Source organism: Mesorhizobium sp. M4B.F.Ca.ET.143.01.1.1 (genome assembly GCF_004792275.1).
Classification (GTDB): Bacteria; Pseudomonadota; Alphaproteobacteria; order Rhizobiales; family Rhizobiaceae; genus Mesorhizobium; species Mesorhizobium abyssinicae.
The window spans coordinates 673,879-785,788 of sequence record NZ_SRSR01000001.1 but is presented as its reverse complement, the minus strand read 5'-3'; the positions used below and the strand labels follow the sequence as shown (position 1 = coordinate 785,788).

113 protein-coding genes (2 of these 113 running past the window's edge) are annotated in these 111,910 nt (G+C 65.2%); 57 read left to right on the top strand and 56 right to left on the bottom strand.

The window, feature by feature from the left end:
- From EN786_RS03795 to EN786_RS03775, 4 genes are all read right to left on the bottom strand, one after another.
- A protein-coding gene (locus EN786_RS03795; protein ID WP_187331320.1) for an ABC transporter ATP-binding protein crosses the window boundary here: on the bottom strand, nt 1–462 show its start. The gene continues 546 nt to the left of window position 1, outside the view; the window shows 462 of its 1,008 coding nt (coding positions 1–462); its start codon is at nt 460–462; the stop codon falls past the left edge of the window.
- The gene (locus EN786_RS03790; RefSeq protein ID WP_127312004.1) at nt 459–1,289 is read right to left on the bottom strand and encodes an ABC transporter permease; all 831 of its coding nucleotides are present in this window, start codon (nt 1,287–1,289) and stop codon (nt 459–461) included. Before EN786_RS03790 ends, EN786_RS03795 begins: the two co-directional genes overlap by 4 nt.
- Nucleotides 1,286–2,272, bottom strand: a complete 987-nt coding sequence (locus tag EN786_RS03785; RefSeq protein WP_135907978.1) for an ABC transporter permease — start codon at nt 2,270–2,272, stop codon at nt 1,286–1,288. Before EN786_RS03785 ends, EN786_RS03790 begins: the two co-directional genes overlap by 4 nt.
- Nucleotides 2,273–2,533: 261 nt before the next feature.
- A complete protein-coding gene (locus EN786_RS03775) occupies nt 2,534–4,144 on the bottom strand; it encodes an ABC transporter substrate-binding protein (RefSeq protein ID WP_127393015.1) in 1,611 nt (536 codons plus the stop codon).
- 383 nt (nt 4,145–4,527) lie between these two features.
- On the opposite strand from EN786_RS03775, the gene EN786_RS03770 reads away from it, so the two are divergent.
- Nucleotides 4,528–5,715 carry a Xaa-Pro peptidase family protein gene (locus tag EN786_RS03770; protein ID WP_127310740.1) on the top strand — a complete coding sequence of 396 codons (1,188 nt, stop codon included), beginning with the start codon at nt 4,528–4,530 and terminating at the stop codon, nt 5,713–5,715.
- A 173-nt stretch (nt 5,716–5,888) separates the two neighbouring features.
- On the opposite strand, the gene EN786_RS03765 is transcribed toward EN786_RS03770, so the two are convergent.
- From EN786_RS03765 to EN786_RS03755, 3 genes are read right to left on the bottom strand one after another with little or no spacing between them, the layout of a single operon-like run.
- Nucleotides 5,889–6,305 (bottom strand): cupin domain-containing protein, encoded by a 417-nt coding sequence (locus tag EN786_RS03765; RefSeq protein ID WP_127310739.1) that lies wholly within the window; start codon nt 6,303–6,305, stop codon nt 5,889–5,891.
- Between the two features lie 4 nt (nt 6,306–6,309).
- A complete protein-coding gene (locus EN786_RS03760) occupies nt 6,310–7,176 on the bottom strand; it encodes a phosphoenolpyruvate hydrolase family protein (RefSeq protein WP_127310738.1) in 867 nt (288 codons plus the stop codon).
- A gap of 11 nt (nt 7,177–7,187) precedes the next feature.
- Nucleotides 7,188–8,384 carry a Tm-1-like ATP-binding domain-containing protein gene (locus EN786_RS03755; RefSeq protein ID WP_127310737.1) on the bottom strand — a complete coding sequence of 399 codons (1,197 nt, stop codon included), beginning with the start codon at nt 8,382–8,384 and terminating at the stop codon, nt 7,188–7,190.
- A 92-nt stretch (nt 8,385–8,476) separates the two neighbouring features.
- On the opposite strand from EN786_RS03755, the gene EN786_RS03750 reads away from it, so the two are divergent.
- From EN786_RS03750 to EN786_RS03720, 7 genes are all read left to right on the top strand, one after another.
- Nucleotides 8,477–9,163: a TetR/AcrR family transcriptional regulator gene (locus tag EN786_RS03750; protein WP_128272478.1), complete on the top strand. Its 687-nt coding sequence runs from the start codon at nt 8,477–8,479 to the stop codon at nt 9,161–9,163.
- Nucleotides 9,164–9,519: 356 nt separating this feature from the next.
- Nucleotides 9,520–10,836 carry an extracellular solute-binding protein gene (locus tag EN786_RS03745; protein WP_127284650.1) on the top strand — a complete coding sequence of 439 codons (1,317 nt, stop codon included), beginning with the start codon at nt 9,520–9,522 and terminating at the stop codon, nt 10,834–10,836.
- A 66-nt stretch (nt 10,837–10,902) separates the two neighbouring features.
- Nucleotides 10,903–11,808, top strand: coding sequence for a sugar ABC transporter permease (locus tag EN786_RS03740; RefSeq protein WP_127393375.1), 906 nt, complete (start codon nt 10,903–10,905; stop codon nt 11,806–11,808).
- 1 nt (nt 11,809) lies between these two features.
- A complete protein-coding gene (locus tag EN786_RS03735) occupies nt 11,810–12,766 on the top strand; it encodes a carbohydrate ABC transporter permease (RefSeq protein ID WP_127284649.1) in 957 nt (318 codons plus the stop codon).
- Entirely contained in the window at nt 12,763–12,984 is a 222-nt protein-coding gene (locus EN786_RS03730) for a hypothetical protein (RefSeq protein ID WP_127284648.1), read from the top strand. The genes EN786_RS03735 and EN786_RS03730 overlap by 4 nt, the downstream gene beginning before the upstream one ends.
- Nucleotides 12,981–14,087 carry an ABC transporter ATP-binding protein gene (locus EN786_RS03725; protein ID WP_127311169.1) on the top strand — a complete coding sequence of 369 codons (1,107 nt, stop codon included), beginning with the start codon at nt 12,981–12,983 and terminating at the stop codon, nt 14,085–14,087. The genes EN786_RS03730 and EN786_RS03725 overlap by 4 nt, the downstream gene beginning before the upstream one ends.
- Nucleotides 14,087–15,163, top strand: a complete 1,077-nt coding sequence (locus EN786_RS03720; RefSeq protein ID WP_127284646.1) for an ABC transporter ATP-binding protein — start codon at nt 14,087–14,089, stop codon at nt 15,161–15,163. The genes EN786_RS03725 and EN786_RS03720 overlap by 1 nt, the downstream gene beginning before the upstream one ends.
- 30 nt (nt 15,164–15,193) lie before the next feature.
- Here the strand turns inward: EN786_RS03720 and EN786_RS03715 are convergent, their stop codons facing one another.
- Both EN786_RS03715 and EN786_RS03710 read right to left on the bottom strand, forming a co-directional pair.
- Nucleotides 15,194–15,625, bottom strand: coding sequence for a DUF4437 domain-containing protein (locus tag EN786_RS03715; protein ID WP_127311170.1), 432 nt, complete (start codon nt 15,623–15,625; stop codon nt 15,194–15,196).
- Between the two features lie 105 nt (nt 15,626–15,730).
- Nucleotides 15,731–16,708 carry an AraC family transcriptional regulator gene (locus tag EN786_RS03710; RefSeq protein WP_127311171.1) on the bottom strand — a complete coding sequence of 326 codons (978 nt, stop codon included), beginning with the start codon at nt 16,706–16,708 and terminating at the stop codon, nt 15,731–15,733.
- 172 nt (nt 16,709–16,880) lie between these two features.
- Here EN786_RS03710 and EN786_RS03705 point away from each other — a divergent pair, with 172 nt between their 5' ends.
- Nucleotides 16,881–18,095, top strand: coding sequence for an MFS transporter (locus EN786_RS03705; protein ID WP_127311172.1), 1,215 nt, complete (start codon nt 16,881–16,883; stop codon nt 18,093–18,095).
- A 20-nt stretch (nt 18,096–18,115) separates the two neighbouring features.
- On the opposite strand, the gene EN786_RS03700 is transcribed toward EN786_RS03705, so the two are convergent.
- Complete coding sequence (locus EN786_RS03700) at nt 18,116–18,706, bottom strand: helix-turn-helix domain-containing protein (protein WP_189340611.1); 591 nt, start codon at nt 18,704–18,706, stop codon at nt 18,116–18,118.
- A gap of 93 nt (nt 18,707–18,799) precedes the next feature.
- Between EN786_RS03700 and EN786_RS03695 the strand changes: the two genes are divergently transcribed.
- Entirely contained in the window at nt 18,800–19,708 is a 909-nt protein-coding gene (locus tag EN786_RS03695) for an SDR family oxidoreductase (RefSeq protein ID WP_127311174.1), read from the top strand.
- A gap of 7 nt (nt 19,709–19,715) precedes the next feature.
- On the opposite strand, the gene EN786_RS03690 is transcribed toward EN786_RS03695, so the two are convergent.
- Nucleotides 19,716–20,063, bottom strand: a complete 348-nt coding sequence (locus EN786_RS03690) for a GFA family protein (RefSeq protein ID WP_127311175.1) — start codon at nt 20,061–20,063, stop codon at nt 19,716–19,718.
- Between the two features lie 140 nt (nt 20,064–20,203).
- Between EN786_RS03690 and EN786_RS03685 the strand changes: the two genes are divergently transcribed.
- On the top strand, nt 20,204–21,499 hold the full coding sequence (locus tag EN786_RS03685) for an amidase (protein WP_135907976.1): 1,296 nt from the start codon (nt 20,204–20,206) through the stop codon (nt 21,497–21,499).
- Nucleotides 21,500–21,515: 16 nt separating this feature from the next.
- Here EN786_RS03685 and EN786_RS03680 read toward each other — a convergent pair whose 3' ends face one another.
- From EN786_RS03680 to EN786_RS03660, 5 genes are all read right to left on the bottom strand, one after another.
- Nucleotides 21,516–21,899, bottom strand: coding sequence for a hypothetical protein (locus tag EN786_RS03680; RefSeq protein ID WP_127310231.1), 384 nt, complete (start codon nt 21,897–21,899; stop codon nt 21,516–21,518).
- A gap of 58 nt (nt 21,900–21,957) precedes the next feature.
- A complete protein-coding gene (locus EN786_RS03675; protein ID WP_127310230.1) occupies nt 21,958–22,938 on the bottom strand; it encodes a hydroxyacid dehydrogenase in 981 nt (326 codons plus the stop codon).
- Between the two features lie 64 nt (nt 22,939–23,002).
- Nucleotides 23,003–23,719, bottom strand: coding sequence for a FadR/GntR family transcriptional regulator (locus EN786_RS03670; RefSeq protein ID WP_127310229.1), 717 nt, complete (start codon nt 23,717–23,719; stop codon nt 23,003–23,005).
- A 2-nt stretch (nt 23,720–23,721) separates the two neighbouring features.
- Nucleotides 23,722–24,891, bottom strand: coding sequence for a mandelate racemase/muconate lactonizing enzyme family protein (locus EN786_RS03665; RefSeq protein WP_127284122.1), 1,170 nt, complete (start codon nt 24,889–24,891; stop codon nt 23,722–23,724).
- Nucleotides 24,892–24,947: 56 nt separating this feature from the next.
- Entirely contained in the window at nt 24,948–25,835 is an 888-nt protein-coding gene (locus EN786_RS03660) for a sugar phosphate isomerase/epimerase (protein ID WP_127310228.1), read from the bottom strand.
- Nucleotides 25,836–26,236: 401 nt separating this feature from the next.
- Between EN786_RS03660 and EN786_RS03655 the strand changes: the two genes are divergently transcribed.
- The 3 genes from EN786_RS03655 to EN786_RS03645 all read left to right on the top strand — a co-directional run bounded on the left by EN786_RS03655 (nt 26,237) and on the right by EN786_RS03645 (nt 29,643).
- A complete protein-coding gene (locus EN786_RS03655) occupies nt 26,237–27,292 on the top strand; it encodes a sugar phosphate isomerase/epimerase (RefSeq protein ID WP_127284120.1) in 1,056 nt (351 codons plus the stop codon).
- A gap of 146 nt (nt 27,293–27,438) precedes the next feature.
- On the top strand, nt 27,439–28,626 hold the full coding sequence (locus EN786_RS03650) for a Gfo/Idh/MocA family oxidoreductase (protein WP_127284119.1): 1,188 nt from the start codon (nt 27,439–27,441) through the stop codon (nt 28,624–28,626).
- Nucleotides 28,627–28,791: 165 nt separating this feature from the next.
- On the top strand, nt 28,792–29,643 hold the full coding sequence (locus tag EN786_RS03645) for a sugar phosphate isomerase/epimerase (protein ID WP_127284118.1): 852 nt from the start codon (nt 28,792–28,794) through the stop codon (nt 29,641–29,643).
- A 243-nt stretch (nt 29,644–29,886) separates the two neighbouring features.
- Here the strand turns inward: EN786_RS03645 and phnE (EN786_RS03640) are convergent, their stop codons facing one another.
- The 14 genes from phnE (EN786_RS03640) to phnG form a co-directional block, all read right to left on the bottom strand.
- On the bottom strand, nt 29,887–31,251 hold the full coding sequence (gene phnE, locus EN786_RS03640; protein WP_127310227.1) for a phosphonate ABC transporter, permease protein PhnE: 1,365 nt from the start codon (nt 31,249–31,251) through the stop codon (nt 29,887–29,889).
- Nucleotide 31,252: 1 nt separating this feature from the next.
- Nucleotides 31,253–32,206, bottom strand: coding sequence for a phosphonate ABC transporter, permease protein PhnE (gene phnE / locus EN786_RS03635; RefSeq protein ID WP_127284116.1), 954 nt, complete (start codon nt 32,204–32,206; stop codon nt 31,253–31,255).
- A gap of 57 nt (nt 32,207–32,263) precedes the next feature.
- Complete coding sequence (gene phnD / locus EN786_RS03630) at nt 32,264–33,172, bottom strand: phosphonate ABC transporter substrate-binding protein (protein WP_127284115.1); 909 nt, start codon at nt 33,170–33,172, stop codon at nt 32,264–32,266.
- A 162-nt stretch (nt 33,173–33,334) separates the two neighbouring features.
- Complete coding sequence (phnC, locus tag EN786_RS03625) at nt 33,335–34,192, bottom strand: phosphonate ABC transporter ATP-binding protein (protein WP_135907974.1); 858 nt, start codon at nt 34,190–34,192, stop codon at nt 33,335–33,337.
- Nucleotides 34,193–34,315: 123 nt separating this feature from the next.
- Nucleotides 34,316–35,026, bottom strand: a complete 711-nt coding sequence (locus EN786_RS03620) for a DUF1868 domain-containing protein (protein WP_127284113.1) — start codon at nt 35,024–35,026, stop codon at nt 34,316–34,318.
- 402 nt (nt 35,027–35,428) lie between these two features.
- Nucleotides 35,429–36,043, bottom strand: coding sequence for a DapH/DapD/GlmU-related protein (locus EN786_RS03615; protein WP_127284112.1), 615 nt, complete (start codon nt 36,041–36,043; stop codon nt 35,429–35,431).
- Nucleotides 36,040–36,747 carry a phosphonate C-P lyase system protein PhnL gene (gene phnL / locus EN786_RS03610; protein WP_127284111.1) on the bottom strand — a complete coding sequence of 236 codons (708 nt, stop codon included), beginning with the start codon at nt 36,745–36,747 and terminating at the stop codon, nt 36,040–36,042. Before phnL ends, EN786_RS03615 begins: the two co-directional genes overlap by 4 nt.
- 115 nt (nt 36,748–36,862) lie before the next feature.
- Nucleotides 36,863–37,639 carry a phosphonate C-P lyase system protein PhnK gene (gene phnK / locus EN786_RS03605; protein WP_127284110.1) on the bottom strand — a complete coding sequence of 259 codons (777 nt, stop codon included), beginning with the start codon at nt 37,637–37,639 and terminating at the stop codon, nt 36,863–36,865.
- On the bottom strand, nt 37,636–38,535 hold the full coding sequence (locus EN786_RS03600) for an alpha-D-ribose 1-methylphosphonate 5-phosphate C-P-lyase PhnJ (RefSeq protein ID WP_135907972.1): 900 nt from the start codon (nt 38,533–38,535) through the stop codon (nt 37,636–37,638). The genes phnK and EN786_RS03600 overlap by 4 nt, the downstream gene beginning before the upstream one ends.
- A 2-nt stretch (nt 38,536–38,537) precedes the next feature.
- The gene (locus EN786_RS03595) at nt 38,538–38,813 is read right to left on the bottom strand and encodes a hypothetical protein (RefSeq protein WP_127310758.1); all 276 of its coding nucleotides are present in this window, start codon (nt 38,811–38,813) and stop codon (nt 38,538–38,540) included.
- Entirely contained in the window at nt 38,810–39,229 is a 420-nt protein-coding gene (gene fosX, locus EN786_RS03590; RefSeq protein ID WP_127310759.1) for a FosX/FosE/FosI family fosfomycin resistance hydrolase, read from the bottom strand. The genes EN786_RS03595 and fosX overlap by 4 nt, the downstream gene beginning before the upstream one ends.
- Nucleotides 39,226–40,338 carry a carbon-phosphorus lyase complex subunit PhnI gene (locus tag EN786_RS03585; protein ID WP_127310760.1) on the bottom strand — a complete coding sequence of 371 codons (1,113 nt, stop codon included), beginning with the start codon at nt 40,336–40,338 and terminating at the stop codon, nt 39,226–39,228. Before EN786_RS03585 ends, fosX begins: the two co-directional genes overlap by 4 nt.
- Nucleotide 40,339: 1 nt before the next feature.
- Complete coding sequence (gene phnH / locus EN786_RS03580; protein ID WP_127310761.1) at nt 40,340–40,945, bottom strand: phosphonate C-P lyase system protein PhnH; 606 nt, start codon at nt 40,943–40,945, stop codon at nt 40,340–40,342.
- Entirely contained in the window at nt 40,945–41,406 is a 462-nt protein-coding gene (gene phnG / locus EN786_RS03575) for a phosphonate C-P lyase system protein PhnG (RefSeq protein WP_127310762.1), read from the bottom strand. The genes phnH and phnG overlap by 1 nt, the downstream gene beginning before the upstream one ends.
- A gap of 134 nt (nt 41,407–41,540) precedes the next feature.
- On the opposite strand from phnG, the gene phnF reads away from it, so the two are divergent.
- Nucleotides 41,541–42,290, top strand: a complete 750-nt coding sequence (gene phnF, locus EN786_RS03570) for a phosphonate metabolism transcriptional regulator PhnF (RefSeq protein ID WP_127282984.1) — start codon at nt 41,541–41,543, stop codon at nt 42,288–42,290.
- Here the strand turns inward: phnF and EN786_RS03565 are convergent.
- The 7 genes from EN786_RS03565 to EN786_RS03535 form a co-directional block, all read right to left on the bottom strand.
- On the bottom strand, nt 42,287–43,117 hold the full coding sequence (locus EN786_RS03565) for an amidohydrolase family protein (protein WP_127310763.1): 831 nt from the start codon (nt 43,115–43,117) through the stop codon (nt 42,287–42,289). The two genes, phnF and EN786_RS03565, sit on opposite strands and share 4 nt — an antisense overlap.
- Before the next feature lie 4 nt (nt 43,118–43,121).
- Complete coding sequence (locus EN786_RS03560) at nt 43,122–44,138, bottom strand: zinc-binding alcohol dehydrogenase family protein (protein ID WP_127310764.1); 1,017 nt, start codon at nt 44,136–44,138, stop codon at nt 43,122–43,124.
- Nucleotides 44,139–44,204: 66 nt separating this feature from the next.
- Nucleotides 44,205–45,170 carry an ABC transporter permease gene (locus EN786_RS03555; protein ID WP_127282987.1) on the bottom strand — a complete coding sequence of 322 codons (966 nt, stop codon included), beginning with the start codon at nt 45,168–45,170 and terminating at the stop codon, nt 44,205–44,207.
- Nucleotides 45,167–46,720, bottom strand: coding sequence for a sugar ABC transporter ATP-binding protein (locus tag EN786_RS03550; RefSeq protein WP_135907970.1), 1,554 nt, complete (start codon nt 46,718–46,720; stop codon nt 45,167–45,169). Before EN786_RS03550 ends, EN786_RS03555 begins: the two co-directional genes overlap by 4 nt.
- 147 nt (nt 46,721–46,867) lie before the next feature.
- Nucleotides 46,868–47,863 carry an ABC transporter substrate-binding protein gene (locus EN786_RS03545; RefSeq protein ID WP_127282989.1) on the bottom strand — a complete coding sequence of 332 codons (996 nt, stop codon included), beginning with the start codon at nt 47,861–47,863 and terminating at the stop codon, nt 46,868–46,870.
- A 318-nt stretch (nt 47,864–48,181) separates the two neighbouring features.
- Nucleotides 48,182–49,180: an aldo/keto reductase gene (locus EN786_RS03540; RefSeq protein WP_127282990.1), complete on the bottom strand. Its 999-nt coding sequence runs from the start codon at nt 49,178–49,180 to the stop codon at nt 48,182–48,184.
- 113 nt (nt 49,181–49,293) lie between these two features.
- Nucleotides 49,294–50,799, bottom strand: coding sequence for an altronate dehydratase family protein (locus EN786_RS03535; protein WP_127282991.1), 1,506 nt, complete (start codon nt 50,797–50,799; stop codon nt 49,294–49,296).
- A gap of 248 nt (nt 50,800–51,047) precedes the next feature.
- Between EN786_RS03535 and EN786_RS03530 the strand changes: the two genes are divergently transcribed.
- From EN786_RS03530 to gndA, 7 genes are all read left to right on the top strand, one after another.
- A complete protein-coding gene (locus EN786_RS03530) occupies nt 51,048–51,950 on the top strand; it encodes a GntR family transcriptional regulator (RefSeq protein ID WP_127282993.1) in 903 nt (300 codons plus the stop codon).
- 149 nt (nt 51,951–52,099) lie between these two features.
- Nucleotides 52,100–52,450 (top strand): DUF2946 family protein, encoded by a 351-nt coding sequence (locus EN786_RS03525; RefSeq protein WP_127311836.1) that lies wholly within the window; start codon nt 52,100–52,102, stop codon nt 52,448–52,450.
- Nucleotides 52,451–52,553: 103 nt separating this feature from the next.
- The gene (locus EN786_RS03520) at nt 52,554–53,099 is read left to right on the top strand and encodes a copper chaperone PCu(A)C (protein ID WP_127311837.1); all 546 of its coding nucleotides are present in this window, start codon (nt 52,554–52,556) and stop codon (nt 53,097–53,099) included.
- A gap of 32 nt (nt 53,100–53,131) precedes the next feature.
- Nucleotides 53,132–53,653: a YcnI family protein gene (locus tag EN786_RS03515; protein WP_127311838.1), complete on the top strand. Its 522-nt coding sequence runs from the start codon at nt 53,132–53,134 to the stop codon at nt 53,651–53,653.
- A gap of 54 nt (nt 53,654–53,707) precedes the next feature.
- Nucleotides 53,708–55,339, top strand: coding sequence for a copper resistance CopC/CopD family protein (locus tag EN786_RS03510; protein ID WP_135907968.1), 1,632 nt, complete (start codon nt 53,708–53,710; stop codon nt 55,337–55,339).
- Between the two features lie 101 nt (nt 55,340–55,440).
- Nucleotides 55,441–56,142 (top strand): hypothetical protein, encoded by a 702-nt coding sequence (locus EN786_RS03505; protein WP_135907966.1) that lies wholly within the window; start codon nt 55,441–55,443, stop codon nt 56,140–56,142.
- 290 nt (nt 56,143–56,432) lie between these two features.
- Nucleotides 56,433–57,857 carry an NADP-dependent phosphogluconate dehydrogenase gene (gene gndA, locus EN786_RS03500; protein WP_127311858.1) on the top strand — a complete coding sequence of 475 codons (1,425 nt, stop codon included), beginning with the start codon at nt 56,433–56,435 and terminating at the stop codon, nt 57,855–57,857.
- Nucleotides 57,858–57,990: 133 nt separating this feature from the next.
- On the opposite strand, the gene EN786_RS03495 is transcribed toward gndA, so the two are convergent.
- The gene (locus EN786_RS03495) at nt 57,991–59,028 is read right to left on the bottom strand and encodes a LacI family transcriptional regulator (protein ID WP_135907996.1); all 1,038 of its coding nucleotides are present in this window, start codon (nt 59,026–59,028) and stop codon (nt 57,991–57,993) included.
- 407 nt (nt 59,029–59,435) lie between these two features.
- On the opposite strand from EN786_RS03495, the gene EN786_RS03490 reads away from it, so the two are divergent.
- The 7 genes from EN786_RS03490 (at nt 59,436) to mgrA (ending at nt 66,824) form a co-directional block, all read left to right on the top strand.
- A complete protein-coding gene (locus tag EN786_RS03490) occupies nt 59,436–60,674 on the top strand; it encodes an ABC transporter substrate-binding protein (RefSeq protein ID WP_126058246.1) in 1,239 nt (412 codons plus the stop codon).
- A gap of 101 nt (nt 60,675–60,775) precedes the next feature.
- Entirely contained in the window at nt 60,776–61,669 is an 894-nt protein-coding gene (locus tag EN786_RS03485; RefSeq protein WP_135907963.1) for a sugar ABC transporter permease, read from the top strand.
- On the top strand, nt 61,662–62,597 hold the full coding sequence (locus tag EN786_RS03480; RefSeq protein ID WP_127283001.1) for a carbohydrate ABC transporter permease: 936 nt from the start codon (nt 61,662–61,664) through the stop codon (nt 62,595–62,597). Before EN786_RS03485 ends, EN786_RS03480 begins: the two co-directional genes overlap by 8 nt.
- 2 nt (nt 62,598–62,599) lie before the next feature.
- Nucleotides 62,600–63,703 carry an ABC transporter ATP-binding protein gene (locus EN786_RS03475; RefSeq protein ID WP_135907993.1) on the top strand — a complete coding sequence of 368 codons (1,104 nt, stop codon included), beginning with the start codon at nt 62,600–62,602 and terminating at the stop codon, nt 63,701–63,703.
- 39 nt (nt 63,704–63,742) lie between these two features.
- Nucleotides 63,743–64,489: a sugar phosphate isomerase/epimerase gene (locus EN786_RS03470; protein ID WP_127311336.1), complete on the top strand. Its 747-nt coding sequence runs from the start codon at nt 63,743–63,745 to the stop codon at nt 64,487–64,489.
- 11 nt (nt 64,490–64,500) lie between these two features.
- Nucleotides 64,501–65,643: a Gfo/Idh/MocA family oxidoreductase gene (locus EN786_RS03465; RefSeq protein WP_127311337.1), complete on the top strand. Its 1,143-nt coding sequence runs from the start codon at nt 64,501–64,503 to the stop codon at nt 65,641–65,643.
- 134 nt (nt 65,644–65,777) lie between these two features.
- Entirely contained in the window at nt 65,778–66,824 is a 1,047-nt protein-coding gene (gene mgrA / locus EN786_RS03460) for an L-glyceraldehyde 3-phosphate reductase (RefSeq protein ID WP_127283004.1), read from the top strand.
- 72 nt (nt 66,825–66,896) lie between these two features.
- On the opposite strand, the gene EN786_RS03455 is transcribed toward mgrA, so the two are convergent.
- Nucleotides 66,897–67,991 (bottom strand): trypsin-like serine protease, encoded by a 1,095-nt coding sequence (locus EN786_RS03455; protein ID WP_245478392.1) that lies wholly within the window; start codon nt 67,989–67,991, stop codon nt 66,897–66,899.
- Between the two features lie 389 nt (nt 67,992–68,380).
- Between EN786_RS03455 and EN786_RS03450 the strand changes: the two genes are divergently transcribed.
- On the top strand, nt 68,381–69,487 hold the full coding sequence (locus EN786_RS03450) for a serine protease (protein WP_127283006.1): 1,107 nt from the start codon (nt 68,381–68,383) through the stop codon (nt 69,485–69,487).
- 98 nt (nt 69,488–69,585) lie between these two features.
- Here the strand turns inward: EN786_RS03450 and EN786_RS03445 are convergent, their stop codons facing one another.
- From EN786_RS03445 to EN786_RS03435, 3 genes are all read right to left on the bottom strand, one after another.
- Nucleotides 69,586–70,311, bottom strand: a complete 726-nt coding sequence (locus EN786_RS03445; protein WP_127283007.1) for a hypothetical protein — start codon at nt 70,309–70,311, stop codon at nt 69,586–69,588.
- Nucleotides 70,308–70,682, bottom strand: a complete 375-nt coding sequence (locus EN786_RS03440) for a hypothetical protein (protein ID WP_245478393.1) — start codon at nt 70,680–70,682, stop codon at nt 70,308–70,310. The genes EN786_RS03445 and EN786_RS03440 overlap by 4 nt, the downstream gene beginning before the upstream one ends.
- Before the next feature lie 104 nt (nt 70,683–70,786).
- Nucleotides 70,787–72,997 carry a caspase family protein gene (locus tag EN786_RS03435; protein ID WP_127311253.1) on the bottom strand — a complete coding sequence of 737 codons (2,211 nt, stop codon included), beginning with the start codon at nt 72,995–72,997 and terminating at the stop codon, nt 70,787–70,789.
- Between the two features lie 232 nt (nt 72,998–73,229).
- Here EN786_RS03435 and EN786_RS03430 point away from each other — a divergent pair, with 232 nt between their 5' ends.
- Nucleotides 73,230–73,634, top strand: coding sequence for a Fur family transcriptional regulator (locus EN786_RS03430; RefSeq protein WP_127282372.1), 405 nt, complete (start codon nt 73,230–73,232; stop codon nt 73,632–73,634).
- A 27-nt stretch (nt 73,635–73,661) separates the two neighbouring features.
- Here EN786_RS03430 and EN786_RS03425 read toward each other — a convergent pair whose 3' ends face one another.
- Both EN786_RS03425 and polA read right to left on the bottom strand, forming a co-directional pair.
- Nucleotides 73,662–74,291 carry a LysE family translocator gene (locus tag EN786_RS03425; protein ID WP_245494321.1) on the bottom strand — a complete coding sequence of 210 codons (630 nt, stop codon included), beginning with the start codon at nt 74,289–74,291 and terminating at the stop codon, nt 73,662–73,664.
- A 1-nt stretch (nt 74,292) separates the two neighbouring features.
- Complete coding sequence (polA, locus tag EN786_RS03420; RefSeq protein WP_189340647.1) at nt 74,293–77,256, bottom strand: DNA polymerase I; 2,964 nt, start codon at nt 77,254–77,256, stop codon at nt 74,293–74,295.
- Nucleotides 77,257–77,705: 449 nt separating this feature from the next.
- Here polA and EN786_RS03415 point away from each other — a divergent pair, with 449 nt between their 5' ends.
- The 13 genes from EN786_RS03415 to EN786_RS03360 all read left to right on the top strand — a co-directional run bounded on the left by EN786_RS03415 (nt 77,706) and on the right by EN786_RS03360 (nt 88,177).
- Nucleotides 77,706–79,091 carry a M20/M25/M40 family metallo-hydrolase gene (locus EN786_RS03415; RefSeq protein ID WP_127311528.1) on the top strand — a complete coding sequence of 462 codons (1,386 nt, stop codon included), beginning with the start codon at nt 77,706–77,708 and terminating at the stop codon, nt 79,089–79,091.
- Between the two features lie 83 nt (nt 79,092–79,174).
- Nucleotides 79,175–79,795, top strand: a complete 621-nt coding sequence (locus EN786_RS03410) for a ribonuclease D (protein WP_127282375.1) — start codon at nt 79,175–79,177, stop codon at nt 79,793–79,795.
- 18 nt (nt 79,796–79,813) lie between these two features.
- Nucleotides 79,814–80,014 carry a hypothetical protein gene (locus EN786_RS03405; protein WP_127282376.1) on the top strand — a complete coding sequence of 67 codons (201 nt, stop codon included), beginning with the start codon at nt 79,814–79,816 and terminating at the stop codon, nt 80,012–80,014.
- 173 nt (nt 80,015–80,187) lie between these two features.
- On the top strand, nt 80,188–80,442 hold the full coding sequence (locus EN786_RS03400) for a GlsB/YeaQ/YmgE family stress response membrane protein (protein ID WP_127282377.1): 255 nt from the start codon (nt 80,188–80,190) through the stop codon (nt 80,440–80,442).
- A 28-nt stretch (nt 80,443–80,470) separates the two neighbouring features.
- Nucleotides 80,471–80,617 carry a hypothetical protein gene (locus EN786_RS03395; protein ID WP_127282378.1) on the top strand — a complete coding sequence of 49 codons (147 nt, stop codon included), beginning with the start codon at nt 80,471–80,473 and terminating at the stop codon, nt 80,615–80,617.
- Between the two features lie 226 nt (nt 80,618–80,843).
- Entirely contained in the window at nt 80,844–81,176 is a 333-nt protein-coding gene (locus tag EN786_RS03390) for a protamine-2 (modular protein) (protein ID WP_127312231.1), read from the top strand.
- A 446-nt stretch (nt 81,177–81,622) separates the two neighbouring features.
- Nucleotides 81,623–82,087, top strand: coding sequence for an amino acid permease (locus EN786_RS39240; RefSeq protein WP_210212316.1), 465 nt, complete (start codon nt 81,623–81,625; stop codon nt 82,085–82,087).
- Complete coding sequence (locus EN786_RS03385; protein WP_281033924.1) at nt 81,976–83,019, top strand: APC family permease; 1,044 nt, start codon at nt 81,976–81,978, stop codon at nt 83,017–83,019. Before EN786_RS39240 ends, EN786_RS03385 begins: the two co-directional genes overlap by 112 nt.
- 2 nt (nt 83,020–83,021) lie before the next feature.
- The gene (locus tag EN786_RS03380) at nt 83,022–83,399 is read left to right on the top strand and encodes a hypothetical protein (protein ID WP_127282380.1); all 378 of its coding nucleotides are present in this window, start codon (nt 83,022–83,024) and stop codon (nt 83,397–83,399) included.
- A 7-nt stretch (nt 83,400–83,406) separates the two neighbouring features.
- Nucleotides 83,407–84,351 (top strand): carbon-nitrogen hydrolase family protein, encoded by a 945-nt coding sequence (locus EN786_RS03375; protein WP_127311208.1) that lies wholly within the window; start codon nt 83,407–83,409, stop codon nt 84,349–84,351.
- A complete protein-coding gene (locus EN786_RS03370; protein WP_127282382.1) occupies nt 84,314–84,985 on the top strand; it encodes a TetR/AcrR family transcriptional regulator in 672 nt (223 codons plus the stop codon). The genes EN786_RS03375 and EN786_RS03370 overlap by 38 nt, the downstream gene beginning before the upstream one ends.
- A gap of 122 nt (nt 84,986–85,107) precedes the next feature.
- Nucleotides 85,108–87,363, top strand: coding sequence for a transglycosylase domain-containing protein (locus EN786_RS03365; RefSeq protein WP_127311207.1), 2,256 nt, complete (start codon nt 85,108–85,110; stop codon nt 87,361–87,363).
- Between the two features lie 64 nt (nt 87,364–87,427).
- Nucleotides 87,428–88,177 carry an SDR family oxidoreductase gene (locus tag EN786_RS03360; protein WP_126058269.1) on the top strand — a complete coding sequence of 250 codons (750 nt, stop codon included), beginning with the start codon at nt 87,428–87,430 and terminating at the stop codon, nt 88,175–88,177.
- Nucleotides 88,178–88,196: 19 nt separating this feature from the next.
- On the opposite strand, the gene EN786_RS03355 is transcribed toward EN786_RS03360, so the two are convergent.
- Complete coding sequence (locus EN786_RS03355; RefSeq protein ID WP_127311206.1) at nt 88,197–89,117, bottom strand: zinc-binding dehydrogenase; 921 nt, start codon at nt 89,115–89,117, stop codon at nt 88,197–88,199.
- Between the two features lie 137 nt (nt 89,118–89,254).
- Between EN786_RS03355 and EN786_RS03350 the strand changes: the two genes are divergently transcribed.
- Nucleotides 89,255–90,061, top strand: a complete 807-nt coding sequence (locus EN786_RS03350) for a helix-turn-helix transcriptional regulator (RefSeq protein ID WP_135907962.1) — start codon at nt 89,255–89,257, stop codon at nt 90,059–90,061.
- Nucleotides 90,062–90,090: 29 nt separating this feature from the next.
- Here the strand turns inward: EN786_RS03350 and EN786_RS03345 are convergent, their stop codons facing one another.
- The 3 genes from EN786_RS03345 to EN786_RS03335 form a co-directional block, all read right to left on the bottom strand.
- A complete protein-coding gene (locus tag EN786_RS03345; RefSeq protein ID WP_127311753.1) occupies nt 90,091–91,899 on the bottom strand; it encodes a cation:proton antiporter in 1,809 nt (602 codons plus the stop codon).
- 174 nt (nt 91,900–92,073) lie between these two features.
- A complete protein-coding gene (locus tag EN786_RS03340; protein WP_127311752.1) occupies nt 92,074–92,523 on the bottom strand; it encodes a host attachment family protein in 450 nt (149 codons plus the stop codon).
- A gap of 214 nt (nt 92,524–92,737) precedes the next feature.
- On the bottom strand, nt 92,738–92,932 hold the full coding sequence (locus EN786_RS03335) for a hypothetical protein (RefSeq protein WP_127311751.1): 195 nt from the start codon (nt 92,930–92,932) through the stop codon (nt 92,738–92,740).
- Between EN786_RS03335 and cysG the strand changes: the two genes are divergently transcribed.
- From cysG to EN786_RS03300, 7 genes are all read left to right on the top strand, one after another.
- On the top strand, nt 92,931–94,379 hold the full coding sequence (gene cysG, locus EN786_RS03330; protein ID WP_135907961.1) for a siroheme synthase CysG: 1,449 nt from the start codon (nt 92,931–92,933) through the stop codon (nt 94,377–94,379). The two genes, EN786_RS03335 and cysG, sit on opposite strands and share 2 nt — an antisense overlap.
- Nucleotides 94,376–94,681: a DUF2849 domain-containing protein gene (locus tag EN786_RS03325; protein ID WP_127282388.1), complete on the top strand. Its 306-nt coding sequence runs from the start codon at nt 94,376–94,378 to the stop codon at nt 94,679–94,681. The genes cysG and EN786_RS03325 overlap by 4 nt, the downstream gene beginning before the upstream one ends.
- A 43-nt stretch (nt 94,682–94,724) precedes the next feature.
- Entirely contained in the window at nt 94,725–96,395 is a 1,671-nt protein-coding gene (locus EN786_RS03320; RefSeq protein ID WP_127282389.1) for a nitrite/sulfite reductase, read from the top strand.
- Entirely contained in the window at nt 96,370–97,134 is a 765-nt protein-coding gene (locus EN786_RS03315; protein WP_127282390.1) for a phosphoadenylyl-sulfate reductase, read from the top strand. Before EN786_RS03320 ends, EN786_RS03315 begins: the two co-directional genes overlap by 26 nt.
- Nucleotides 97,135–97,271: 137 nt before the next feature.
- A complete protein-coding gene (locus tag EN786_RS03310; RefSeq protein ID WP_127282391.1) occupies nt 97,272–97,805 on the top strand; it encodes a DUF934 domain-containing protein in 534 nt (177 codons plus the stop codon).
- A gap of 88 nt (nt 97,806–97,893) precedes the next feature.
- On the top strand, nt 97,894–99,501 hold the full coding sequence (locus EN786_RS03305) for a GMC family oxidoreductase N-terminal domain-containing protein (RefSeq protein ID WP_127309359.1): 1,608 nt from the start codon (nt 97,894–97,896) through the stop codon (nt 99,499–99,501).
- Nucleotides 99,502–99,691: 190 nt separating this feature from the next.
- Complete coding sequence (locus tag EN786_RS03300) at nt 99,692–100,312, top strand: DJ-1/PfpI family protein (protein WP_127282393.1); 621 nt, start codon at nt 99,692–99,694, stop codon at nt 100,310–100,312.
- Nucleotides 100,313–100,407: 95 nt separating this feature from the next.
- Here EN786_RS03300 and EN786_RS03295 read toward each other — a convergent pair whose 3' ends face one another.
- Both EN786_RS03295 and EN786_RS03290 read right to left on the bottom strand, forming a co-directional pair.
- Nucleotides 100,408–101,430: a fatty acid desaturase gene (locus EN786_RS03295; protein ID WP_127309358.1), complete on the bottom strand. Its 1,023-nt coding sequence runs from the start codon at nt 101,428–101,430 to the stop codon at nt 100,408–100,410.
- A 95-nt stretch (nt 101,431–101,525) separates the two neighbouring features.
- Nucleotides 101,526–101,726: a hypothetical protein gene (locus EN786_RS03290; RefSeq protein WP_127282395.1), complete on the bottom strand. Its 201-nt coding sequence runs from the start codon at nt 101,724–101,726 to the stop codon at nt 101,526–101,528.
- Nucleotides 101,727–101,953: 227 nt separating this feature from the next.
- Between EN786_RS03290 and grpE the strand changes: the two genes are divergently transcribed.
- The gene (grpE, locus tag EN786_RS03285) at nt 101,954–102,589 is read left to right on the top strand and encodes a nucleotide exchange factor GrpE (protein ID WP_127282396.1); all 636 of its coding nucleotides are present in this window, start codon (nt 101,954–101,956) and stop codon (nt 102,587–102,589) included.
- Nucleotides 102,590–102,703: 114 nt separating this feature from the next.
- Nucleotides 102,704–103,336, top strand: coding sequence for a trimeric intracellular cation channel family protein (locus EN786_RS03280; protein ID WP_127282397.1), 633 nt, complete (start codon nt 102,704–102,706; stop codon nt 103,334–103,336).
- A gap of 92 nt (nt 103,337–103,428) precedes the next feature.
- On the opposite strand, the gene EN786_RS03275 is transcribed toward EN786_RS03280, so the two are convergent.
- From EN786_RS03275 to EN786_RS03250, 6 genes are all read right to left on the bottom strand, one after another.
- Entirely contained in the window at nt 103,429–104,316 is an 888-nt protein-coding gene (locus EN786_RS03275; protein WP_127282398.1) for a GNAT family N-acetyltransferase, read from the bottom strand.
- A gap of 181 nt (nt 104,317–104,497) precedes the next feature.
- On the bottom strand, nt 104,498–106,789 hold the full coding sequence (locus EN786_RS03270) for a PAS domain-containing hybrid sensor histidine kinase/response regulator (RefSeq protein ID WP_127282399.1): 2,292 nt from the start codon (nt 106,787–106,789) through the stop codon (nt 104,498–104,500).
- Nucleotides 106,790–106,878: 89 nt separating this feature from the next.
- Nucleotides 106,879–107,868: an MDR family oxidoreductase gene (locus tag EN786_RS03265; protein ID WP_127282400.1), complete on the bottom strand. Its 990-nt coding sequence runs from the start codon at nt 107,866–107,868 to the stop codon at nt 106,879–106,881.
- A 53-nt stretch (nt 107,869–107,921) separates the two neighbouring features.
- Complete coding sequence (gene lspA, locus EN786_RS03260; RefSeq protein WP_127309356.1) at nt 107,922–108,404, bottom strand: signal peptidase II; 483 nt, start codon at nt 108,402–108,404, stop codon at nt 107,922–107,924.
- Nucleotides 108,405–108,472: 68 nt separating this feature from the next.
- The gene (locus tag EN786_RS03255; protein ID WP_127282402.1) at nt 108,473–109,321 is read right to left on the bottom strand and encodes an RNA methyltransferase; all 849 of its coding nucleotides are present in this window, start codon (nt 109,319–109,321) and stop codon (nt 108,473–108,475) included.
- Nucleotides 109,322–110,383, bottom strand: a complete 1,062-nt coding sequence (locus EN786_RS03250) for a class I SAM-dependent rRNA methyltransferase (RefSeq protein ID WP_127309355.1) — start codon at nt 110,381–110,383, stop codon at nt 109,322–109,324.
- Between the two features lie 111 nt (nt 110,384–110,494).
- Here EN786_RS03250 and EN786_RS03245 point away from each other — a divergent pair, with 111 nt between their 5' ends.
- The 3 genes from EN786_RS03245 to EN786_RS03235 form a co-directional block, all read left to right on the top strand.
- Nucleotides 110,495–111,211 carry a YafY family protein gene (locus tag EN786_RS03245; RefSeq protein WP_127309354.1) on the top strand — a complete coding sequence of 239 codons (717 nt, stop codon included), beginning with the start codon at nt 110,495–110,497 and terminating at the stop codon, nt 111,209–111,211.
- Nucleotides 111,212–111,281: 70 nt separating this feature from the next.
- The gene (locus EN786_RS03240) at nt 111,282–111,662 is read left to right on the top strand and encodes a VOC family protein (RefSeq protein WP_127309353.1); all 381 of its coding nucleotides are present in this window, start codon (nt 111,282–111,284) and stop codon (nt 111,660–111,662) included.
- On the top strand, nt 111,659–111,910 hold the 5' portion of the coding sequence (locus EN786_RS03235) for an EVE domain-containing protein (protein WP_127309352.1). Its footprint extends 183 nt past the window's final position; 252 of the gene's 435 nt are visible here — the first part of the coding sequence; the start codon lies at nt 111,659–111,661; its stop codon lies off the right edge, out of view. The genes EN786_RS03240 and EN786_RS03235 overlap by 4 nt, the downstream gene beginning before the upstream one ends.

Here is a 111,910-nt window from a genome sequence, read left to right as displayed (position 1 = left end):
GATGTCGCGGCCGAGGCGGGGTACTGCGCTGCCAAGATGAAGAGGTCGGCGCTCTACGGCGCCCCCCTCTGTCCTGCCGGACATCTCCCCCACAAGGGGGGAGATTGCCTTCTCATTACCGCTTTCGCCGATCATCGACGTTGAAAAAGAAGTGCCGGCGACGGAACTGCTGATCTCCCCCCTTGTGGGGGAGATGTCCGGCAGGACAGAGGGGGGCGCGAAGGAATGAGGCATTTGCAAATTCGGCATCGCCCATTCGATCGCACCTCCAATCCTGGCACCCCTCGCCAACAACCCCGCAATCGCCAGCGCCAGGGTGCTCTTGCCCGAGCCGCTCTCGCCGATGATCGCCAGGCGCTCACCGGCCTCGATCTCAAGGCTCACGCCCCTCAGCGCCGGCACCTCGCGGCCATCGCCGCGATAGCTCACCGTCAAATCGCGGATCGAAAGCAGCGCCGTCACGACAGGCTTCTCCGCACCGCCGTCGTCTCGACGACGCCTTCGCCGGCGAGGTAGACGCCGAGCACGGTCAGCACCAGGGCGATGCCGGGAATGATCGACAGGAAGGGCGCGGTGCGCAAGACGGCGCGGCCTTCGGCGATCATGGCGCCCCAGGTGACGCGGTTGGGGTCGCCCAGGCCGAGAAAGGACAGGGCGGCTTCCGTCAGGATCGCCGCCGCGACGATCACCGAGGACAGCGCCAGCACCGGCGGCAGCGCGTTGGGCAGCACTTCGCGAAAGGCGATCTCGAGCGGATGCATGCCGATGACGCGGGCGCCGGCGACATAGTCGCGCTCGCGGATCGACAGCACCTCGGCGCGTGCGACGCGCGCCGGTCCGGTCCAGGCACCGAGCGCGATGGCGGCAACGACCACGCCAAGCGAAGGGCCGACGATGCTGACGAAGGCCAGCGCCAGCAGGAAGCCGGGCACGGTCTGGAAGGCATCGGTGATGCGCATCAGCACCTCGTCGATCAGGCCGCCGGCAAAACCGGCCAGCGTGCCGACCACCGCGCCGATCAGGAGTGCTGCGCCCGCCGCCGACAGCCCGACGGCCAGCGAGGTGCGGGCACCGTGGAACAGTTCGGCCAGCACGTCGCGGCCGAGCCGGTCGGTACCGAGCGGCAGCGACCAGTCTTGGAATGGCGGCAGCAATGCCGGGCCTGCGATGGCCTGCGGGTCGCCGGGAAAGAGCAGCGGCGCGGTAAGCGCCATGGCGAATAGCAAGGCGAGGATCGCAGTTCCGGCGATCGCTTCCGGGCTGCGAAGGAAACGATGCAGCCGGCTCATGCGCCGGCCTCACTGGCGCCGACGCGCGGATCGAGCAGGGCGTAGGCAAGGTCGACCAGGAGGTTGATCACGATGACGAGCACGGCGCTGGTGAGAATGATGCCGAGCAGCAGCGGCGTGTCGCGTCCGGCGACGGCTTCCTGCGCCAAACGGCCGAGGCCGGGTACGGCAAAGACGCTTTCTATGACGACGCTGCCGCCCAGCGTCTGCGCCGACTGCAGGCCGAGCATGGTGATGAGCGGCAGCAACGCGTTGCGGGCGACATGGGCAAGCACGATGCGTCGGCGCGACAGCCCCCTGGCGCGGGCGGCGAGGACAAAGTCCTGCCGCCAGGCCTCGGCCATGCCGGCACGCATCATGCGCAGGTAAAGCGCGAGGTAGATGAAGCCGAGCGCCGAAACCGGCAGCACGAGATGGGTGGCGATGTCGGCGGCCCGCGAAAGGCCGGTCTTGGCGGAGGCGATGGTCTCGATGCCGCCGATCGGCAGCCAGCGCAGGTCGACGGCGAAGACGACGATCAGCACCAGGCCGAGCCAGAAGCCAGGCACGGCATAGAGTGCCAGCGAGCCGATCGACAGGAAGCGGTCGCGAAAGCTTCCGGGCTTTGCACCGGCATAGATGCCGAGCGCCGAGCCGAGGCCGAAGGAGAGCGCGGTGGCGCTGCCCATCAGGATCAGCGTGGTGGGCAGGCGTTCGAGGATGACGTCGCGGATAGGTCGCGAGAAGGTGACGGACTGGCCGAGATCGAGATGGCAGAGCGCCCAAAGATAGTTGGCGAGCCGCGTCAGTTCCGACTGGTCGAGGCCCCAGCGGTGGCGCAGCACCTCGATCAGGCCGGCGTCGCCGCCGGTCGAGACGATGTAGGCGTCGACCGCGTCGCCAGGGGCAGCTTCGAGCAGGAGGAATGTGCCGATGATGACGATCGAAAGCACAAAGACGCTGCCGACGAGACGGCGGCGGATGAGGGCGAGGGCGCGGGTCATGGCGAAGCCGCTCCAAGGCCAAGCCATGAACGCCGAGTTCTACGGCGCCCCCCTCTGTCCTGCCGGACATCTCCCCCACTTGGGGGGAGATCAGCTGGCACCGCGGCTTTCGCCAACCTGCAACGCTGCAGGAAAGTGCGAGGCGCCAAAGCCGCCAATCTCCCCCCTTGTGGGGGAGATGTCCGGCAGGACAGAGGGGGGCGCGAAGGAGCTCTCATTCTCGAAGCTGAGCACCCGAGCTGTCGATGCGCAAGTATGGGATCAGCCCGCCAAATAGGTGTCCGCCCAGTTCGATACCGCCCAGCGCGGGTTGTTGGCGATGTTGCCGACCGTATCGCGCGCGACGCTGATGAAGCTCCATTCGGCGACGTTGATCAGCGGCAGGTCGGCGGCGACCTTTTTCTGAAATTCCTTGTAGAGCTCGGTGCGGGCGGTGGTGTCGAGCGTCTCCGATGCCTTGGCGATGAGCGCGTCGAGCTCCGCGTTCTTGTAGCCGCCCTGGTTGGAGAAGGGCACGCCGTCCGGGATGCCGCTCTGCACCAGGATGGTGGTCGAGATCGCCGGGTCGCCGCGGAACACCGGCGGGCCGACGGCGAGGTCGAAGGCATGGTCTGTGTAGACGGCCTTGATATGCGCGGGAGAGTCGTTGTTGACCAGTTCGGCGTCGATGCCGACGGCGGCGAGCGCCTGGCGCAAATAGTCGCCGAACTGCTTGGTCTCGTTGAAATAGGGCGCCGGCAGGAGCTTCAGCGAGAAGCGATTGCCGTCGGGGCCTTTCTTGTAGCCGGCCTCATCGAGAAGAGCATTGGCCTTGGCGACATCGAAGGCATAGGTCGGCACGTCGGCGGTGTAGAACTGCGGGTCGTTCTTCGGCACCGGGCCGGTCGCGGTGGCGGCATAGCCGAGGAAGATCGTCTTGACGACGAAGTCCTTGTCGATGGCATGGGCGATCGCCTGGCGCACCTTGAGGTCGGCGAGTTCCTTGCGCCGATGATTGATCTCGACCACGAGCTGGTAGGTCAGCCCCTCATAGCCCTTGGTGATCACCTTCAGGCCCGGCACCTTGGAGATGCGGTCGAGATCGGCGAGCGGCACGGCGGAGAAAGCGGCAAGCTGGATCTCTTCCGCCTCGAGCGCCGCGGCCGCCGAGGTGCGATCGGGGAGCACCTGGTAGACGATCTCGTCGAGATAGGGCTCGTCCTTGCCCCAGTAGTCGGCGTTCTTCGCCAGCCGGTAGTACTGGCCGGCCTTGTATTCGGCGAATCTGTACGGGCCGGTGCCGACGGGCGCGTTGTTGGCCGGGTTCTCCTCGATCTTGCCGTTCTCATAGACATGCTTCGGCACGACGCTCGACAGCGCCGGCAGCGCATTGCGGATCAGCTGGAACGGCGTCGGCTTGGCGAATTTGAACACGGCGGTCAGCTCGTCCGGCGTTTCGACCGTGCTGAGATCCTTGAACACGGTGCGGCCGAGATTCTGCAGCGGCTTCCACAGCTGCAGCGCCGAGAAGGCGACGTCGGCGGAGCTGAACGGCTTGCCGTCATGCCACTTGACGCCGTCGCGCAGCTTGAACGTCACCGAGAGGCCGTCGGCAGCACCTTCCCAGGACAGCGCCAGGCGTGGCTGGAGCCCGTCCTTGCCGTCGAAGGAAGCCTCGGCCAGCGTCTCCACGACCTTGCTGGAGATGAAGAATACGCCGTTGGAGGCGACGATCGCCGGGTTGAGGTTGCGCGGCTCGGAATCGGCGGCAACGACCAGACGGCCACCCCTCTTCGGCGTCTGCGCGCGACCGATCACCGGCATGGCGGTGGAGGCGAGCAGCGCCGCCGAGCCGGCAAGCACGGTGCGCCTGGAAATGGTGAAAGCTGACATGATCGACCTCCGTCCTCCGCGCCACCCGGCGGGCGCCAATTCCCCTCGACGCCAGCGGGTCCGCGAACGTCCTTGCGGCGGCGATTATGGCCCTTGCCGAGGGTTTCGCCAGAGACGGAATTGGCGCATGGTGGCGTGGCTTTGAAATTTTCGTCCGCTGGACCAGTAGCCAGGAAGCGGCCCAATCAACCAGACTGGTAGGACCAGATATGGCGATTGGCTGCGAGATTTGGCTTTGAGAAGTCTCTGCAGGCCAGGGGCTCCTATTTTCTGGCTGGACCAGAGTGGTGAGCTGGTGCAGATTTGGCCGACAGCCAGACGATCAGCCACAAGACCAGCCGGCGAGCCGGCCCGATCGGCGGGCACATTCAGGGAGAGAAAAAATGAACATCGCCCCGGGCAAGAATGCGGTCGCCATTCCATTCGACCAAGCCAGGTTGGACGGGCTGATGGAGGAAGCGGGCATCGACGTGCTGCTCGCCACTTCCAAGCACAACACGCAATATCTGCTCGGCGGCTACAAGTTCATCTTCTTCGCCGCCATGGATGCGATCGGCCACAGCCGCTATCTGCCGATCGTCGTCTACGAGAAGGGCGGACCGGATCGTGCCGCCTATATCGGCAACCGCATGGAGGGCGCCGAGCACCAGAACAACCCGTTCTGGACACCGACCCTGCACGCTGCCTGCTGGGGCACGCTGGACGCCGCCAATCTTGCCGTCGAGCATGTGCAGAAGATCGGCAAGGGCGGTGCCCGCATTGGCATCGAGCCGGCCTTCCTGCCGTCGGATGCCTACACGCTGACCCGCAAGGCGCTGCCGGACGCGAAGCTCATCGATGCGACCGGCATGCTGGAGCGCATGCGCGCCATCAAGACAGACGCCGAGCTCGAAAAGCTGCGCGTCGCCTCGGAGCTGATCACCGATTCCATGCTGGCGACCATCCAGTGGGCGCGCGAAGGGACGACCAAGACCGAGATCATCGAGCAGCTGCGGCGCGAAGAGACCAATCGCGGCGCGCATTTCGAATATTGCCTGCTCACGCTGGGCTCCAGCCACAACCGCGCGGCCTCGCCGCAAGCGTGGAAGCAGGGCGAGGTGCTGTCGATCGATTCCGGCGGCAACTATCACGGCTATATCGGCGATCTCTGCCGCATGGGCATCCTCGGCGAGCCGGACGCCGAGCTGGAGGATCTGCTGGCCGAGGTCGAAGCCGTCCAGCAGGCGGCGTTTTCGAAGGTCAGGGCGGGCACGCTCGGCGGCGATATGATCGCCCATGCCGAGGGCGTGCTGAAAGCCTCTAAGGTAGCGCCTTACACGGATTTCTTCGCCCACGGCATGGGGCTGATCACGCATGAGGCGCCATTCCTTATGACCAACCATCCGGTCACCTATGAAGGCACCTACGCCGGGAAGCCGCTGGAACAGAACATGGTGCTGTCGGTCGAGACGACGATGCTCCACCCTGCGCGCGGCTTCATCAAGCTGGAGGATACGGTCGCGGTGACGGACACCGGCTATGTTATGTTCGGCGACCGGGCGCGGGGGTGGAACAGGGGCGGGATTTCATAAGGCCGAAAGTCGGCGCCTCCCCTCATCCGCCTGCCAGCACCTTCTCCCCGTAGAACGGGGAGAAGAAACCAGCTTCGGCGATTTGCGAAATCGTTGATGAAGGCGTCTTTCTCCCCGTCCTACGGGAAGAAATGTCCGGCAGGACAATGAGGGGCGGCGCCAGCTTCGAAGGTTCACTCCCCTGCCGGCATCAGCCTGAAATCCGGCAAATCCCGCAGCGCCAGTTCCGGCCCGGCGGGCGAATAGACGACGAAGAGCTGCATCGGCTGGTCGCCGGTGTTCAGCGTCGAGTGGAAGCGGCTTTCAGGCACGTAGATGGTGCAGCCGGGGCCGACCTTCGCGACCACCGGATTGCCTTCTTCGTCTTCGACCATCTGCTCGCCATGGCCGGAGATGACGAAGATGATTTCTTCGGCGCCGGGATGGTTGTGGCGGGTGTGGCCCTTGCCGGAGGGCAGGTCGACGACGCCGCCGGAAAAACGCTCGGCGCCGTTCACTTCGGGCGCGACCGTCAGGGCCAGCCTGCCCCAGTCGAAGCCGAAGCCGCTGACGTCCTTCGGATACACGAACACCTTGCTCTTGTCGGTCATCGTCTCATCCCTTCTTTTTCTTGATGGTCGCCTTGCCGCGGCCGACCGCGACCGCCTTGAAATCCGCCGTCTGTTTGGCAATTGCTGCCTCCGCCGGCAGCCGTTCCATCGAGCTTGCGCCATAGAAGCCATGCAGCCCTTCGCAGCGCTCGAGGATGTAGCGGGCATCGTCCGGCATCGAGATCGGCCCGCCATGGCAAAGCAGGATGACGTCCTTGCGCACCGAGCGCGCGGCCGCCGCGATGGCATCGATCTCCTTCACACAGTCGTCGAGCGACTTCGCCGAAGTGGCGCCGATCGAGCCGCCCGTCGTCACGCCCATATGAGCGACGACGATGTCGGCGCCGGCTTTGGTCATGGCGCGCGCCTCGTCGGGGTTGAAGACGTAGGGCGTGGTCAGGAGGTCGAGCTTGTGCGCTTCGGCGATCATGTCGACCTCGAGCCCAAAACCCATGCCGGTTTCCTCGAAGCTCTGCCGCATGGTGCCGTCGAACAGGCCGATGGTGGGGAAGTTCTGCACGCCGGAAAAGCCCATCGTCTTCAGTTCGGCCAGGAACAGCGGCATGATGACGAACGGATCGGTGCCGTTGACGCCGGCCAGCACCGGCGTCTTCCTCACCACCGGCAGCACCTCATAGGCCATCTCCTTGACGATCTCGTTGGCATTGCCATAGGCGAGCAGGCCGGCGGCCGAACCGCGCCCGGCCATGCGATAGCGGCCGGAATTGTAGATGATGATGAGGTCAATGCCGCCGGCTTCCTCGGCCTTGGCCGACAGGCCGGTGCCGGCGCCGCCGCCGACGATCGGCACGCCGTCGGCGATCATCTTGCGGAATTTCTCCAGGATTTTCTTGCGCGGAATGGCGGCCATGCGTCCGGGTCTCACTTCTTGGCGATATCGAGGAAGGCCGCTGTCGCGGCCCTGGCGAATTCGGGATCGTTGATGTGCAGCGGCAGGCGCGTCACGTGCCGCGTCGCGTTGGGGCGGATCGAACGCTCGACGGCATCGAACAGCGCCGCGTCGGCTTCCGGGTCGAAGAAGGCGCCGCCTTCGATGTCGAGCGCCGAGACGCCCTTTTCCGGAATCAGGAAGTGGAGCGGACCCTCGCAGCGGCTCAGTCTTTCGCCGATCCATGCGCCGATCGCGCGGCATTCGGCCGGCGTCGTGCGCATCAGCGTCACGTTGGAATTATGCTCATAGAACAGGCGCCCGCGATAGCGCTCCGGAATGGTCGGCGGCGCCCAGAAGTTGACCATGTCGAGCGCGCCGACCGAGCCGACATAGGGCAGCTTCGTGCGAGCGACGGCGCCGAAGCGATCCTCCGTCGCCGGCAGCACGCCGCCGAACAGCAGGTCGCAAACCTCCGTCGTGGTGATGTCGAGGAGACCGGCGAGCAGCCTCGAATCGGCGAGCTTCTCCATGGTGCGGCCGCCGGTGCCGGTGGCGTGGAAGACCATGCAGTCATAGCTGGCGCGCAGCTGGTCGGCGATCGCGGTCACGCAAGGCGTGGTCACGCCGAACATGGTGAGCCCCAGCGACGGCTTGCCGTCGGAGGCGGGTGCGGGTTTTGCTGCCATGCCCGAGATCGCCTGGGCGGCATTGTGCAGCACGACGCGCGATAGCCGGTTGAGACCGGCCATGTCGGTCACCGACGGCATCATGAGGATGTCGGAGACGTCGACGTAAGGCGCGGTGTCGCCGGAGGCAAGCGTCGAGACCATGATCTTGGGCAGGCCGAGCGGCAGCGCGCGCATGCCAGAGGTGACGATCGAGGTGCCGCCGCCGCCGCCAATGCCGATCATTGCGGATATGTCGCTGCGCGACTGGACGAAGCGGGTGAAGGCGGCGGCCATCGCGGCGACCGACCTGCCGCGGTCGTCGATGCCAAGCACGGCGTTGCGGCCTTGGGGATGGTGGTCGGCGACCTCCTCGGCCGTGACATCGACCGGCACGGCGGCGGCGCGCGTTCCGACGTCGACGCGGGTCACGGCGGCGCCCGTGGCGGCGATCGCGTCCGCCAGGAAGGCGAGTTCCTCGCCCTTGGTGTCGGCGGTGCCGACCACATAGATGCGCTTCATCGCGTTTCCCCGCTCCCTGGCGTTGTCGCCCGCCGCTCCTTGCCGGCCGTCAAGACCATTGCAATTTTTTGAGACGCGCGTATCGTATTGACATGGATGTCTCACGTCAACAAGCCGCGCCGAACGACGACACCGGACAGGGGGCAGGTCGCGCGGCAGAGCGCGGCGCGCGCGCCCGCACCAGGCGGCTTATGCTGGAGACGGCAACCAGGCTGATGCAGGCCGGCGCGACGCCTTCCGTCAGCGAGGTGGCGGAGGCGGCCGAAGTGTCGCGAGCGACCGCCTATCGCTATTTCCCAAGCCAGGCGGCACTGGTGCAGGCGGTGGTCGACGAGGGGCTTGGCCCGATCCTCACCTGGAAATCCACTTCCGACGATGCGGAGCGTCGGGTCGCCGAACTCTTCGCCGACGCCATGCCGCGCATCGAGGCCTTCGAGGCGACGTTCAAGGCGGCGCTGAAACTGTCGCTCGATCAATGGGCCAGGCGGCAGGCCGGCACGCTGGGCAGCGAGCCCGCCTTCACGCGCGGCCATCGCGTCGACCTGCTGAAGGACGCGATCGCGCCGCTCAAGGGTCAGTTGCCGCCGCGCGAATTCAAGCGTCTGGCGCAGGCGCTGTCGCTGATGTTCGGCGTCGAGGTGCTGATCGTGCTGAAGGACATATGGGGGCTGGACAGCCGCCGGATGATGGCGGTCGCGCAATGGGCGGCGGGCGCGCTGGTGCGGGCTGCCCTGGCGGAATCGGAAGGTGGCGGCGGGTCGGCGGTAATGGCCAAATAAAGCAAATCTGGTTGGACCAGATGGCGTGACCAGTTGTGCATAATAGGCCCGATGAGGTGACCGGAACAAGGTGCATACGTATCAAGGAGTAGGAAAATTAAGGGAAAACAGGCAGATACAGCTGCAAATGGCTTGTCCGGCGATTCTTGATCGCTCAAGAAAGGGCTTGACGTCCGTCCGAAATTGGTAATACCAGATCAGAATAGTCGAAGCGGATCGAAAGTGAAGGTGGCGATCCATTTTCGGCCGGGCGAGGAGGCCCAAACCGGAAAGTGCCATCACGGGAGGAACTATCAGGGCCGGCCTCGTTGCCGGCTCGCATGACACGGTAGAATGCGCACAAGGGAGGAAACATTATGCGCAAGTTAGTGACCAGCGTGCTTGCTGGTATCGGCCTGACGCTTGCCTGCGGAACGTCCGTCTACGCGCAGGAAAAGGAACTCACCATCTTCTGGGCGGAATGGGATCCGGCCAACTATCTGCAGGAACTCGTCAACGACTACACAGCCGAGACCGGCGTGAAGGTCACGGTGCAGACGACGCCATGGCCGGATTTCCAGACCAAGGCTTTCACCGAGTTCAACGCGCATGGCGACGCCTACGACATGGTGGTCGGCGACTCGCAATGGCTCGGCGCCGGTTCGACGCAAGGCCACTATGTCGACCTCACCGACTTCTTCAACAAGCACAAGCTTGGCGACGTGATGGCGCCCGCCACAGTCAAGTACTATGCCGAATACCCTGGCGGTTCCGGCAAATACTGGGCGATCCCGCTCGAAGGCGATGCGATCGGCTGGTCCTATCGCAAGGACTGGTTCGAGGATCCGAAGGAGAAGGAAGCCTTCAAGGCGAAGTACAACTACGACCTCGACGTGCCGAAGACGTATGCGCAGCTGCGCGACATCGCCGAGTTCTTCCACCGTCCGGACCAGAAGCGGTACGGCGTCGCCATCTACACCGACAATTCCTATGACGCGATGGCGATGGGCGTCGAAAGCGCAATCTTCAGCTATGGCGGTGACCTCGGCGACTACGCAACCTACAAGGTCGACGGCATCACCAATTCGAAGGAGGCCGCCGCCGGCCTCGACATGTACAAGGAACTCTACAAGTTCACGCCTCCGGGTTGGGGCAAGACCTTCTTCGTGGAAGACAACCAGGCGATCACCGGCGGCCTCGCCGCGATGAGCATGAACTTCTTCGCCTTCTTCCCGCCGCTGGTAAACAAGGCCACCAATCCATTCGCCGACGCGACCGGCTTCTTCGCCAATCCGGCCGGCCCGGACGGCAAGCGCTTCGCCGCTCTCGGTGGCCAGGGAATTTCAATCGTCTCGTACTCGAAGAACCAGGAAGAGGCGACGAAGTTCCTGGAGTGGTTCATCAAGGACGAGACCCAGAAGAAGTGGGCCGACCTCGGTGGCTACACCTGCAGCCAGGCCGTGCTGAAATCGGAAGCGTTCCAGAACGCCACGCCTTACAACAAGGCGTTCTATGACACGATGTTCATGGTCAAGGATTTCTGGGCGACACCGGAATACGCCGAGGTGCTCGATCAGCTGAACCAGAACATCTATCCGTTCGTGGTCGGCGGCAAAGGCACCGCCCAGGAAGCGCTCGACAAGACCGCCGCCGAATGGAAGGCGACGTTCACCAAGTACAATCGCTACAAGTAAGCATCACATTCAGAATGCCGGAGGAGGGTTTTCCCCTCCGGCATTCCTGTTTCAGGGAGACGCTCGTTGGCTTCGGTAGCCCTCACACATCTCGATCCTGCCTCAAGGGCCGCGGCGCGCGGCTGGTCGGATCTGACCATCCGCAATCTGTTCATCATCCCGACGCTGGTGTTCCTGATCATCTTCAACATCTTCCCGCTGATCTATTCGCTGGGCTATTCCTTCACCAACTTCGCGGCCAACCGGAGCGAGCCCTGGCAGTTCGTCGGCCTGCAGAATTACCGTGAGCTGCTCAGCGACGATCACATCTGGTCGAATTTCATCATCACGGCGAAATACGTCATCGTTTCGGTGGCCGGTCAGATGATCGTTGGCTTCGGCCTGGCGCTGCTGCTCAACCGCAGCTTTCCGATGAAAGGCCTGATCACCACGCTGCTGCTGTTGCCGATGATGATGTCGGCAGCGGTCGTCGGCCTGTTCTGGCAACTGCTCTACAGCCCGTCCTGGGGCCCGATCAACTACGTCTTCGGCCTCGGCGATTTCGCCTGGCTGTCCAACCCGGACAGCGCGCTCTACGCCGTCGCGATCACCGATATCTGGATGTGGTCACCCTTCGTCATGCTGCTTTCGCTGGCCGGCCTGTCGGCCGTGCCGCAGCATCTCTACGAGGCCGCGGCGATCGACCGCGCCGGCTGGTGGTACACCTTCACCCGCATCACCTTGCCGCTGGTCTCGCCGATCCTTCTGATCGCGCTGATCTTCCGCACCATGGAAGCCTTCAAGACCTTCGACATCGCCTACACGATGACGACCCAGCCGACCGCCGAACTGATTGCGATCCGGCTCTACAAGCAGGCGTTCCAGCAGTGGGATACCGGCAAGTCCTGCGCGCTGGCCTACATCGTGCTGATCATGGTGCTGGCCATCACCAACCTCTACGTGAAGTACCTCAACAAGGTGAAGGAGCGCTGAGATGGCCGCCGTCCGCACTTCTTCCGAGGTCGCCCTCAACCGCGCGGCAATCGTCGCGGTGCTGGTCGCGACGCTGATCTTCCTCGCGCCGATCTATTGGATCGCCTCCACCGCGTTCAAGCCGAAGGAACTGGCGGTCAGCGTGCCGCCCACCGTCCTTTTCCAGCCGGAAGTCACGCCCTTCATCCGTCTGTTCACCAAGCGTGTGCAGATGCAGAAGCCGGTCGACCCGCAAGTCTACGAGGCCGCGCCCTGGTGGGAGAAGCGCATCTATGACGGCGGCGAGCGGGTGCTGAAGGTCGGCAAGGACGTGCAGCTTTCGCAGTATCCCAACCGCTTCATGAACAGCCTGATCGTGGCGGTCATCAGCACGGTGCTCGCCGTCGGCATGGGAACCTTCACCGCCTACGGCTTCTCGCGCTTCAAGGTCGCGGGCGAGGCTGACCTTCTCTTCTTCATCCTGTCGACGCGCATGCTGCCGCCGGTGGTCGTGGCGATCCCGATGTTCCTGATGTACCGGATGGTCGGCCTCAACGACTCGCATATCGGCCTGATCATCCTCTACGTCGCCTTCAACCTGTCCTTCTCGGTCTGGCTGATGAAGGGCTTCATGGACGAGATCCCGAAGGAGTACGAGGAGGCTGCGCTGGTCGACGGCTACACGCGCATGCAGGCCTTCTTCAAGATCGTGCTGCCGGAAGCGGCGACCGGCATTGCCGCCACCGCGGTGTTCTGCTTCATCACCGCCTGGAACGAGTACGCCTTCGCGCTGATCATGACCAACCGGCGCGCCCAGACCGCGCCGCCCTTCATTCCCAGCCAGATCGGCTCCGGCCTGCCGGACTGGACGACGATCGCGGCGGGCACGTTCCTGTTCCTGCTGCCGGTCGCGATCTTCACCTTCCTGCTGCGCAACCACCTGCTTCGCGGCGTGACTTTCGGAGCGATCCGCAAATGAGCTTTCGCGCGGTCAACGAGAAGTACCTTTTGCCGGCCTCGCAGATCCTCATGGTGCTGGGCATCATCGCGCTTTGCCAGCCATGGAGCCTCAGCCTGCATTCCTACGGCGTGACGATCATCCTGATCGGGCTGATCGGCTTCAACATCACGTCGAAGATAGCGCCGGAGCGCCCGGAGGAAACCGGCGCCGCAATGCACGAGGGGGCCCGGCAGTGACGCAGATCGAACTTCGCGGCATCGAGAAATTCTTCGGTGCCGTCCAGGTCATCCACAATCTGAACCTCGCCATCGCCGACAACGAGTTCATCGTGCTGCTCGGCCAGTCGGGCTGCGGCAAGACGACGACGCTGCGCGCGATAGCGGGGCTCGAGACGATCGACCAGGGCGACATCTTGATCGACGGCAAGGCGGTGCAGCACCTGAAGGCGGCCGACCGCGACATCGCCATGGTGTTCCAGTCGTTCTCGCTCTACCCGCATATGACGGTGTTCGAGAACATCGCCTTTCCGTTGCGCGCGACGCGCATGGACAGCGGCGAGGTCGACAAGTCGGTTCGCGAGGTCGCCCGGGTCCTGCGCATCACCGAACTGCTCGGCAAGAAGCCGTCGGCGCTGTCCGGCGGTGACATGCAGCGCGTGGCGATCGGCCGGGCGCTGGTGCGGCGTCCGAAGGCGATGCTGATGGACGAGCCGATCGGCGCGCTCGACGCCAAGCTGCGCGAGGAGATGCGAGCCGAGATCAAACGGCTGCACATCAAGCAGGGTTCGACCACGATCTATGTCACCCACGACCAGATCGAGGCGATGAGCCTCGCCGACCGTATCGTCATCATGCATGAGGGCTTCATCCAGCAGGTCGGCACGCCGGACGAGGTCTATTCGCATCCGGCCAATTTGTTCGTCGCCCAATTCGTCGGCAGTCCGGTGATGAACATCACCGAGGCCAGCGTTGCCGAAGCGGCCAGCGCCGCCACCGTCACGGTCGGCGATGCGCCCGCGGGGTTCGAGTTCCCGAGCGCGCTCTTGTCGAAGCTCAATGGCCACGCTGCCAATGGCGGCCTGACGCTGGGTATCCGGCCCGAAGGCGTGCTCGTCCGGCGCGAGGCCGCGCCGGGCTACTTGCCGGTGGAGGCGCATATCATCGAACCGCTCGGCTCCTTCGACATTGTCGACCTCAAGGTCGGCTCCAAGATGCTGCGCGCCCGCACCAAGGCCGGCTACGTCGCCGGCCCCGGCGAGAAGGTGCATGTCCGCATCGATCCCGAGCAGGCGCATTTCTTCGATACGGCAAGCGGCAAGTCATTGGGGGTGAGGCTGTAATGGCCCATATCGAACTGAAGAACATCACCAAGAAGTTCGGTGGCCACACCGCGCTGACGAGTCTCAACCTCGAAATCGCCGACGGCGAATTCTTCGTGCTGCTCGGCGAGACCGGCGCCGGCAAGACGACGACGCTGCGGCTCATTGCCGGGCTCGAGAAGCCGACCGAAGGCCAGGTTTTCATCGACGGCGTCGATGTCGCCGACTGGGGCGCGGCCGAGCGCGACGTTGCGCTGGTGCTGCAGCAATATTCGCTCTACCCGCGGTACACGGTGCGCGAGAACCTCGAATTCCCGTTGAAGCCGAAGATCCGCCGGCTGCCGGACGCCGAGATCAAGGATCGCGTCGCCCGCGCCGCGCGCACGCTCCGGATCGAGCATCTGCTCGACCGCAAGACCGACCGGCTGTCCGGCGGCGAGATGCAGCGCGTCTCGATCGGCCGGGCCATCGTGCGCAAGCCGCGCGTGTTCCTGATGGACGAGCCGCTGTCGGCGCTCGACGCAAAGCTGCGCGAGGCGCTGCGCACGGAACTGAAGAACCTGCAGATGCAGCTCGGCGCCACCTTCCTGTTCGTCACCCACGACCAGATCGAGGCGATGTCGATGGGCGACAAGGTCGGCGTGCTCAACCATGGCCGCATCGTCCAGACCGGCACGCCGCAGGAGATCTACAACAACCCGCGCGACACCTATGTGGCGAGCTTCGTCGGCTCGCCGCCGATGAACCTCATCGACGGCAAGCTCGTCGACAATCGCGCGGTGATGGCGCCGATGAATTTCGAACTGCCGCTTTCAGGAGCCGGCAATGCGGCCGACGGTCGTCCGCTCGTCTTCGGCATTCGTCCGGAGGATGTCTATCTGGAGAGCGGCGCGCCGGTAGAGGCCCACGTTCACGATGTCGAAAACCACGGCGTTGAGAAGATCCTGACGCTCAGGGTCGGCGACACCATGCTGCGCGCCACGGTGCCGGCGAGAACCGATGTCGAGATCGAGCAGCCGGTGCGCTTCGCCTGGAACCCGGACAAGGTGGTGCTGTTCGACAAGGGCAGCGGGGTCAGCCTGCGGCACGCCAGCTAGCCTGACGATTTTCAAGCAACCGGTGTCTGGCTACTTCGGCAGATAGGTCTCGTAGGGCGTGTCGTTGATCAGCAGGATCACGCACTCCGTGTCCGACAGGCAGGCATCGTCGTGCATCTCATTGGCCTTCTGGGTCCAGTAGGACCCTGGCGGCAACTCGACCTTGGTCGCCTCGCCGCCATCCATCTGCCAGTGCGCCCACAGCCCCTGAATAACCACGGCGCGATAGTCTGCGGTATGCGCGTGAACAGGCGCGCGCCAGTTGCCGGGAACTTTGAGCAAGGTTCCCGCCGGGCCCTTTGCACGCTCGCCCCATAGCGGGCCGAGGCGCTGCGGCTGGTCAGGCGCCTCGACAGCGTAAGGGATCTTGCTCGCCGGCAGGTAGCTGTCTTCGAGGGCGAATGCCCGCCCCGGAAAGACGGTGAGCGCGGCGAGCGCAAGCATGGCTGGGTGATTGACCATGGCGGGTTCCTCCGCCGGCCAGCTTAAGCTGCCCCCGCCGGCAGGGAATGACGCTGCGTCCAAAACACTTGGCAATTCCTCCAGGCGACAGGAACCGACCCGCGTTCAGGCGACCGGGCTGTCGTCGCCGTCGCCGGTGTTGCGCAGATGGCTCGGCGCCACGCCCATGACGCGCTTGAAGGCGCGGCTGAAGGACGCCTCGGAATCATAGCCCAGCCTGCTCGCGGCCACCGAAACCCGCATGCCGTCGCGGGCCAGCCATTGCCGCGCCTGGTGCATGCGAACGCTGAGCACATATTTGGCCGGCGTCTCGCCGACCACGGTGGCGAAGCGCTGGGCGAAGGCGGAACGCGAGGCTCCCATCATCCGCGCCAGCGACTCGACCGTCCAGTCGCGGTCCGGGTTCAGGTGGATGGCGGCAAGCACCTTGCCGACATCGGGATTGCGGACGGCGGCGATCCAGCCGGTGGCGTCGCCGCAGCCGTTCTCCACCCACGAGCGGATGATGGTGGCGGCCAGCACATCGGCGAGGCGCGCCAGGATGCCGCCGGAACCGACCCGGTCCATCGTCACCTCGCCGGCCATCGCATCGAGCAGGTGCTGGATGCCCGGCGCGTTCGCCATCAGCTTATGCGCCTGCATCAGGTCCGGCATCATGTCGAGCAGCGGATGCGAGCCGTCGAGGTTGAAATGCATGCTGCCGCAGAACAGCAGGGTCTTGCAGCCATCGCAGCCATTGGAGACGTCGTAGATGTTCTCGCAAACCGGCTCGATGCTGTAGCGGCCGATCGGCACGGCAGGCACGCCCGGCGCGCTGGCCAGAACGTGTTCGTCGCCGCGCGGGATCAATAGCGCGTCGCCGACCGACAGCTCGATCCATTCCTTCGCCGGCGAGAACAGCCAGCATCCCTGCTGGCCGATGAAGTGGAAGCGCGCCGCCTTCTGCGCGGGGAAGGATACCGCCCAGGGCTCCCCCAACACGCAGCGGCCGTAGTCGACGCCATCGAGGCGCAGCCCGCGCAGCATGTCGGTCAAGGGATCGTCGGAAGCCGGCAGTGCGGTTTTGGACGAATTGTAATTCATTTTGGCGTTTCTAGCATGGAAACTCCATCTGGTCACTTCCTATGTTGCATTGCAGCCAAATGTTGCGCCGCAAACAAATCGGACTGACGGAGCGCGCCCGCGAAGCATGTGACGGGTGGAGGCCGAGCCGGTCATTTCCTAAGTGGCGCGCAAACAGATCGGAGATCTTGCCATGACCGAACCCGCCACGGGCGTCATCGACGCCGCTGTTCTGGACAGCCCCGACTCTCAAGAACGATCTGAGCCTGCCTGGGGCGCGGTGGTGTCGCTGGCGCTGGGCGTGTTCGGCCTGGTGACGGCGGAATTCCTGCCGGCCAGCCTGCTGACGCGGCTGGCGCAGGACCTCGGCGTCAGCGAGGGCGCCGCCGGGCAAGCGGTGACCGCGACGGCGGTGGTCGGCGCGATCGCGGCGCCGACCATGGCCATCGTCACCAAGCGGCTGGACCGCCGGCTGGTGATGTGGATGCCGACTGTTCTGCTCATCGTCTCCAATCTGCTCGCAGCCTTTGCTTCCTCGCTGACCATGCTGCTTCTGGCCCGGGTGGTTCTCGGCGTCGCGCTCGGCGGCTTCTGGTCGATGTCGGCGGCGATGGCGCTCAGGCTCGTGCCGATGCGGCTGATGCCGCGCGCCATGTCGATCATCCTCACCGGCGTTTCGGTCGCCACCGTCACCGCCGCGCCGGTCGGCGCCTATGTCGGCGATGTCTGGGGCTGGCGCACCGCCTTCATGATCGCGGCCGTCGTCGGCGCGCTGGCGCTCTTGGTGCAGCTTGCCACCATCCCGCGGCTGCCGCCGGCCGGCGTGGCCAGCGTGCGCACCTTGCTGGAGGTCTTGAAGCGGCCGATGATCAGGGCGGCGCTGCTGGTCGTGCTGCTGGTCGCCTCGGGTCACTTTGCCGGCTTCACCTATGTGCGCCCGTATCTCGAGGTGGTTCCGGTGCTGCCGATCGAGACGATCTCGCTGGTGCTGCTCGGCTACGGCATCGGCGGCTTCTTCGGCAACTTCGCCGGCGGCTTCATGGCCGAGCGCAACCTGAAGGCCGCGGTTGCCCTGGCGCCGCTGCTGATTGCCCTGTCGGCGCTGGTGCTGCTGACGCTTGGCGCATCGCCGGTGACGGCGGCGATCGCCGTCGCCGCCTGGGGCTTCGCCTTCGGCGCGGTGCCGGTCGGGCTGCAGACCTGGCTGGTGCGCGCGGCGCCAGACGAGGCCGAAAGCGCCGGCGGGCTGATGGTCGCCACGTTCCAGGTGGCGATCGCGCTCGGCGCCGTCTTCGGCGGCCTGCTGGTCGACCATGCCGGCGTTGCCAGCGCCTTCGCCTATTGCGGCATCGCAACGCTGCTGGCGGCTCTGGTGGCGGTGCTAATGGGGCCGAAGCGCGCGGGCTAGCCGGCCCCCGCGCGATCATCCTACATCGGCCCGGCAGCCGTCCGGGCCGATGTCGCCGTGATCGCCGCCACGAAGCGCTTCAGGCTGTGCTCGACATAGGCGGTCAGCTCCATTTCGGGATCGAAGCTCCACCACAGCAGCGAGCCCTGCCAGTGCGACGCCATCAGCAGGCCGATGTCCTGGGGCATGCCGGGTATACCGGCGAAACAGTCGGCGAGCACCTTGCTTAGCGCCGCTTTCCAGGCGGCGCCACGTGCCCGCAGCACGGGATCGCGCAGGTCCTCGCGCAGCACCAGCAAACCTTCGGCATAGGATTCGATGTCGCCATAGCCGCTGGATAGACCACCCAACAACCGGATGGCCCCGGCCGGGGTCCTCGGCGTCGAGGCGGACAGCGCTTCGGTTTTCCGGTCGAGCCCGTCCCAGGCATAAAGCAGCGTGCGTTGCTTCAGCTGCGCCTTGCTCCCGAAGCGCTGCACCAGCGTCGACCCCGAGAGGCCGCATGCTCGCGCCAGCCGGTCGAAGGTCAGCGCCTCCGGGCCTTCGGCGTGCATCAGCCGGTAGGCGACCTCCAGCACCTGCTCGTCGGGTTGCGTTTTCGGCCGGGTCATCTTGACATCCATTTATAAACGAATGATCATTTATAAATCAGGAGCGCGGCAAGCGCCAGCCCTCGGTGTGGTGTTTTGGTTCGGGAGGTTTCGATGACGCTTGAGGGAAAGGTCGCCCTTGTCGCCGGCGCAACGCGCGGTGCCGGCCGTGGCATCGCGGTCGAGCTCGGCGCCGCCGGCGCCACCGTCTATGTCACCGGGCGCACGACGCGGACGCAACAGTCGGACTATGGCCGTCCGGAGACGATCGAGGAAACGGCTGAGCTGGTCACCGCGCAAGGCGGCAAGGGCATTGCCGTCCAGGTCGATCATCTGATTGCCGACGATGTGCGCGGACTGGTCGAGCGTATCCGTGCCGAGCAGGGCCGTCTCGATGTCCTGGTCAACGACCTGTGGGGCGGCGAAAGGCTGTTCGAGTGGAACAAGCCGGTCTGGGACCACGATCTCGAGAACGGCTTGCGCCTGCTGCGCCTGGCCATCGACACGCATCTGATCACCGCGCACCACGCGCTGCCGCTGATGATCGAGCGGCCGGGCGGGCTGCATGTCGAAGTCACCGACGGCACGGCCGAATACAATGCAGACCACTACCGGCTGTCGCCATTCTACGACCTCGCCAAGGTGGCGGCGACGCGCATGGCATGGGCGCACGCCAAGGACCTCGCGCCACATGGCGCCACGTCGGTCTCGCTGACGCCCGGCTGGCTGCGTTCCGAAATGATGCTGGAGGCCTTCGGCGTCAGCGAGGCGAACTGGCGCGACGCGACCGCCAAGGTACCGCATTTCGTCATTTCGGAGACGCCACGTTTCGTCGGCCGCGCCGTCGCGGCGCTTGCCGCGGATCCGGAGCGGTCGCGCTGGAACGGGCAGTCGCTGTCCAGCGGCGGGCTGGCGCAGGTCTATGGCTTCACCGATCTCGATGGTTCGCGCCCGGATGCCTGGCGCTATGTCCCGGAGGTCCAGGATGCCGGCAAGCCGGCCGATGCGACCGGGTATCGCTAGAATTGCGCTAGGCCGAGCGACCGTCGAAGTCGAAGATCTGGACCGCGGCAAGGTCGATGCCGTCGAGGCAATTGATGTTGACATAGGCGCTGCGTTCGCTGCCGTCGCCGACGTCCTCGGCGAAGGGATGGATGCCGCAGGAGCGGCAGAAGCGATGGGCGATGGCGCCCTTGCCAAAGGTGTAACGGCCGAGGTCGTCGCCCCAGGCGAGCAGCCGCAGGTTCCGATGCGGCACCGCCCAGAGCAATGCCGCCTTGCGGGCGCAGATCGAGCAGTTGCAGCGCACGGCTCCGCCGAGCTCGCCCTCGACCTCGAACGCCACCTTGCCGCAGTGGCAGCCGCCTTTGTAGAGCATCGTTGCTTCTCTCCCTTCGGCCCGGCAGTGCAAATATGCCTGATCCAACTTGTTGGAGCATGATCTTTCCGAAAACCGGTTCCCGCTTTTCGGGATCATGCTCTAAAGACGTTGCAGCCTTGCGGAGTCCGACACCGAACATGCACCCAGTCCGCGATCATCTCGAAATTCTGCTGTCGCGTCTGGCGGCCCGCGCGAGCAACGAGAGCGTGTTCGTGCGGCTCTACCCGGAAGCAGCGCGAGCCGCCGCCGACGCCAGTGATGCGCGGCGGAAGGCCGGCGTGACGCTCGGGCCGCTCGATGGCACGATCGTCTCGATCAAGGATCTGTTCGACGTCGCCGGCGAGCCGACCACGGCCGGCTCGCTGATGCTCAGGACAGCGGCCCCCGCCTTGCGCGATGCCGCGATCGTCGGCCGGCTGCGCCAAGCCGGCGCGGTCATCCTCGGCAAGACCAACATGACCGAATTCGCCTTCACCGCGATCGGCGACAACCAGCACTACGGCACGCCCGGCAACGCTACCGACGCCAGCCTGATACCGGGCGGCTCGTCCTCGGGCGCCGGGGTGTCGGTGGGTGAAGGCACCTGCGACATCGCCATCGGCTCCGACACCGGCGGTTCGGTGCGCATACCGGCATCGCTGAATGGCGTGGTGGGTTTCAAGCCCACGGCGCGGCGCGTACCATTGGCCGGTGCCTATCCACTGTCCGCGACGCTGGATTCGATCGGGCCACTGGCGCTGAGTGTCGCCGCATGCGCCGTCGCCGACGCCGCGATGGCCGGCGAGGAGATGCCGCCCCTGCACCTGCCGTTGCCGCTTGCCGGTCTTCGTATCGGGATCCCGCGCGGCGTTCTTTTCGACGACACCGAAAGCGAGGTGGCGACCGCGTTCGATCGATGCCTGGGCAAGGTCGAGCAGGCCGGCGCGCGGATCGCGGACCTGTCGGTCGAGGACCTGCTTGCCGACATGCGCGCGGCGACCAGGCGCGCCACAATCGCGTCGATGGAGGGCGCCGAGGTCCATGCCGACTGGCTGACGACGGGCGCATCCGTGCCGGTCGATCCGCATGTCAGCGGGCCGTTATCGCGCGCCCTGGCTATCCCCGCATCGGTCTATATCCGGACACTACGCCGCCGCTCTGCGCTGGCCGCCGCGATGGACGAGCGCCTGGCCAGCGTCGACGTGCTGGCCCTGCCGACGACGCCGGTGACCGCGCCGACCATCGCTTCGATGGCAAGCGACGTGGCGTTGCGTGACCGGACCGAAGGCCTGCTGCTGCGCAACACCCAGGTCGCCAACCAGTTCGATCTCTGCGCGATCTCGCTGCCGATGCCTGGAACGGCGCGCCCGGCCGGGCTGATGCTGGTGGCACGCAACGGCCAAGACCGGCATCTGCTGCGCATCGCGGCAGAAGTGGAGCGGCTGCTCGGTTGATGACCGGCGCGCCGTGTCAGCGCGACGAACAGTGCCGGCGCTCGCTTGGCCTCGCGGTCCGTTCGATGCCGGTCGCGACCAGCGTCCGCACGATCTGCCGCTTGCCGTTGAAGGTCTGGGTCCTGGTCTCGATCGAGCCGGCAATCACGATCGTGCCGGCGTAGAGCTTGTCCTGGAGGTCGAGCGCCTTGTCTTCCTGCGGCAGGCCGTCGATGTCAATCACGACGCCCCTGATGATCTCGCCCGTGGCGAGCTCGAGCGCGCTGTTGGAAGGGCAGGGCGCCGCGATGCAGCGCAGGCCGTTGTCGCAGAACACATAGCCGTCCTGCCCGTCAGCCAAGGCCTGCACGGCCGTAGCGCAGAGGCTCGCGGCAAGAAGGGAAAGGCGGGCGATCGACATGGCGGCAATGTCCCCGTCGAATCCGTGAAAATTGAGGCGCCGCTGGTGACGAGCTACGCTACAGGTCGATCGGGAAGCGCCGCCGGTAGTGCGCGGTCACTTCCGGGTTGCGCAGATTGACCGGCAATTTGTTGGCGAGCACGAGCAGCGCTTCGCCGGCGGCGCCGACGCCCATGCGCATCATCGATTCCTCGGTGATCCCCGCCATGTGCGGGGTGACGATGACATTGTCGAAGCCGAAATAGGGATGGTTCGGCGGCAGCGGCTGCGTCGCAAAGACATCGAGCGCGGCACCGCCGATGCTGCCCTTGCGCAAGGCCTCGATCAGCGCGTCGTCGTCGACTACGGGCCCGCGCGAGACATTGATCAGCAGCGCGTTGGGCTTCATGCGCGAAATGCGCTCGCGGCTGATCAGGCCGCGCGTCTCCGGTGTCAGCGGGCAGCAAAGCACGACGATGTCGCTCTGCTCGACCAGGGCGTCGATCGACAGGAAGCCGACCTTGTCGGGCGCCGGGCGCATGCTGCGCGTCGTCGCCACCACATTGAGGTCGAAGCCGTGCGCGGCGATATGGCCGACCGCCTGGCCGACCGCGCCGAGGCCGACAATGCCGATGGTCTTGCCGGCGAGCTCGGTGTTGGCGTTGGCGTGGTCGCGTCCGGCGAGCCAACCCTTGGCGCGCAGGTCGCGATCGACCATGCGAAAACGCCGAAGCAAAGCCAGCGTCACGAACATCACGTGCTCGGCGACCGAGCGCGCATTGACCGCCGGCACGTTCGCCACAAGCACGCCGGCCGCTGTCGCCGCCTCGACCGGGATCATGTCCAGCCCGGCGCCATGCCGGATCGCGGCGCGCAGCTTCGCGGCGCCGTCGAAAAGCTCTGCCGGCAGCGGCGCACGGACGATGACGACATCGGCATCCTTCGCTTCGGCGGCAAGCGTCCTGCCATCGAGGGCGGAAGCGACGACCAGCCTGCCCGCCCCGGCCAGCATGGCGGAGGCGCGCGGATGCAGCGGATGCGTCGACAGGATTCTGGGCATGTGGCTCCCGTTTGTTTGCCGCATTTCCGCGACGCCAGGCGATGCCGCCTGGCTGCAAAATGCTCTAGGCCTTTTCGAGCGCCGGGCTCGTCGGCTCCGTCCCGCGGCCCTCGATCAGGCCTTTCCAATAGCTTTCGGCGCCCTGCAGGTGGGCGTTCATCAGCGCCTGAGCGAGGTTGCCATCGCGGCGCAGCAGCGCCTCGTAGATCTGGATGTGCTCGGCATGCGAGCGCACGCTGCGTTCGGGGTCGTTGAAATAGATCGGCAGGCGCTGCTCGCCCATCAGGTAGTAGACGCTGCAGATGTTGTGGAAGATGCCGTTCTTGGTGGCGCGCACGATCTCAAGGTGGAACTCGCGGTCTTCCTTGGCCAGGCCCTCGCCGGCGGCGATACGCTCCTCAGAGGCTTTCAGGATCTCGCGCAGCCGTTCGAAATTCTCCTCGGTGGCGCGCGAGCAGGCAAGCTCGGCGGCCTTGATCTCGTGGATCTTGCGCAGCTCGACCGTTTCGTAGATCTGGATCGGATCGAGCGGCAGGCCGGCGCGGGCGAACAGAGCCAAGGCTTCGACGCTCGCCTGTTTGGTGTCGACATAGATGCCGGATTTGGCGCGGCGCTCGACGATGCGCATGGCCTCGAGAATGGCCAGCGCCTCGCGGATCTGGCCGCGGCTGACCGAGAAATGCTCGGCCAGTTCACGCTCCGACGGCGTGCGGCCCGTCTCCTTGTCCGAACTGGAGAACAGAAAGGCGGCGAGTTCCGCGAGAAGGTTCTTTTCTTTCATCGTCAGCAGCGTTGCGCGTGCGCCTCCAGGAACCGTTCCGAAATTGTGAATCCCAATCCGGGCTTTTCAGGGATCGCTATCATACCGTCCTTCGCTTCGACAGTCTCTTCGACAAGATCGTGGATCATGGGGTTGGCGCCGAGCGAATATTCGATGGTGAAGCTCGCCGGCGACGCCGCGCAGACATGCAGACCGGCAAAGAAGCAGGGCGCGCCGGCCCACAGATGCGGCGCAAAACGCAGGTTGAAGGCGCTGGCGATGGTGCCGATCTTCATCGCCTCGCTGATGCCGCCGCAAAAAGCGGGGTCCGGCTGGAAAATGTCGGCCGACTTCAGAACGGCGAGATCGCGGAAGGCGTAGCGGGTCGCCTCGCTCTCGCCGGTAGCGATCGGGATGGTGGACGAGGCCCGTACCTCGGCCAAGCCCGGCTTGTCGTCGGCGATCACCGGCTCCTCGAACCAGGCAAGGTCGAGGTCGCCGGCGAGCTGGATGAAGCGCTTTGCCTCGGCCACCGTATAGGTGCCATGCGCGTCGACCATCAGCTCGACTTCGGGGCCAAGCGCCTCCCTTGCCGCGCGGACGCGAGCGGCGGAAATATGCGGGGCGCCATCCATGGCGCCGATGCGCATCTTCAGCGCCTTGAAGCCGCCCTTGGCGATGTAGGATTTGAGCTGCTCGCCGATGGTCTCCGCCGGCGCCCAGCCGCCGGAAGCGTAGGCCTGCATGCGCTCGACCTTGCGGCCGCCGAGCAGCCGCCAGACAGGCTGGCCAAGCGACTTGCCGAGGATGTCCCAGAGCGCGATGTCGACGGCGCTGATGGCGGCAACGCTCATGCCACGCCGCGCCAGCTGCGGCATGGCGTGCCCGGCATGGGCCGCGGTGTGGTGGCGCACGCCGTTGTAGAGCATCTCCCAGATGACGCCGATGTCGGCCGGGTCGCGGCCGACGAGCTGCGGCCCAACCTCGTGGTTCAGCATATGGACCAGCGCGCCATAGCTGCCGGCGCTGCCGGCGGCGTTCTTGCCCTCGCCCCAGCCGACCAGGCCGTCATCGGTTTCGATGCGCAGGATGGCGGCGTCGAACGTCGTCACCTGACCGAAATCGCTGCGGTGCTGCTTCGCCGCTGCGATCGGTATGCGAACCCACCAGGCTTGGACCGTCTTGATGCGCATGGCCATCCCCGGCCCCGCCGCCCGTTCGGGCGGAAGGGCGTCTTCCTTTCGACCGGCTATTTGATCAGCGGCAGCAGCGTTTCGGCGGTGATGCGCATCTGGTCGGTGTAGAACTTCTCCGTCAGCACGCTGGAGCCGTGATCCTGGATGAATTTCAGCTGCTCGGGCGAGATGTCGACCGGATGTCGCTCGACCATGTCGGGATAGGGCGCGGCCGGCGTGCGGTCGACGGGGGCCACGAACTCATTGGTCAGCGCGCCGTCGTAGCCGATCTCCTTCAGCGTGCGCACGATCCGCGGCCAGTCGATCTGGCCAAGGCCGGCGGCGAAGCGGTTGTTGTCGGCGACGTGGAAGTCGAACAGGCGTTTGCCAACCTGGCGGATGGCGTCATAGACGTTAAATTCCTCCATGTGGATGTGATAGGCGTCGAGGCAGACGCCGCATTCCGGGCTGACCGCGTCGGCAAGCGCGAGCGCCTGCGCGCCGCGGTTGAACAGATAGGTCTCGAAGCGGTTGAGCGGCTCGACCGCGACCTTGACGCCGACTTTCTTGGCGTGCGCGAAGCACTCGCGAGTGGCGTCGACCACCCAGCCCCATTCCTCCGCCTCGGTGCCGTCGGGCACCACCTTGCCGACGGTGGCGGGAACCAGCGTGATGATCTCGCCCTCGAGCTCGCTCACCATGGTCAGCACGTCCTTGACGTATTGCACCGAGCGCTCGCGCTGGCCCTGGTCCTTGGCGGCGAGGTTGCGTTCGCCCAGCATCAGCGTCACCGAGCCCCAGCAGCGGATGCCGTGCTCCTTCAAGAGCGCGCGCGTCTCCTTGGTCTTGTACTGCTCGGGCTCGCCGGAAATCTCGATCGACTCATAGCCGAATTTCTTGATGCGCTTCAGCGTCACCTCCAGCGGCTCCGCCCGCATCCAGTTGTGCGTCGAAAGATGCATGGTCTATCCTTCCCAGAATTCGCCTGTCACGTTCTCCCGCGGCGCTCTCCCGCGGAGCCCGCCGCCAGTTTCCTCCCCAAGGCGTTCCAGCATTTTTTTGGCAAACTGGTTCGACCAATTGGGCCTTTTTGATGGTCTACAGCAATTTCGAATGGACGGCAAGAAGCCGACCAACGCCGCCCGTTTACGAAGTTACCGTATTGAATAATATGTAATTTTTCGATCGCGACGGATTACCCGTGGCGCGGTTTTGCCATGCTCGGCCGCTTGACCAAACAACATTATTTGGTAATACCAGAATTGCGGCGTGTTCAAATCGCCGACATGAAAGACCAAAGAGACTGGCCCCGTCCGCAATCGGCGCTATGCTCGGTCGCGATGAAAAAAGAGGGAGGATGCCGATGCCGTCGACGATGAAGGGTCCCGGTCTGTTTCTGGCGCAGTTCGCGGGCGATGCCGCGCCGTTCAATTCGTTGCCGTCGATCACCAAATGGGCCGCCGGTCTGGGTTACAAGGGCGTGCAGATCCCGACCTGGGACGCGCGGCTGTTCGACCTGGAAAAGGCGGCGACCTCCAAGGCCTATTGCGACGAGGTGAAAGGCATCTGCGCCGATGCCGGCGTCGAGATCACCGAACTGTCGACGCATCTGCAAGGGCAACTGGTGGCGGTGCATCCGGCCTATGACGCGCAGTTCGACGGGTTCGCGCCGGCTTCGGTGCACAACAATCCGAAGGCCAGGCAGCAATGGGCGGTCGAGCAGATGAAGTTCGGCGCCAAGGCGTCGAAGAACCTGGGGCTGAAGGCCTCGGTCTCCTTCTCCGGAGCACTGGCTTTCCCCTACCTCTACCCATGGCCGCAGCGGCCGGCCGGGCTGATCGAGGAGGCTTTCGCCGAACTCGGCAAACGCTGGAAGCCGATCCTCGACGTCTATGACGAGAACGGCGTCGACATCGGTTACGAAATCCATCCGGGCGAGGATGTGTTCGACGGCGCCACCTTCGAGATGTTCCTCGACGCGGTGGGCGGCCACAAGCGCTGCAACATCAACTACGACCCGTCGCACTTCCTCTTGCAGCAGCTCGACTATCTCGAATTCATCGACATCTACCACGAGCGCATCAAGGCGTTTCACGCCAAGGACGCGGAGTTCAATCCGACGGGGCGGCAAGGCGTCTATTCCGGCTATCAGGGCTGGACCAACCGGGCCGGGCGGTTCCGTTCGCTCGGCGACGGGCAGGTCGATTTCGGCGGCATCTTTTCCAAGCTCACCCAGTACGGCTACGATTCCTGGGCGGTGCTGGAATGGGAATGCTGCCTGAAGCATCCGGAGGATGGCGCCGCCGAAGGCGCGCCCTTCATCCAGCATCACATCATCCGGGTGACGGAGAAGGCGTTCGACGACTTCGCCGGCGGCGCGACCGACAAGAAGGCGCTGCGCGCGATGATGGGAATCTAGTACTTCCTTCCCTCCCCCTCGAAGGGAGGGTGGCCCAAAGGGCCGGGCGGGGTCGGCTCGAACTCCACGCCCGGCAACCCCACCCGATCCGCTGCCCGGATCGACCTCCCCTCGAGGGGAGGCAAGCACCAACGAGGGAGACAGGAATGGTCGGCGCATCGAAGTCAGAAACGGGAGGCGGCCCGATCCGCTATGGCATGGTCGGCGGCGGGCAAGGCGCCTTCATCGGCGCGGTGCACCGGATCGCGGCCAGGCTGGACAACGACTTCGTCCTGGTGGCCGGCGCGCTGTCTGCCAACCCGGAACGCGCAAAGGCATCGGCCGCCGAGCTCGGGCTCGATCCGGCGCGCAGCTACGGCTCCTACGCCGAAATGGCCAAGGCCGAGGCGAAGCGGCCCGACGGCATCGAGGCGGTGGCGATCGTCACCCCCAACAACGTGCATGTGCCGGCGGCCAAGGCGTTCCTCGAGGCCGGCATCCACGTCATCTGCGACAAGCCGCTGGCGACCACGCTCGCCGAGGCGAAGAAGCTTGCCGCCCTGGTCGAGAAGACCGGCAAGGTGTTCGTGCTCACCCACAACTACACCGCCTATCCGATGATCAGGCAGGCGCGCGAGATGGTGGCCAAGGGCCAGCTCGGCGACATCCGCATCGTACAGTCGGAATATCCGCAGGACTGGCTGACCGAGGACCTCGCCGCGACCGGCCAGAAGCAGGCGGCGTGGCGCTCCGACCCGAAGCAGGCGGGCGCCGGCGGCGCGCTCGGCGACATCGGCACGCATGCCTACAACCTGGCGCGCTTCGTCTCCGGGCTGGAGCTCGATACGCTGTCGGCCGATCTCGACGCCTTCGTGCCGGGGCGGCAGCTCGACGACAACATCAACGTCATGCTGCGCTTCAAGCCGGTCGGCAAGGCGCATCCGGCCAAGGGCATGATCTGGGCCAGCCAGGTGGCGCCCGGCCACGAGAACGGGCTGAAGCTGCGCATCTACGGCTCGAAGGGCGGGCTGGAATGGGTGCAGGCCGATCCGAACTACTTGTGGTATACGCCGTTCGGCCAACCGAAGCAGCTTTTGACCCGCGCCGGCGCCGGCGCGCTGCCGTCCGCCGGGCGTGTGACCCGTGTTCCCTCGGGCCATCCGGAAGGCTATTTGGAAGGTTTCGCCAACATCTATCAGGAGGCCGCCCGCGCCATCCGCGCGGCGCGCAGGAAGGGCGGCAAGCCGGCAAAGGATGTCGTCTTCCCGACGATTGCCGACGGCGTTGAAGGCATGGCCTTCATCGAGGCCTGCGTGAAGTCGTCGAAGAAGAATGGGGCGTGGACGAAGCTCTAGGGGTGTCGATATTCAGGCGAGGCCGGTCTGCGAACGGCGGCTTCCTGCGCTTCCGGTGCTCGCGTACTTAAGTGCGCTCCGCTCCGGTTCTCGGAAGCCACCGTTCTCGACTCGGCCTGACCTGAATCTCATCCCCCCTTGATCGAAGGTGATGGGGAGGGGTCGATGAAAATCGGCATGTGCATGTTCCTGTGGACGACCAGCGTCTCGAAGAAGCATGAAGCGCTGCTGAGAGACATCAAGGCGACCGGCTTCGACGGCGTCGAAATCCCGGTGTTTTCCGGCGCGCCCGACGACTACAAGAAACTTGGCGAGCTGCTCGATCGCATCGGCCTGGAGCGCACCGCGGTCTCGGCCATGGGCGATCCGGCGATGAACCTGATCTCGGCGGACGCCGCGACGCGCAAGACCGGCATCGACTACATGAAATGGGCGATCGACTGCAGCGCCGCACTTGGCGCGAACAGGCTGAGCGGCCCGCTGCATTCGACGCTCGGCGCCTTTTCCGGCAGCGGCCCGACGGCCGCCGAGAAGAAGCGCTCGATCGCTTCGCAGCGCGCCATCGGCGACCATGCCGGCAAGACGGGGGTGACGATCGGGTTGGAGGCGCTCAACCGCTTCGAATGCTATCTCTTCAACACGATGGACGATTTATCCGAGCATATCGACGTGATCGACCGGCCGCACATCAAGGCGATGTACGACACGTTCCACGCCAACATCGAGGAAGCCGATCCGATCGGCGCCTATACGCGCAATCGCCGGAATGTCGTCCACATCCACATTTCAGAGAATGATCGCGGGGTGCCGGGCCGGGGCAATATTCCCTGGAAGGAGACGTTCTCGGCCATCCGCAAGAGCGGTTACGACGACTGGCTGACCATCGAATCCTTCGGGCGTTCGCTGAAGGATCTGGCTGCGGCGACCAAGGTTTGGCGGGATTTTGCCGAGAGCCCGGAGGCTGTGTATCGGGAGGGGTACAAGCATATCAGGGATGGGTGGAAGAAGGCGGCTTAGGGCCTGCGCTTGGTCAATTTTCTACTGCGTTCGCAGCGGTTGCTGGGTGGTTCCCCCACTCCGTCTCGGCTTCGCCGAGCCACCTCTCCCCCCTCCGGAGGGAGAGGAAGGGAGCCCGGGCTGCTAAGTTCTGGCCTTTCCTCTCCCCGTCGATCGGGGGAGAGGTGTCGAGCGCAGCTCGACGGAGTGGGGGTCGACCCTTGGCGCGGCACTTTACGATACCCGCACTTAGGGGTCACAAAATTAGCCCCGCTCGGCCTGCAGTTGGTTGTAGTCATGCAGCGTGCGGCTGAGCCTCCGACGCAGGAAGTTCGAGATGTTGTCGAAGATGAAGACGACGGCCAGCGTCAGCAGCACCATGTAGAAGACGTTGGCCCAGTTGGAATTGGTGCGCATCGCTTCCCAGAGCTTCAGGCCTATGCCGCCGGCGCCGACGGCGCCGATGATGGTGGCGCCTCTGGTGTTGGATTCCCACTGGTAGAGCGTCTGACTGATGAAGACCGGCACCACTTCCGGCAGCACGCCGTAGCGCTGCACCAGCAAGCCATTGGCGCCGGTCGACTGCACGCCTTCGCGCGGCTTGTCGTCGATGTTCTCCAGCGCCTCGGAATAGGTTTTGCCCAATGTGCCGATCTCGGTGAAGAAGATCGCGGCACTTCCCGCCAACGGGCCGGGTCCGAAGGCGCGGGTGAAGAACAGCGCCCAGATCAGCATGTCGACCGAGCGCATGAAATCGAAGAAGCGTTTCAGCACCTGGCTGAGCAGCCCGCTCGGCGTGATGTTGCGGGCGGCGAAGAAGGCGAGCGGGAAGGCGACGATGCCGCCGAGCAGCGTGCCGAGGAAGGCCATGACGATGGTCTGCAAGAGCTTCGTCCAGACATCGCCATGCTGCCATTGGGCGTTGTTCCAGATGTTGTCGGCGGCAAGCGCGATGTTCGATGTTCCAGGCTTGAGCTCTGGGCCGGAAACCAGCAGCGAGACCACTTCGCCGGCCGGCTTGCCGAAGAAGGGCGAGCGCGTGTCGAAGACGAAATTCGCCCAGCCGAGGAAGCGCTTGCGCGCCTTGACGCGGTCGACGGTGACGCGCACCTCGCCGACGAAGCCCATTTTGGCGACAATTTCGTCGTCATGCGCGGTGATCCAGTCGGGCACCGGGCCCGAGATCACCGGCTTGCCGCCGGTCAGCGACACGGGCACCGTCTGGCCGTTGGCAACAATCACGGCTTTGGTCTTGTCAAAGGTGACGGATTTGGCCGGTCCGTCGATCAGCACGGTGAAGGTGCCGTCCGGGTTCCTGATCACCCAGTCAGGATTGGGGTTCTCGCCCAGCGCCGAGAAGCGCGGATATTTCGGCGTGATCTCCGGCTGGTCGAGGCGAAACTCCGGCTGCAAATCGTAGCTGATCCATTGCGCCAGGAAGAGCGGCAGGCGCTCCCAATAGGAGTCGCGCAGCACCTGCGGCATGCTGAAGAACCACAAGGCATAGGCGAGATAGAGGATGGTCCCCGCGATGAGGAACAGCGGGCCGAAACGCTTGTAGAGCGGCCGGCGGAAGACGTGCGGGTAGCGTTCCTCGATCGACAGGATGTCGTCGGCGGTTATGGCCATATCAGGCGCTCATCAGAAAGGCCTGCTCGCCGACGAGCTTGCGGCGCAGCCAGGCGGAGAACTGGTCGACGATGAAGATGGTGGTGAACAAGAGCAGCACTAGCGCCAGCGTTTTGGCGCCGAAGCCGCGCGAGATGGAGAGCTTCAGCTCCTCGCCGATGCCGCCGCCGCCGACCGCGCCCATGATCGTCGAGATGCGCACGTTGATCTCGATCCTGAGCAGCGTGTAGGACATGAAATTGGGCAGCACCTGCGGCAGGGCGGCGAAGCGGATGCGCTCGAACCAGTTGGCGCCGACCGCCCGCAAGCCCTCCTCGGCGCGCATGTCGATGTTCTCGTTGATCTCGTAGAACAGCTTGCCCAGCGCGCCGATCGAATGCAGGCCGATGGCGATGATGGCGGCGACCGGGCCGATCGAGACGATGGCCGCGAACAGGCCGGCAATGACGATCTCGGGGAAGGCGCGCAGCAGTTCCATGAAGCGCTTGACGACGAGCCTGAGCGCCGGGCTCGGCGTCAGGTTGCGCGCGGCGATGAAGGAGAAGGGCACGGCGAAGACGAAGCCGACGAAGGTCGAGACCAGCGCCACGTTGACCGTGGTCAGCATCAGCTCGAAATATTCGGGGATGTAGAATCCGCCCCAGACAGGGACGCGGCCGAGCGGGAAGTTGAATTCCTGGGTGCCGGTGTCATGCGGCGAGGCGACGTCGAACAGGGCGCGCCAGACGTCGTTCCAGTCCTTGGGAATCAGCCAGCTCAGGAAGTCCAGTATGTGCGGCAGCCGGTCGAGGAAATGGCCGGCATTGGCCTCGTCGGCGAACCACATGGTCGCGCACATGGCGACAAAAAGCAGGCCGACACCGAGGCCGGTGTAAAGCCGGCGCAAGGACGTCTGGCGCCGCCAGGCATCGGCCGCCAGGCGCGTCGCGTCAGAGTGGATTGTCGCTGAGGTCATGATCGGGAGATGCAAAAGGGGCGGCGTTTTTTGGCGCCGCCCCTTTTCCTGATGCCGTCAGCCGCCGATGGCGGCTTTGCGGGCTTCGACGATGACGTTGTAGAAGTCCGGCTTGACCGGAACGTAGCCGGTGAAGTCGCCGCCCTCGACGCCCTCGAAGCAGGGCTTGTCCTTCGTCGGCAGCGCGGTGAAGAACGCGGTCAGCTTGGCCTTCATGTCGTCGCCGAGCGCGGTGCGCACGACCAGCGGGCCGTTCGGGATCAGGCCGGAGCGCCAGACCTCGACGAAGTCGTTCGGGTCGACGGCGCCCTTGGCGACTTCCTTGTGGAAGGTGCCGGAGGTGTAGCCGTTCTTGAAATCGCCGATGCCGGAGGAATCGTCCACCGCGACGTCGACCTTGCCGTCGCGGACGGCGAGAACGTTGTTCTCGTGGCCGCCATTGAACTGGGTCGAGGCGAAGAAGGCTTCGTTCGACTGGCCGGTGTCCTTAGGGATCTGGGTCAGCGGGATCAGGTAGCCGGAGGTCGAGTCCGGATCGGCATAGCCGAGCTTCTTGCCCTTGGCCGACTTGATGTCGGTGATCCCCGACGACTTCAACGCCAGGCCGATCGAATAATAGCCGGTGGCGCCGTCGGTCTGCTGGGTGGTGAGGATCGGGGTGACCGCCTTCGGGTCCTTGATGTAGACGCTGGCATAGCCGGAAGCGCCGAGCTCGGCGAAGTCGAGCGTGCCGCCGAGCAGGCCCTGGATGACGCCGTCATAGTCGGCGGCCGGGAACAGCGAGACCTTCTCGAAGCCGAATTCGGCCTTCAAATGGTCGGCCAGGCACTGGTAGTTGCGCAGCCGGTCCGTCTCGTTCTCGCCACCGAGGATGCCGACGCGGAATTCCTTGACGTCGGCGGCATGAGCGGCGCTCGTCGCGATGGCGAGCAGTGATACGGCGCCAAAAACCATCTTCCTAAACATTTGGATCTCTCTCCTGTTGTTCCGGCCTCGCGCCGGCGACGTTCGAATTTTGACAGCTGCCTTTGACGCGGGCGGGCGATCCGGGTTGCTCGTTTGCTTGGCCATGATCCTTGCCGAACCGGTTGCCGCTCTTCGTCAGCGTGGACGGTTCGAAAGCATCGACTAGTAGCCGGGGAATGCGGGCTCGAGCGGTCCGGCGGATGCGGTGATCTTCGGCTTGAAGGTGACGCTGGTCGACGTGATGGCCTCGGAGATATCGGCGCCATTCGCATCCGCGCCATAGACGAGGCGCACGGCGTCGCGGTCGAGATCCTCGGGCGCGCCATCGAACACGACCTTGCCGGCGGCCATCCCGATGATGCGGTTGCAATAGGCCCGCGCCGTGTCCAGCGTGTGCAGATTGGTGATGACGGTGATGCCTTCGCGTAGGTTGATGTCCTGCAGCGAGTCCATCACCACCTTGGCGTTGAGCGGGTCGAGCGAGGCGATCGGCTCGGCGGCGAGCAGCACCCTCGGCTGTTGCATCATGGCGCGCGCGATCGCCACGCGCTGCTGCTGGCCGCCGGACAGCGTGCCAGCCGGCTGCAGCGCGGTGCGGGCGATGTCGAGGCGTTCAAGCGCCGCAACCGCCTCGGCGCATTCGGTGCGCGAGAAAATGCCGAACAGATTGGACAGCGTCGAGCGGTGGTTTAGCCGGCCAAGCAGCACGTTGGTCAGCACGTCGAGGCGCGGCACCAGGTTGAACTGCTGGAAGATCATGGCGCAGTCGCGCTGCCAGCGCCTAAGCGGCGAGCCCTGCAGCGCCGAGACTTCGGCGCCGTCAAAAAAAATCGACCCCTGGCTGGGGTCGATGAGACGGTTGATCATGCGCAGAAGCGTCGACTTGCCGGCGCCGGAACGGCCGATGATGCCGACCATCTGGCCCTGCGGGATCGACAGGTCGACGGCGCTGACGGCGGTGTTCTTGCCGAATCGTCGGCTGACACCGCGGATTTCGAGCGTGGCAGAGGCTGCTGACATGGGGCTAGGCTCCAGTCCAGTCGGTTACAGGGTCTGTTAACCTTGGCTAGCGCAGCCCCATGAACCTGCGGTGTCGGATTGATGTCAGTTTTGTTACCGCCCACAGCTGCGCGGTAGCAGTCATCAGCCGAGGACCAGGAGCTCCTCGAAATGCTCCATGTCACGGAAGCTGCAAAAGGCCGCCGGGTGGAGTTCGATGACCGGCGCCTCGCGGTCGAGGAAGGACAGGCAGTCATCGAACAGATCCTGCCACGCCGCCGCCCGCTCGTCGGCAAGGCGGCGGATCTGGTAGGCGAAGGTGATGTGGAAGACGTAGGTGTCATGGTCGGGATGGCGATAGCCGAAGGGCACCGACAGCGCGTCGCGCCAGGCCTGGAGGATGCGCCGGTCTTCCTCCGAGGCGCCGGCGACGGTGAGGCCGTTCGGGGTGATACCGATGGCCTTGACCCTGAACGCGCCGCTCCCCGCGAAGCCCTTCAGGCGCTCCAGATAAAGGCGGGTCATGTCGTCGATGCTGGTGTCGAGCGGCACATCCCGAGGCCAATAGGGGAGCCGGCGGCGGCGCTCGATGATGCCCTGGAACAGCGTCATATGCAGGCTGGAGACCGGGGTGAAGACAAGCCGGTCGGCGTCGGGCATGGCGCGCATGCGCTCGCGCACTGCGACTACAGCGGCTTCGGAGGGTGAGCCGGCTACGAGATGGGAGACAACGGTGTTGCCAGGCTCGAACAGGAAATTGCCCGCCGTGTCGTAGCGGGTGCCGAGATGCACCGGCGGCGCGGGGTTGGTGCCTTCGAAGAAGCCGGCGAGCGAGGGTCTGGCTTTGTCGAGCATGGCGATCTCCCTGGCGAGATCGCCTCTTGTCCGACTCGTATGTCAAAGATGTGAATCTAGGGGCGTCGTCCTGGGCATAGGTATCGAAGCTAGCGGTCTCACTAGCAGTTGAGGCAGTTCTACCGGGAGATGGGCGCCAACACGAAGAGAATTAGCACCCCTACCGCTGCCAGGCCCAAGCCCAAGATGGTCAAGACAATGGACGAGACTCGGTCGGACCGACTCCAGCGGTTTACCTGGCTCCGAACGACCCAAATCCCCAATACAACCAGCGCCAACCCAATGCACGCCGGTATAAACAGTATAGCCACGAAATGATCTCCTTCCACACGACTGGCCCTAGGAGATGTTTGATATAGCGAGATTAAATTACTGTACGACCACACCACGTTCCCGTGAATGTCAACCATACCTCTCCAGGAAAGCCTCTGCCGAAAGCGCGCGGAAATCGTCGAGCGACGCGCGCAACCGGGCATGGTCCCAGTCCCACCAGGCGAGCGCCTGGTAGCGTTCGGCGGTGCGGCGGTCGAAGCGTTCGCGGATCGGCTTCGCCGGCACGCCGCCGACGATGGTGTAGGGCGCGACGTCCTTCGACACCACGGCGCCCGCGCCGACCGCCGCGCCGTCGCCGACGGTGACGCCGGGCAGGATGGTCGAGCCATGGCCGAGCCAGGTGTCGTGACCGATGGTGACGCGTTTCGCACGGCGCTCTGCGAAGAATTCACTTTCGTGCTCGGCATCGTCCCAGTAGTCGGAGGCGCGGTAGGTGAAGTGGTGCAGCGTCGGCCGCCAGGTCGGATGGTTGGTGGCGTTGATGCGCACGCTGGCCGCGATGTTGGAAAACTTGCCTATGGTCGCGCACCAAACGGCGCAGTCCTGCATCATGTAGGAATAGTCGCCGAGCTCGCTTTCCGAAACCCGGCTGCGGTCGGCGATCTCGGTCCAGCGGCCAAGCGTCGAGTTCTCGACCTGCGCGGTCGGATGAACCAGCGGCGTCTCCGACAATTTCCTTGTCATGCGGCAATCCTGCCTGCGGCGAAAGCGGTGACGTCGATGACGCGGTCGGCGACCGCCTCGCGCACGTCCTGGTCGTGGAAGATGCCGAGCAGGGCGACGCCGGCCGCCTTCTTGGCGGCGATCAACTCGACCACCACGTCGCGGTTCCTGGCGTCCAGCGAGGCGGTCGGCTCGTCGAGCAGCAGGATCGGATGCTCGGTGATGAAGCCGCGCGCGATGTTGACGCGCTGCTGTTCGCCGCCGGAGAACGTCGCCGGCGGCAAGGCCCAGAGCCTTTCCGGTAGGTTAAGCTGGGTAAGCAAGGTGCGGGCCTTTTCTCGTGCTGCCTCGCGTTCCTCACCGCGCTCGACCAGCGGCTCGGCGACGACGTCGAAGGCCGAGACGCGCGGCACCGTGCGCAGGAACTGGCTGACATAGCCGATCGTTTGCCGGCGCACGGCAAGCACCGTGCGCGGGCTGGCGCTGGCGAGATCGATCAGGCCGTTCTCGTGCTGGACGATGATCTGGCCTTCGTCGACGGCGTAGTTGCCGTAGAGCATCTTCAGGATCGAGCTTTTTCCGGCGCCGGACGGGCCGCCGAGCACGGCACATTCGCCGGCGCGGATCGAGAACGACACGCCGGCGACGACCGGCAAGCGGATGCCGTCGCGCAGATGCATGGTGAAGCTTTTCGCGACGTCGGAGACAACGAGAGGGGTGGGCATCAGAAGGTCCTCCTATTGTCGCCGATCGGCGGGAGAAGGGGCGGCCTCGTGCGGTTTCGCCAATCTCCAACGTTGCAGATAGCCCGTGACAGAGGGGGGTGACCTGGCGCCATCATCACACCTGCAAAATCGAAGAAACAAGCAACTGCGTATAGGGCGCGCGTGGGTCGTCGAGCACGCGGTCGGTCAGTCCGCTTTCGACGACATGGCCGTCCTTCATCACCATCATGCGCTGCGACAGAAGTCGCGCCACGGCGAGGTCGTGGGTGACGACGATGGCCGCCAGGCCAAGGTCGGTGACCAGCCCGCGCAGCAGGTCGAGCAGGCGCGCCTGCACCGAGACGTCGAGGCCGCCGGTCGGCTCGTCCATGAACACCAGGCGCGGCCCGGTCACTAGGTTGCGGGCGATCTGCAGGCGCTGGCGCATGCCGCCGGAAAAGGCGCGCGGCTCGTCGTCGATGCGGTCCTCGTCGATCTCGACGCGCGACAGCCAGTCGACGGCGGTGGCGCGGATCCTGCCGTAGTGGCGGTCGCCGACCGCCATCAGCCTTTCGCCGACATTGGCGCCGGCAGATACCGTCATGCGCAGTCCATCGGCCGGGTTCTGGTGGACAAAACCCCAGTCGGTGCGCATCAGGAAACGACGCTCGGCCTCGCTCATGCGGTAAAGCTCGCGCCATTGGCCGTCGCGCATGCGGTAGCTGGCGGTGCCGGAAGAGGGCAGCAGCCGGGTCGACAGGCAGTTGAGCAGCGTCGTCTTGCCGGAGCCGGATTCACCGACCACCGCCAGCACCTCGCCGGGCCAGAGGTCGAAGCTGACAGTCTCGCAGCCGACGCGCGAGCCGTAGAATTTGGACAGCGCCGAGACGCGCAGCAGCGGTTCGTCGGTCATTCGGCCGGCTCCGTTCTTTCGAGAGCAAGTTGGGCGTCAGGCGCTAGGTGGCCGCGATGGCCTTCCTCACGCCGCTTCTCGCAGTGGTCGGTGTCGGAGCAGACGAACATGTGGCCGCCACGGTCGTCGAGGATGACCTCGTCGAGATAGACATTCTCCGCCGCGCAGAGCGCGCAGGGCTGGTCGAAGGTCTGCACCTCGAACGGATGGTCCTCGAAGTCGAGGCTGACCACGTCGGTGAATGGCGGCACGGCATAGATGCGCTTTTCGCGGCCGGCGCCGAACAACTGCAAAGCCGGCGACCGATGCATTTTCGGATTGTCGAATTTCGGCGTCGGCGACGGGTCCATCACATAACGGCCCTCGACCTTGACCGGATAGGCGTAGGTGGTGGCGATGCGGCCGTGCCTGGCGATGTCCTCGTAGAGTTTGACATGCATCAGGCCGTATTCCTCAAGCGCATGCATCTTGCGCGTTTCGGTCTCGCGCGGCTCGAGGAAGCGCAGCGGCTCGGGGATCGGCACCTGATAGACCAGAATTTGGCCTGCGGTGAGCGGATGCTCGGGGATGCGATGTCGGGTCTGGATGATGGTGGCGCTGGCGGTGTCGGTAGTCACCGCGACATTGGCGACCTTCTTGAAGAAGGCGCGGATCGAGACGGCATTGGTGGTGTCGTCGGCGCCCTGGTCGATGACCTTCAGCACGTCGTCCGGGCCGATGATCGAGGCGGTGACCTGGACGCCGCCGGTGCCCCAACCATAGGGCATCGGCATCTCGCGCGAGGCGAAGGGCACCTGGTAGCCGGGGATGGCGATGCCCTTGAGGATCGCGCGGCGGATCATCCGCTTTGTCTGTTCGTCGAGATAGGCGAAGTTGTAGGTGGCGATGTCGCTCATGGCTATACCATCCGCTCCGTGCTACCGAATTGACTTGCAAGGCGTGGAAACCGGACTGGATCGAAATGAACTCTGCCGGCTGGATGCACCTTGGGATCGTGTTGCTGGCGTTCGCCGGCGCGGTCGTCTTTTTTCTTCGGCGCACGATTTTTCCGGCGCCAAGGGAAGGTTCCAACAATTCCGAAAGTTGGTACGGCGGCGGTGGTGGCTACGAGGGCCACAGTGGACACGATGGCGGTGGGCACGCCGGTCACGGTGGCGGAGACAGCTGAGCTCATTGCACGACCTCCAAGTCCCTGGCGTAGCGCGTCAGCCGCTCGGCCAGCGTGCCGGTGTGCAGCTCGAACAGATGGTTGTCGTGGTCGTGGAAGTAGATCGAGCGGCCTTCGCCCTCGACACGCGGGCGCGGCGGGCGCATGTCGAGCCCGAGCTTTCTGACCCGGTCGACGTAGCGGTCGAAATCGCTCTCGTCGATCTTGAAGGCGACGTGGTTGTAGCTTCGATCGATGAGTGGCTCGCCTTGCATGATGGCGATCCAGAGATCGCCGATCAGGAAGAATTTCTCGCGCGATAGCGAGAACTGCCGGGTGCCGCTGTCATAGACCTCGCGCGCGCCGAAGACGCCGGTCAGGATCTCGCCCATGCGGTCGAGGTCGCGCACGACGAAGGTCATGTGGGAGAGGCCCTCGATCATTCGGCGGCCTCGCGCTTCTCCTCGCCAGTGCGGTGATTTTCACGCGCGTCGTGCTCGGCGCGCATGCGGCGCACCAGATCGAGCTCGGCCTGGAAGTCGACATAGTGCGGCAGCTTCAGATGCTCGACGAAGCCGGTCGCCTGGACATTGTCGGAATGCGAGATGACAAACTCCTCGTCCTGCGCGGCGGCGACGACGTCCTCGCCGAGTTCGCTGGCCCGCAAGGCACGGTCGCAAAGCGCCATCGCCATTGCCTTGCGCTCGCTCTGGCCAAAGACCAGGCCGTAGCCGCGGGTGAATTGCGGCGGCGCCTTGGCCGAGCCCTTGAACTGGTTGACCATCTGGCATTCGGTGACGCGGATCGCGCCGAGCGGCACGGCGAAAGGCAGTTCCGGCACGTCGAGTTCCAGCTCGACCTCGCCGATGCGGACCTCGCCGACAAAGGGGTGGTTGCGGGCATAGCCGCGCTGGGTGGAATAGCCGAGCGCGAGAAGAAAACCCTCGTCGCCGCGCGACAGCGCCTGCAAGCGGACGTCACGCGCCATCGGGAACTGCAGCGGCTCGCGGGTGATGTCGCCGGGAACATGCTCGCCGGGCATGTCGCCATCTGCCTCGATCAGGCCCTCGCGGGCGAGGATCGCCGAGACGCGCGGCATGGGCTCGGCCTCGGTGGCACGTTGCATGGGCTCGGCGACGTCGCCGCCGGCGGCAAGCTCGGGATCGAGCAGCCGGTGGGTGTAGTCGAAGGTCGGGCCGAGCAACTGGCCGCCGGGCAGGTCCTTGTAGGTCGCCGACACGCGCCGCTCGATCAGCATCGCGGCGGTATCGGCCGGCCTGGTGTAGCCGAAGCGCGGCAGCGTGGTGCGATAGGCGCGGATGAGGAAGATCGCCTCGATCATGTCGCCGCGCGCCTGGACGATGGCAAGCGCTGCCAGCTCGCGGTCGTAGAGCGAACCCTCGCTCATCACCCGGTCGACGCCGAGCGCCAGCTGCTCGACGATCTGGTCGAGGCGCAGCGCCGGCACCGTGCGGTCGCCGCGACGGCGATCGGCGAGCAGGCGGTGCGCATTGGCAATCGCGGCCTCGCCGCCTTTCACCGCGACATACATGTCAGGCCTCCATCGTCTTGATGCGCGTGGTGCGCGGGAGGCAGGCGACCCCGACCGGTGCTGCCAGGATGATGTCGACGCCGCGCGGAAAGCGCTGGCTGTTCTGCTTCCACTGCTCGATGAAGTGGCGCGGCATCTCGGCCGGCGCGAGCATCGCCATCTTCTCGATGCCCGGGCCTTCGAGCAGCAGGGGAACGCCCGAGGCGAGATCGCTGACGATGAGGATCAGCGTCGTCGAGCGGTCGGGATATTCCTGCGTGCCTTGCGAAAAGCCATCCAGCGCCATCATCTCGGCCGGCCTGGCTATAATGGCGAAATGCGCGTCGGCCGGCGTGTTGGCAAGCGGCGCGCCGGTGTGGAAGCCGAGCCAGGATCTGACCGACGCCTCGGCCTGCAAGGCAGGATCGAGCCACAGCGGGGTGTCGTTGTCGCAGAGCGTCAGCGCCACGGCGCCCGATGTCGCCGTCAGCGGCGCCGGCGGGCGGGTGAGGCCCGGCAGCGGCTGCACGCTGCCCGGCCGCGCCATGGCGTCCATTACGGCGCGAAACACGGTCTGCGCATTGAAGACCGGATCGGCGAAGCCGCCCTCGATCGCTTGCGTCTCCATCAGTCCTCTCCGCGCACCATGGTGAAGAAATCCACTTTCGTCGCCGCTGTCTCGGCGCGCCGATTTTCGCGCGCCTCGCTGAGCACCGTACGCAGCGGGGCGATGACCCTGGTCTCGACAATTTCGCGATGGGCCGGGTCCTGCCAGAGCGCGTCGGCGATCGCGGCCAGCTTCGCCTTCTGCCTGTCGCGGCCGAGCGCATAGCTATGGCCGACCTGACCGGAGGGCAGGCGCACCGTGGCGCGGGTGACCGTCGCCTCACCGACATTGAAGGGCGCGCCGCCGCCGCCGATGCGGCCACGCACTGTCACCAGACCGGTTTCGGGGCCGCGCAAGAGTTCGGCTTCCAGGGGCAGGCCGGCCTTGCTCCAAAGCCGGGCGAGCTCGTCGCCGCCGGACTGCGCCAGCGTCGCCATCGCCGCCTTGCGCCCGGCCTGCTCGCGCGCTTCCTGTCCTCGCATGGCAGCACTCCGTCGACTGCGTAAATTTGTCTATTGATATAGACAACTATACAAATTATACGCATTAGCTAGCGCGAGTCCATGACGGCTGGATGACATCGGCGAAAAGTCTGGGCGGTGTACCGGGGGCTGACATGAGTGGGCAGCAGGCAGCCAGCATCGAGCGGCGCAGCGGCGTTTCGCTGTGGCGGCAGATCGCCGACCGGATCCTGCAAGGGATCGCGGCCGGCGACTTTGCCGAGAGCGCGGCGCTGCCGCCGGAAATGGCGCTTGCCGAACGTTATGGCGTCAATCGCCATACGGTGCGCAGCGCGATCGCGGCGCTGGTGCAGGAGGGCGTGCTGAGGGCCGAGCAGGGGCGCGGCACCTTCGTCTTGTCGCGCAAGCGGCTCTCCTACCCGATCGGCGCCCGCACGCGCTTTTCGACGGGCCTGCAGGGGCAGACAAGCGAGCGGCATATCGCGCTGCTCGCCTCATCGGTCGAGCCGGCAAGCCGGCGCATCGCCGATGCCTTGAAGCTCGCCAGGGGAGCCGCCGTGCTCCGCCTGGAGACGCGCGGCGAGGCCGACGGCCATCCGGTGTCGCGCGCCACCGCCTGGTTCGACGCCAGGCGCTTCGCCGGCATCGATGCCGCCATGGCGGAGACGGGATCGGTCACCGCATCGCTCAGGCGCTTCGGCATCAACGATTATCTCAGGCAATCGACGGTGCTGTCGGCGCGCCATGCCGATGCCGCCGATCTTGCCGATCTCGACCTGCAGCCCGGCGCCATCGTGCTGGTGACGGTCGCGGTCAACGTCACGCTCGACGGTCAGCCGATCCAGTTTTCCGAGTCGCGGTTTCCGGCGGAGCGGGTGGAGCTCAAACTGTCGGCCAATGACTAGCCGATGCCGTAGAAGCGTGCGGCGGTGCCGCCGAAGACGGCGTCCTGCTCCGCCGGCGAAAGGCCTGCCAAAAGCTCCTTCGCGGCGGCCAGCCAATTCTCGTAGGTGGCGGCGAGCTCGCACACCGGCCAGTCGCTGCCGAACATCAGCCGGTCCGGCCCGAAGCAGGCGACGAGATGATCGGCATAGGGTTTGAGGCCGGCGACCGACCAGTTCGGCCCGGCCTCGGTGACCAGGCCGGAGAATTTGCAGACGACCGATGGCCGCTTCGCCAGTGCCGCCATGTCGCTCGCCCAGGGCTCTAGGATGCCCTTGGCGATGAAGGGTTTTGCCGCGTGGTCGACGACGATCGGCAGGTCAGGCATGTGGTCGGCGAGTGCGGCGACCACCGGCAAATGGCGCGGCTGCGCCAGGGCGTCGAAACGCAGGCCGAGTTTCGGCAAAAGCTTCAGCGCGGCGAGCTGCTTCGGCTTCAAAATGTCGAAGGTGTCGTCGATATCCTGCAGCATCGGCCTTATGCCGCGGAACTTCGGCCGCGCCGCCAGCCGTCGCAGCGTCGCCTCGACATCGTCGGCTTCGAGATCGACCCAGCCGACCACGGCCGCGATGCTGTCGTCCCTGTCGGCGAGGTCGAGCATGAATTCGGTTTCGGCGACGGTCGCCGCCGCCTGGACGACGACGGTGCGGGCGATGCCTGCGGCCTGGAGGTGCGGCGCCAGGTCGGCCGGGAAGACGTCGCGCACGATCGGCGCGACGTGCGGCCCCATCCAGAAATAGTCGCCGCGCGCGATCTGCCAATAATGCTGGTGCGCGTCGATCCTCTGCATTGTCCTACCCGATCTCGATGACGGCCTTGATCAGACCGGATTTCTCATGCGCCCATCTTGCGAGATCACGCGGCGTGCCCGCAAGGCTCGTGCGGTGGGTGACGAGTTTTGCCATGGGCACCGCACCGTTGCGGATCGAGGCGGCGACATGGTCGAAATCGGCGCGGAGCGCATTGCGGCTGCCGATCAGCGTCATCTCGCGCTTGTGGAATTCCGGGTCGGAGAAGGTGATGTCGTCCTTGACGACACTGACCAGGACGAGGCTGCCGCCATGCGCGACATGGGCGAAGGCCGATTGCACCGACTGCGTGTTGCCGGTGGCGTCGAAGACCACGTCGAAGCCCTCGCCATCGGTCGCGTTCCGCACCAGATCGGCCGCCGCCTGCCGCGAGCCGTCGAGCGCGGCGAAACCAAGCTCGCTTTCGGCGAAGCCAAGGCGCTCGCTGCTCATGTCGAGCAGGCTGACGTCGAGGCCGGCGATGCGGGCAAACAGCGCCGTGCCAAGTCCGATCGGGCCGGCGCCGATGACCAGCGCGCGGGCGCCGGATTCGGCTTGCGCGCGGCGCACCGCATGCGCGCCGATCGCCAGGAATTCGACGGCGGCGGCATCGGCCAGCGACAGGCCGTTTGCCGGGTAAAGATTTTGCGCCGGCACCAGGATCTCTTCGCACATGGCGCCGTCGCGATGGACGCCGAGCACCTCGATCCTCACGCAGCAATTCGGCTTGCCTTTCCGGCAGGCGATGCATTTGCCGCAAGCCAGATAGGGGTTGATGATGACGGCCTCGCCGACGCTCAGGGCGACGCCATCGCCGGTTTCGGCAACCGTGCCGGAGACCTCGTGGCCCATGATGCGCGGGTAGGCGAGGAACGGGTGCTTGCCCTCGAAGATGTGGTAGTCGGTGCCGCAGATGCCGACATGGCTGACCGCCACCCGCGCCCAGCCGGCAGGCGGCGCCCCCGGCGTCGGGCGGTCCTCGAGGACAAGATCGCCGGGCGATCGGCAGACGACTGCTTTCATGCTTCAATCCAATTGTTCATGCCGCCGGCCCTCGCTTTCGCGGGGCCAGCGGCACTGGGAGGGAACTTACTTGCCGCGCCGGCGCAGCCCGTCGAAATAGACGATGACGATGATCAGCACGCCGGTGATGATGCGCTGCCAGAAGGCGTTGACGTTCAAAAGATTGGCGCCGTTGTTGATGGTGGCGAGGATGAAGGCGCCAAGCAGCGGGCCGTGCACGGAGCCGACCGCGCCGAACAGCGAGGTGCCGCCGATCACCGACGAGGCGATCGCCTGCAATTCCCAGCCCTCGGCCTGGGTCGGATTGCCGATGCCGATGCGCGAGGCGAGCAGCACGCCGACAAAGGCGGCGCACAGGCCGGACAGCGTATAGGCCATGTAGATGGTGCGCTGGACGTTGACGCCGGACAGGCGCGAGGCCTCGGCGTTGGAGCCGACCGAGAACAGGTAGCGGCCCCAGCGGCTGTGGTGGAGGAAGATGTAGGCCGGGATGCCGACCAGGATCACCATCCAGAACAGGTTGGGGATGCCGACGAAGGAATTGCGGGAGAATTCCTGGAAGGCGTCGTTGTTGATCGAGATCGAATTGCCGTTGGTCATCAACAGGCCGATGCCGCGCAGCGAGGTCAGCGTCGCGAGCGTGATGATGAAGGGCGGCAGGCCCATCCTGACGATGCCGAAACCGTGGAACAGGCCGATGGCGACACCGACCAGCAGGGTGATCAGGATGGCGGCGAAGACCGGCACGCCGGCATTGATCAGCATCGCCGTGATGACGGTGGCGAAGCCGACCACGGCACCGACCGAAAGATCGATGCCGCCGGTGATGATGACGAAGGTCTGGCCGACCGCCAGGATGGCGATCATCGAGCCCTGGCGCAGCAGGTTGGAGATGTTGTTGGCCGAGGCGAAGCTCTGCGTCGACACCGACAGGATGACCCACAACAGAACCAGCAGCGCCAGCAGCGTCAGCCCGAACAGGGCGTTATAGTTGCGCTTCGGCTTTTCGGCCGCGATCGCCTCGGTGCTCATTTCTGTCCTCCCTGTTTTTCTTGTTTCTCGGCGAGCGCCTGAGAGAGAATGTCTTCGTGGTCGGCGGTGCGGAAGCCGTGCGTGGCGACAAGCTTGCCGCGCCGGAACACATGCAGCGTGTCGGCGAGCTCATAGACCTCCGGCAGATAGGAGGAGATCAGGATGATGCCGGCGCCGTTGGACAACAGCGTCGAGAACAGGCGGTAGATCTCGGCCTTGGTGCCGACATCGACGCCGACCGTCGGCTCGTCGAAGATGAACAGCTTGGCGCCATGCGCCAGCCATTTGCCAATGACGATCTTCTGCTGGTTGCCGCCCGACAGGCTGGAGGCGAGCGCGTTGCGCGTCGGCGTCTTGATCCTGAGGCCGGCGATCTGGCGATCGGCCTCGACCTTCTCCTGCGTGTTGGAGATCAGGAGATTGTTCGAGATGCGCTTGTAGATCGGCAGGTTGAGGTTGAGGCCGACCGGCAGGTTGAGGCAGAGGCCCTGGTCGCGGCGGCTTTCCGGCGCCAGCGCCATGCCGAGCCGGATCGCATCGTGCTCGGAGTTGACCTGCACCTCCTTGCCTTCCCACAGGATCTGGCCGGCCGATTTCCGGTGGCGGCCGTAGAGGGTGGTGACGAACTCGCTGCGGCCGGCGCCGATCAGGCCGTAGAGACCGACGATCTCGCCGGCGCGGACGCTCAACGAGACATTTTCAAAGCCCTTGCCGGAGAGGTTGCGTGTCTCGACGATGGTCGCGCCCGGCGTAAAATTTTCCTTGTGGTAGATCTGCTCGATCGAGCGGTTGATCATCAGCTTGACCAGCTCCGGCTCGCTGGTCTCGGCGATGTTGCGGGTGCCGACCAGGGTGCCGTCGCGAAGCACCGAGACACGGTCGGCGAGCTCGAACACCTCCTCCATGCGGTGGCTGATGTAGATGATGGTGACGCCTTCGCCCTTCAGCCGGCGGATCAGCTTGAACAGCTGGTCGGCCTCCTTGCGGGTGAGATAGGCCGTCGGCTCGTCGAAGATCAGGAACTTGGTGCCGCGCACGGTGGCGCGGGCGGCGGCGATCAGCTGCTGCTGGCCGATGGTGAGATCGCCGAGCACGACATGCGCCGGCAGGTCGAAGCCAAGACCGTCGATGATCTTCTGCGCTTCCTTGACCATGGCCCGCTGCTGCAGGATGCCGAAGCGGGAATCCTCCTCGCCGAGGAACATGTTGGCGGCGACGGTGAGGTGGCGGCAGAGCACGACCTCCTGGTGCACGGCATTGATGCCGAGCGCCATCGCCTCGTGCGGGGTCGCCAGCGCCGCTGGCTTGCCCTCCCAGATGACGTCGCCGGAGGTGCGCGGCATGACACCGGTAAGAAGCTTGATGAGGGTGGATTTGCCGGCGCCGTTCTCGCCGACGATGGCGTGGATCTCGCCGGACTTGAAGGCGAGGTTGACCGGCTTCAGCGCGTGCGTGCCGGGATATCGCTTTTCAAGCCCATGCAGTTCGAGGATCGTCCTGCCGGGCTCCAGCGTGGGGGCGGGGTGCAGGTCCTGCGCCGTCGACGTCATGACAATCCTCCCAGATTGGCCTCAAGATTGGCACGCAACGATGCGGCGCAGCCGCATCGTCAAGGATGGTTCAAGCCAGCGGATCCCCGGATGTGCTGGTGTTTCCGGGGCAGCGAGGCCCCGGAAACAGTGCGCCTATCGCGATGCTTAGTCGAGCTTCGGATTGAGCAGCGCGTCGATCTTCGGCTCTTTCATGTTGGCCTTGGTGACCAGGTTGGCGCCGGTGTCGACATTGGCCTCGACCTTCTCGCCCTTCGAGGCGGCGAGCGCGGTCTTGATGCCGTCATAGCCCATCCGGTACGGATCCTGGACGACGAGGCCGGAAATGACACCGTCGTTGAGGAACTTGATCAGCTTCTCGTCGCTGTCGAAGCCGATCAGCCCGACCTTGCCAGCCAGGTTGTTCTCGGCAATCGCCTGACCGACGCCCTGCGCCATGATCAGGTTGGAAGCGAAGATGCCCTTCAGGTCCGGGTTGGCGGTGATCAGGTCGGTGGCGATGTTGAGGCCGGTGGTGGCCTGGCCGTCAGCATACTTGTCGGCGATCAGCTCAAGGCCGGGATATTTCGCCTTGAGCTGTTCCTTGAAGCCCTGCGCGCGCTGCTCGAGCGAGCCGGCGCCCGGCAGTGCGGTGATCAGCGCAACCTTGCCTTCTACCTTGCCGCCATTAGCCTCGCCGATGGCCGCGGCAAGTCCGTCAGCGGCGACGCGGCCGCCCTGGACGTTGTCGGTGGTCAGGAACGAGGTGAAGGCCTTGGAGTCGGCGCCGGAGTCGATGCCGATGACCTTGACCTTGGTGGCGGCCTCGTCGATCGGCTTGCCGAGCGCCTTGGCTTCGGTCGGCGCGATGACGACGGCGGCCGGATTGCCGGCGACGGCATTCTCGAGGATCGAGATCTGGCCGTTGACGTCGGTCTCGGCCTGGGCGCCAAGCTCCGGCACGTTGATGCCGAGGTCCTTGCCGGCCTTGCGGGCGCCGGCGAGCACGATCTGCCAGTAGAAGGACGTGGTGTCCTTGACGATGATCGGAATGGTCACGTCCGCCGCCGAGGCCGGCGCCGTGTGCAGCGCGCCAGCGAGCATCGAGGCGGCGGCGAGCGCGACGAAAGCGCGGCGGTTGAGAATGCTGGTCACGAATTTCATGAGGGTTCCTCCCTAGATCGCCCGGTGAAGGTTACGGAAGCTCCGTTCGGATAGGCGCGGCCCAAACAGAACTTTATCAATAAAAAACATTTGCCATTTGTTGATAGTGCATCGACCCCGTCGACGCAAGTGCTGTTTCGTCACGTCTGCGCGACGGCCTTTGCGTTTGCCGTCGCTGCGTTCGAACGCTTCCGATCCTCCCGAATTTGAGATGGAATATTAATTCCACTCATGTGTCAATATGGAATATATGTTCTCTCTCGATCGTGAACTCCCCCGGCCCATGTAGCGCACGGAGCCGGGCAGGAGCTCCGCCTATCAGCCGAGTTCCTGGACCACCGTATAGGGATCGTATTTGGCGTATTCCGCCGGCGCCACCTCGACGTCGAGCAGTTCCAGATTGCGCGTCAGGTTGGCCGGCTTGGCCGTGCCGGTCAGGACCGAGGCCACGACCGGTTCATGCAGCGGAAACTGGAAGGCGGCGGCCGCCAGCGGATAGCCGCCATCGGCCGCGATCCGCTCCATGGCGCCGACGCGGTCGAGGATATCCTTGCTCGCCGGCTGGTAGTCGAAATGCGCGCCATGCACCGGACCGGTCGCCAATATGCCGGAGTTGAAGACACCGCCGATGATCAGGGACGTCTGGCGCCGCCGACAGAGCGGCAGCAGTTCGGCCTCGGCGCTGCGGTCGAGCAGCGAATAGCGGCTGGCGAGCAGGATGCAGTCGAGCGGTGCCCGGCTCAGCACATCGAGGCAGATGCGCACCTCGTTGACGCCAAGCCCGTAGGCGGAAATCGTGCCGGACGACTTCAGCTCCTCCAGCGCCTTCAACCCGCCATCCATGAACTGGCGGAAATGCAGCTTCGTCTGCTCGACGCCATGCGTGTAGGTGCCGATGTCGTGGACAAACAGGATGTCTATCCTGTTCAGCCCAAGCCGCGCATAGCTGAACTCGACCGAGCGCATGATGCCGTCATAGGAATAGTCGTAGTCGAGCGCGAAGGGCAGCGGATCGACGTAGGAATGGTCGGGGACCTGGTCGGCCGGAACGGGGCGGAACAGGCGTCCGACCTTGGTCGACAGCACGTAGGACGAGCGCGGCTTCTGGCGCAGGAAATCGCCGGTCCGGCGCTCCGACAGGCCGAAGCCGTAGAAGGGCGCGGTGTCGAAATAGCGCAGGCCACCGTCCCAGGCCGTCTGCAGCGTTTCCATCGCCGCTTCGCGCGGACAGGCCCGGTAGAGCCCGCCGATCGCGGCGCCGCCGAAGCTGATCTCGCTGACTTCGAGCGCAGTGGTGCCGATCCGGCGCTTGTTCATGCAAAGCCTCCCGCGCCGGCTATCCGTCAGCCGGCCGATGTCTTGTTTGTTTTGACGCAATCCCGGACGGAAAACCGCTTCACGCCTTTTCCTGGAATTGCTCGAGTTGATGTCTAGAGCGTCGCGCCGAGGTGCCAGGGCACGAACTCGTTGTCGCCGTAGCCGAAGGCCTCGCTCTTTGTCTTGCGGCCGGACGCCGTCTCGACGATGAGCTCGAAGATCTCGCGGCCCATGCCGGCGATGGTCTTCTCGCCGGAAGCGATGACGCCGCAATTGACGTCCATGTCCTCTTCCATCTGGTGGTACATGGTCGAGTTGGTGGCGACCTTGATCGACGGTGTCGGCCGGCAGCCGAAGCAGGAGCCGCGGCCGGTGGTGAAGACGATGACGTTGGCGCCGCCCGCCACCTGGCCGGTGGCGGAGACCGGGTCGTAGCCGGGCGTATCCATGAACACCAGGCCGTGGCCGGTGACCTTCTCGGCATAGCCGAAGACGCCGTTGAGCGGCGTCTGGCCGCCCTTGGCGACCGCGCCCAGCGACTTCTCAAGGATGGTGGTCAGGCCGCCGCGCTTGTTGCCGGGCGAAGGGTTGTTGTCGATCGAGGCGCCGTGCTTGGCGACGTGGTCTTCCCACCATTTCACATAGCCGTCGAGCTTGGCCGCGATCTCGGGGCTTGCCGCACGATAGGCAAGCAGGTGCTCGGCGCCGTAGATCTCCGTCGTCTCCGACAGGATGCCGATGCCGCCGACGCCGGCGAGGATGTCCACGGCCGCGCCCAGCGCCGGGTTGGCGGTGATGCCGGACATGCCGTCGGAGCCGCCGCATTGCAGGCCAACGACGATCTCGCTGACCGGGATCGGCTCGCGCTCGAGGCGACCGACCTCCTCGGCGATCTCGGCGAGCACGCCCATCGCCTTCTCGACCGATTTGCGCGAGCCGCCGGCGTCCTGGATGTTGAAGTGCCGCTTGCCGGCGGCGACGCCCTTCTGGCCGTAGAGGGTCAACTGATTGACCTCGCAACCCAGCCCGACCATCATCACGCCGCCGAAATTCGGATGCCGGGCATAGCCGGCGAGTGTCCGGTGAAGCACCATCATGCCGTCGCCGGTGCCGCTCATGCCGCAGCCCTGGCCATGCACGATCGGCACGAAGCCGTCGATCCCCGGGTATTTCGGCAAGAGCGTACGATTGGCCTCGTCGGCGATGGCGTGGCAGACGGTGGCCGAGCAATTGACGCTGGCGATGATGCCGATGAAGTTGCGGGTGCCGGCGCGGCCGTCGGCGCGGCGATAGCCCATGAAGGTGCGGGCGCGGTCGGCCTCGGTCGCGTGCTCGGCTTCGCTCGGCGGCACCACCGGCAGGCGGCCGCTCTCGAAGATGAGATTGTGCGAGTGGACATGTTCGCCGGGCCCGATGTCCTGCGTGGCGCGGCCGATCGCCTGCGCGTATTTCACGACCGCCTCGCCGGTCGCGATCGGCTTGATCGCCACCTTGTGGCCAGGCTCGATCACCGCGACGGCGACAGCGCCGCCCGGCAGCGCCGCGCCGATCTCGATGCGGCCATTGGCGACCGCGACATTGTCGGCGGGAGACAGGAGGATGCTGTTTGCGGCGTTCACGGGCGGTTTCCTGGGATGTTCCTGGGTGCGTGGGGCGGATTGACACGCGTGAGTTAATGGATAATGTCTTTTATCGTGAAAAAACATTTTTGCGTCAATTGTTTTTTCGCGAGAGCGCCGCGCGCTTGCGGATGCGAGGGCCAGCCGGCCGGCATCTGAAAGCGATTCCGCTTTACGGCAGCATGCGTTAGGACCATATCGCGCTTCAGGCCGACCGCCGCAAGCGCCGGCGCGCAACGGGGCGGGGGATGTCGAAAAGCAACAACGTCTACAAGGACGCCTACAACCGCTGCCTCAGGCTGCTCGACGAGACGCAGAGCCTGCCGTCGGAACCGGAGCTCGGCACGCTGCTCGGCGTCAGCCGCACCACGGTGCGCAGCATCCTGGCGCGCATGGAAGAAACCGGGCTCATCGCCTGGAACAAGCGCAGCAAGACGGTGCTCAGGGCGCCGCGGCCGGACGACTTCTTCCCCGAGGAGGAGACCGACACGCTGGCCGAGATCATCGAGCGCTCCTTCATGCGGCGGCTGCTTGCCGGCGGCGCCGAGGCCGGCATGCAGATCAACGAGCTGGAGCTGGCGCGCGAGATCGGCGTCGGCACCACCAGCGTGCGCGAATTCCTGATCCGCTTCTCGCGCTTCGGACTGATCGAGAAGCGACGCAACAGCCACTGGGTGCTGAAGGGTTTTACCCGGGCTTTCGCGATCGAGCTGACCGAGATCCGCGAGATGTTCGAGCTGCGCTCGGCGGCCGCTTTTGCCGCCCTGCCCGAGGAGAGCCCGGTCTGGGCCGATCTCGACCGGCTGGAGGATGAGCACCACCAGCTGGCGCGCGAGATCGCCACGCGCTTCACCGCGTTTTCCGAGCTGGACGAGCGCTTCCACCGGCTGATCCACCGCGCCTCGCACAACCGTTTCATCGTCGATTTCTACGACGTCATCGCCATGATCTTCCACTACCACTACCAGTGGAACAAGGCGCAGGAGCGCGAGCGCAACGAGGTCGCCGTCCAGGAACATCTGGCCTATATCGCGGCGCTGAAATCGCGCGATCTCGGCAGGGTCGACGCCGCCTGCCGCAAACATCTGAAGTCGGCGCGCCAGACACTGCTGACCTCGATCCCCGAGGGGCGGCAGCCGCAACACGCCTGAGCCGCGCCGGGGTCCCGGCGATACGCATTGGTCGCGCCGCGTTGCCGCAGCCGTGATTTGGCGATTTTCGCTCCGTTGGCCGCATGCTAGGTATCTGCCGTTGCTGCGTGGAGAGGCAGGGCTTGGACATCCGGCGGAGACGATGGAGCATGAGGGTCGCGTTCGTCGCGGCCTTGATGCTTTTGCTGCAGTCGGCACTTGGCGCCTTCGCGGCCGGGCCGGCGGCCGCGCAGCTCGACGCCTTCGGCAATGTCATCTGCACGCATGAGGGCGCTGCCCAGCTTCCCGGCAGCGATCCGCACCGGCAGCACATGCCGGCCTGCTGCGTGCTTGGCTGCAGCATGGTTTCCGCGGCCCACGCGCCACCGCCCGATGCCGGTATTCTCGCCCGCAGCCTCGTGCTCGAGGCCGTGGTGTTCGCGCCGCCGGCCTTCACCCATGTCGATTTCGCCCGCGATCGCTCTCCATCGAACCCGCGCGCGCCGCCAGCGACGGCCTGATCCGTCCCGGCTCGTCTCGCGGAACCTTTCGCGGGCGCATTCATCCAACTATCGGACCGTCCGCGGCGTCGCGGCGGTGCGATCACCGCATCATGGAGCAACCATGTTTTCCTTTACCGCAACGCAGGCCAGCGCGTCTGGCCGCAGCAACCGATCCCGGCGCTGGCAGCACCTCGGCATCCTCCTTTCCACCCTCGCCATGCTGTTGGTCGGCGCTCGCGCCGCCTTCGCGCATGAATTCAAGGCCGGCGATCTCGAAATCGAGCATCCCTGGTCGCGGGCCACGCCTGCCGGCGCCAAGGTCGCCGGCGGCTATTTCACCATCATCAACAAAGGCAGCTCGCCGGACCGGCTGCTGGCGATTGCCTCCGACATTTCGGAGAAGGCCGAACTGCATGAGATGGGCGTCAAGGACGGCGTCATGACCATGCGCCCAGTCAGCGGCGGCCTCGAAATCCCGCCCGGCGGCAAGGTGGCGCTCAAGCCGGGCGCCTATCACCTGATGTTCGTTGGGCTGAAGCGGCAGCCCAAGCAGGGCGAAAAATTCCCGGCGACGCTCACCTTCGAGAAGGCCGGCAGCGTCACCGTCGAGTTCGAAGTCGAAGGCATGGGTGAAACCGGCGACACCGACATGGACCACGCCGAGTGACCCGGCAATCACACAAACTTCGAGGGACAATCATGAACAAGTATCTTTTGACGGCCGGCGTGCTCTTCGCGCTCGGGGCAGATGCGGCGCTGGCCCATGTTACGCTGGAAACCCAGGAAGCGCCTGTCGGTTCTACCTACAAGGCGGTGCTTCGCCTGCCGCATGGCTGCGAGGGCAAGGCGACGACCGCCGTGCGCGTGCAGATTCCAGAAGGGGTGATCTCGGTGAAGCCGATGCCGAAACCCGGCTGGACGCTGCAGACCAAGAAAGGCAAGTACGAGAAGTCCTACCAGCTCTATGGCGAGACGCTGACCACCGGCGTCAAGGAGGTCGACTGGAGCGGCGGCAATCTGCCGGACGAATTCTATGACGAGTTCGTCTTCAGAGCCAATCTGACGGCGGATCTGCCTGTCGGCCAGATGCTCTACTTCCCCGTCGTGCAGGAATGCGACGGCGGCGCCGCGGCACGCTGGATCGAGATGCCGGCCGCGGGGCAGGAGGAGGACGAGCTGGAAAATCCGGCGCCCGGCATCAAGCTGCTGCCGAAGAAATGATCTCCTGGCGGCGCGCTCCGTTCCAGCGCGCGCCGCCTGCTTCGCGATGATGGCATGAGCGCTTCCCCAAGGACCTGCATCGATGACTGGCGAGCCGCCCGGCTTTTTGCCCGGCTTCTGGCCGTCATCTTGCTGTTTGCGGCTATGGCGCTGCCGGACCGCGCCTTCGCGCATGCGGCGCTGATCAACGCCGATCCCGTGGACGGCGCGGTGCTGGCGCAAAGCCCGGCAAGGTTCTCGCTGAGCTTCAGCGAGCCGGTGTCGCCGCTGGTGCTCAACCTGGTGCGGCCGGACGGCACTCAGCTTGTCCTGACGTCCTACCGGCTCGACGATCAGACCATCGAGATCGACAATCCCGAGACGCTGAAAGCCGGCACGCATGTGCTGAGCTGGCGGGTGATTTCGGAGGACGGCCATCCGGTCGGCGGCTCCGTGCTCTTCTCCATCGGCGCGCCGAGCGCTCCGCCGGTGGCTGGGGAGGCGGTCGACTGGGACCTGCGGTCGGCCATCTGGATCGGCAAGGTCCTGCTCTATATCGGCCTGTTTTTCGGTGTCGGCGGCGCCTTCGCGCTTGCCTGGCTGGCCGAGGACCAACGCTGCGGCCGGCGCTTCGTCATCGGCGCGATCCTGTGCGGCCTGGTTGCCGCGCCAATGTCGCTCGGGCTGCAGGGGCTCGATGCGCTGGGCGCGCCGCTTGCACGGCTGGCGCAGCCGGTGGTCTGGCAGACAGCGTTCGCCACCAGCTTCGGCTGGACCGTTTTGATCGCGCTGATCGCGTTTGGTCTCGGCCTGCTGTCGCTGGCCGGGCCGCGCGGCGGCCGCAAGCCGCTTGCCCTTGCCGGACTGGCCGGCGTCGGCGCCGCGCTCGCCGCCAGCGGCCATGCCAGCGCGGCGGAACCACAATGGCTGACGCGGCCGATGGTGTTCCTGCACGGCGCGGGCATCGCCTTCTGGGCCGGCGCACTGGTGCCGCTCGGGCTTTCGGTGAGGCAGCAGTCGGAAGAGGCCAAGCTCTTCCTGCACCGGTTTTCGCGCGCGATCCTGCCGGTCGTCGCCGTGCTTGCCGCCGCCGGCATCGTGCTTGCCGTCATCCAGGTGCAGACGCCGTCGGCGCTGGTCAACACCGCCTATGGCAGGCTGCTGCTCGTCAAGCTGGTGCTGCTCCTATTTCTGTTCACGCTCGCCACCGTCAACCGCTGGACGCTGACGGCTCCGGCCGAAGCCGGCGCCACCGAGGTGCAGCGGCGGCTGGCGCGCTCGATCGGCGCCGAGGTCCTGATCGTGGTCGCCATCTTCGCCGTCGCCGCCGGCTGGCGTTTCACGCCACCGCCGCGCGCGCTGGCGATCGCCGCCGCGCAGCCGGTGTCGATCCACATCCACACGCTGAAAGCGATGGCCGATCTCAGCATCACGCCCGGCCATGCCGGGCCGGTCGCCGCGTCGATGGTGATCATGAGCGGCGATTTCGGGCCGCTCGACGCCAAGGCGGTGACGCTGGTGCTGTCGAAGCCGGATTCCGGCATCGAGCCGATCAAGCGGCCGGCGACGAAGCCGGGCGACGGCACATGGCGCGTCGACAACCTGATCATCCCGGTTCCCGGCCGCTGGACGGCGCGGCTCGATATTCTGGTTTCGGATTTCGAGGTGGTGAAGATAGAGGCGCCGATCGACATCCGCGCCGAATAATATACCAGATGGCTATGCTCTCGTTTTCCACTTAAGCTGCGGTGCGCCTTATGCGGTTCACCGGTTTTTACCAATGCGTTGAGGTGTTCGGGATCGGAGTGATGCTGTTGACGGAGCGCTTTTCTTGGCAAGAAACAATTGAATCAGTGGTCATATCGACCCGGTATATTGTGAAAGTATGTTGCGGTCTTCTGGTCTTTTTTCTTGTTTGCGGATGCGATCTCACAGGTAAAACAAGCTTGATGCAGCCGAGTTTGACCCGCGAGCAGCGCCTGAAGTTTGCCGTAGAGTCCTACTACAAAAACCAATGTAACAAGCAGTGGGCGCTGCTTTGGCCCATGGCGCGAGAAGGCGATGGCGAAGTCCTTTCAGAGCTTGCCTTGGAGCTTGGGGGAGACCTCGAGCTCCCTGCCTCGGATTCGGATACGAAAATTGATCCGGGTGACAAGGCACTTGCCAATGTGTTTGTCATGGCAATCTACGGTATGTCAAAATACCCTGACGACAAACGCATGCTCAACTACATCTTTGACCCTGCTCGATGGAACAGGGGCGATGTCACGGTTGTATCCATTCGTTCTGGCGTGATCAGCTATAGTTCAATCAATCCTCCCCCTCCGGTTTCAATGGCAAAATTGAAAAATTGCCTGTCTCAGGCAAACTCCTCGGATGCTGGCGCCAGATGTGTCACCCAGGCCATTGAATTGGGGCTCATTCCAAGCTTTTCCGAATACAGTAAAGCCATGGATGCAATCCTGGCCACATACCGTGGGGGGAGTTGCCCTAGTCATCGTCCTTGGTAAGAGGATAGGACCCGACGCCGGAACGTCGCTTGACCCAGGGGGAGGTCGCGCTGGGCCGCTCCGTCTTCTAGTGCAATCCATTGCGGCAATGTGCCTCTCGCAGATCAAACGTGGAGTGGCCCTTGGAGAAAAAATCGTCCCCATGGGACACCTCCTGGCTCGGCTTGACCTGAATCCCACACAAGGCGGACGCAACACAATTCGGCGAGGCGGTTGACGCCATCGCAAAGGCCCGTCAATCATCCCGGCAAAACACGGCCCAACAAAATTCGGAAAGCAGGGAAGAAACGATGGAAAAAGCCGAAATCGGCCTGATCGGCCTTGGCACGATGGGCTCCAACCTGGCGCTCAACATCGCCGAGCATGGGCACCGCATCGCCGTCTTCAACCGCACCGCGTCGCGCACCGACGCCTTCGTCGCGAGCGCCGGGCCGCTGAAGGACATGGTTGTGCCCTGCTACAGCCTGGAGGAACTCGCCGCCGCGATCCGGCCGCCGCGGCCGATCATCATCATGGTGCTGGCCGGCAAGCCGGTCGACGAGCAGATCGCGGCGCTGCGCGGCGTGCTGTCCGACAACGACATCGTCATCGATGCCGGCAATGCCAATTTCCGCGACACGATGCGGCGCTTCTCCGAATTGTCTGGCTCGGGCCTGACCTTCATCGGCATGGGGGTGTCCGGCGGCGAGGAGGGCGCGCGGCATGGCCCGTCGATCATGGTCGGCGGCACGGAAGACTCCTGGAAGCGCGTCGAGAAGGTGCTGACGGCGATCTCCGCCAAGTTCAAGGACGAGCCCTGCGCCGCCTGGCTCGGCACCGACGGCGCCGGCCATTTCGTCAAGACGATCCACAATGGCATCGAATATGCCGACATGCAGATGATCGCAGAGATCTACGGCATATTGCGCGACGGCCTCGGCCTGGGCCCGAAAGAAATCGGCGCCGTCTTCGCCGACTGGAACAAGGGCCGGCTCAATTCGTATCTGATCGAAATTACCGCCAAGGTGCTGGCCGCCGACGATCCGAAGACCGGCAAGCCGGTGGTCGACATCATCCTCGACCGCGCGGGCCAGAAGGGCACCGGCAAATGGTCGGTCATCGAGGCGCAGCAGCTCGGCATTCCGGCGACCGCGATCGAGGCGGCGGTTGCGGCGCGCGTGCTGTCGTCGATCAAGGATGAGCGGCAGGCAGCGGAAAAGGCCTATGGCAATATCGGCGTCGCCAAGATCGCCGGCGACAAGGCCGCCCTGCTCAAGGATCTGGAGCTGGCGCTGTTCGCCGGCAAGATCGCCGCCTACGCGCAGGGTTTCGCGGTGATGAGCGGCGCCTCGAAGGAATTCAACTGGAACCTGCCGATGCCGACCATCGCCAAGATCTGGCGCGCCGGCTGCATCATCCGCTCGCAGATGCTGGACACGATGGCCGAGGCGTTCGGCTCTGGCAGCGCGTCAACCAATCTTCTGATGGCGCCGGCCTTCATCGCCATGATGCAGGAGGCGCATCCTTCACTGCGCAGGATCGTGGCGCGGGCGTCGGAAGCCGGCTCACCGGTGCCGGCGCTGTCGTCGGCGCTGGCTTACTTCGACAGCTACCGCCAGGGGCGTGGCACCTCCAATCTGATCCAGGCGCAACGCGATTTCTTCGGCGCGCACGGCTTCGAGCGCATCGGCGAGCAGGGCGCGTTCCATGGACCCTGGAGCAGCGGCGCGGCCTAAGGGCAGGCAAGGCCGGCCTGCAAATGGCGGCCTCCTGCGCTTCTACTCCGGTTCTCGGAAGCCACCCAGTTTGGTCGCTTCGCGCCCGTCTTCGACTCCGACTCGGCCTGACCTGCCTCTCAAGTCGCGCCAATCAGCCGCGATAGGGCAGAACCTCGCTCGGCTTGCTCAGCGATTGCAGCGAGCCGGGTTCGGAGCCGCCGATCCAGCCGAGCACCGAGCGGGCCAGCTCGGAGCCGGCGAGGCGGAAGTTCTCGTTGACGACCAGCAGTTCCCGCCGGAACAGATGCAGCAGTTCCGACGACTGCTTCGACACCACGTCGACGTCGCGGCCGAGCTTCAGGCCGGCATCCTCGATGCCGGCGACGACGGCGAGCGTCGCCGCGGCGGCGCTGCTGACGAAGCCGTCCGGCCGGTCCCGGCGCTGCATCAACTGCGCCGTCCGCATCCTGATCTGCTCGATCGACTGGTCGATGGACACGGTGTTGAACGGCACCTCGCTGGCGCCGACTTCACTCAGCGCATCGGCAAAGCCGTTCAGCGTATGGCCATAGTAGGTGAGGCCGACCGGTGGCGTCACAAGGGCGAGCCGGCTGCGGCCGATGCCGGCGAGATAGCGCACCGCCTCGCCTGCGAAGGCGTAGTTGTCGAAATCATGATAGGGGTGCACGAGCCCCATGTCGGTGCGGCCGTGCGTGGCAAAGGGAATGCCGCGCTCCAGCATGTAGCGGGCGCGCGGATCGTCCGGCTGGGTGCGCGAAATGATGATGCCGTCGGCCGAGCCGGTCTCGACCAGATAGCGTATCGGATCGAGCGGATCCTGCGAGCGCGAATAGGGCGTGACGATCAGGTGATAGGGCGTGTCGGCGATCACCTCCGAGACACCGTAGATGATGTCCGAAACAAAGCTCATGATCTCGCGCTCGGTGTTGAGCACGAGGCTGATGACATTGGTCTTGCCGGTCCTGAGGCGCACGCCGGCGCGGTTCGGCCGGTAGCCTATCTGCCTGGCGACGAGTTGCACGCGCCGCCTGGTCTCGGCACCGATCTCGGGGGCGTCCTTCAAGGCGCGCGACACGGTGGTGACGCCCAGCCCCGTCATGAAGGCAAGCGTCTTCAGCGTCGGCCTGGCCGGCGCTTCGCCATCCCTGTCCGTCTGGTCCCTGTCCATATCGTCCCGCCCGTCAGGCGCATAGCAGTCGCCGGGCCGGCCGGCAATCGCCGCTATCGTCGGGCGGCCAGCTCCCCGTCCCAACAAAAACCCCCATACACTGAAACGTTACAGATTGTCACGACCGTTGTCTGTGCCGGCCCCTGGTCTGCCTTTTCCTGGCGTGCTCTCCCGGCTCGGAAAGTCGTTGGGAATCAGCGCGAAAGGCGTTTCGGGCAATTTTTTGCCAGCTTCTAGCGTTTTGCAGCGCAGCTTTGCGTATTGCGGTGCACAAACTCGTGCCCGGCGGAACTATTTTGTTCGCGCTCCGAAAAATATCGAAGCGGCGTTTGCGTGAGGGGTTGCGCATGTCGTGCAATTGCCGTATCGAAAATCTGTAACGTTTCAGATTCTTGGGAGGAACCGAAATGCGATACAAAATCCTGACTGCTGCGCTGGCGGCGACGGCCGCGCTGCAGTTCGCCGGTCCGGCGGCCGCAACCGACCTGGAAGTCACCCATTGGTGGACGTCCGGCGGCGAAGCGGCGGCTGTCGCCGAGTTGGCCAAGGCCTTCGACGCAACGGGCAATCACTGGGTCGACGGCGCCATCGCCGGTTCCGGCGGCACGGCGCGGCCGATCATGATCAGCCGCATCACCGGCGGCGACCCGATGGGCGCCACCCAGTTCAACCACGGCAGGCAGGCGGAAGAGCTGGTGCAGGCCGGCCTGATGCGCGACCTCACCGATATCGCCACCAAGGGCAAATGGACGGAAGTCGTGCGGCCGAAAAGCCTGCTCGACAGCTGCACCATCGACGGCAAGATCTATTGCGTGCCGGTCAACATCCATTCCTGGCAATGGCTGTGGCTGTCGAACGCGGCCTTCGAAAAGGCTGGCGTGCCGGTGCCGAAGAACTGGAATGAATATGTGGCGGCCGCCCCTGCGCTGGAGAAGGCAGGCATCATCCCGCTCGCCGTCGGTGGGCAGCCCTGGCAAGCCTCCGGCGCCTTCGACGTGCTGCTCGCGGCTGTCGGCGGCACCGATACCTTCCTCAAGGTCTACAAGGACAAAGACGCGAAATTCGCCGCCGGGCCCGAGGTCGCCAAGGTGTTCAAGGCCGCGGACGATGCCCGCAAGATGGCGAAGAACACCAATGTGCAGGACTGGAACCAGGCAACCAATCTCGTCATCACCGGCAAGGCCGGTGGCCAGATCATGGGCGACTGGGCGCAGGGCGAATTCCAGGTCGCCGGCCAGACCGCCGGCAAGGACTATACCTGCCTTCCGGGCCTTGGGCTGAACGAGGTGATTGCCACCGGCGGCGATGCCTTCTACTTCCCGCTGCTGAAGGACGCCGACAAGTCCAAGGCGCAGGAAGTGCTGGCCGAAACGCTGCTCGATCCCAAGACGCAGGTTGCCTTCAACCTGAAGAAGGGCTCGCTGCCGGTGCGCGGCGACGTCGACCTGCAAGCGGCGAATGACTGCATGAAGAAGGGCCTCGACATCCTGGCCAAGGGCAGCGTCATGCCCTGGACCGACCAGTTGATGTCGCAGGACAGCCAGAAGCAGAAGGAGGATCTCTTCTCCGAATTCTTCGCCAAGCCGGACTTGACCGTCGAAGACGCGCAGAAGCGTTTCGCCGACATCATCGCTTCGGCGGACTGATTGGTTTTGCCGACTGATTACGGCGCCCCCGCCAGCTCCTGGCCCCAGCCTATCCGGGGTCAGGAGCGTGATGTCGTCATTGCCCCAGCCCGGCTGTCGAGATGAGCAAGAGCGAACGCCCCAACCAGCTTTTCCGCAACCTCAATGCGAAGGTCGCCTCGATCCCGATGATCCTCACCGCGCTGGTGGTTTTAGTCGGCGGCACCGCATGGACGGTGCTCTATTCCTTCACCAACTCGAAGCTGCTGCCGCGGCTCAACTTCGTCGGCCTCGACCAGTATTACCGGTTGTGGGCGACGCCGCGCTGGCTGATCTCGATCGAGAACCTCTTGATTTATGGCGTCATTTCGCTGGTGTTCTCGCTGGCGATCGGCTTCATCCTCGCCGCGCTGCTCGACCAGAAGATCCGCTTCGAGGACACATTCCGCACCATCTTCCTGTATCCCTTCGCGCTCTCCTTCATCGTCACCGGCCTCGTCTGGCAATGGCTGCTCAATCCGGACTTCGGCATTCAGGGCGTGGTGCGAGGCCTCGGCTGGACAAGCTTCAGCTTCGATCCGCTCTACAATTCCAGCATCGTCATCTACGGCATTTCGATCGCGGCGCTATGGCAAGGCACCGGGCTCGTCATGTGCCTGATGCTCGCCGGCCTGCGCGGCATCGACGAGGATATCTGGAAGGCAGCCCGGGTGGACGGGATCCCGATGTGGAAGACCTATCTGTTCATCGTCATTCCGATGATGCGGCCGGTCTTCATCACCACGCTGGTCATCATCGCCGCCGGCATCGTCAAGGTCTATGACCTGGTGGTGGCCCAGACCAGCGGCGGGCCGGGCATCGCCTCCGAGGTGCCGGCAAAATACGTCTACGACTACATGTTCTTCGCCCAGAACCTCGGCCAGGGCTTTGCCGCATCGACCATGATGCTGTTGTCGGTGGTGATCGTCATCGTGCCGTGGGCCTATCTCGAATTCGGAGGCAAGAAGCGTGTCTGAGCTTGCCATCCCCCTGCCCAGCACCGCCGATGCTCTCAGGCGCGAAGCCACGGGACCGAGCGGCCCGAAGCCGCGGCACGTGTTCTCGCGCCGCAACATCTTCCTCTATGGCACGCTGATCGTGGTGGCGGTCTACTACCTCCTGCCGCTCTACGTGATGGTTGTCACCTCACTCAAGGGCATGCCGGAGATCCGCCTCGGCAACATCTTCTCGCCGCCGCTGGAGATCACCTTCGAGCCTTGGGTCAAGGCGTGGTCGCAGGCCTGCACCGGCCTCAATTGCGACGGGCTCTCGCGCGGCTTCTGGAATTCGGTGCGCATCACCGTTCCCTCGGTGATCCTGTCGATCGCGATCGCGTCGGTAAACGGCTACGCGCTCGCCAACTGGCGCTTCAAGGGCGCCGACACCTTCTTCGTCATCCTCATCGTCGGCGCCTTCATCCCCTATCAGGTGATGATCTACCCGATCGTCATCATCCTGCGCGAGATCGGCCTCTACGGCAGCTTGAGCGGCCTGGTGATCGTGCATTCGATCTTCGGCATGCCGATCCTGACGCTTCTGTTCCGCAACTATTTCTCGTCGATGCCGGAAGAGCTGTTCAGGGCGGCACGCGTCGACGGCGCCGGCTTCTGGGGCATCTATCTGCGCATCATGCTGCCGATGTCGCTGCCGATCTTCGTCGTCGCCGTCATCCTGCAGGTCACCGGCATCTGGAACGACTTCCTGTTCGGCGTCGTCTACACGCGGCCGGACACTTATCCGATGACGGTGCAGCTCAACAATATCGTCAATTCGGTGCAGGGCGTGAAGGAGTACAACGTCAACATGGCCGCCACCATCCTGACCGGCCTCGTGCCGCTCATCGTCTACTTCATTTCCGGCAAGCTTTTCGTACGCGGCATCGCCGCCGGCGCGGTGAAAGGATGATGATGACGGACATTGCCAATCCCAGCGTGTCGATCCAGGATCTGTCGCTGAATTTCGGCGCCGTGTCGGTGCTGCAGACGCTCAACCTCGACGTCGCCGAGGGCGAGTTCATCGTGCTGCTCGGCCCGTCGGGCTGCGGCAAGTCGACCTTGCTCAACTGCATCGCCGGTCTGCTCGACATTTCGGACGGGCGCATCTTCATCAAGGGCAAGAACGTCACCTGGGAAGAGCCCAAGGACCGCGGCATCGGCATGGTGTTCCAGTCCTACGCTCTCTATCCGCAGATGACGGTGGAGAAGAACCTGTCCTTCGGCCTGCGCGTCGCCGGCGTGCCCAAGGACGAGATCGCCAGGCGCATCGCGCGCGCCGCCGAGATCCTGCAGATCGAGCCGCTCCTGCAACGCAAGCCGTCGGCGCTCTCCGGCGGCCAGCGCCAGCGCGTGGCGATCGGGCGCGCGCTGGTGCGCGATGTCGACGTGTTCCTGTTCGACGAGCCGCTTTCCAATCTCGACGCCAAGCTGCGCTCGGAACTGCGGGTCGAGATCAAGCTGCTGCACCGCAAGCTCGAGAACACGATGATCTACGTCACCCATGACCAGATCGAGGCGATGACACTCGCCGACCGCATCGCCGTGATGAGGGGCGGGGTCATCCAGCAGCTCGATGCGCCGCAGACGATCTACAACCGGCCAGTCAACCGCTTCGTCGCCGGCTTCCTCGGTTCGCCGGCGATGAATTTCCTCAAGGGGGAGTTGGAAGCCGGCACCGCCCCTGTGTTCAAAGCCGACGGCGTGTCGGTGCCGCTCGGCCGCTATCAATTCGACGGCGACGGTGGCCGTGGCGCCAAGCCTTGCATCTTCGGCATCCGGCCCGAGCACATAGCCTTCGGCGACGCAGCCGCGGCAATGCCGTTCACCGCCGAGTCGACGGTCGAGATCGTCGATCCGATGGGCTCAGACACGCTGGTGTGGACCAAGCTCGGCGGCCAGATCATCTCCTTCCGCGTCGAAGCAGATAAGACGCTGCGCAACGGCGATGCGATTCGCATCGGCTTCGATCCGGCACGCGCCTCGCTGTTCGACGCTCAAACCGACAACCGCCTTTAACCTCCCAAGCAGCCATCCCCCAAGAAACGGACAGAGACGATGAACTGGTCATTCCAACTTTACAGCGCCCGCAATTTCCAGCCTTGGGAAGGGGTGCTGCAGACGCTCGGCAGGCTCGGCTACAAGGAAGTCGAAGGGTTTGGCGGCGTCTATAACGATCCGAAATCCTTCCGCGCCGAGCTCGACAAGAACGGGCTGGCCATGCCGACCGGGCATTTCTCGATCGACGCGCTCGAGAACGACTTCGACGGCGTGCGCAAGATCGCCGACGCGCTCGGCGTCACGCTTTTGATCTGCCCCTATCTGGTCGCCGAGCAGAGGCCGGCGGACGCCGCCGGCTGGCGCGGTTTCGGCGAGCGGCTGGCCAAGGTCGGCGAGACGGCAAAGAAGGCCGGCTATGGTTTTGCCTGGCACAATCATGATTTCGAGTTCAAGGCGCTTGCCGACGGCTCGGTACCGCAGGACCACATCTTTGCCGCCGCGCCCGATATCGGCTGGGAGATGGACGTCGCCTGGGTGGTGCGCGGCGGCGCGGATCCGCTGCCCTGGATCGAGAAGCACGGCAAGCGCATCAGCGCCGTCCACGTCAAGGACATCGCCAAGCCGGGCGAGGGCCTCGACGAGGATGGCTGGTCGGATGTCGGTCATGGCACGATGGACTGGGCCGGCCTGATCAAGACGTTGCGCGCCAAGAGCGCCGCCAAGTACTTTGTCATGGAGCAGGACAACCCGAACGACATCGAGCGCTTCGCCCGCCGCTCCATCGCATCCGTCAAGGCTTACTAGGAACAATCGACATGGCAAAGAAATTGGGTATCGGCGTTATCGGCTGCGGCAACATCTCGAAAGCGTATTTCTCGCTGGCGCCGCTGTTCCGCGGCATCGAGATGCGTGCCTGCGCCGACATCAACATGGACGCTGCGAAGGCGCGGGCGAAGGAGTTCAAGCTGCGCGCCGAGACGGTCAATGACCTGCTCAAGGCGGACGACATCGACATCATCGTCAATCTGACGATCCCGGCCGTGCACTATGAGGTGTCGAAGGAGATCCTCGACGCCGGCAAGCACGTCTATTCGGAAAAGCCGTTCGTGCTTTCGATCAAGGAGGGGCTCGACCTGAAAGGCCGGGCCGAGAAGAAGGGACTGCGCATCGGCTCGGCGCCGGACACCTTCCTTGGCGGCGCGCATCAGCTGGTGCGCAACCTGATCGACACCGGCGCGCTCGGCAAGATCACCAGCGGCACCTGCCATGTGATGGGTCACGGCATGGAGCACTGGCATCCCAATCCGGATTTCTTTTTCCAGCCGGGCGCCGGCCCGGTGCTCGACATCGGGCCGTACTACATCACCAACCTGATCCAGCTGGTCGGGCCGGTGAAGCAGGTCGCGGCCTTCGCCTCGACGCCGGCCAAGGAGCGGACGATTTCGTCGAAACCGCGCGCGGGCGAGAAAATCCCGGTCAACACGCCGACCACCATCCACGCCTTGCTGGAGTTCGAGAACGGCGCGGTGGTGACGCTCAACACCAGCTGGGATGTCTGGAGCCACGGCCATGCGCCGATGGAACTCTATGGCGAGGGGGGGACAGTGTACGTGCCGGATCCGAATTTCTTCGGCGGCGACGTGCGCTTCACCGAGGCGGCGAAACCGGTCAAGAAGCTGCCGAAATGGAAGCATCCGTTCGGCGTGCCGAACGAAATGCATTCGCAAGGCATGATGGCCAACTACCGCACCGCCGGCCTTGCCGATATGGCGCTGGCGATCGCTGAGGGGCGGCCGCACCGCTGCTCGATGGAGCTGGCGCTGCACGCCGTCGACGTGATGACCGGCCTGTTGCGCTCGGGCGAAACGGGCAAGTTCGTCGCCATGCAGACGACCTGCGAGCGGCCGGCCGCACTCGGCGTCAAGGAAGCCAAGGACCTGCTGGCCAAGAAGAAGTAGATCGCCGCAATTATCGATAATTTTTACCAGCCCTCTCCCCCTTCTCTCGGGGAGAGGGTAAAGGGTGGGCCGCAGGGCATGGTCAGCGCGTTGCGGTGAACCATGCCCGATCCGTTCAGATCCGAGGATTTCCCATGCCCTATGTCGCCGCCGAAAACCGCTACGAGAAAATGCTCTACAACCGCTGTGGGCGGTCCGGACTGAAGCTGCCCGCGATCTCGCTCGGGCTGTGGCACAATTTCGGCAATGACACGCCGCACAAGACCAAGCAGGCGATCGTGCGCAAGGCGTTCGACCTCGGCATCACCCATTTCGACCTCGCCAACAACTATGGTCCGCCGCCGGGCTCGGCGGAGAACGCCTTCGGTGAAATCCTGCGCAGCGATTTCGCCGCCTATCGCGACGAGCTGATCATCTCGACCAAGGCCGGCTACGAGATGTGGCCGGGGCCGTATGGCGAGTGGGGCGGGCGCAAATATGTGCTGGCCAGCCTCGACCAGAGCCTGAAGCGGATGGGGCTCGACTATGTCGACATCTTCTATTCGCACCGTTTCGATCCCGACACGCCGCTGGAAGAGACGATGGGCGCGCTCGACCATGCGGTGCGCTCGGGCAAGGCGCTTTATGCCGGCATCTCGTCCTACAATTCGCAGCGTACGCGTGAGGCGGCCGACATATTGAAGCAGCTCGGCACGCCTTGCATCATCCACCAGCCAAGCTATTCGATGCTCAACCGCTGGGTCGAGGAGGACGGGCTGCTCGACACGCTGGAAGGGCTCGGCGTCGGCTCGATCGTGTTCTCGCCGCTGGCGCAAGGCATGCTGACCAACAAATATCTGGGTGGCATCCCCGAGGGCAGCCGCGCCTCGCAGGGCAAGTCGCTCAGGCCCGCCTTCATCAACGACAAGACGATCACCAACATCAAGGCGCTGAACGCCATTGCCGGGCGCCGCGGCCAGACGCTGGCGCAGATGGCGCTGGCCTGGGTGCTGCGCAGGGGCCGGGTCACCTCGGCGCTGATCGGCGCCAGCCGGCCGGAACAGGTCGAGGATTGCGTCGGCGCGCTGAAGGCACTTGACTTCAGCGATGCGGAACTGGCCGAGATCGACAGCTATGCGCGCGAGGCCGACATCAATTTGTGGGCGGCCTCGGCGGAGCGCAAGGGTCCGCCGCGCAAGTAGATGGCGTCGGCATGGCATGAAAAGAAACGGCGGGCTTTGCCCGCCGTTTTTGTATTGAGAGAGGCGGGAGGCTCAGGGCTTGGCCGGCTTCTGAGCGGTACCGACACCGGCCTTGGGCTTTGCCGGCGCCGGCGTGGTCTTCATCTTCTCCTCGATCCAGCCGCTGTAGTTGGCCAGCCGCGTATAGATGCCGTAGGCGTTCTTGTGGCCGCAGGCCGCACTGCCGTCATTCGGCCCTTCGCCCCAGGAAACGACGCCAATCTGGACCGGGCCGTCGGCACCGGTCATGAACAGCGGGCCGCCGCTGTCGCCATTGCAGGCATCGCGCTCGCCGCTGGCGGTGCCGGCGCAGATCATGTTGCCGGTCAGCGGGTCCGACATGTCGGCGGCAATGGCGCTGGCGGCCGCGTCGATGCCCTTTTCGGAGTAGCGCATGCGGTGGGAGAGGTCGCCAAGTGCTGTCTTCAGGTCGCGCGCGTAGATGTCCTTGATGCCGCTGTTGCAGGTCGCGTTCGGCTGCAGGTCGAGGTCGGCGACCATCAGTGCCGTCGGGAAGGTGCCGTCCTGCATCTTGCCCCAGCCGGTGACCGTGGTCTTGCCGCTGTCTGGCGTTGCCTCACGGGCGAGCTTGATCGTCGGCGCGTCCGCCGGCTCGGCCAGCCGGATCAGGCCGAGGTCGTTGTCCATCGTCTGCTCGCTATAGCCTTCGTTGACGATCACCTCCGCCGCCTTGTAGCGCTTGCCTTCGCCGAGATCGGTGGCGCCGGTCAGCACGGTGACCGCGCCCGCCGGGATCGGCCGGCCGTTGTCTACGAGGCAGTGCGCGGCCGTCAGCACCCATTGCGGCGCGATCAGGCTGCCGCCGCAGAACTGGGCGTCCGGCTGCGAGGCCGGGCTGGCGTCCAGCCTGTCGCTTGTCAGCAGCGCCACCTGGAAAGGAAAAGCGCCTTTCTCGGCCTCCTTGCCGCCATAGACGCGATCGGCGCCGTCGGGGTTCTCGGCCTTGGCCTTCGCCCTTGCTTCCGCGACGCGCTTCATTGGCGAGACCGCTGCTTCCGGCCGTGCGGGCCCATCGGCCGCGTGGATGGCGTCGAGCGTCGCGAGCGCCGCGATGCCGGCCAGCAGTGCTGTGGCGAGCGGCCTGAACCGATGGATGATATTCACCATGACCTCCTGAGACGAACGTTCCCGAACAGGCCGGCCCGGCGCATGATCCGCTGCCCGAAGCACCGGTTTTGAACGACCGGCTACGCGCAGCCCGGATCGGCGCGCAAACCGGTCATAAAACCGAGTGCCACTTCTGCTAATCGTGCCCGCGAGCAGAACCCGCTCAAACCTATAGCCCCCCACGGGCTACGTGGAAGCGATTTGTCATTGCCAATGTTGGAATATTTTAGGCAGTATATCGAAGGGGAGTTTTTGGCGGGGGCCTCAACTGACCGCGCGGGGCAATGATCTGGTCGGCGTTACCAAAACTCGGTTTTGGCGTCACCACGATCTCGACAATATTTCTGTATCTTGATCCGGTCCTTGCTGACTTTTGGGAGAGTCTCACCGTGACAAAACTGACGAACACCATCATTGCGTCCGCGTTTCTTTCCACCGCGATGTGGCTGGTGCCCGCTTTCGCCGCCGATCCCGGCACTGCCAATGCCGGCAACGGCGAAAGCATGCGCGATGCGGGATCGGGCGACTACACGCCGGGCCGGGCAAAGCCGATCGCGCCGCCGAAACTGACCGAGGACGAGGCCAGCCGCGCCGCGCCGCTCGCCGACGAGGACGCAGCGGTCAAGTCCTATGGCATCGTCGGACGTTCCGCCGACGGCAAGGAGATCAAGATCGAGGCGAACGAGGCGCTGAAGGAACTGATCATCGAGCAACTGAATGCGCCGGCGGACGGGCAGGGGTCCGACGCTTCAGGTCCGCAGAACACCGGAGACCCCGGGCTGACGGAAGGCGAAGCGGGCCGCCAAGTGTTCGGCACCGACGACCGCGAGCAAGTCAAGAACACCAAGACCTATCCGTTCTCGGCCATCGGCTATCTCGAGGCCAAGTCGCCCAAGACCGGCAAGTTCGGCAGCTGCTCGGCGACGCTGATCGGTCCGCGCACCGTGCTTACCGCGGCGCACTGCCTCTACAGCCATGAGGATGGCGCCTGGCTCGACGAATATCTGTTCGTGCCGGGCCTCAACGGCAGCACCGCCGACGATGCGCCGTTCGGCGCCTTCACCTATGAAAGCGCCTATGTCCTGCAGGGCTTCATCGACAACTACCAGGGTTTCTACGGCTCGGTCGTGCCGTGGGATCTCGGCATCGTCACGCTGAAGCAGGATGTCGGCACCAATCTCGGCTGGCTGGGCTATGCCAACTACGAGGATCTGGGCGACTTCACCGCCAATATCGTCGGCTATCCCGGCGACAAGCCGATGGGCACGATGTGGAAGGCAAGTTGCGAAGTGCATGCCGAAAACATCGGCACGGACTATTTCCAGTACGATTGCGATACGTTCCCGGGTTCGAGCGGCAGCTCGGTCTACGCCTATGACAACGCCGCCAAGCAGCGTGTCATCACCGGCGTGAACGTCGCCGAAAGTCCGGACGCCAACACCGCGGTCAGGCTCCACGCCGCCAATATCGAGTGGATCAACAGCCTCTACAAATGAGGCTTGTTCCGACCCGCTGATAGGAGCGATCGAACAACCGGCGGTAGGGTTGATCCCACTGCCGGTTTTTCACATCCGGGCCACCGATCGCTTCGCCCTTATTTGGACGTCGCCTCGGGCTGCTCCTGGCGCACATAGGTCTCGATCGCCGAGGCGAAGTTGGCGGAGCCGGCCTTGCGCTGCTTGTCTATATAGCCGGCGAAATAACTCCAGAAGGAAACGGCATAGTCGCGGAAATAGGCGTCCGCCACCTTGCGCGAACAGAGGTCGCTCTCGACGCAGATGGAAAGGCGGTTGAGGAAATAGACGATGCGGTCGAAGTGATCGCTGAAATCGGCAAGCGGCATACTCCCGCCATCGCCGGTCATCGCCTCGATGCCGATGCGCTGCCTGAACACCTGTTCCTCGGTCGGCGTCGGATTGGCGCTAAGCAGATTGTCGTATTTGGTGTTCAGCGCCGCCAGCCGCTCCTTGAGCGCGCGTTGCGCCTGCTGCAAGTCCTTGCTCTCCCAGAGCTCGACCAGCGCCATGGTCTGCTCGACGCGCTTCTGCTCCTGGTTGGCCAGGAACTGGAAGACGGAGAACAGAAGCGTGAAGATGATCACAAGCCGCACCAAAAGGCCCGACCAGGCGTAGGCCAGCATGCGCCAGTCGCGATCGGTGAAGGGGTTCGATTCCTTCTTGATCTCGTGGCTGCTCGGCCACGGGAAACCCTCGGTGGTTTCCGGCAGCGCCTCGGCCTTCTTGGCCGGCGAAGGCTCGGCCGTCGTCAGCGCCGTCGCAGGCACTACTTGTTCTGTCACCTTGCCCCCCGGCTTCTTCATCGGCAGCTGTCCAGATCGATGGTGGCGGTCGGGTCGAGCACGATGCCCGGCGCCTCAAGCTTCCTTTTCAGGCAGTCGAGCTGAGGGCGCGAGACCATGAACTGCACGTCCGGTTCGGCGGGTGCCTTGTTCGGCGAGGGCAGGGCCTCGACCACGCCACGCGAGGCGCAGTCGCTGAGATCGACCACGACGGCTTCGTTGCCGGTCTTGGCGATCTGGTCGTACTGGTCGAGAAAGCAGCCCGCCAGTTCGGAATTGGTGACGATCTGCTTGGCGCAGAGGCCGCAGCTCTCCTCCGCCCAGGCAGGGGCGAGCGGCAGCGCCGCGAAAAGAAGGCCCGCTCCGAGCCAGTAATGCAGGTTGGTTCTCACAAGCGTCCTCATCCTTTCCGTGCCGCGCCAGAATGTCCACGCACAAGGCCGGTCGCGCAAGAGCCGATGCAGCGGTTGCGACAGGCTTTTGCGGCGGCCTGCGCTCAGGCGCGCGGCACTGTCTCCATCGGAAAAATCATCACCGCGCCCTTCGGGCCGCTCCTGTCGGCAAGCTTCATCACCGAGCGTGTCGAAGGTGCCATGCCGATATCGGCGAGCATGTCGGAGAAGCCGGAGCCGCCGACCGCGCGGGTGGCCGAGGGCACGCCGTCCTGCGCCAGGAAGCTCAGATCCTCCTTCTCGCTCTGCGGCGGTGCTTCAGTCAGCACGGCGACCATCCGCTCCATGCCGAAGCTGGTGTCGGTGAAGGCCAGCAGCCCTTCCCGCAAGCCGGCGTCCGGCGAGCCGTTGGCGGGCGCCAGCCGCTCGGCGACGATATGGGTGATGGAATAGTCGCTGCCGACATAGAGCACGTTGATGTCGACATATTTGTCGGAATCGTTCCTGGCCCTGATATGCACCTCGTCGCCCGGCGAGACGCGCGGCACGGTCGAGGCCTGCAGCGGCTCCAGTGCGTCGCCGCCCTGGCGCCTGATCTCGAACTCGACGCTGACCTCTTCCGGCCGGTAGTCGGAGGCGGCGGCCAGCCTGGAAAGGCCGGTGGCGCGGAAGATGGTGGTCAGGTTCTTCGCCGTCGCATCAACCAGCTTGGCGCGATCATCCGGGTGAATGATGATCAGCGGCGGCCTGCCGCCGTCCTTCACATCGCCGGAAGCCGGCAGGAACCACAGCGCCGGCTTGTCGGTGGCGGCGGTCGCGGCGCCGGTGATCGCGTTCTCTCGCAGCACCGCCAGCCGCAGATCGGCGCTCTTGCCGGGCTCGACCAGCTCGACGTGAAAGCCGGATTTCTCCCTGGCCGCCAGTTCGTCCAGAACCGAATTGACCAGCGCGGTCTCCTTGTCGAGGCCGTCGGTTGCCGCCGGGCGCGCCACCACGAGCTTGTAGTCGACCGCGAGCTCGGCGACGCGCGCATAGGCATTGGCCGGGATATCAGCCAGCGTCAGCGCCGGCTTGCCGTCGAGCTCCACCGGCTTCACCCAGCTCTCCAGGTTCCTGGCCGACTGCACCTCGACATAGCCGAGCGCTTCAGACAGTTGCGACAGGGCCGAAGGCAGGATGGCGAGCTTGCTTCCGGGGGTGAGTCGCTGCAGGAGCCCGGCGCCGATCGTCGCCGCATCGTCCTTGACGACCAGCGGCCATTGCATGACCGCATCGGTCCTGTCGGTGCCGAAGACGCGCGCATCGAGCTCGCCTTCGAAGAGCGGCGTCGGCCGCGTGCGGCTGTCGGCCGAATATTGCTGCAGTACCGCCTGGCCGAGCTGGCGGTAGGTGACGGCGGGGTTCTCGGCCAGCTTGGACAGGATGGTGAAGGTGAACAGGCCGAAGCGCGGCGCATCGGCGGTGCCCTTGGGCAGCGGCATCTCCGGCGTCGTCTCGACGGTCTGCGCGGCATAGAAGGCGACCAGCTTGCCCTTGGCGGTCGATTCGGCGCCAGTCGGCGTAAGGTTGAAGGCGGGCTTGCGCTGGCCGTTCTCGTCGAAGCCGCGCGTCGCGGTCGCCGCGATGTCCGCATAGAGCTTCACGGCAGCTGCCCGTTCGGCCTCGCCGCCGCCGACCAGATCGGCAAACTCGACCTTGCGCTCCATCTCGTCGTCGACCTCGGCGGCGCGTGTCGCCGTGCCGGAATGGCAGCAGTCGAACACCACCCAGACGAAGGCGCCCTTGTCGCGGATGGCGTCGAGCGCGGCGCCGACCTCATTGTCGACGAGCGCGTTGGGCACGCCGGCCTCGCGGTTGACCCATTTCTCGATGTCGACGGGAAGGAAGATCTCGTCGAGGCCGTCGGTCTCGTCGCCCTTGGTCGCCTCGGGCTGCTGGGCGCCATGGCCGGACAGATGCAGATAGACGAAGTCGTCGCGCTTGACCCTAGCGGCGAGGTTGGCCAGCGCCGCCTTGATCGCCGCGTGCGTCGGCAGGCCGGCTGCGCCGTCGACATCCTTGGCAAGCAGGGTGACGTTCTCGGGCGCGAACTTCACCGGGGCCGGGGTGTTCCTCAGCAGGTAGTCGCGCACCAGGCCGGCATCGTTCTTCGGCCCGATCAGCCAGTTCTTCTTCGGCAGGTTCGGATAGTCGGTGCAAGCGACCAGCAGCGCGTGATAGGAGCGCTGGGCGGCAAGCGCACGGAACGACAACGTCCCCGCAGCCGTCAGTGCGGAGGCGCCGACAAGCAGCGTCCGGCGTGTCAATCTGATCATGGATGCCCCCCAAGCCCGATCGAATTCGCAAGCAGTGGTAACCCTCGTCGATGATTTTGTCAGTATTTTGAAGGCTGGTTGCGCGATGGCGATGACCAATCACCGAAGCGGTGCCGTCGATGGCGACGGAAACAGTGGCAAAAGAGGCGGTTCGTCGCTATCTCAGTGGAATTCAGGCCACTTGCATGCGCAAATGGCGCGCGGACGGCGCAAGCAGACTGGAAGCAGGACCATGGCGGCAAGGGATGTGCTGACGAAGAACCAGTTGTGCGTGCTCGAAAAGCTCGAGGCCGCCAGCGGACCGCTCAGCGCCTATATGTTGCTCGACCAGCTGCGCGAACGCGGCTTTCGCGCGCCGCTGCAGGTCTATCGGGCGCTCGACACGCTGGTGAAGTCGGGTTTCGTGCACCGGCTGGAGAGCCTCAACTCCTTCGTCGCCTGCGCCGAGCCGCACGACCACAGCCATTCGATGACCGCCTTCGCCATTTGCGACACATGCGGCCAGGTGACCGAGATGTCCGACCATGATGTCGACCACCGGCTGGACGAATGGGTGCGCTCGACGGGCTTTGCCGCCAAGAAGGCGGTGATCGAGTTTCGCGGGACGTGTGCGAAGTGCTTAGCCGAGGCGGCCTGACCTCTACGCGCTTTTCCTGGAATCGCTTCAGCGCGCGGTCGACCAGGCGAACCAGAACGCGACCAGCGCCAGCAGGGCGGAAAGCAGCCGTCGGGCAAATCGCTCCCTTCGGGGATCGTTGAGGAACGGTTCCAGCGCCCCCGCCAGCGCGACAATGACGCCGTGAACAGCAGTCGCGATCGCCACGTAGACCGCGGTGAGCAGGACTGTCTGGGAAAGGACCGGCCGTGAGGCGTCGACGAAGGTCGGCAGCACCGCGACGTAAAAGACCGCCGCCTTGGGGTTAAGGAGATTGGTGACGAGCCCGCGCATGAAATGCTTGCCGTGCGCGCCGCCGGCGCTCGATACGACGTCCGTTCCCGCGGTCCAGCCTTCCCAGGCGAGGTAGAGAAGGAACAGCACCCCGGCCCAGCGAAGTCCCTCGTAGAGCGGCCGCGATGCCTGGATCAGTTCGGCGACGCCGAAGGCCGCGACTGCGCCGACGGCCGCCAGTCCCAAGGCGATACCCGCCACCGTGGCAAAGCCGGCGCGGCGTCCCTGGCTGGCGGAAATCAGCGCCAGATAGGTCATGTTCGGACCCGGCGTGAGTTCGATCAGCAGGCATGCGAGCGAAAAGGAGAGGACGGTGGCTGTCGAGGGCGGCAGCAACGCGTTCACATCAATGCGCCTCGTCCCAGTTGTTGGCGGCCCGCGCATCGACATGCAGCGGCACCGACATCGACACCGCCGGCATCGGCGCGTTCTCCATCACCCGGCGCACGACGGGAAGCGTCGCCTCGACCTCGGACTCCACGGTCTCGAAGATCAACTCGTCATGCACCTGCAACAGCATGCGGGCCGACAGGCCGGCCTTCTCCAGCGCCTCCTCCATATGCACCATGGCGCGGCGGATGATATCGGCTGCCGTGCCCTGCAGCCTGGCGTTGATCGAGGCGCGCTCGTTGAAGGCGCGGATCGACGGGTTGGACGAGCGTATCTCCGGATAGTGGATACGGCGGCCGAATATGGTTTCGACAAAGCCGTGCTCGCGGGCGTAGGCCTTGGTCGCCTCGATATAGTCGCGGATGCCCGGGAAGCGCTCGAAATATTTCTTGATGTAGGCGCCGGCCTCCTCGCGCGGGATCGACAGCTGGTTGGCGAGGCCGAAGGCCGAGATGCCATAGATGATGCCGAAATTGATCGCCTTGGCGCGGCGGCGCACTTCGGAAGGCATGCCTTCGACCGGCACGTTGAACATCTCGGATGCGGTGATGGCGTGGATGTCGGCGCCATCGGCGAAAGCCTGCTTGAGTTGCGGGATCTCGGCTACGTGGGCGAGCACCCGCAATTCGATCTGGCTGTAGTCGGCCGAGACCAGCTTGTGGCCCTTTTCGGCGATGAAGGCAGTCCTGATCTTGCGCCCCTCGGCGGTGCGCACCGGGATGTTCTGCAGATTGGGGTCGGAGGACGAGAGACGTCCCGTTGTCGTCGCGGCCAGCGCATAGGAGGTGTGGACGCGTTTTGTGTCGGGATGGATGAAGCCAGGCAGCGCGTCGGTATAGGTCGATTTCAGTTTCGTCAGCTGGCGCCAGTCGACGATCTTGCGCGGCAATTCATGGCCTTCGGCCGCAAGGTCCTCCAGGAGCTGCGCCGAGGTCGACCATTGCCCGGTCTTGGTCTTCGAGCCGCCCGGCAGGCCCATCTTGCCGAACAAAATGTCGCCGAGCTGCTTGGGCGAGCCGATGTTGATGCGCTCGCCGACGATGCCGTAGATCTCCTCCTCGACGCGGGCCGCACCCTGCGCCAGCTCTCCCGACAGCCTGGAGAGGATCTGGCGGTCGACGGAGATGCCGCGCTGCTCCATCCGGGCCAGCACCGGCACCAGCGGCCGCTCCAGCCGCTCGTAGACGGAAACCAGGCCCTTGGCGGCAAGCCTGGGCTTCAGCACCTGCCAGAGCCTCAGCGTGATATCGGCCTGCCCGGCGGCGTAGGCGGTCGCGCGCTCGATATCGACCTGATCGAAGCCGACGGCGCTTTTCCCCGATCCGGCAAGCTCCTTCTTGGAGGCCGGGGCATGGCCCAGCCATTTTTCCGAGAGGCCGGCCAGGTCGTGGCCGCCGGACGTGCCGGCATCAAGCACATAGGAGATCAGCATCGTGTCGTCGAATGGGCCGATCTCGATGCCGTGGCGGCTCATCACGACGATGTCGTATTTCAGGTCCTGCACGATCTTGAGAACGGACCTGTCCTGCAAGAGAGGCTTCAGCAGCGCCAACGCCTCGCGGACGGGGATCTGGTTCTCCAGCATGCCGCCGCCCAGCAAGTCGCCGGTGCCGCTCTTGTGGACGAGCGGCAGATAAGCGGCGCGGCCGGGCGCCACCGCCATGGACAGGCCGATCAACTCGGCCTGCATCGGGTCGGGCGAGCTGGCCTCGGTGTCGAAGGCGAGGACACCGGCTTCCCGTGCCTCGGCGATCCAGGCCGTCAGCGCCGCCGCATCGCGAATGGCGACATAGGCCGACGTGTCGATCTTGCGCGCCGCCGCCTGTTCCAGGCGAAGCGCCGAGAGCAGGGAAGGGGTGTCGCCCTGCGGCGGCGCGTCTTCTCCCCGGATGGCCGGCGCTGGCTTGTCGGCGTCGTTGCCGGCGGGCGTGGCCCGTGCTGCCGGCGGCGCGCCGGCTCCGACATCGGGTCCGTGCGCGGTATCGGCGCGCTCGATGGTGACGGCGGCGGCCTGGACGTCGCCGATTTCGGTTCCGGTCGCTTCGGCGACGCGGCGGGTCAGCGTGGTGAATTCCATGGTCTTGAGGAAGCCGATCAGCTTCGGCCCATCCGGCGCATGCAGCTCGAAGTCGCCGAGCCCCTCGGCGACCGGAACGTCGTTCTTCAGCGTCACCAGCTGGCGCGAGATGCGCGCCTTGTCGGCATTGGCGATGATCGATTCCCGCCGCTTCTCCTGCTTGATCTCGGCGGCGCGCGCCAGCAGCGCGTCGAGGTCGCCGAACTGCTCCAGAAGCTGCGCCGCCGTCTTCGGCCCGATGCCGGGCACGCCCGGCACATTGTCGACCGAGTCGCCGGTGAGCGCCTGCAGGTCGATCATCTTCTCCGGCGGCACGCCCCATTTCTCGATCACTTCGGGGATGCCGATCTGGCGGTCCTTCATCGGGTCGTACATGCCGACCGTGGGACCGACCAGCTGCATCAGATCCTTGTCGGAGGAGATGATGGTGGTATCGCCGCCAGCCTCGCAGGCAAGCCGGCAATAAGTGGCGATGAGGTCGTCGGCCTCGAAGCCCTCCATCTCGATGCAGGGAAGATTGAAAGCCGTGGTCGCCTGGCGGATCAGGCCGAACTGCGGGATCAGGTCCTCCGGCGGCGCCGAGCGGTTGGCCTTGTATTCGGGGTAGAGCTCGTTGCGGAAGGTCTTCGAGGAATAGTCGAAGATGACGGCGAAATGCGTCGGCACCACGCCGACATCGGTGTTGCGGGCATCCTGCATCAGCTTCCACACCATGTTGCAGAAGCCGAGCACGGCATTGGTGGGCAAGCCGTCGGATTTGCGATTGAGCGGCGGCAGCGCGTGATAGGCGCGGAAAATGTAGCCGGAGCCGTCGACGAGGAAGAGATGATCGCCTTTTTTCATGCCGGCAGGGATAGCGCGGCCAGACGGCGCGGTCCATGCCAAAGGCGGGTGAAACCACCGGTTCCGGCAACACCCTGACAGAGGCTGCCGCCGAATGATCCGGCCACTCACGGGCATGTTACAAAAGTGTAATACTGGTGCCCTTGAATCGCCACGTTCACAGACCCAAATATGGGTCATCGGCAGTTTTCGCCGAAGTCCGGAGCAAGGCCCGTCCCCCGCCTATCCCGGACAACTGCGGCAGCCTATCCCCCCTCTCCGGGCTGCCGCAACGTTTCGAGTAAGGCCGCCGTGGTTCCCCCTCCACCACGGCGGCTCTTTTTTCGTCTCGAGGTCCGACATACCGTTCTGGATGTTTTTCCGCAGCCAAACGCGCTTGGTCCAACGGTCCCGGCTTTTCGTTTTCGGCTCGTCCCTTTAGGGTCGGCGCAAAATCGAAAGGCCTGAAAATGTCCAGAATCTCACCCGTCCTTGATCGTCTCGACCAGAATCTCGACCAGAGCCTGGAACGGCTGTTCGGGCTGCTCGGCATCAAGTCGATCTCCACCGATCCGGCCTATGCCGGCGACTGCCGCAAGGCGGCGGCGTGGCTGGTGGCCGAGCTGAAGCTGATCGGCTTCGACGCCAGCGTGCGCGACACGCCCGGCCATCCGATGGTGGTGGCGCATCACGACGGGCCGGCGGGCGCGCCGCATGTGCTGTTCTACGGCCATTACGACGTGCAGCCGGTCGATCCGATCGAATTGTGGGAAAGCGATCCGTTCGCGCCGGCGATCAAGGAGATCGAGCCCGGCCGCAAGGTAATCACCGGCCGCGGCTCGGCCGACGACAAGGGCCAGCTGATGACCTTCGTCGAGGCCTGCCGCGCCTGGAAGCAGGTGCATGGCGGCCTGCCTTGCCGCATCACCATCCTGTTCGAGGGCGAGGAGGAGTCCGGCTCGCCGTCGCTGAAGCCGTTCCTGGCGGCCAACGCCGCCGAGCTCAAGACCGATTTCGCATTGGTCTGCGACACCGGCATGTGGGATCGCGAGACGCCCTCCATCTGCGTGTCGCTGCGCGGCATGGTCGGCGAAGAGGTCACCGTGAAGGCGGCCGATCGCGACCTGCATTCGGGGCTCTATGGCGGGGCTGCCGCCAATCCGATCCGCATCCTGGCCGGGATCCTGGCCGATATCCACGACAAGGACGGGCGCATCACCATCCCGGGCTTCTATGACGGTGTCGAGGAGACGCCGTCGCAGGTGCTGAAGTCGTGGGAAACGCTCGGCGAGACCGCCGAGAGCTTCCTCGAGCCCATCGGCCTGTCGATCCCGTCGGGCGAAAAGGGGCGTTCGGTGCTCGAACTGACCTGGGCGCGGCCGACGGCGGAGTTCAACGGCATTATCGGCGGCTATACCGGCAAGGGCTTCAAGACGGTGATCGCGGCGGAGGCCTCGGCCAAGGTGTCGTTCCGCCTCGTCCACAAGCAGGACCCGGAGAAGATCCGCGCCGCATTCCAGGCTTTCGTCAGGGAGCGCATTCCGGCCGATTGCTCGGTCGAATTCCACCCGCATGGCGGCTCGCCGGCGATCCAGCTTTCCTATGACTCGCCATTCCTGGCCAAGGCCAAGGAGGCGCTGTCGGATGAATGGCCGAAGCCGGCGGTGACCACGGGCAGCGGCGGCTCGATCCCTGTGGTCGGCGATTTCCAGACCTATCTCGGCATCGAATCCCTGCTGGTCGGTTTCGGCCTCGACGACGACCGGATCCACTCGCCCAACGAGAAATACGAGCTCACCTCCTTCCACAAGGGGCAGCGCTCCTGGGCCCGCATTCTCGACGCGCTGACACGCTGAAGCGGCGCGAAGGACAACTTTCTGTTGATTTTTGGATGGATCGAAGCGAGGACGAACCAACAGGCCGCGATCCGGAGACAATGATGAGCGACATCCGCTTCCACAAGAACGATTTGCCCGACCTGTCCCATTACAATGTCGGGGCGGTGGCGATCGACACCGAGACGCTCGGCCTCAACCCGCACCGCGACAGGCTGTGCGTGGTGCAGATCTCGCCCGGCGACGGCAGCGCCGACGTGATCCAGATCGCGCCCGGCCAGAAGAAGGCGCCGAACCTGGTCAGCCTGCTCAGGAACCGCAGCGTCACCAAACTGTTCCATTACGGCCGCTTCGACATCGCCGTGCTCTACAACGCTTTCGGCGTCATGGCGGAACCGGTGTTCTGCACCAAGATCGCCTCGCGCTTGACCCGCACCTATACCGACCGGCACGGGCTGAAGGACATTTGCGGCGAGCTTCTCGGGGTGACCCTGTCGAAGGTGCAGCAATCGTCGGACTGGGCAGCCGAGACCCTGTCGCCGGAGCAGCTCGAATATGCCGCCTCCGACGTGCTCTATCTGCACCGGCTGCGCGAGGTGCTGGCCGGCAGGCTGGCGCGCGAAGGCCGCACGAAGGAGGCCGACGCCTGCTTCCGCTTCCTGCCGACGCGTGCCAAACTCGACCTGATGGGCTGGGGCGAGGAGGATATCTTCGCCCATAGCTGACGGCCGTGGGAGGACGACATGGCGGAGAGACAGCCGATATCAACCGCGCCGACCGACGGCTCGAAGGTCACCGTCTACTGGAAGGACGGCAATGGGGTGATCAACGAGTCGGTCGCGCAGTATCGCGACGGCGGCTGGTGGACCTATATCGACAGCACCACGCAGAAGAAGGTCGAGCCGAGCAGCTGGCGGCCTGCCGCAAGCGACGATGACGACTAAAGCAATTCCAGGAAAAGTGTGAGGCGGTTTTCCGTCCGCAATTGCTCAAAGAAAGGGCTTGAGGTCGGTCGCTGGCGGCCGGGATTGCTTTGGCTTAGCCTGAACCCGTTGATATCGAGGCCGATTCGGGGACTTGCGCTCCGCTGTCGCCCTCCTGCTCAGAGGAAAGCTCAATGGGTATCGAAAGCCTTCTCGTCTTCATCATCATCGGCGCCATCGCCGGCTGGCTCGCCGGCCTCATCGTCAAGGGCTTCGGCTTCGGTCTGATCGGCAACATCGTCGTCGGCATCGTCGGCGCCCTGATCGCCGGCTGGCTGTTCCCGAGGCTGGGGTTCGCCGTAGGCGGCGGCGTGCTTGCCGCGATCATCCACGCCACCATCGGCGCGGTGATCCTGCTGGTGCTGCTCAAGTTGGTGAAGCGGGCTTGATGCCTGGCGTGGGCACCAGGGGCCCGCCATGAAGCAGAACACACTCTATCTGATCATCGGCGCGCTGCTGGTCGTGGTCATCGCGCTCGGCGTCTATGTCTACCGCGAGCAAACGCGGCCGAAGGGCGTCGAGCTCAAGATCGACGACAAGGGCATTTCGATCCAGCAGAATTGATCGGATCGGCGCAGCCGGCGCCGACGGATTGACCGGCCGCATCGGCTTTCGTCGGGCCGCCTCTCGGGTTTCCGGCGAGGCGGCCCCGGTCCCCATTTCCATTGTCACCCCTCGGCTGTCGCGGCGCTTCTCTGGGCGCAGCGCGAACCCCCTGGGCTTTTGCAACCGCCGCGCTACTTCCCTTTTGTGGACCTCGGTTCACTGATTGGCAGATTGGGAGGTTTTCATGGATCGCCGATTATTCTTGACGGGAATGCTGGGCGTGGCGGGGGCGGCCGCAATTGTCAGCGCGGTTCGGCCCATCAGCGCCGTGGCCGGCATTCCGGACGCCAGAAGCGGTATCCTCGATGAGCTCGAGGCGCAGGACAAGCAGGCCTGGGAGGACGATGGCAGCGAAGCGGAGGTGCAGACCGTCTCGCATCGCCATTGGCATCGGTGGCATCGGCGGAGAAGGCGGCGTGCCTGGAGACGTTACTGCCGCACCTACTGGCGGCATGGCCGGCTGCGCAGACGCTGCCATCGCCGGCGCGTCTGGATCTGGTTCAGGCTTAGGGGCTAGCGGCGTGCTCCTGCTCCGGCCGGTTTGCCCAGCCGGGGCAGGGCGTCGTTCGCCGGTTTGAACGTGCAACGCGCCGCCAACGCGCGGCGGATAACAGGACGCGGCGCCGGAAAGCATGGGCAACCGCGGCCCGCGACGAGCGCCAAGCCGGACCCTCAGCAACTATTTGATTATCAATCGTTTTCAAATTTATCCCACTTGACCCGCCCCTAAGATCAAGGCCGCCGCAACAGGTCCTCCGGATCCATTGGGCGTAGTGCGTCGATGGCCAGCCGCGAAAGCGCCCCTGTACCTCACCGGACTTGAGAAGAGCTGCTGCAAGCAAGCATCGCGACCTCGCGAGTCGTGAGCCGATTGACAAAACAATCCAAGCCTATCATATGATAGGTAGACTATCGATTGATAGGGAGGGGATTTTGGATCGAGTGAGCTCGGACGCTTCACGGTTGCAGGAGCTGGGTTATCGACAGCAGCTCCGGCGCGGACTCGGCGTCTTTTCGACATTTTCTATCGGCGTTGCCACCGTCGCACCGGTGGTCGGTCTCTATGCGATCTTCGGGCTCGGGATGAACCTGTCCGGGCCGGTGTGGGTGTGGCTGCTGGTACTGTCCCTGGTCGGCCAGGTGCTGGTGGCAGTGGTCTATTCGGAACTCGCATCCGAGTTCCCGATTGCAGGAGGGCCCTATCAGTGGGTGCGCCGGCTGATCGGGCCGGACGCGGGCATCTTCACAGGCCTCATATACCTCGTTGCCGTGCGCTCGCCACCGTGGCGTTCCTTGCGGCGCCGTGGTTCGCGCAGCTGCTCGGTCTTCAGCCCTCGCCGGGCGGGCACATGCTGCTTTCGTTCTGCGTTCTGCTCGCTTCCCTGCTGGTCAATGCCGGCGGCGTCCAGGTCGTTCGCGTGGCGGTAAACTTCGGCATCGCAGCCGAGATAATCGCTTCGATGCTCATCGGCTCGATGCTGCTGGTGTTCTTCCGAACCCACGATGCCACCGTCCTCTTCAGTTCGATGGGGGCTCCGACCTCGCTCGGAGCAGCGCTTGCCACGCTCGCCGTCTGCGGTTGGGCCTTCGTCGGCTTCGATGCGAGCGCGTCGGTCGCCGAAGAGACCACCGGCGCGGGCGCGAACGTTCCGCGTGCCATCCTTGCCGCCACGGCGGTCGTTGGCATCGCAGTGGTTTTGGTCGCCGTTGCCGTCATCCTGGCGACCGGTGACCTCCAGGCGGTGATCTCGGGCTCTGAAATGGATCCGGTCACGGCGACGGTGGTCGCCTCGCTGGGTGATTGGTCGCGAATGCCGTTTCTGGCGGTGGTGGCGATCACCTTTTTCGCCTGCTGCATTTCCATGCAAGCCTATCTTGGCCGCGTCATCTTCAGTCTCGCCCGGGATGGCGTGCTTCCGTTCTCCCGCAAGTTGGCTTCGGTCAGCGAAGGCAGAAAGGTTCCGCTGGTCGCCATGACGACCATGACGCTCATCGCCTCGGCCTGCCTGCTTCTCGGCTTCAACGAAGGGGCTGTCGGAACGATGATCAGCTTCGGCACCGCAGGCCTCTATATAACGTTCCTGCTGGTCGTGGCGGCGGCGCTCTACGCCCGCCTCAGCGGCAAGTGGCGCCCCGAGGGCTCGTTGCGTCTCGGCGCGCTCGGCACGCCGGTCAACGTCGCCGCCTTGGTCTGGCTGCTGTTCGAGACCATCAACATAGCATGGCCGCGCGTCGAACTGGCGCCGCCAAATGCTCCGGTTTGGCAGGTTTGGGCGGCGATCTGGGTCTTCGCGGTCGTTGCCGCGCTGGCTGTCATCTACATCGGCGCGTGGCGTCGCAAGAACCTGGGTGCGGAATAGAAATGAGCATTCTGGGCAAAGGCGGCCTGCTGCTGCTGTCGATGGGGGGCTGCTCCGGCATCCTCATGTATCTGTCGCTCGAGCGCCCGGCAGGCTGGGCATACATCAGAAACTTCGCGCGGCTGCGGCAAGGCCACGTCGACGCTTTGGTGCTCGGCGGCATCTTCCTCGCCGCGGAGGCGACAGGCGTCGTCGACCCTTATGCGTCTTTGGTGTTGCTGATCACCGGCTTCTATACCGTCATCTCGACGGGTGCGATGGGCTGGTGGCCGGATTTTCCGCAGCGATACAAGGTTGCAGGCGTCGGCGACTTCGCCGCCTTGTCGACTTTCGCTCTTGCCTGGGTCTGGGTAACGGTCCGCGTGCTGACGGGGTGGTAGAAGAGACATGACGCGCATTTACATCAGCCAGAAGCCCCCGCACCTTCTCGATCTCGACGCGGGCATCGCCACTGCGAAAGCGGAGATCGAGGCCGCAGCCGCACAAGGCGCCAATCTCGTTGTGTTTCCCGAGACCTGGCTCGGCGGCTATCCGGCCTGGGTTTTCGGGTTAGCCGGCTGGAACGATCCGGAGGCGCGGCACTGGTTCCAAAAGCTGGTGGCCGCAAGCGCCACCGTTCCCGGCCCTCACGTGCAGGCCCTCTGCGACGCCGCGCGTGACAATGGGGTGTGCGTGGTGATCGGCCTCAATGAGCGCGCTCGGCCGAGCGCCGCGCTGCTTTACAACAGCGCGCTTACGATCGACGCCGATGGATCGATCGTATCCGTTCACCGCAAGCTCACTCCAACCCACACCGAACGCCTGGTCTGGACGCCGGGCGATGCGGACGGCCTGCGTGTGAACGAAACGGCGGCCGGGCGGGTCGGCGCGATGGTATGCTGGGAGCATTTCCATCCCATCATCCGCCAGGCCCTGCACGCCGAGGACGAGCAGATTCACGTTGCCCTTTGGCCGGACATGCCGTCGGCGCACCAGCTTGCTTCCCGGCACTACGCTTTCGAGGGGCGCTGCTTCGTCGCAAGCGCCGCGACGTATCTTCCTGTGGAGGCCGTGCCGCCGGACCTGCGGGCGGCCTATGAAAAGGGGACGGGGGGAGACGCTTCGTTTCCCGGAGGATCGGGGGTCATCGGTCCCGATGGCGAATACCTGGTCGGTCCGGTCTTCGGCGACGCGCCCGTCATCTGTGACCTTGACCTTGAGCAGACCATAGCGTTCAAACACGATCTCGACGTAACGGGTCACTACAGCCGATCCGATATCCTGCATTGGGGCGTCGATCGGCCGGGAACGAGGTATGGCGAGCAAGGCAGACCGGACTATCGGAGCAAGTGATCAAAACTGGGATCAGTTCGCGCCAAACGACACCCGGCGACGAATCCTCATGGAAGCCAGCGCGCTCTTCCGCCGCCACGGATATCAGGCCACCTCCACCCGACAGATCGCAGCTGCGGTAGGCATCAGGCAGCCATCGCTGTTTCACCATTTCGCAAACAAGCAGGCGATACTCGAGGCGCTGTTTTCTCTCAGCCTCGACAATGCGGTGGTCGTCGCGGAAAGGACAGCGAACGCATCTGGATCGGCGGCAGCGAGACTTCATGACTATCTGGTCTGGGATCTCGAGACGCTGCTGAGCCTGCCGCTCTCGCTATCCGAACTCTACAGCAGCGATATATTGCGTGCGCCGGAATTGGCGCACTGGGCCGCCAAGCTCGAATCGCTCTACCTCGCGTTGGAGAAACTTGTCCGCCAGGGCATAGAGGCGGGCGAGTTCGTTGCCACGGATCCGGTGCTCATACGCATCCTGATCGCAAACGTGACGATCGCACACATCCAGTACGCGGACGAACGGCCTGATCGAGATCCCAAGAAGCTGGCGCGCGACGGTGCGCGGTTCGTACTCGCCGGGCTGAGCAACATGCAATCCGCTCATCTTGACGAGTTGATCTCTGGCACAAGAAGCCGGTAGCGGATTTAGAAAATCGTAAGGAATTTCAAAAGGGTGCATAAACCCTGCTTTAACGCGCCCTTAAATCGCCGCATCTAGTCTGCACCCGAGCGCCATCAGCACCGGGACATTAAGCGCAGCGCATGGCGAACCGCAGAGACAGTCGCATCGAACCGAGCTTCGACGGGCCGCCCCAGGCGAAATCCCCGGCCGGGTTCTCGGTGAGCGAGGAGGATCGCGTCGTGCCGGGCAGTCGCAAATCCGCCGCCAGACGCAAACCGGCCAAGAAGTCGCCGCGTCGCGGGCGTGATCGCAGCCGGCGCGGCCTGTTCGGCATTCTCGCCCGGCTGGCCTACTGGTGCTTCGTGCTGGCCATCTGGGGCGGCATCGCGGTGGCCGGCATCGTCGTCTATTACGGTGCCAAGATGCCGGCAGCGACCACCTGGTCGATCCCCGACCGCGCGCCCAACATCAAGATCGTCTCGGTCGACGGACAGCTGATCGCCAATCGCGGCATGAGCGGCGGCGAGGCCGTCGGCCTGCATGAGATGTCGCCCTACATCCCCGAGGCCGTCGTCGCCATCGAGGACCGTCGCTTCTATTCGCATTTCGGTATCGATCCGATCGGGCTGACACGCGCCATGGTCACCAATGTGCTTGGCGGGCACTTCTCGCAGGGCGGCTCGACGCTGACGCAGCAACTGGCGAAGAATCTGTTCCTGACGCCCGACCGCACGCTGGAGCGCAAGGTGCAGGAAGTGCTCCTGGCACTGTGGCTCGAGCACAAGCATACCAAGGACCAGATCCTCGAAATGTACCTCAACCGGGTCTATTTCGGGTCCGGCGCCTATGGCGTTGAAGCGGCCTCGCGGCGTTATTTCGGCAAGAGCGCGCGCGACGTGACGCTCTCCGAGGCAGCGCTCCTGGCGGGCCTGCTCAAGGCGCCGTCGCGGCTGTCGCCGGCGCGCGACCCGAAAGCGGCCGAAGAGCGCGCGCAACTGGTGCTCGCCGCCATGCGCGATTCCGGCAAGATTGGCGCCAAGGAACTGACGAGCGCGATGAGCGCGCCGGCGACGCGCGCGCCGTCCTACTGGACCGGTTCGGAAAACTATGTCGCGGACACCGTCATGGGCGAACTGCCCGACCTGATCGGCGACGTGCGCGGCGATATCGTCGTCGACACCACGGTCGATCTCACCCTGCAGAAGCTCGCCGAACAGTCGATCCGGCGGCTGATCGACGAGAGCGGCAAGAAGCTCAACGTCACGCAGGGTGCGCTGGTGTCGATCGACGATTCCGGCGCCGTGCGCGCCATGGTCGGCGGCTACGACTATTCCACCAGCCAGTTCGACCGCGCCTCGGAAGCGCGCCGCCAGCCGGGCTCGGCCTTCAAGCCGTTCGTCTATATGGCAGCGCTCGAGGCCGGCCGCACGCCGGACAGCGTGCGCAACGACGCGCCGATCAAGATCGGCAAATGGACGCCCGACAATTACGGCGGCAAGTACTACGGCAAGGTGACGCTGGCGACGGCGCTGGCGAAATCGCTGAACTCGGTCGCCGCCCAGCTCACCATGGAAGTCGGGCCGGACGCGGTGGTGGAAGCGGCGCACCGCATGGGCATCCAGTCCGACCTGCAGTCGAACACCTCGATCGCGCTCGGCACGTCGGAAGTGACGCCGCTGGAGCTGACCTCGGCCTATGTGCCGTTCGCCAATGGCGGCTTCAAGCCGGACATCCATTTCATCCGCCGCGTGACGACGACCGACGGCAAGGTGCTCTACGACAACAATGGCGGCAGCGCGCCGCGTGTCGTCAAGCAAGAGATCGTCGGCATGATGAACTCGATGATGACCGGCACGGTCGAGATCGGCACCGCCAAGAAGGCGGCCTTCGCCTGGCCCTCGGCCGGCAAGACCGGCACCAGCCAGAATTCGCGCGACGCCTGGTTCGTCGGCTACACCGCCAACCTCACCACCGGCGTGTGGTTCGGCAATGACGACGGCAGCGCGATGAAGAAGGTCACCGGCGGCGCGCTGCCGGCGCAGGCCTGGCATGAATTCATGGTCGCCGCGCATGAGGGCGTGCCGGTCCGGCCGCTGCCCGGAACCTGGAAGTCGACGCCGTCCGACACCGTCGTGCCCGACGAGATACCCTCGGCCGATGCCGGCCAGCCGGCGCCGATGCCGCAGGCGGCGGTCGGTCAATCCCAGCCCGCCCAGGCGCCCGCACGCCCGGCGCGACCGTCCAGGCCGGCCGAGACGGTCGATGCCGACGGGTTCGACATGCCGAGCGATGGCGGGACGACCGCCTCGGTCGGCCATCCGGTGCCGCCTGGCAATGTCGGCGGCCCGACGAAAAAGCGGCAGACCTCGATCCTCGACATCCTCACCGGCGGTTGAGCGGCAACATCGCCTCTCGCAATGGCCTGCGCCTTCGGCTACATGTCCGGCCGGAGACCGCGACATGGCCGAGACCGATACAAGAAAAACCATCGTGCTGACCGGTGCCAGCCGGGGCATCGGCCATGCGACGGTGAAGCGCTTCTCGCGTGAGGGCTGGCGCGTCATCACCTGCTCGCGCCAGGCGTTTGCCGAGGACTGTCCGTGGCCGGCGGGGCCGGAGGACCACATCAAGGTCGATCTCGCCGACCAGGAGGATGTCGGCATCGCCGTCTCTGAGATCCGCCACCGGCTGGAGGCGCATGGCGGCCAGCTCAACGCGCTGGTCAACAATGCCGGCATCTCGCCGAAGCTGAAGGACGGCAGCCGGATGAACTCGATCGACACGCCGATGCATGTCTGGCGTGACGTGTTCCAGGTCAATTTCTTCGCGCCGATCATGCTGGCCAGGGGCCTGTTCAAGGAGCTGGCCCAGGCGAAGGGCTCGATCGTCAACGTCACCTCGATCGCCGGCACCCGTGTGCATCCCTTCGCCGGCACGGCTTACGCGACATCGAAGGCGGCACTGGGTTCGCTGACGCGCGAGATGGCGCATGATTTCGGCCCTCACGGCATCCGCGTCAACGCCATCGCGCCGGGCGAGATCGACACCGCTATCCTGTCGCCGGGCACCGACAAGATCGTCGAGACGATCCCGCTCAGACGCCTCGGCGCCACGGCGGAGGTGGCCGACATCATCTTCTTCCTGTGCTCCGGGCAGGCGTCCTACGTCACCGGCTCGGAAATCCACATCAATGGCGGTCAGCACGTGTGAGCGGCTGACTCAGGACTGCTCATCCGGTCATGGTGAGGACGGCCTTGCCGCTGAAGCTGCGCTGGCGCAGGGCGTCCAGCGCCTGGCCGATGTCTGTCCACGGCACAGTCAAGGCGACGCGGGTTTCCAGCCGGCCAGCCGCGACCAAAGCGAGCAGCGAGGCGATGTCGGCGCCGATGGCTGGACCGGACGTATAGTAGGCGAAGGTCTGAAGCCTCGCCCCTTCATGGCCCGGAACGAACTGGCGAAATCCGACGGGCGTCAGTTCGCCGCTGCTTGAACCGAACATGACGATGGTGCCGCCCGGCGCGACGCGTTCGATCGCGTGCGCAAGGCTTGCGCCGCCGACCGACTCGGTGATCAGCGAGAACGGCCCCTCGGCCCGCTCGATCGACTCGACGACACGTTCGGCGCCCAGGCCACGCAGATCCTCGGCATGCCGGGCGGCGGCGATCGCCGTCACCGAGGCGCCTTGCTCGCGGGCGATCTGGATCTGGAAACGACCGACCGCACCGCTAGCGCCGGTGATCAGAACCTGCTGGCCGGCGAGGTCACCGCCATGGCGCAACGTCCTCAGCGCCGTCGTGCCAGCGACCGGAAGCGTGGCGGCGGAACCGAAGCCGACGCCGTCCGGCAGGACGGCGAGACGGTCGGTCGGAACCGCGACACGTTCGGCCCAGCCGTGCTCGTCGACCAAAGCTGCGACCCGGGTCCCCACGCCAGGCCCGGTGCCATCGGCTGCTGCCCGTTCGACGACCCCGACGATGTCCTGGCCGGGTATCCAGCCATCCGGACGTATGGCCAGGAGGCGCAGCTCACCCCGGTTCAGCGAGGTTGCGCGGACCGCGATGAGCGCCTCGTTCGCCAAGGGCCGAGGGTCCTCGACCTCGGCGAGCCTAAGCCCGGTGGCGCTGTCGGAAGCGATGACGAGGGCGAGCATGGGCTGTACCTTCCTGGACCAAGCCGGCGATGGGCGCGCGGCGTCGACGCGATCGCCATGCGCGAACCGGAGCCTATCGACTTCCATGGTCTAAGAATTTAGATATAATTGCACACGGTCGCTAAAAACAGTCAATCATGAGACAGCCTCTTCGCTACCCATGGCTTGATTTCGATGTCGACGACGTCCACGCGCCGGCAATCGCCGTGCGCGTCGATGTACCGGAGACCAGGGCCGAGGTGCGCGACCACTGGCATCGCAAGGGGCAGCTCGTCTTCGCGCTGGGAGGCGGCGTCACCTGTCGGGTTCCGAGCGGCCTGTGGATGGTGCCGCCGCATTGCGCCGTGTGGATCCCGGGCGGCATGCAGCACAGCAACATCGCGACCGCCAATGCGCGGATTTTCTTCGTTTATCTCGAACCGGGCGCCGCCGAATTGCCGGACCGGTGCTGCACGCTTTCGATCTCGCCGCTGCTGCGCGAGCTGATCATCGACCTGTCGGATTGCGCGCCGGAGGACGCACGATGCGGTTTCCTGGGAGGGATCCTGCTTGCCGAACTGCCGCGCATGCCTGTCCAGCAACTGCACCTGCCGATTTCGGCCGAGCCGCGCTTGCGGCGGATCGCCGGGGCGTTAGCGAATGATCCCGCCGACCGCAGCACGCTTGCGGAATGGGCGAACCGCGTGGCGCTCAGCGAGAGCAGTCTGGCACGCCTCGTCGTGAAGGAGACAGGGCTGACCTTCGGGCGCTGGCGCCAGCAGCTGCACCTGATCGTGGCGCTGCGCGAACTCGCCTCAGGCGCCAGCGTGCAGCAGGTCTCGGGCGATCTCGGCTATGAATCCGTCACAGCGTTTATCACCATGTTCAAGAAGGCGCTGGGCAAGCCGCCGGCAAAATATCTCAGCGATATCGCGCAAAACGGCGGCTCCGCATTTGTCGCTTGATCGACCCGGCTGGTGCGTGGACGCGCAACTCAAACGGCTTGCGGTTTGATCTCCGGGACGAGGGCGACCTCTTCCAACCCAGCGGATGCCGTACCCGTCACCACCTCGACGATGCCGCGGGCGATCTCGCGCTCGCCCATGATCACGGTGTCGGCGCCGAGCCCCTTGAGATGCTCGACCTCGGCATCGGAATGGGCGCGAGCGATGACGTTGACGCCGGGGTTGGCGGCGCGGGCGCGCAGCACGATCTGGCCGGCCTCGAAGGCATTCGGAATTGCAAGGATCAGCCGCCTGGCGCCTTCCGGATTGGCGGCTGAAAAGACGTCGGCATTGGCGGCATTGCCGGCGATGGTTTCGACGCCATCGGCCTTCAGTTTCGCCAGTGTCTTGTCGGCGTCCTCGATGACCAAAAAGGGCAGGGCGGCCTGTTTCAGCGCCGCGCCAACGAGACTGCCGACACGGCCGTAGCCGATCAGGATGGAATGGCCGGCAAGCGCGGTTCTTGGCGGCGGGCCGTCTTGCTTTTGCCGTGAAGCCGTCACCGAAGCCACCTGGCCGGGCTCGGTCGCCGGGCCGATCGGCCTTGCCTCTTCCGGCGGCGATGCCTTGGCCGAGCGTGCCTCCAGCCACGGTGTCATCCAGTCGATGGCAAGGAACATCAGCGGATTGAGCAGGATCGACAGGATGGCGCCGGCGAGGATCAGGTCGCGCCCCTGTTCGGGCAGGAGTTTCAGCCCGACGCCGAGCTCGGCGAGGATGAAGGAAAACTCGCCGATCTGCGCCAGGCTGGCCGAGATCATCAGCGCCGTCGCGATCGGGTAGCGGAAGGCGACGACGATGACGAAGGCGGCCAGCGACTTGCCGATGACGATGATGGCCAGCGTCGCCAGGATCGGCCAGCCATTGCTGACCAGGCTGAACGGGTCGAACAGCATGCCGACCGAGACGAAGAACAGCACCGAGAAGGCATCGCGCAGCGGCAGCGATTCCTCGGCTGCCCGATGGCTTAGCTCGGATTCGCTCATGATCATGCCGGCGAAGAAGGCGCCCAGCGCCAGCGATACGCCGAACAGTTTCGCTGCCCCGAAGGCGACGCCCAACGCAATCGCCAGCACCGCCAGCCGGAATAGCTCGCGCGACCCGGTATGGGCGACATAATGCAGGATCCAGGGGATCACGCGGCGGCCGACCACCAGCATGACGACGACAAAGGCCACCACCTTGGCCAGCGTGACGCCGACGACGCCCCAGATGCCGTAGCTGGCCGGCAGCGCCAGCAGGCTGGCATGGTCGTCGGCCTGCGGCACGCCGCCGAGCACGCCGGCCAGCGCCGGCAAGAGCACCAGCGCCAGCACCATGGCAAGGTCCTCGACGATCAGCCAGCCGACGGCGATACGGCCACGCTCGGTCTCGATCAGCCGTCGTTCCTGCAACGCGCGCAGCAGCACCACCGTCGAAGCGACGGACAATGCCAGGCCGAAGACCAGCCCGGCGCCCACCGACCAGCCGAGCAGCCAGGCAAGGCCGACGCCGAGCAGCGTGGCAAAGCCGATCTGGACGATGGCGCCGGGCACGGCGATGGCGCGGACGGAGAGAAGGTCCTTCAGCGAGAAATGCAGGCCGACGCCGAACATCAGCAGGATGACGCCGATCTCGGCAAGCTCGGTGGCCAGGCTTGCGTCGGCGACGAAGCCCGGCGTGTTCGGCCCGACCAGGACGCCTGCCACGAGATAGCCGACCAGCGGCGGGATGCGGAAACGGTTGGCGAGCGCGCCGAAGATGAAAGCCAGCCCCAGACCGGCGACGATTGTGGCGATAAGGGGCGTGTCATGCGGCATTGTCTATGGAGCGCCTTTCGAAAAAATCACGATGCAGGATAGGGCCGCCCCGCGGCCGCCGCCCCTTGCAATATGGGGGGAGGCATGGCCGCGAGGCAACCCGTAAAGCCGTGAAATCGAAAGGCAAAGGCGCACGAATGCCGGGCGAAGGGCGGATTGCGCTTGCGGGCGCCGTCAGGCCGCCTGGAGCAGGCTTTCGATCTCAGGGATGGTGTGGTTGGTCAGCGTCTTTGGAATTTCCACCGTCACCTTGTCGCCGACAAGCTTGTGGAGCTTCCGGCGCATTTCGCCCAGCACCAGCGGCGGCGCGATCAGCACGATCTCCTTGAAGGCGCCGCGATTGGCGAGCCCATAGAGCCGTTCGGCGATGTCGTCGGCGAAGCGCTCCTTGCCGATACGATGCCAGTCGGTGTCCTCGACCGCGCTGCGATGGATGGACGGCCCGTCATTGTAGCGGCCGGGGCGGTCGCTGCCCTGCTCGCGCGTGGCGGGGTTCTCCTGCTCCATCTCCTGCACGACCTGCAGGTCCGGAGTGCGGGTGTTGCCTTCATTGCGCAGGAACAGCGCTTTTTCGCCATCGGCGACCACGATCCAAAGGCCATGTTTCAGCGTGACATTGCTCATACGGGCTCCTCCTGCTTTTGCCGTGTTGCGAACCGTTCGCGGCGGCAGGCCGGGGCGGGTCCGTATGGCAAACGCCCGCTCAAGCAGGAATGTTCCGATATCGTTGCGGCGCTCATCCAACATTGCGTGCAAGTCCGCGACGATCTTTGCGGCCTTAATCTACTAAATTGGTAGAATTTAGAAAAATCTGTTTTGCAGCGTGGAGCATTTGCAGCTAAAAACGCCTGAGATCAGGGCCCGCAACAGCGGCTTCAATCCGATCCTCTCCCGGATGTGGAATTTTTTTCTCCTCCTCTTCGCGCTTGCGAAAAAGCGATTGCCTGCCATCGCGGGATGCGCGAGTGCTTTGCTTCTGGTTTTTCACGCCCGCGCGTAAAACTGCCAAATTGCTCAGGAATCTGCTCGCCATGCCGCAGGCCAATGCCAAGCTCAACGCTTTCCCCGTCTTCATGCGGGTCGAGGGCGAAGCCGTGGCCATTGTCGGCGGCGGCGAGGCGGCGCTGGCCAAGGCGCGGCTCGTCGGCCAGTCGAGCGCGGTGCTGCGCATCATAGCGCAAACCGCCGAAGCAGAGCTGCTGTCTTTCATTGCCGCGACCGGTGCTGTCCATGTCGCCGCCGCCTATGAGGCTGCGCATCTCGAAGGCGCGGCCATGGTGTTCGCCGCCAGCGGCGACGAGGCGCTCGACCGCCGCGTTGCCGAGGATGCGCGCCGCTTGTGCATTCCGGTCAACGCGGTCGACCGGCCAGAGCTTTGCGATTTCTTCACGCCGGCGCTGGTCAACCGCGCGCCGGTCGCCATCGCCATCGGCACCGAAGGCGCCGGCCCGGTTCTTGCGCAGATGCTGCGCGGCCGCATCGATCGCATGCTGTCGCCGTCGCTCGGCGCGCTGGCCACGCTTGCCGCGTCCTTCCGGGGCGCCGCCGAGCGGCTGCCGAAGGGCACCGGCCGCCGCCGCTTCTGGCGCGATTTCTTCGCCGGCGCGCCGGCGCGAGCCGTCGAGGCGGGCGAGTTTGCGAGGGCGCATGATGCCGCCGTCGAGCTGCTTGTCTCCGACGCGCCGGCCTCGGGCCACATCGCGCTGGTCGGCGCCGGTCCGGGCGCCGAGGATCTGCTCACGCTCAGGGCGCATCGCCTGCTGATGGAAGCCGACGTCATCGTCCATGACGCGCTGGTGCCGGAAGCCATCGTCGCCATGGGCCGTCGCGATGCCGAGCGCCTGCCGGTCGGCAAGCGCAAGGGCTGCCATTCCAAGAGCCAGGAAGAGATCAACGCGCTGCTTGTCGAGCTTGGCCGCGAGGGCAAGCGCGTCGTGCGGCTGAAGTCGGGCGACCCGCTGGTGTTCGGCCGCGCCGGCGAGGAAATGGCGGCACTTCGCGATGCCGGCATCGCCTATGAGGTGGTTCCCGGCGTCACCGCGGCCTTCGCCGCCGCCGCCGATTTCGAACTGCCGCTGACGCTGCGCGGCGTGTCGTCCTCGCTGGTGTTCACGACCGGCCATGACCTTAAGGGCAATTCGCTGCCCGACTGGGCCAAGCTCGCCATTTCCGGCGCCACCGTCGCCGTCTATATGGGCCGCTCGGTCGCGGCCGAAGTCGCCGGCCGACTGATCGAGGCGGGCCTGTCGCCCGACACCGCCGTCGCCGTGGTCGAGAACGCCAGCCTCGGCAACCGCCGCCGCTTCCACGGCACGCTGGCCGACCTGCCTTCGCTGGAGGCCCGCGCCGATCTCGCCGGTCCGGTGATGACCATCATCGGCGACGCGGTCGCCGGCGCCAATTTCGAACGTTCCGAGCCGCTCGCGGCACACAGGCATGAAGATACGGCCAGCGCAACGGCCGAAGGAGTTGAACAATGAAGGTTCTGACCGCGAACAGGCTCACCGACGGCATCGCCGTCTGGTACGCCGATGGCGGCTGGGCGGAAACGGTCGGCGGCGCCGACCTCGCCCATGACAAGGCGGCGGAGGACCGGCTGGAAGCGATCGGCGCGGCGGCCTACGCCAACAACGAGGTGGTCGACGTCAATTTGATCGACGTCACGGTGGTCGACGGGTTGGTCGAGCCGGTGCGGCTGCGCGAAAAGATCCGCGCCGCCGGGCCGACCATCCGCGAAGATCTCGGCAAGCAGGCGAGCCCGCAACCCATGCGGGCGGCATAGACCAAACAGGCAATGCGGGCGGACGCGCCCTGAAAGACGAAGCATGTACCGTTACGATGAGTTCGACCACGATTTCGTTCAGGCCCGCGTCGCCGAGTTCAGCGACCAGGTCCAGCGCCGGCTTGCCGGCGAGATCACCGAGGATCAGTTCCGGCCGCTGAGGCTGATGAACGGCGTCTATCTGCAGCTGCATGCCTATATGCTGCGCATCGCCGTGCCCTATGGCACGCTGAACAGCAAGCAGATGCGCATGCTCGGCCACATCGCGCGCAAATACGACAAGGGCTACGGCCATTTCACCACGCGCCAGAACATCCAGTTCAACTGGCCGGCGCTGTCCGACATTCCCGCGATCCTGGCCGATCTCGCCAGCGTCGAGATGCATGCCATCCAGACCTCTGGCAACTGCATCCGCAATGTCACCGCGGATCACTTCGCCGGCGCGGCGGCCGACGAGGTCGCCGATCCCCGGCCCTATGCCGAGATCCTGCGGCAATGGTCGTCGGTGCATCCGGAGTTTTCGTTCCTGCCGCGCAAGTTCAAGATCGCGGTGACGGGTGCCGAGCGCGACCGCGCCGCCATCCAGACGCATGACATCGGCCTGCACCTGAAGAAGAACGCGGCCGGCGAGCTCGGCTTCGCCGTCTATGTCGGCGGCGGCCAGGGCCGCACGCCGATGGTGGCGCGGAAGATCCGCGACTTCCTGCCGGAAGCCGATCTTCTCTCCTACTGCACGGCGATCCTGCGCGTTTACAACCTCTATGGCCGCCGCGACAACAAGTACAAGGCGCGCATCAAGATCCTCGTCCACGAGACCGGCGTCGAGGAGATCACGCGCCAGGTCGAGGCCGAGTGGCAGGAGCTGAAGGACGCCGAGCTGAAGCTGCCGGAAGCCGACATCCAGGCCATCAACGCCTATTTCACGCCGCCGGGTCTGGCCGAGCGGCCGGAAGGCGACGCGGCAGTGAAGCTGGCGCGGCTCGATTCCAAGAATTTCTCGGAATGGCTCGACCAGAATGTGGTGACGCATCGCCATCCCGACTATGCGGCGGTGACGATCTCGCTGAAAGGCATCGGCGAGGTGCCTGGCGACGCCACCGACAGCCAGATGGAGGCGGTCGCCGACATCGCCGAGAAATACGCCTTCGACGAATTGCGCGTCAGCCACGAGCAGAACCTGATCCTGCCGCATGTGGCGCGCGCCGATCTGAAGGCCGTCTATGACGCGCTGGTCGACATCGGCCTGGCGACGGCCAACTCCAATCTGATCAGCGACATCATCTCGTGCCCCGGCCTCGACTATTGTGCGCTGGCCACGGCCCGTTCCATTCCGGTGGCGCAGGAGATCTCGCAGCGCTTCGCTTCGCTGGAACGGCAGCGCGAGATCGGCGAATTAAAGCTGAAGATCTCCGGCTGCATCAATGCCTGCGGCCATCATCATGTCGGCCACATCGGCATTCTCGGCGTCGAGAAGAAGGGCTCCGAGCTTTACCAGGTCACCCTCGGCGGCTCGGCCGACGAGAACACCTCCGTCGGCGAGATCATCGGCCGCGGCTTCTCGTCGGAAGAGATCACCGACGCCATCGAGCAGATCGTCGATACCTATCTCGGCCTTCGGCTCAGTCCCTCGGAACGTTTTATCGACGCCTACCGCAGAGTCGGTCCCGCGCCGTTCAAGGAGGCGCTCTATGCTGGCGAAACCAAGGCCGCTTGACCGGGTCGTTGATGTCGAGGCCGGTGTCGCCGCCGAGGCGGCGGGGCTGGACGCGCTTTACGGTCACCTGAGCCCGATCGAGGTCATCGAGCGCTCGGCGAACGAGCTGTTTCGCGGCGGCATCGCCGCGGTTTCCTCCTTCGGCGCCGATTCCGCCGTGCTGCTGCACATGATCGCCAAGGTCGACCGCGCGCTGCCGGTGATCTTCCTCGACACCGGCAAGCATTTCGAGGAAACGCTCGGCTATCGCGATGCGCTGGTCGCCGATTTCGGCTTCACCGACGTCAGGGTGATCAAGCCGGAAGAGGCCGCGCTCGAGCGGGTCGATCCGACCGGCAGGCTGCACGAGACCAACACCGACGCCTGCTGCAACGTGCGCAAGGTCGAGCCGATGGCGCGCGGCGTCGAGCCGTTCCGCGCCTGGTTCACCGGGCGCAAGCGCTTCCAGGCCTCGACGCGCGCGGCGCTTCCGGTCTTCGAGGCGGTCGGCTCGCGCATCCGCATCAATCCGCTGGCACACTGGACGACGGCGGACCAGGCCGACTACATGCGCGCGCACGCGCTGCGCGAAAATCCGCTCGTCGCCTATGGCTATCTGTCGATCGGGTGCTTCCCGTGCACGCAGCCGGTACAGCCGGGCGAGGACGCGCGCAGCGGCCGCTGGGCCGGGCACGCCAAGACAGAGTGCGGCATCCACCTTTCCGGCCTGGAGAAGTCGCTGACCGACGCATCCCTTTAGGCTATGTTGATATTCAGGTGAGGCCGGCCCGCAATCGTCGGTTTCCTGCGTTTCCGGTGCCCACGGGACGCTCCGCTCCGGCTCGGCCTGACCTGAAACGCGACACATCCTTTGATTTTTGGATTTTGGGAATTTTGATGACTGAACCGACCAAATCGGAAACCCGCCTCTGGACCCCGAACGGTTTCCGCGAGGACGAGTGGATCCAGGCCGAGAGCGCCGAGGCGCTCGCCGGCAACGGCCGCTTCATCCTGCCGCTGCAGGCGTTCCTGGGGCTCGACCTTGAGGTGCGCAAGTCGGCCAGGGAACGCATCGGGGTGCTGCTGCAGCCCGGCGACGAGCTCGACAAGATCGTCGGCCTGCTCGACCAGCTGTCGCTGGTGGCGCTGGCCTTCCCGGCGTTCAATGACGGCCGCTCCTTCTCCAAGGGCGAATTGCTGCGCAGCCGCCATCATTTCGAGGGCGCCGTCCGCGCCACCGGCCAGGTGCTGGTCGACCAGCTGCCGCATATGCTGCGGGTCGGCTTCGACGAGTTCGAAATCTCGAACCCGGTGCTTTTGAAGCGGCTGGAGGAAGGCCGCACCGGCGGGCTGGGGCTCTACTACCAGCCGACCGCCGAGTCGGAGGCCAAGGGGCCGAAATATTCCTGGCGGCGCAAACGCGCCGGCTGACCCAGCGGTAACTCGTCGACGTCTTTACAACGCGCGCAAGCAGGCTTTCTCTGACCGCACGGACGGAAACATCCGCCGGGAGGAGACCATGCGCTACGACTATGTCATCGCCGGCGGCGGTTCCGCCGGCTGCACGCTTGCCGCCAGGCTTTCCGAGGATGCATCGAAGACGGTCTGCCTGATCGAAGCGGGCGGCGAAGGCAAGGATCTCCTGATCCGCGCGCCGGCGGGCATCATCGCGCTGCTGCCGGGCAGGCCCAAGATCAACAACTGGGGCTTTGAGACGGTGCCGCAGGAAGGGCTTGGCGGCCGCAAGGGCTACCAGCCGCGTGGCAAGGCGCTGGGCGGCTCAAGCGCCATCAACGCCATGCTCTACACGCGCGGCCATCCTTGCGACTATGACGAATGGGCCGATCTCGGCTGCGACGGCTGGTCGTGGAGCGAGGTGCTGCCCTATTTCCGGCGCGCCGAAGGCAATCAACGCGGCACTGACGCGCTGCACGGCGGCGACGGACCGCTCAGGGTGGCCGAGCAGCAGGAACCGCGTTCGATCTCGAAAGCCTTCGTCGAGGCCTGCGGCGAAAACCAAATCCGCCGCAACGACGATTTCAACGGGCCCGAGCAGGAAGGGGCGGGGCTCTACCAGGTCACGCAATTCTGGGGCGAGCAACGCAATGGCGAGCGCTGCTCGGCCGCGGCAGCCTATCTGCATCCGGCGATGGGCCGGCCGAACCTCACCGTCATCACCGGCGCGCAGGCGACCGGCGTGGTGCTCGACGGCAAGCGCGCGACGGGCGTGCGCTATCGTGCCGGCAAGAGCGAAGCCGCGGCGGAAGCCAGGCGCGAGGTCATCCTGTGCGGTGGCGCGTTCGGCTCGCCGCAAATGCTGCTGCTTTCCGGCATCGGTCCGGCGGTGGAGCTGGCAGTGCACGGCATTCCGCTCGTCCATGAACTGCCCGGTGTCGGCAAGAACCTGCAGGACCATCTCGATTTCATCCTGGCCTGGAAGTCGCGCGAGACCGAGCTGATGGGCATCGGCCTCCGCGGCCTGCCCGGACTGCTCAGGCACATGCTGCGCTGGCGCAAGGACGGCACCGGCATGATCGCCACGCCCTATGCGGAGGCCGGCGCCTTCCTCAAATCCGACGCGGCGGCCGAGCGGCCCGACCTGCAACTGCATTTCTGCATCGCCATCGTCGACGATCACGGCCGCAAGCTGCATATGGGTTATGGCTTCTCCTGCCATGTCTGCGTGCTGAGGCCGCATTCGCGCGGCGAGGTCGGGCTTACGAGCGCGAACCCGCTGGCGCCGCCGCGCATCGACCCGCGTTTCCTCGAGGACGAGCGCGACGCCGAGCTTCTGCTCCGGGGCGTGCGGATGATGCGCGGCATATTGGAAGCGCCGGCGCTGGCCAGGTATCGCCAGAAGGAAATCTATACCGCCGGCGCTGCCAGCGACGCCGAGCTGATGGCGCATATCAGGGCCCGCGCCGACACGATCTATCACCCGGCCGGCACCTGCAAGATGGGCATCGACGAGATGGCGGTCGTCGATCCGCAGTTAAAGGTGCGCGGCTTGCAAGGGCTGCGCGTCGTCGACGCCTCGGTGATGCCGACACTCGTCGGCGGCAACACCAATGCGCCGACGATCATGATCGCCGAGAAGGCGGCGGATATGATCCGGGCGGCAGCCTGACGCCATCTTGGTCAGACCAGCCTGCCCGGTTTTGCTCCGGAAGCCCTGCCTTTATCGCTCGCCGGGCGCCACGGAATCAATCTGGTAGGACCAATCGTGCGATTTGCGCTTCCCCTCCGGCCTGCTTGCCCTTACGATAGGGCTATATTTCGTGCCTCGAAATAAATAGCCAGCTAAGGGAGGAACCGGCATGGCAGGCAAAAAGATTTTGATGCTCGTTGGCGAGTTCAGCGAGGAGTATGAGATTTTCGTCTTCGAACAGGCCATGCATGCGGTTGGCCATACGGTGCATGTCGTCTGCCCCGACAAGAAGGCCGGCGACATCTTGAAGACCTCGCTGCACGATTTCGAAGGCCACCAGACCTACACCGAAAAGCTCGGCCACGACTACATCCTCAACAAGAGCTTCGCCGAGGTGAACCCGGCCGATTACGACGCCGTCTATGCGGCCGGTGGGCGCGGGCCGGAATACATCCGCATCGACAAGCGGGTGCAGGCGCTGGTCAGGCATTTCCACGAGACCGGCAAGCCGATCTTCACCATTTGCCACGGCGTACAGATCCTGATCGCCGTCGATGGCGTGGTGCGCGGCCGCGAGGTCGCGGCGCTGCAATATTGCGAGCCGGAGGTGACGCTGGCCGGCGGCATCTACATCGATGTCGCGCCGACCGGCGCCCATGTCGATGGCAATCTGGTATCGGCCAAGGGCTGGCCTGGCCTTGCAGCGTTCATGCGCGAATGCCTGAAGGTGCTCGGCACCGAGATCCGCGACGGCAAGGCGCTGATGCGCGACGAACGCAAGGCGGCCTGAGCAAGGTTTGAAGAAACCCGCCGCATCCCGGTGCGGCGGGCAATGGATATTGAGCCGCTCTTAAGGCGCGCCGAAACGCCCTTGAGCGGCATGCCTCAAGCGGCAAGCCGCGCTTCGCGGAACGACACCAGCTTGCCGCGGTTTTCGTCCCATAGCGCCAGCTTCACGCAGCGCAGGCTGTCGAGAAGCGTGACGCGGCCGATCCGCCGCAGCTCCGGATAATCCCGCAGCACTTCCGGAAGCCGGTAGCACGGCACCTTGGCGGAGAGGTGGTGGACGTGATGGACGCCGATATTGCCGGTGAACCAGTTCAGCACCGGCGGCAGGTCGTAGTAGGACGATCCATGCAGCGCGGCGCGCTGGAATTCCCAATCGGGATCCTTCGCCCATTCGGTCTCCTCGAACTGATGCTGGACATAGAACAGCCAGACGCCGGCCGAGCCCGCGAGGATCACGATCGGCAGGTGGACGACCAGGAACGCGCCCGGCCCGACAAGCCAGATGAGCGTCACCGCGGCGAGCGCGATGCCGAGATTGGTCGCCATGGATGACACCCACGGCGTCAGGCCGCCGCGCATCATGCCGACCGGCAGCCTCTGCTCGAAGATGAAAAGCCATATCGGGCCGAGACCAAACATCACCAGCGGATGGCGATAGAGGCGATAGGCAAGGCGGCCAGGCCAGGATAGCTGCCGGTATTCGGCGACGGTCAGTGTCCTGATGTCGCCCATGCCGCGCTCGTCGAGATTGCCGGCGCTGGCGTGATGGGTGGCATGGGCGCGCCGCCAGCAATCATAAGGCGTCAGCGTGAGCACGCCGAGGGCGCGGCCGATCCAGTCGTCCGCATAACGATTGGCGAAAAAGGAGCCGTGGCCGCAATCGTGCTGGATCATGAATATCCGCACCAGAAAGCCGGCCGCCGGAACGACGAGGGTCAGCCCCCACCAATGGCTGTAGGAATAGGCGGCAGAAGATAGAGCCCAGAGTGCGACGAAAGGGATGAGGGTTATGGCTAGTTCGATGGCGCTGCGCCGCCGGTCAGGCTTCTTGTAGCGCGCCAGGATCTTCAACCAGGCGCGCTTGCTGTTTGCCGCCGTCTCGGGGGAAATCATGTTCATCAGGGAGCATAGGCAGCGCATCCCGCCCCAGCAAGACGGCGATCACGCGAAATTACTGCGCGTAATTGTCGCGCGATGCCCGCGGTTCGTGCGGCCTACTGGCGACGTTCGCCGTTGGCGGCCCTGGTCTCGATGTCATCGAGCTGGTCGAGCAGGTTGCGGAAATGCTCGGGCGTGTTCGTTTCCAGGCGGAATGACGGCAGCGTGCGCAGGAAGCGCTTCGTCGCTTCGCTGCCAAGCTGTCGTCTGATATCGGCGGCGAGTTCCGCGCGCCGTTCGCCTTTGTTGCCGCTCATTGTCCCAAATCCTGTGTCGGCTTCGAAACTCCCTCAACCCGGCAATGGTTCCCTCGCCGTCGCTTTCTCGCAAGCGAAGCCGGCGATTAAGGTAAAATTTGATTTAATGTCGAACGTTCCCTGGAGACGCCGTGAAACTGCGCTGGGTCGCTTGCCCCTTGATTTTTGGCCCTCAAACCTCGATATCGGGCGCAAATCCAAACCATTCGGAATGACGGGAAACGGCGATGAGCGACCAGGCAAAAGACGAACGCGCGCCCGAGGATATCGAGCCTGCCGAGGCCAGTGGCGAGCGTCCGCAGGGCAGCGTCGACGGCGACTATGAGGCGCTGGTGCGGCTGCTGAAGGAAAACGAGGAACTGAAGGACCGCGCGCTGCGCGTGGCGGCCGAGATGGAGAACCTGCGCCGCCGCACCGCGCGCGACGTGCATGACGCGCGCACCTATGCGGTCGCCAATTTCGCCCGCGACATGCTGTCGGTGTCCGACAATCTGCGCCGCGCGCTGGACGCCATTCCGGCCGAGGCAAAGGCTGGCGGAGATGCCGGCTTCAAGGCGCTGATCGAGGGCGTCGATCTCACCGAGCGCGCCATGCTTTCGGCGCTGGAACGGCATGGGGTGAAGAAGCTTGCGCCGGAGGGCGAGAAGTTCGATCCGAACTTCCATCAGGCGATGTTCGAGGTGCCCAATCCCGACGTTGCCGCCGGCACCGTCGTCCAGGTCGTGCAGCCGGGCTATTCGATCGGCGACCGCGTGCTGAGGCCGGCCATGGTCGGCGTCGCCAAGGGCGGCCCGAAGGCCGCGGCCACCGAGGCGCCGGTCGAGCCCGGCCCGGTGAACGAGCAGGCCGAGAAGGATGCGTAGTTAAGGGAGTAGGGCAGTAAGGGAGTAGGGACAGCGGCGGGACTATTCACGCGGCTTGTGCTATCTAGAGGTCCCTATTCCCCTACTCCCTTACTGCCCTATTCCCTTATTCCCATGAACCTCATCGAGCTTCTCGACTATGCCGGCGTCGCCGTCTTCGCGGCGACAGGGGCGCTTGCCGCTTCGCGCAAGCAACTCGACATCATCGGCTTTCTGTTCCTGGCCTGCGTCACCGGTATCGGCGGCGGCACGCTGCGCGACGTCATCCTCAACCTGCCGGTGTTCTGGGTCGGCAACCGCGATTATGTGCTGATCTGCGTGGTGGTCGCGGTGCTGGTCTTCTTCAGCGCCCATCTGGTCGAATCCCGCTACAAATTGCTGCTCTGGCTCGACGCCATCGGTCTCGCCGCCTTCTCGGTGATGGGCGCCGCCAAGGGCCTCGCCATCACCGGGTCCCCGGTCGTCGCCACCATTACGGGCGTGCTGACCGCAACCTTCGGCGGTATCCTGCGCGATCTTCTGGCGGGCGAGCCATCGGTGCTTCTGCGGCCCGAGATCTACGTCACGGCTGCGCTTGCGGGTGCGGCGCTTTTCACCGTCGGCGATCTTGCCGGCCTGCCGCCATTGGCGGCCGGTCTGGTGGGTTTCGCCGCGGCATTCGCGGTGCGCGGCGGCGCGCTCAAATTCGGCTGGGCCTTCCCGGCCTACAAGAGCAGGCCCGGGCGGCGGCCGGAGGATATTCCGTGATGGAGGGATTAGGGAATAGTCAGTAATCAGGGGAGCGTGAACGTGATGTCTTCCCCTACTGCCTACTGCCTACTGCCTACTGCCTACTCGCGTCAGGCCGCGAAGCGCTGGCCTTCCCCGCCATAATAGTTGACGTAGCGCGCGCCGATCTCCTTGACCGGCATGACGACGAAGACGTCGACGGTCGAGAATTCGTGATCGATGACGCAGCCGTCGCCGATGCGGGCGCCGACGCGCAGGTAACCCTTGACCAGCGGCGGCATGGACGCGATGGCCGCCTTGGCGTTGACCGCTTCGATCGGCATCAGGTCCATGGAGCAGTAGCGGCCGGCAACCGCCTTGACGTCCCACGCCGAATTGGTGCGGCAGTGATGGGCGAGGTAGGTTAGCGCCTCGGCATGCGCCGCCGGCACGATGCCGTGGAAGGAAGCGCAGCCCGTCATCACGCCAATGCCGTAGTGGTTGATATAGGCCCAGATGCCTTGCCACAGCGCCTCGATGGTGCGCTTGGAGCGGTATTCCTTAAGCACGCAGGAGCGGCCGAGCTCGAGAAAACGCTGGCCGGGATGACGGGCGATCAGATTGGTCAGTTCGAACTCGCCCTCGGAATAGAAGCCGCCAGCCGTCGCCGCGATCTCCTGCCGCAGCAGCCGGTAGGTGCCGACGATGCGGCGATGCTCAGGGCCGGGAAGCGATGTGTCGAACACCAAAAGGTGATCGCAGAGCGGATCGAAACGATCGGCGTCGCGCCGGTCCTGCGCCTGGAACAGGTCCTTCCTGGCGCCAAGCTCGTCATAGAACACCCGGTAGCGGACCTCCTGCGCGGCAGCGATCTCGGCTTCGTTGCGGGCAAGCCGGACTTCGAGATTGCCAATGCGGCCGAGAGGGGCGCCTGTTGCGACGGCATCAGCCGTCCGCGTGGCGAGCAGGGCGCCGCCCGCGTTCGGCCGAGTGTCACATTCCGGCATAACTGTATGCACGAGTGATTCTCCTTCGAGCCATCCCTCTTGGCACGGGGATACGGTGTAGGTGCAACAGGATTGTGACAGTACCGTGATACGGCGCGGCGGGCAATACTTCGTCGGCTGGCGAATGCCCTCAACCGGCTACCTTAACGAAGCAAAGCCAAGCGATCCAAGGGCGATTGCCGGGGCAAAAAAATCAGGCCGCGACCTGCGCCTCGACGGCGCTGACCAGAGCATCCGGATCGAGCGGCTTGGTGACGAAGCCGCTGGCGCCGTGCGCCAGCACCGTATGGCGGGTCTTTTCCTGGCTGTCCGCCGACAGCACCATGATCGGAACCGGCGGCACCGCCAGCGCCTCTTCGTGGCGGCGGATGGCGGCAATGGCATCCAGCCCGTCCATGACCGGCATGTGCAGGTCCATCAGCACAACATCGAAGCGATGCTTCAGGCCGGCATCGGTGACGGCCTCGACGGCGGCCTTGCCGTTGCCGACCACCTTGACGCGGTGTCCGGCCTTCAGAAGCGTGGCGCGGGCGAGCATGGCGTTGATGTCGTTGTCCTCTGCGATCAGCACCGACAGGCCGTGCTCGCCGCGGCGGCCGCCGGCGCGCGCGGGCGGTGCGCCCTGCCTGTCCGTCTGCGGCAGCGCAACGGCGGGCGCATGGCTGGTCAAAAGCACGCGCAGCAGCGTCTCGCCGCGCACCGGCCGCGCCAGGAAGGTGGCATAGCCATTGGCGCGGAATTCGCCGAGCATGCCGCGGTCGGTCGGCGCGATCAGCGTGATCGCCTCGCAATCGGCAAAGCCGCCCTGGCGCAAGCGCTTGAGCAGGCGCCCGTCGCCGTTCTCCATCGCGGCGTCGACCAGAAGCGCATCGCAACCCGCCGCGAAAGGCGTTGCCTGGGCGAGCGTCGTCGCCAGTTCGACGGCGCCGCCATGGGCGCGGATGGTCCGCGCGATGGCGTCGGCCTCGACCGCGTTCTTCGACACGATCACGGCACGCCGGCCGGACAGTATGTCCTGCCGGTTTTGCGGCGGCTCGGTCGCCGCCACCGCCGGAAGCTCGAAGACGAATTCGGATCCCTCACCGAGCCGGCTCGACACGGAGATCGAGCCGCCCATGGCGGTCACCAGGCGCCTGGAGATGGCAAGGCCGAGGCCGGCGCCGCCATGCACCCGGGTCGAGGTGCCGTCGGATTGCTCGAACTCCTCGAAGATGCGTTCCATGTCCTCTTCGCGCAGTCCCGGACCGGTGTCGGCGACGGTGAAGCAGATGCGGTCGGTGGTTTCGGTGCGCGCCCGCGCGACACTGAGCAGCACGCCGCCGGTGTCGGTGAACTTGATGGCGTTGCCGATCAGGTTGAGCAGCACCTGGCGCACCCGGCCCGGATCGGCGGTGATCATCTGCGGAACGTCGGGCTCGACATGGCAACCAAGGCCGATGCTTTTGGTGAAGGCACGTGACGCCATCAGTTCGATGATGTTGTCGGCGATCTCGCGCACAGATGTCGGCTGCGGCTCGGGGTCGAAGCGGCCGGCCTCGATCTTGGAGTAGTCGAGCAGGTCCTCGATCAGGGCGAGCAGCGCGCTGGCCGAGGTCGAGACGGCGCCCACATAGGTGCGCTGCTCGGGCGACAGATCGGTGTCGACCAGGAGCTTGGCCATGCCCATGATGCCGTTCATCGGCGTGCGGATCTCATGGCTGACGGTGGCGAGGAAGCGCGACTTGGCCTGGCTGGCATATTCGGCGCGCTCGCGGGCGGTGATCAGCGAGGATTCGGCGCGCTTGCGGGCGGTGATGTCGCGCGCGATCGCCCGGTGCGAGACGGCGCCGTTGTCCTTGTCGCGCACCGACAGCTCGATCCAGGAAAACCAGCGCGGACCGCTCGGCGTGCGGATGGCGACGTCGGTGGAGCTCAGACACTCATGATCCGAGAAGGCGGCGTCGGGAACGATGCCGACATCGATGCCAAGCTCCGACAAGCTCTTGCCGGCGAGGTCGCGCTGATCGATGTCGACAAGGTCGGCGAAAACCTTGTTGGCGTAGACGATATGGCCGTCGCGATCGCGATGGACGACGAGGTCGCCGAGCGCGTCGATCAGCCCGCGAAACCGCTCCTCGCTTTCCTGCATCTCCCACATGCGGTCAGCGAGCGTCTCGATCTCGGCGCGGTTGCGGGCGGCGGTCTCGTCGAGCAGAGCCGTGGCGCGGCGTTCGTTGCGCTTGCTGCGCAGATGCATGCCGAGGCCGGCAAGGCCCGTCACCAGCAAACCGAGGGTGACGAAGATCGGCGCGCCGGTCAGGTGAGCCAGCCCGGCCAACACCGCGATGGCGACGACGGTCAGGAAAGGCAAGCCTTCGGGATTGGCCGGGGGGAGCACGGGCGCCAGCGGCGGCGGGGCGACAAGCTGCCGCTTCGGCGCGTCGGGGCTTGGCCCGCCCACGCCTTCGGCACTCTGCGCCGCCTTGATGCCGGATTCCGCGATCATGCGGAAAGCCTTGCCACAGAGAGATTATGGAAGGCTGCGGCGGATCGTTCGAATTTTAACAGTCGCGCGGTTTTCGCCCTATCCGCGGCTCACATATCGACCACGACGCGGCCCCTGATCCTGCCGTCGACGATGTCGCGCGCGGCGTCGATTATGCCGTCAAAACCGATGGTCCTGGACAGCGTCGCGAGTTTCCTGTGGTCGAGATCGGTGCCGATGCGGCGCCACGCCTCGAGACGCACCGCCTTCGGCGCCATCACCGAATCGATGCCGAGCAGCGAGACGCCGCGCAGGATGAAGGGAGCGACGCTCGCCGGCAGGTCCATGCCGCCGGCAAGCCCGCAGGCGGCCACAGCTCCGCCATAGGCGGTCATCGACAGTACATTGGCGAGCGTGTGGCTGCCGACCGCATCGACGCCGCCGGCCCAGCGTTCCTTGGCGAGCGGCTTTGCCGGCTGCGTGAGCTCGTCGCGCGAGATCACCTCGGCGGCGCCGAGGTCGATCAGATAGGGGCTTTCGGCATTGCGGCCGGTCGAAGCGATGACATGGTAGCCGAGGCTGGAGAGGATCGAGACCGCGACCGAGCCGACGCCGCCGGCCGCACCGGTCACCACGACCGGGCCGCGATCCGGCACGATGCCATGCCGCTCGAGCGCCATGACGCTGAGCATGGCGGTGTAGCCGGCGGTGCCGACCGCCATCGCATCATGCGGGCTCATGCCCTCCGGCAGCGGCACCAGCCAGTCGCCGTTGACACGGGCGCGGCCGGCAAAGGCGCCGAAATGCGTCTCGCCGACGCCCCAGCCGTTGAGGATGACCTTGTCACCCTTGCGCCAGTCGGCATGCGAGGAGGAGATGACGGTGCCGGCGAAATCGATGCCCGGCACCAGCGGCCAGCGGCGGATGACCGGCGCCTTGCCGGTGATGGCCAGCCCATCCTTGTAGTTCACGGTCGTCGCCTCGACCGCGACGGTGACATCGCCCTCCATCAGGTCGGCTTCGGTGAGGTCGGTGACGGCGACCGACTGCTTCTTGTCGGCGTCGCGCGAAACGAGGATGGCTTTGAAGGTATCGGACACGTTCTTCTCCCGGCTGTGCGGTGCTCGGACTGTGCGGCGACGGCCGCGCGAGGTCAATCTTGCGAGGTCTTGGGCTGGCGCCGCCAGCCGATCAATTCATCGAAGAGGACCAGCGCGGCGCCGACCGAGATGAAGGCATCCGCCAAATTGAAGACGGCGAAGGACCAGACCGGCGTGTGGAACAAAATGTAGTCGATGACATGGCCGTAGGCGACGCGGTCGATGACATTGCTCACCGCGCCGCCGATGATCAGCGCGAAGCCGGTCCGGGCAACCGCGTGGCCCGCCGGCGTGCGGGTTGCGAGGTAGAGCACGAAGGCGACGACGAGGACGGCAATCACCACCAGGCCGGTATCGCCGAAGGACTGGAACATCGAGAAGGCGATGCCGGTGTTGTAGGTGCGGAACAGCGCCAGGAAGGGCAGGAGATCGACCTTCTCCTGGAAGGTGAGGCCGCTTTTCACCAGGTGCTTGATCCACTGGTCGAGCGCGATGGCGACGACGACCAGCAGGGCGTAGGGGGACCACGACTTCACGGTTTGATGCCCTCTTGTTTGACCATGACCCTGTCCGAATACCGGACGCCATTTCTTGGCATCATGGTCTAGTCCGGGCCCAGCTTCAGCGCGGCGCGCCGGATCTCGAACAGCATGATGCCGGTGGCGACCGCCAGATTGAGTGAATCGGCGCGGCCGGCTTGCGGAATCCTGAGCAGACGGTCGCAGCTCTCGGCCAGGCTGTCGGGCAGGCCCTGCTGCTCGTTGCCCATCAAGAGCAGCACCGGCCCCCTGGTAAAATCGACCGAACGGTAATCGACCGCGCCCTTCAGATGGGTGCCGGCGACGAGGCCCGGAAAGCCCTTGCGCCAGGCCAGAAAAGCCTCCGGCGTCGCCCTGGCGACGGGCACGGCGAAGATCGAGCCCATGGTGGCGCGCACGGTCTCGACGGAAAAGGGATCGGTGGTCTCGCCGACCAGGATGACGCCCTTGGCGCCGACGGCATCGACGGTGCGGATGACGGTGCCGAGATTGCCGGGATCGCGCACCCGGTCGAGCGCCACCCAGACGTCGCCATCCGTGGCGCGAATGTCCCTCAGTGGCAGCACCTTCTGGGCAAAGACGCCGACCACCATTTGCGGGTTGTCGCGGCGGGTGATCGCCGCCAGCACCTTTTCGGAGACTTCGAGCACGGTGCCGCCGGCGGCGACGGTGCGCGCCGCGACCTTCTCCACCGCCGCATTGCCGCGTCCGGCCTTGGCGAAGACCAGCGTGCGGATATGCCAGCCGAGATCGACCGCGTCGATGACCAGCTTCAAGCCTTCGGCCATGAAGGCGTTCTGCTGGTCGCGGAATTTCTTCAGCGCCAGCGCCTTGATGTCCTTGACCAGCGGGTTGGCGAGGCTGGTGACCTCCTTCACCTGGCCGACGGCGCGGGAGCTCTCATAAGCGTTCATTCAGGCCACCCAGCGCGAGAACAGCGAGGTCGACAGCGCGCGGCCGGCGGATTTCTCGCGGATGATCAGCTCGCCCGATTCGACCGTGCCGCCCATGCCGGCGAAGGTGTCGCGCATCAGGGCATGGATGGCGAAGAATGAAGCGCGGATCGAATAGGCGGTCAGCACAACGGCGAGCGGCTTCGGCGTCAGGATTGAGCGGCAGAGGTCGGTCAATCCGGGCAGGTCGTCGAACAATTGCCAGACCTCGCCCTTCGGGCCGCGGCCATAGGCGGGCGGGTCGAACAGGACGATATCGTAGCGGCTGCCGCGGCGCTCCTCGCGCTCGGCGAACTTCACGGCGTCCTCGACGATCCAGCGGATCGGCTTGCTGGCGAGCCCGGCCATCTCCTGGTTTTCCCGGGCCCAGCCGATGGCCTTCTTGGACGCATCGACATGGGTGACCTCGGCGCCGGCGCGGGCTGCCACCAGCGAGGCAAGGCCGGTATAACCGAACAAGTTCAGTACCTTGACCGGCCGTTTGGCGGCCATGATCAGCCCGGCCATGTGATCCCAGTGGGAGGCCTGTTCGGGAAAGACGCCGACATGGCGAAACGAGGTGAAGCGGCCAAGATAGTCGATGCCGTCATGCTTCATCGGCCAGGTTTCGCCGAGCGGCGTTTTCGGGAAGCGCCAGCGGCCGATGCCCTCCTCGTCGGTGTCGCCGGTGAAGATGGCGTCGGCGCGCTCCCAGTCCCTGGCCGGCAGCGCCCGCTGCCAGATCGCCTGGCCCTCCGGCCGCACGATGCGATAGGGGCCGTACTGCTCGAGTTTTTGGCCGGCGCCGCTATCCAGCAGAGCGTAGTCGGCATTGGGCGCCACTTCGAGGATCAGTGGCAGCCGCTCGGTCGGCAGCGCGCCCTCGCGGCGCGCAAGGACGCGCGGCGCGGATTTGGGTTCGGGGCGGCCCTGTGGCTCCTGCCTCGTTGCCGCGCCGGCCTCGCGGGGATGCGATTGGGCGGCATTGGCTTTGGCGGGCTGGCGCGGACGGTTGTCGCGGTTTCGATCGCGAAAGGATTTCAAGAACACTCTCCGGAACGGCAGGCCGCTTTTGACATAGGGCCATCGGCGGCGCAACAAAATGGTCCGACGTCCGTGATGGACCTCAGCGGGGGAAACGGGCAAATCTGGGCCATGTCCCGCTCCGAACGCCTGCTCGACCTGATCCAGATCCTGCGCCGCCACCGCCGGCCGGTGAGCGGGCGCACGCTCGCGGGCGAAATGGGCGTCTCGATCCGCACGCTCTACCGCGACATCGCAACGCTGCAGGGGCAGGGCGCGCCGATCGAGGGCGAGGCGGGGCTGGGCTATGTGCTGAAGCCTGGCTTCATGCTGCCGCCGCTGATGTTCACCGACGAGGAGATCGAGGCCGTCGTGCTCGGGTCGCGGTGGGTCGCCAAGCAGCCGGACAAGCGGCTTTCGGCCGCCGCCACCGATGCGCTGGCCAAGATCGCGGCGGTGCTGCCGGATGACCTGCGCGAGGATCTCGACGCCACCGCGCTGCTCGTCGGGCCGGGCGCCGAGGCCACCGAAGGCATCGACCTTGGCCTGGTGCGCCTGGCCATCCGCAACGAACGCAAGCTCGGGTTCCTCTATCGGGATGGCGCAGGCGCCCAGTCCCAGCGCATGGTCTGGCCCTTCGCGATCGGCTTCTTCGACAAGGTGCGGGTGTTGGTCGCCTGGTGCGAGACGCGGCAGGATTTTCGCCATTTCCGCGCCGATCGCATGTCCGGCCTCAACGCCACCGATGTGCGCTATCCGCGCCGGCGCCAGTCGCTGCTCAAGGAGTGGCGGGCAACGCTCGACACGACGCAAGCGGGTCGGGATGCGTCGAAAGGCACCGGCCGCTGATGGCTGCTGCCAGAATCTGACAGTGGTGGTGCGTAAGGTCCTCCAATCGAAGACACGTTGGAGAACAGCAATGGACACCCCCAATTTCGTCATCCTCTATGTCGACAGCCCGGAGCGGAGCGGCGCCTTCTACGCCGCGCTGCTCGGGCGGCAGCCGGTCGAGGCATCGCCGACCTTCGTGCTGTTCGTGCTCGACGGCGGCTTCAAGCTCGGCCTGTGGTCGCGCCATACGGTGGAGCCGGCGGCGGCGGCCGCGGGCGGCGGCGCCGAGATCGTCTTCGCGCAGGACACGCCGGCGGCGGTCGACGCCGCCCACCGGGACTGGGCGGGTCGCGGCCTGAACATCCTGCAGGCGCCGACCGACATGGATTTCGGCCGCACCTTCGTCGCGCTCGATCCCGACAATCATCGGCTGCGCGTCTATTGGCTGAACGACGGGGACCAGGCATGAGCGCGCATTGGATCGCCGTCGCCTCGGCCGCGCATGTCCGGGTCGGCCGCGCGGGCGGCTTCATGCAGGTCAACCACGGCAGACTGGCGCCGTTGCGCCGCATCAGACCCGGCGACGGCATCGCCTACTATTCGCCGAACACGGTGCTCGGCGAAAGGGACGGCCTGCAGTCGTTCACGGCAATAGGCACCGTGCGTGAAGGCGATCCCTACCAGGGCGAGATGGGCGGCGGCTTCACGCCATTCCGG

Bases quoted from the DNA above. Each gene is read 5' to 3' on its own strand.
- EN786_RS03645 (WP_127284118.1), top strand. From the start codon at position 28,792: ATGAAAATCGGCATGTGCATGTTCCTGTGGACGACCAGCGTCTCGAAG.
- EN786_RS03775 (WP_127393015.1), bottom strand. From the start codon at position 4,144: ATGTCAGCTTTCACCATTTCCAGGCGCACCGTGCTTGCCGGCTCGGCG.
- EN786_RS03490 (WP_126058246.1), top strand. From the start codon at position 59,436: ATGCGATACAAAATCCTGACTGCTGCGCTGGCGGCGACGGCCGCGCTG.
- EN786_RS03495 (WP_135907996.1), bottom strand. From the start codon at position 59,028: ATGGACAGGGACCAGACGGACAGGGATGGCGAAGCGCCGGCCAGGCCG.
- EN786_RS03370 (WP_127282382.1), top strand. From the start codon at position 84,314: ATGGCGAGCAAGGCAGACCGGACTATCGGAGCAAGTGATCAAAACTGG.
- EN786_RS03295 (WP_127309358.1), bottom strand. From the start codon at position 101,430: ATGAACATGATTTCCCCCGAGACGGCGGCAAACAGCAAGCGCGCCTGG.
- cysG (WP_135907961.1), top strand. From the start codon at position 92,931: ATGCCGCAGGCCAATGCCAAGCTCAACGCTTTCCCCGTCTTCATGCGG.
- EN786_RS03765 (WP_127310739.1), bottom strand. From the start codon at position 6,305: ATGACCGACAAGAGCAAGGTGTTCGTGTATCCGAAGGACGTCAGCGGC.
- grpE (WP_127282396.1), top strand. From the start codon at position 101,954: ATGAGCGACCAGGCAAAAGACGAACGCGCGCCCGAGGATATCGAGCCT.
- EN786_RS03530 (WP_127282993.1), top strand. From the start codon at position 51,048: ATGTCGAAAAGCAACAACGTCTACAAGGACGCCTACAACCGCTGCCTC.
- EN786_RS03785 (WP_135907978.1), bottom strand. From the start codon at position 2,272: ATGACCCGCGCCCTCGCCCTCATCCGCCGCCGTCTCGTCGGCAGCGTC.
- EN786_RS03685 (WP_135907976.1), top strand. From the start codon at position 20,204: ATGCACCCAGTCCGCGATCATCTCGAAATTCTGCTGTCGCGTCTGGCG.
- EN786_RS03660 (WP_127310228.1), bottom strand. From the start codon at position 25,835: ATGCATCTTTCGACGCACAACTGGATGCGGGCGGAGCCGCTGGAGGTG.
- EN786_RS03465 (WP_127311337.1), top strand. From the start codon at position 64,501: ATGGCAAAGAAATTGGGTATCGGCGTTATCGGCTGCGGCAACATCTCG.
- phnE (WP_127284116.1), bottom strand. From the start codon at position 32,206: ATGACCTCAGCGACAATCCACTCTGACGCGACGCGCCTGGCGGCCGAT.
- EN786_RS03585 (WP_127310760.1), bottom strand. From the start codon at position 40,338: ATGTATGTCGCGGTGAAAGGCGGCGAGGCCGCGATTGCCAATGCGCAC.
- EN786_RS03510 (WP_135907968.1), top strand. From the start codon at position 53,708: ATGAGCGCTTCCCCAAGGACCTGCATCGATGACTGGCGAGCCGCCCGG.
- EN786_RS03760 (WP_127310738.1), bottom strand. From the start codon at position 7,176: ATGGCCGCCATTCCGCGCAAGAAAATCCTGGAGAAATTCCGCAAGATG.
- EN786_RS03615 (WP_127284112.1), bottom strand. From the start codon at position 36,043: ATGACAAGGAAATTGTCGGAGACGCCGCTGGTTCATCCGACCGCGCAG.
- EN786_RS03600 (WP_135907972.1), bottom strand. From the start codon at position 38,535: ATGAGCGACATCGCCACCTACAACTTCGCCTATCTCGACGAACAGACA.
- EN786_RS03715 (WP_127311170.1), bottom strand. From the start codon at position 15,625: ATGGTCAATCACCCAGCCATGCTTGCGCTCGCCGCGCTCACCGTCTTT.
- EN786_RS03305 (WP_127309359.1), top strand. From the start codon at position 97,894: ATGCGCTACGACTATGTCATCGCCGGCGGCGGTTCCGCCGGCTGCACG.
- EN786_RS03520 (WP_127311837.1), top strand. From the start codon at position 52,554: ATGTTTTCCTTTACCGCAACGCAGGCCAGCGCGTCTGGCCGCAGCAAC.
- EN786_RS03435 (WP_127311253.1), bottom strand. From the start codon at position 72,997: ATGATCAGATTGACACGCCGGACGCTGCTTGTCGGCGCCTCCGCACTG.
- EN786_RS03325 (WP_127282388.1), top strand. From the start codon at position 94,376: ATGAAGGTTCTGACCGCGAACAGGCTCACCGACGGCATCGCCGTCTGG.
- EN786_RS03525 (WP_127311836.1), top strand. From the start codon at position 52,100: ATGAGGGTCGCGTTCGTCGCGGCCTTGATGCTTTTGCTGCAGTCGGCA.
- EN786_RS03430 (WP_127282372.1), top strand. From the start codon at position 73,230: ATGGCGGCAAGGGATGTGCTGACGAAGAACCAGTTGTGCGTGCTCGAA.
- EN786_RS03550 (WP_135907970.1), bottom strand. From the start codon at position 46,720: ATGACGTCGACGGCGCAGGACCTGCACCCCGCCCCCACGCTGGAGCCC.
- fosX (WP_127310759.1), bottom strand. From the start codon at position 39,229: ATGATCGAGGGCCTCTCCCACATGACCTTCGTCGTGCGCGACCTCGAC.
- EN786_RS03485 (WP_135907963.1), top strand. From the start codon at position 60,776: ATGAGCAAGAGCGAACGCCCCAACCAGCTTTTCCGCAACCTCAATGCG.
- EN786_RS03445 (WP_127283007.1), bottom strand. From the start codon at position 70,311: ATGAAGAAGCCGGGGGGCAAGGTGACAGAACAAGTAGTGCCTGCGACG.
- EN786_RS03360 (WP_126058269.1), top strand. From the start codon at position 87,428: ATGGCCGAGACCGATACAAGAAAAACCATCGTGCTGACCGGTGCCAGC.
- EN786_RS03750 (WP_128272478.1), top strand. From the start codon at position 8,477: ATGGATGTCTCACGTCAACAAGCCGCGCCGAACGACGACACCGGACAG.
- EN786_RS03505 (WP_135907966.1), top strand. From the start codon at position 55,441: ATGCTGTTGACGGAGCGCTTTTCTTGGCAAGAAACAATTGAATCAGTG.
- EN786_RS03270 (WP_127282399.1), bottom strand. From the start codon at position 106,789: ATGATCGCGGAATCCGGCATCAAGGCGGCGCAGAGTGCCGAAGGCGTG.
- EN786_RS03350 (WP_135907962.1), top strand. From the start codon at position 89,255: ATGAGACAGCCTCTTCGCTACCCATGGCTTGATTTCGATGTCGACGAC.
- EN786_RS03755 (WP_127310737.1), bottom strand. From the start codon at position 8,384: ATGAAGCGCATCTATGTGGTCGGCACCGCCGACACCAAGGGCGAGGAA.
- EN786_RS03690 (WP_127311175.1), bottom strand. From the start codon at position 20,063: ATGCTCTACAAAGGCGGCTGCCACTGCGGCAAGGTGGCGTTCGAGGTC.
- EN786_RS03320 (WP_127282389.1), top strand. From the start codon at position 94,725: ATGTACCGTTACGATGAGTTCGACCACGATTTCGTTCAGGCCCGCGTC.
- EN786_RS03675 (WP_127310230.1), bottom strand. From the start codon at position 22,938: ATGCCCAGAATCCTGTCGACGCATCCGCTGCATCCGCGCGCCTCCGCC.
- EN786_RS03240 (WP_127309353.1), top strand. From the start codon at position 111,282: ATGGACACCCCCAATTTCGTCATCCTCTATGTCGACAGCCCGGAGCGG.
- phnE (WP_127310227.1), bottom strand. From the start codon at position 31,251: ATGGCCATAACCGCCGACGACATCCTGTCGATCGAGGAACGCTACCCG.
- EN786_RS03790 (WP_127312004.1), bottom strand. From the start codon at position 1,289: ATGAGCCGGCTGCATCGTTTCCTTCGCAGCCCGGAAGCGATCGCCGGA.
- EN786_RS03745 (WP_127284650.1), top strand. From the start codon at position 9,520: ATGCGCAAGTTAGTGACCAGCGTGCTTGCTGGTATCGGCCTGACGCTT.
- polA (WP_189340647.1), bottom strand. From the start codon at position 77,256: ATGAAAAAAGGCGATCATCTCTTCCTCGTCGACGGCTCCGGCTACATT.
- EN786_RS03680 (WP_127310231.1), bottom strand. From the start codon at position 21,899: ATGTCGATCGCCCGCCTTTCCCTTCTTGCCGCGAGCCTCTGCGCTACG.
- EN786_RS03390 (WP_127312231.1), top strand. From the start codon at position 80,844: ATGGATCGCCGATTATTCTTGACGGGAATGCTGGGCGTGGCGGGGGCG.
- phnK (WP_127284110.1), bottom strand. From the start codon at position 37,639: ATGACCGACGAACCGCTGCTGCGCGTCTCGGCGCTGTCCAAATTCTAC.
- EN786_RS03595 (WP_127310758.1), bottom strand. From the start codon at position 38,813: ATGAGCTCAGCTGTCTCCGCCACCGTGACCGGCGTGCCCACCGCCATC.
- EN786_RS03655 (WP_127284120.1), top strand. From the start codon at position 26,237: ATGCCGTCGACGATGAAGGGTCCCGGTCTGTTTCTGGCGCAGTTCGCG.
- phnG (WP_127310762.1), bottom strand. From the start codon at position 41,406: ATGCGAGGACAGGAAGCGCGCGAGCAGGCCGGGCGCAAGGCGGCGATG.
- EN786_RS03280 (WP_127282397.1), top strand. From the start codon at position 102,704: ATGAACCTCATCGAGCTTCTCGACTATGCCGGCGTCGCCGTCTTCGCG.
- phnF (WP_127282984.1), top strand. From the start codon at position 41,541: ATGAGTGGGCAGCAGGCAGCCAGCATCGAGCGGCGCAGCGGCGTTTCG.
- phnL (WP_127284111.1), bottom strand. From the start codon at position 36,747: ATGCCCACCCCTCTCGTTGTCTCCGACGTCGCGAAAAGCTTCACCATG.
- EN786_RS03650 (WP_127284119.1), top strand. From the start codon at position 27,439: ATGGTCGGCGCATCGAAGTCAGAAACGGGAGGCGGCCCGATCCGCTAT.
- phnD (WP_127284115.1), bottom strand. From the start codon at position 33,172: ATGTTTAGGAAGATGGTTTTTGGCGCCGTATCACTGCTCGCCATCGCG.
- EN786_RS03515 (WP_127311838.1), top strand. From the start codon at position 53,132: ATGAACAAGTATCTTTTGACGGCCGGCGTGCTCTTCGCGCTCGGGGCA.
- EN786_RS03700 (WP_189340611.1), bottom strand. From the start codon at position 18,706: ATGACCCGGCCGAAAACGCAACCCGACGAGCAGGTGCTGGAGGTCGCC.
- EN786_RS03245 (WP_127309354.1), top strand. From the start codon at position 110,495: ATGTCCCGCTCCGAACGCCTGCTCGACCTGATCCAGATCCTGCGCCGC.
- EN786_RS03410 (WP_127282375.1), top strand. From the start codon at position 79,175: ATGAGCGACATCCGCTTCCACAAGAACGATTTGCCCGACCTGTCCCAT.
- EN786_RS03545 (WP_127282989.1), bottom strand. From the start codon at position 47,863: ATGAAATTCGTGACCAGCATTCTCAACCGCCGCGCTTTCGTCGCGCTC.
- EN786_RS03355 (WP_127311206.1), bottom strand. From the start codon at position 89,117: ATGCTCGCCCTCGTCATCGCTTCCGACAGCGCCACCGGGCTTAGGCTC.
- EN786_RS03290 (WP_127282395.1), bottom strand. From the start codon at position 101,726: ATGAGCGGCAACAAAGGCGAACGGCGCGCGGAACTCGCCGCCGATATC.
- EN786_RS03735 (WP_127284649.1), top strand. From the start codon at position 11,810: ATGGCCGCCGTCCGCACTTCTTCCGAGGTCGCCCTCAACCGCGCGGCA.
- EN786_RS03335 (WP_127311751.1), bottom strand. From the start codon at position 92,932: ATGGCGAGCAGATTCCTGAGCAATTTGGCAGTTTTACGCGCGGGCGTG.
- EN786_RS03730 (WP_127284648.1), top strand. From the start codon at position 12,763: ATGAGCTTTCGCGCGGTCAACGAGAAGTACCTTTTGCCGGCCTCGCAG.
- EN786_RS03695 (WP_127311174.1), top strand. From the start codon at position 18,800: ATGACGCTTGAGGGAAAGGTCGCCCTTGTCGCCGGCGCAACGCGCGGT.
- EN786_RS03340 (WP_127311752.1), bottom strand. From the start codon at position 92,523: ATGAGCAATGTCACGCTGAAACATGGCCTTTGGATCGTGGTCGCCGAT.
- phnC (WP_135907974.1), bottom strand. From the start codon at position 34,192: ATGTCAGCAGCCTCTGCCACGCTCGAAATCCGCGGTGTCAGCCGACGA.
- EN786_RS03255 (WP_127282402.1), bottom strand. From the start codon at position 109,321: ATGAACGCTTATGAGAGCTCCCGCGCCGTCGGCCAGGTGAAGGAGGTC.
- EN786_RS03405 (WP_127282376.1), top strand. From the start codon at position 79,814: ATGGCGGAGAGACAGCCGATATCAACCGCGCCGACCGACGGCTCGAAG.
- EN786_RS03670 (WP_127310229.1), bottom strand. From the start codon at position 23,719: ATGAAAGAAAAGAACCTTCTCGCGGAACTCGCCGCCTTTCTGTTCTCC.
- EN786_RS03365 (WP_127311207.1), top strand. From the start codon at position 85,108: ATGGCGAACCGCAGAGACAGTCGCATCGAACCGAGCTTCGACGGGCCG.
- EN786_RS03540 (WP_127282990.1), bottom strand. From the start codon at position 49,180: ATGAACAAGCGCCGGATCGGCACCACTGCGCTCGAAGTCAGCGAGATC.
- EN786_RS03395 (WP_127282378.1), top strand. From the start codon at position 80,471: ATGAAGCAGAACACACTCTATCTGATCATCGGCGCGCTGCTGGTCGTG.
- EN786_RS03665 (WP_127284122.1), bottom strand. From the start codon at position 24,891: ATGCGCATCAAGACGGTCCAAGCCTGGTGGGTTCGCATACCGATCGCA.
- EN786_RS03620 (WP_127284113.1), bottom strand. From the start codon at position 35,026: ATGCTCGACAAAGCCAGACCCTCGCTCGCCGGCTTCTTCGAAGGCACC.
- EN786_RS03565 (WP_127310763.1), bottom strand. From the start codon at position 43,117: ATGCAGAGGATCGACGCGCACCAGCATTATTGGCAGATCGCGCGCGGC.
- EN786_RS03720 (WP_127284646.1), top strand. From the start codon at position 14,087: ATGGCCCATATCGAACTGAAGAACATCACCAAGAAGTTCGGTGGCCAC.
- EN786_RS03455 (WP_245478392.1), bottom strand. From the start codon at position 67,991: ATGGTGAATATCATCCATCGGTTCAGGCCGCTCGCCACAGCACTGCTG.
- EN786_RS03310 (WP_127282391.1), top strand. From the start codon at position 97,272: ATGACTGAACCGACCAAATCGGAAACCCGCCTCTGGACCCCGAACGGT.
- EN786_RS03400 (WP_127282377.1), top strand. From the start codon at position 80,188: ATGGGTATCGAAAGCCTTCTCGTCTTCATCATCATCGGCGCCATCGCC.
- EN786_RS03470 (WP_127311336.1), top strand. From the start codon at position 63,743: ATGAACTGGTCATTCCAACTTTACAGCGCCCGCAATTTCCAGCCTTGG.
- EN786_RS03560 (WP_127310764.1), bottom strand. From the start codon at position 44,138: ATGAAAGCAGTCGTCTGCCGATCGCCCGGCGATCTTGTCCTCGAGGAC.
- EN786_RS03770 (WP_127310740.1), top strand. From the start codon at position 4,528: ATGAACATCGCCCCGGGCAAGAATGCGGTCGCCATTCCATTCGACCAA.
- EN786_RS03345 (WP_127311753.1), bottom strand. From the start codon at position 91,899: ATGCCGCATGACACGCCCCTTATCGCCACAATCGTCGCCGGTCTGGGG.
- EN786_RS03315 (WP_127282390.1), top strand. From the start codon at position 96,370: ATGCTGGCGAAACCAAGGCCGCTTGACCGGGTCGTTGATGTCGAGGCC.
- EN786_RS03475 (WP_135907993.1), top strand. From the start codon at position 62,600: ATGACGGACATTGCCAATCCCAGCGTGTCGATCCAGGATCTGTCGCTG.
- gndA (WP_127311858.1), top strand. From the start codon at position 56,433: ATGGAAAAAGCCGAAATCGGCCTGATCGGCCTTGGCACGATGGGCTCC.
- EN786_RS03710 (WP_127311171.1), bottom strand. From the start codon at position 16,708: ATGAATTACAATTCGTCCAAAACCGCACTGCCGGCTTCCGACGATCCC.
- EN786_RS03380 (WP_127282380.1), top strand. From the start codon at position 83,022: ATGAGCATTCTGGGCAAAGGCGGCCTGCTGCTGCTGTCGATGGGGGGC.
- EN786_RS03300 (WP_127282393.1), top strand. From the start codon at position 99,692: ATGGCAGGCAAAAAGATTTTGATGCTCGTTGGCGAGTTCAGCGAGGAG.
- EN786_RS03415 (WP_127311528.1), top strand. From the start codon at position 77,706: ATGTCCAGAATCTCACCCGTCCTTGATCGTCTCGACCAGAATCTCGAC.
- EN786_RS03705 (WP_127311172.1), top strand. From the start codon at position 16,881: ATGACCGAACCCGCCACGGGCGTCATCGACGCCGCTGTTCTGGACAGC.
- phnH (WP_127310761.1), bottom strand. From the start codon at position 40,945: ATGGAGACGCAAGCGATCGAGGGCGGCTTCGCCGATCCGGTCTTCAAT.
- EN786_RS03555 (WP_127282987.1), bottom strand. From the start codon at position 45,170: ATGAGCACCGAGGCGATCGCGGCCGAAAAGCCGAAGCGCAACTATAAC.
- EN786_RS03375 (WP_127311208.1), top strand. From the start codon at position 83,407: ATGACGCGCATTTACATCAGCCAGAAGCCCCCGCACCTTCTCGATCTC.
- mgrA (WP_127283004.1), top strand. From the start codon at position 65,778: ATGCCCTATGTCGCCGCCGAAAACCGCTACGAGAAAATGCTCTACAAC.